This is a genomic window from Catenulispora pinistramenti (assembly GCF_018274385.1).
Taxonomy (GTDB): Bacteria; Actinomycetota; Actinomycetes; order Streptomycetales; family Catenulisporaceae; genus Catenulispora; species Catenulispora pinistramenti.
The window spans coordinates 1-114,376 of sequence record NZ_JAAFYZ010000006.1 but is presented as its reverse complement, the minus strand read 5'-3'; the positions used below and the strand labels follow the sequence as shown (position 1 = coordinate 114,376).

The window sequence follows — 114,376 nt, the reverse complement described above, 5'->3', positions numbered from 1 at the left end:
CGACCTGGTCCGCACCCTGGACCACCTCGGGGTGGAGCGGGCCACGCTGCTGGGCCACTCGATGGGCGGCTGGGTGGTCGCGGCAGCCGCGGTGCGGCATCCGGAGCGGTTCGGCGGTGCGGTGCTGGTCGACGGCGGCCTGGGCTTCCAGCTGCCCGAGGGCACCGACCTGGACCAGCTGCTGGACGCCGTGCTCGGCCCGGCGATGGCCAAGCTGCGGACGGTCTTCGCCAGCCGGGAGGAGTTCCTGGCGCCCTGGCGGAACCACCCCTCGCTGGTGGACGTGTACTCGCCGGCGGTCGAGGCGTATCAGGAGCGCGACATCATCGGCACCGAGCCGGAGCTGCGGTCCTCCTGCGTCCTGGACGCGATCCGGGACGATGCCGCGGACGAGTTGCAGAACCCTGACGTGGTCGGGGCGATCCACCGGCTGCCGATGCCCGCGGTCTTCCTGCACGCCGAGCGGGGGCTGCTGAACGAGCCCGTCGGGCTCTACTCCCCCGAGGCCGTGGCGGCGGCCAAGCTCGCCGACGCCGGGGTGGACGTGCGCTTCGTCCCCGGCACCAACCATTATTCGATCTTGCTCGGCGACCGCGGGATCGCCGCGGTCGCCGAGGCGGTCAGGGCGCTGCGGTAGGCAGACGCCCCGATCTCGATCGGAGGCCGGGCCGGGTCCGAACCCGTACCCGGTGCGGACGCCCTCAGCGCACCTGCCCCCGGTCGAAGTACTCGGCCAGCTCAGGATCCAGCGGCGGGATCTCCAGCGGGGTGCCGCCGTCGCGCAGCGAGAGCGTGGCCATGTAGCCGGCGGCCACACTCATCCGCGCCGCGACCGGCGAGGTGTCGGTGGCGCCGCCGTCGCGGACGAAGCGGGCGAACTCGGCCATGATCGCGCCGTCCGAGCCGCCGTGGCTGCCCGAGGCCTCCGGGACCTTGTAGGCGATGTCGGCGTCGCCGCGGTAGCCGGTCGGCCCGGTGTTCCAGACCTTCACCACGTCGCCGGGCGAGTCGCCGAAGTTCTCCAGCCGGCCCTCGGTGCCGATCACCGTGTAGTTCCGGAAGTAGTCCGGCGCGAAGTGGCACTGCTGGTAGGCGGCGATGACGCCGTTGTCCAGCGTCATGTTCATCACCGAGACGTCCTCGACCTCGATCTTGTGGTTGAGGTCGTGGCGGGCCGTCGGCGGCCAGTCGAACTCCTTGAGCCAGCCCTGCGGCCGGGGTGTCCCCTCCTCGCGCCGCGGCAGGTCGCCGTAGACCATCAGGTCGCCGAACGCGCTGACCCGCTTGGTGTACCCGCCGGCCAGCCAGTGCACGATGTCCAGGTCGTGCGCCGCCTTCTGCAGCAGCAGGCCGGTGGTGCGGTCGCGCTCGGCGTGCCAGTCCTTGAAGTAGTAGTCGCCGCCGTAGGACACGAAGTGCCGGACCCACACGGTCTTCGGCTCGCCGATGTCGCCGCGGGCTATGACGTCGCGCATCGTGCGCACCACGCCCATGTGCCGCATGTTGTGGCCGACGTAGAGCCGGGTCCCGGTCTCGTAGGCGGCCCGCAGGATCCGGTCCGAACTCTCGATGGTGATGGCCATCGGCTTCTCGAGGTAGACCGCCTTGCCGGCGTGCAGGCACTCGACGGCTATCGCCTCGTGGGTGTCGTCCGGGGTCATGATGACCACGGCGTCGACGTCGGAGCGGCTCAGCAGCTTGCGGTAGTCGCTTTCGGTGTCGGTCACGCCGACCCGCTCCACCGCCTTGGCCAGGGCCGCCGGATCGGTGTCGCACAGCACGGCGACCTCGAAACCGCGGTCCGGCTGGTGCGCGGCGACGGCCAGGGAGGTGCGCAGGCCCAGGCCGATCACACCGAGGCGCAGGTTGCTCACAGCAGAACTTGCCTTTCTGAGGGGAAGAACTCGCCCGAAGACTTTCCCGGGCTTGCTTCGAGGGCTTACTTGGTACCGGTGAGGGCGATGCCCTCGGTGATGCGGCGCTGCGCGGCCAGGAAGACCAGGATCATCGGCAGGCTGGCCAGCAGCGAGCCGGCCATCAGCAGCGGGTACTCGGTGAGGTGTTCGCCCTGGAGCGTGGAGAGCCCCACGGTGAGCGGCATCTTGGAGTCGTCGTTCACCACGACCAGCGGCCACAGCAGGTCGTTCCACGACCACAGCACCGTGAGCACGCCCATCGAGATCAGCCCGGGCTTGGCCAACGGCAGCATCACGGACCAGAAGATCCGGAAGGTGCCGGCGCCGTCCAGCCGCGCCGCCTCCTCGACCTCGTCCGGCAGCGACATGAAGAACTGCCGCAGCATGAACGTGCCGAAGGCGCTGAACAGTCCGGGCAGGACCACGCCGGCCAGGGTATTGAGCAGGCCCATGTTCTGCACCAGCTGGTACTGCGGCAGCAGGTAGACCTGGCTGGGCACCATCAGGACCGCGAGCATGAGCAGGAACAGGGCGTTGCGGCCCGGGAAACGCAGCCGCGCGAAGGCGTAGGCGGCCATCGAGCAGAACAGCACCTGGGCCAGGACCCTGATGACGGTCTGCGACACCGAGTTCATGAACTGCTGGGCGAACTTGGTGTCGTGGAAGACCTGGCTGTAGTTCGACCACTGCCATGAGGGCAGGAAGTGCGGCGGGACGCTGGTGGTCTCCCCGGTGGTCTGCAACGAGGTGATGAGCTGCCACAGGAAGGGCGCCACCATCGCCGCCGCGCCGACGGCCAGGATCACGTGGATCGGCCACAGCCGCTGCCTGCTAGGCATAGTGGACCCACCTCTTCTGCAGCCGGAACTGGATCGCGGTCAGGGCCAGCAGCACCAGGGTGAGCACCACCGCGATGGCCGCGGCCAGGCCCTGGTTACCGGTGACGAAGGCGTCCTCATAGAAGAGGTACGCGATCGTCTTGCTGCCGGCCAGCGCCGGGTTGGTCTTGCCGAGCATCATCAGGACCATGTCGAACATCTGCAGACCGCCGATCACCGACAGCACCGAGACGAAGAAGATGCTGGGGCTCAGCAGCGGCAGTGTGATCGAGAAGAACTGCCGGACCCGGCCGGCGCCGTCCAGCGAGGAGGCCTCGTAGTACTGGCGCGGGATGTTCTTCAGCCCGGCGGCGAAGATGATCATGTTGTAGCCCAGCGAGCTCCAGATGCCCACCAGGCCCATCGCCCAGATCGTGTACCGGTCGTCGGACACCCAGTGCGGACCGTGGATCCCGATCAGCGACAGCAGGTAGTTGATCAGGCCGTAGTCGCCGTTGTAGAGCCAGCGCCAGACCATCGCGACCGCGGCCGGCATGCTGACCACCGGCAGGAAGTACAGCACCCGGTACAGGCTCGCGTACTTGCCGCTGACCTGGTTCATCAGCGCGGCGAAGACGATCGAGACCGGGATGCCGGCCAGGATGATCAGCGCGTACTTGACCGTGTTCCAGGCGGCGCGCGGCAGCTGTGGGTCGGACAGGAACGAGCTGTAGTTCTGGAAACCGACCCACTGCTGGCCGCCGAAGGCGCCCCACGAGGTGAAGCTGAAGTAGGCGGACTGCACGATCGGCCACAGGTAGAACAGGAAGAGGCCGACGAACAGGGGCGCGATCATCGCGTAGCCCCAGGCCCATTCCTTCATGTGCGCCTTGGAGAAGCGCGGGCGGCGGCCGGCGACCGGCCGGGTCCCCGGGCTCCCCGGCCCGCGCTCCGGGCCGGGGCGGGGCCCCGGCGCCGCCCGGCCGGCGGCGACGGGACTGGATTCGGTGGCTGACACCCGCTACTCCTTGGCCAGTTCGGCGTTCATCTGAGCGGCGATCTGCTTGGCGCCGGTGGTCAGATCGAGCTGGCCGCCCCAGATCTGGTCCAGGGTGGTCTGCATCGGCGTGGTCCAGGCCGCGGTGTTCTTCGACACCGGGTAGGGCACCGCGACGTCCAACTGATCGATGAAGGACTGCAGGTGGTACTGCGGGGTCGAGGCCACCCAGGTCGCGGACAGGCCGTTGTAGGCCGGGATCACGGTGCCGGTCTTGGCCTGGATCTCGTTGGCCTCCTTGGACCCGAGGTACTGCACGAACTCCCAGGCCGCCTGCGGATGCTTGGTCTTGGCGTAGATGACGTTCGCCAGACCGTTGATGACCGTCGCCTTCTTGCCGTCCGGGCCGGCCGGCAGCGGCGCGACGTCGGCGTCCAGGCCGGCCGCCGCCTTGTACTCGGGCATGTCGTAGTCGCCGTCGGCGAACATCGCCACCTTGCCGGAGGCGAACAGCTGGTCCGGCTGGGTGTCGGTCATCTGCTGCGCGGTCGGCGAGACGTGGTACTTGGTGATGAAGTCCAGCGCGTACTGCAGCCCGGCCAGGCTCTTCGGGTCGTCGAACCCGGACTTCTTGTGGTCCGGGGTGATGGCCTGGCCGCCGGCCTGGAGCATGGTGTTGAACAGGTTCTCCTGCGTCCAGTCCGGCGAGGCGATACCCCACACACCCTTGCTCGGGTCGTTCAGCTTCTGCGCCGCGCTGATCACGTCCTGCCAGGTCCAGCTGGCGGTCGGGTACTTCACCCCGGCGGCGTCGAAGAGCTTCTTGTTGAACCAGAGCCCGACGGTGTCGAAGTCCTTCGGCATGCCGTACTGCTTGCCGTCCAGGGTGTAGCTGTCGTTCAGGGCCTTCGGGAACGGGGAGTTGTCGAAACCGGGCTTGTCCGACAGCGACAGCAGCTGGTGCTGGCCGGCGTACAGGCCGACGCGCGGGGTATTCATCCAGAACACGTCCGGGGCGGTGCCGGAGGCGGCCGCGGTCTGCAGCTTGGTCCAGTAGTCGGCGTTCGGCGTCAGCTGGATGTTGATGGTGATGTTCGGGTGCGCGGTGTGGAAGGCGTCGGCGATCGCCTGCATCGCCGGCTTCTGCTTCGCGTCCCAGATGCCGTAGGTGAGGGTGACCGGACCGGAGTCGGCCTGTCCGGAAGAGGCGGATTTCGAGGAGGAACAGCCGGTCGCGGCCAGGGCCAGAGCCCCGACGCCGGCCAGCACCAACGCCTTTCGGAACATCCGCGTCTCCCAACGTTTTCGTAAGCCGTGAACGGCATCGCTGCCTGTCAGAGGGCTGATAAGGGTGAGGGTCGGGAGGCGGGGCCTCCCGTGACCCGGGACACTAGCCGCCGTTTTTGCTTGAGACCAGTATTAATCGAGCACGCTCGCGCACGAGACGCGAAAAAGTACCCGTTCCGAGACCGGGCCGTGATCTGGAACCAGGATGAATCGGTCATCTTTATGCCAGCGGTCGTTTTAATTAGGCGCGCGATCCGGGTCCGCGTGCCTAAGATGGCCGCCATGCGACGGACCAGCGGCGACGGCAGCTTTCTGCGGAGCCTGAACGAGGTGGCGGTGCTGCGCGCGCTGCGCGAGACCGGGACCCCGACCCTGGCGGAGGTCGCCCGGACCGCGCAGCTGTCCCGGGCCACCACCGAGGTCATCATGGACTCGCTGCTGCGCCACGGCTGGGTGGTGGAGGCCGAGGCGGTGGCCGACGGCCAGCGCGGCCGGCCGGCCCGGCGCTACACCTTCCGCGCGGCGGCGGCGCACGTCGCGGGGGTCGCGATCGGCGGGTCCGGGGTCACCGCGATGGTCGCCGACCTGGACGGCGACGTGGTGGGCCGGGCCGTGGAGCATCTGAGCCCGGAGTTGCCGGCCGGCCAGCGCCTGACGGCCGTACAGCGGGTGCTGGAGCGGGCCGCCGGGGCGGCCGACGTGCCGCTGAGCCGGCTGGCCACGGTCGGTGTCGGCACCACCGGCGTGATCGACAACGAAGGCCGGGTGCTGAAGAGCGTGGCGCTGACCGACTGGTCGGGGGTGGAGTTGCAGCACGAGCTGGCCGCGCGGCTGCCGGTCCCGGTCGTCGTCGAGAACGACATGCGGCTGGCGGTCCTGGCCGAGCACTGGCGCGGCGCCGCGTCCGACCACGACAACGTGCTCTACCTGCACACCGGCCGGCGTATCGGCCTGGGTCTGCTGTTGAACGGGGTGCCCTACCGCGGCTCGCACGCCGCGGCCGGCGAGCTCGGCGGCCATCCGAACGGCCGGTGGGCGGCGTTCGGGTACGTCATGGACTACGCGATGGCGGTCGATCCAAGCGAGCTGCGGGCCCCGTTGCAGGCCGCGCTGTTCGCGATGGAGCGCGCCGACGCCGGCGACCACAAGGCCACCCTGGCCTTCGACGCGTTCGCCCGGGCCCTGGCCGAGGGCCTGATCAGCCTGGTGACCCCGCTGGACCCGGATCTGGTGGTGATCGGCGGCAGCCTGGCCCAGACCGGCGAACGCCTCACCGAGCCGATCCGGGCCCTGCTCGGCGAGGTCTGCCTGTACCCGCCGGACGTGCGGGTGTCAGAGCTCGGAGGCGACGCGGTCGGGATGGGCGCCGTGCGCTTCGCCCTCGACCACGCCGAGCCGGTGCTGTTCGCCTCGCTGTCCTCGGGGACCTCGGCCGCGTAGCCCGGGCCGGGTCGGGGGACGCCGGCCTCGGAGTCGGCTCGGGAGCGCCGCCAGGCCGCCGGGCACCGCGTAGACCACGAGCACGAACAGCACGCCGAGCAGCACCAGCGGCTGCGAGAGCGGCACCCGCAGCACGGCCGGCAGCCCGGCGACCGAATCCGAGGTGGCCACGGCGCCGAGCCGGTGGTCCAGCAGTGTGTAGAGCACGCCGCCGAGGACCGGCCCCCACCGCGTCCCGGACCCGCCGAGCACCACCATGACCAGCAGCGCGAGGGTGAAGTCGGTAGTCGTGGTCTCGGGCGTGGCCCCGGCGGTGACCAGCAGGTGCACCACGCCGCCGACCGCGCCCAGCGTCCCGGCCAGCACGAAGGCGCCGAGCTGGTAGCGGAACGGATTCAGGCCCAGCACCTCGGCCCGCCGCTCATTGTCCCGGATCGCCTGCCAGGCCCGGCCGACCCGGCTGTCGGTCAGCCACCACACGACGGCGCAGACCAGGACCAGGTACGCCAGCGCCAGCCAGTAGAGATTCACGGTGTTGACCACGCCGACGAACGCCGCGGGCACCTTCTCAGTGCTCAGCGGCAGCCCCTCCTCGCCGCCGGTGGTCTTCGGATCGCGGCCGACCAGGATGGACCCGGCTTGCGCGAACGCCAGGGTGACCATGGCGAACCCGACGGTCCCAAGATTTTCGGTGCCCAGCTTTCCGACGCCTTTCAGCGACACCGCGCCGAGCAGGGTGCTGACCGCCGCGCCGATCGCCGTCGCCAGCAGCGCGGCGAGCACCAGCGGCAGGTGCAGGTTCTTCATCGCCAACTCCGCGCTGTACGCGCCGAGCGCGACGTAGAGCGCGTGCCCGAACGACATCAGGCCGAGCCGGCCGAACAGCAGGTCGTAGCCGATGGCCAGGCCCGCGAACAGCAGGCACAGCGCGAGGAGTTGCAGCGAGCCGGGGGTGTTGACGGCGCCGTCGAAGACGCCGGGGATACGCAGCGTCGAGTAGGGCAGGCTGAGCAGGACCGCGAGAACCGCGACCGGGATCAGGTTCTTGACGTGGCGCTTCACGCGGCCCTCCGGATGAGCCGCCGGACCCCGTCCCGGTTGCCGCGGGCGAGCAGCACGACGGCGAGGATCGCGACCGCGGCGAAGTCGCCGAGGCCGGAGGCGGCGTAGTAGTTGGTGAACTGCTGGATCAGCCCGACGGCCGCCGCGGCCAGCGCGACCCCGTCGGTGCGCCCCATCCCGCCGATCACCACGACCACGAACCCGAACACCAGCAACGAGGTGCCCTGATCCGGCGAGACGCTGCCGAAGTAGACCCCGCCCAGCGCCCCGGCCAGCCCGGCCAGCGCGCCGCCGATCGCGAAGACGAGGGTGAAGGCCTTGCGCACGTCGATGCCGAGCGCGGTGACCATGGCGCGGTCCTCGACCCCGGCCCGGACGACCAGGCCGTAGCGGGTCCGGGACAGGAACAGCTTGAGCGCGGCGAGCACGACGATCGCGGCGGCGATGAGGACGAAGCGGTCGGTGGGGACCCTCGCGCCGAGCAGGCTGACGGTCCCGGCGAGCTGCTTGGGCGCCTGGAGTTGGCGGGCGTCGGCGCCCCAGATCCCCTGGACCAGGGCCGGGAGCGCGAGGCCGAGACCGACCGTGACCAGGATCTGGTCTTTGGGGCGGGAGTACAGGGGCCTGATGAGGACGGTTTCGATGAGGGCGGCGAGCGCCGCGCCGGTGGCGATGGCGGCCGCTATCGCGACGGCGAACGGGAGGTGCCCGGTGAGGCGCCAAGCCGCGTAGGCGCCGGCGGTGACGAGGGCGCCGTGGGCGAAGTTGAGGACGTCCATCAGGCCGAAGATGAGCGACAGGCCGCTGGCGATGAGGAAGTAGAGCGCGCCCAAGCCGAGGCCGGTGAGGGTGAGGAGGACGAGGGTGCTCATGGCGCGTCCGATCGGGTGGACTCCGGCGGCGACACTTCGTCTGGCGGTTGACGATCCTTGACAATGGCAAGAGGGTGGATTGATCCCCCGGATGGGGCGGGGCGTGTAGGCGGAGTCACGCTTTCGCCGCGCGCCTGGCCGACGCCGAGCAGTTCCCTGGTCAGCGCCGCGTCCGCCAGCAACTCCCGCACCGGCCCGCGATGCACCACCTGCCCCGCCGCCAGCACCACGCCGTCGCCGGCGAGCCTGCGCACCAGCGCCAGGTTCTGCTCGACCAGCAGCATCGGCACGCGCTCGGCGGCCCGTTCCAGCACCTCCGCCACTTCGGTCACCACCTTCGGGGCCAGGCCCTTCGTCGGTTCGTCGACCACGATCAGCCGGTTGTCGTTGAGGAGCGTGCGGGCGATCGCGACCATCTGCTGCTGGCCGCCGGACAACGTGCCGACGGCTTGGGCGCTGCGGGCCTTCAGCTCCGGGAAGAGCTCGTAGACCAGGTCGTATGCGTGCGCTGAGCCGCGCCGCTCGGCCAGCGCCAGGTTCTCGGTGACCGTCAGCTTCGCGAAGACGCAGCGGTCTTCGGGGGCGTAGCCGATGCCGCGGCGCACGATCTCGTGGGTGCGCAGCCGGTGCACCGGATCGCCGCCGAAGTCGATGCGGCCGGTACGCCGGACCAGGCCGAGGATCGCCTTGACGGTCGTCGTCTTGCCGACGCCGTTGCGGCCCAGCAGCGCGGTCACGCCGATCGGCGCCACCGAGAACGAGACGCCTTGCAGGATGTGCGAGCCGCCGAGGGTGACGTGGACGTCGTCGAGTTCGAGGATCACAGCGAGTCCCCCACGTATGCCTCCTGGACCCGCTCGTCGGCCATCACGCGCTCCGGCGTGTCGATCGCGAGCAGCGCGCCGTGGTGCAGCACCGCGACCCGGTCGGCGAGGCCGAGCAGGACCTCCATGTGGTGCTCGACCATCAGGATTGTGCGATGTTCGTCTTGGTGCAGAGCGCGGATGACGTCGACCAGTTCGGGGACGTCGCCGGACGCGACGCCGGCCATCGGCTCGTCCAGGAGCAACAGGCGTTCGGCGCCGGAGGCCAGGAGCATCGCGAGTTCGAGCTTGCGCTTGTCGCCATGGGAGAGATCGCAAGCGTGGACTTCTGACTTCTCAGCCAGTCGGACGTGTTCCAGGGCATCCGTGGCGAGCGTGCGGCCGCGCCGCTTAGCCGCGACCTGCTGTGCCAAAGCCACATGCTCTGCGACGGTCATAGTCGGGAACACGCTGGAGGACTGGAAAGTCCGGCCGACGCCACGGCGAGCGCGCTTGTGCGGCGCCTCGGTGGTGATGTCGGCGCCGTCGAGCACGATACGGCCGGCGGTGGCCCGGGTCAGGCCGCTGATCAGGTTGAACAGCGAGGTCTTGCCGGCGCCGTTGGGACCGATCACGGCGACGAACTCGCCCTCGCCGACCGCGAGGTCCACGCCGGACAGGATCGCCGAGCCGCCGACCGACCAGGACAGGCCGGTCAGGGCAAGCACTTCAGGCGCAAGCACTTCGGGGGCAAGCACTTCGGGGGCGTGGCCGCCGGGCGCATGGCCGCCGGGCGCATGGCCGCCGAGCGCATGGCCGCCGGGCACCGCGGTACCGGAGGTGAGTCCGTCGGCCATCATCAGCTCGCCGGGAAGCTCTTGGCCGGCGGCGCGACGTCGTTCGGGTCCAGCGTCTTCACCACGGTCGGGGTGGTGCCGCTCAGCTTGGCCTGGAACATCGGTTGCAGGAGCGCGTGGTCGGAGGCGCGGATCGTGTAGGCGCCCTTGACGCCGTCGAAGCTCCAGCCCTCCAGGTTCTTCACCATGGCGTCGACGTCACTGTCGCCACTCGCGGCGGCGTGCACCACCATCTGCGCGGCGGTGAAGCCGTCCGGGCTGAACAGGTCGGACTGCTCGCCGTGCGCGGTCAGGTACGCGTCCATCGCCTTGGCCGCGTCGTTGCTGGTGCCGCCGGGGACGTAGTGCGCCAGGAAGGACACCTTGCCGCCGGTCGCGGCGAAGATCGGGTAGGAGGCGCGGACGTCCAGGCCGGTGACGGTGGTCGTGGCGTCCAGCACGCCCTGCTGGGACAGCGCGGTCCACAGCGCCGAGGCCGTGGTGCCGGCCCAGGCCACGAACAGCAGGTCCGGCTTGGCGTTCTTGGCCTGGGTGGCGAAGGGGGTCAGGTCGTTGGCGCTCTCCGGCGCGAGCACCGAGTCCACCTTGGCCCCCTTCGCGCCGAGGACGGCCTTCACCGCCTCGACGTTCGCCTGGCCGAAGGCGTCGTCCTGGGCCAACACGGTGACGTGCTTGTCCGTCAGGTCGCCGAGGAAGCTCGCCGCCGTGGCGATGTCCTGATACGTCTCGCGGCCCGACCGGAACGTGTACTTGTTCAGGCCGGTGATGTCGTCGGTCGCGGCCGGGCCGGAGATGAACAGCACCTTGTTCTGCGCGGCCAGCGGCGCCACCTGGAGCGCGACGCCGGAGGCCGTGGAGCCGGCCAGGATGCGGTAGCCCTGGCCGATCAGGTCCTTGGCGGCGCTGACCGCCTTGGTCGGATCGCCGGCGTCGTCGCGCTGCGTCACCTCGATCTTGTGGCCGTTCACGGCGTCGGTGCCGTGCGTGGCGTAGTCGAGGCCGGCCAGGAAGCCCTGGTAGTAGTCCTTGCCGTAGTCGGCGAGCGGCCCGGTCTCGGAGTAGACGAGCCCGACCTTGATCGGCGCGCCGGAGCCGGCTGACCCGCCCGGGGTGCCGCCGCCGGAGGAACCGCCGGCCGCCTTGCTCGGACTGCCGCACGCGGCGAGCGCCGCGATCGACGCGGCGGCAACGGCGACCGCGCTGTATCTGCGCAGGATGCTGGTGGAATGCATGGCCGGAACGTTAAGTCCGCGTTACGGGCCCCGAAATGTGGGCCGCCGCCACATCGAGGGGTGCTCCGGTGTTGGCCATCACCTCCTCGACGCCCACCCCCGGCGCCAGCTCGACCAGCCGGAACCCGTTCGGGGTCACGTCGAGCACCGCGAGGTCGGTGATGACGCGGTCGACGACGCCCTTGCCGGTCAGGGGAAGCGTGCATTCCCGGAGCAGCTTCGGGGAGCCGTCCTTCGCAACGTGCTCCATGACGACCAGCACCCGCCGCGCGCCGTGCACCAGGTCCATCGCGCCGCCCATGCCCTTCACCAGCTTGCCGGGCACAGTCCAGTTCGCCAGGTCCCCGGACGCCGCGACCTGCATCGCGCCGAGCACCGCGGTGTCGATGTGGCCGCCGCGGATCATGCCGAAGGACGTCGCCGAGTCGAAGAAGCTCGACCCGGGGCGGACGGTGACGGTCTCCTTGCCCGCGTTGACGAGATCGGGGTCGACGGCGTCCGGCGCCGGGTAGGGGCCGAGGCCGAGGATGCCGTTCTCCGATTGCAGCACCACTTCGACACCGGGCGGGAGGTGGCCGGGGATCAGGGTCGGCAGGCCGATGCCGAGGTTGACGTAGGAGCCGTCGCGGAGTTCGCGGGCCGCACGGGCCGCCAGCTGGTCTCGGGTCAAGGGCATGTCAGGCTGCTCCGTTCTCAGTGATGGTCCGCTTCTCGATGCGCTTCTCGCGCTGGTCCGGCGGCGCCTCGACCACGCGCTGCACGAACACGCCGGGCAGGTGGATCTCGTCGGGGTCCAGAGCGCCGGGCTCGACGAGCTCTTCGACCTCGGCGACGGTCACCCGGCCGGCCATCGCCACGACCGGGTTGAAGTTGCGGGCCGAGGCGTGGAAGACCAGGTTGCCGTGACGGTCCCCCTTCGCGGCGCGGACCAGCGCGAAGTCGACGGTGATGGCGTGCTCCAGCAGGTATTCGCGGCCGTCGATGACCCGGGTCTCCTTGCCCTCGGCGACGGATGTGCCGACGCCGGCCGGGGTGTAGTACGCGGGGATGCCCAGGCCCCCGGCACGCAGGCTCTCGGCGAGCGTGCCCTGCGGGAGGAGCTCGACCTCAAGCTCACCGGCCAGGTACTGACGCGCGAACTCCTTGTTCTCGCCGACATAGGAGCTGGTCATCTTGGCGATGCGGCCCGCACCCAGGAGCAGGCCCAGACCCCAGTCGTCCACGCCGCAGTTGTTGGAGACGACGGAGAGCCCGGTGGTGCCCTGGTCAAGAAGGGCGGATATCAGGGCACTGGGGATGCCGCAGAGGCCGAAGCCGCCCACGGCGAGCGTGGCGCCCGTGGGGATGTCGGCCACCGCTCGGGACGGGGTCGGAGCTGTCTTGTCCATGGGCATGGACGCTATGAGCGGGCCGCCCCCTTCGAAATGGCTTCAGACGCCACAAGATCGTGCTCGGATATGCCTCACAACCCCATGACACGCCGGATCTGGAGCGCCAGCTGGATCTCCAGGCTGCGGCCGGGCTCCTGCCAGTCGCCGCCGAGCAGCCGCGCGGTGCGGTCCAGACGCTGGGTCACGGTGTTGACATGGATGTGCAGCGCCTCGCCGGTCCGGCCGAGGCTCCGGCCGCACGCGAAGTACTGCTCGACGGTGCCGAGCAGGTCGGTGCCCCGCTTGGCGTCGTAGTCGATGAGCGGGCCGAGCGCGTCGCGCACCACGTCGCCGGGATCGCCACCGCCGAGGACCAGCGCCAGGAAGCCGAGGTCGGAGGGTGCGGCGGCGCAGCCGTCCCGGCCGAGGGCATGCAGGGCGCTGAGGCAGCGGACTGCTTCGGCATGCGCGTCGGCATAGGCCGCGACACCCGCTTTCGGGCCGCCGGCGCCGACGGTCAGCGGGTTCCCGAGGCCGGCGCGAAGCGCGCTCAGGACGCGTTGCGCGGCGCTGGAGGGATCGTCGCCGGGAAGCAGGAGGACGATGCGGCCCTCGTGGGCACCGGCGAGGCCGCCTTCAGACTTGGCGAATCGGCCGGCGGCGAAGTGCGCGCGCGGACGGTCGGCGGGTGCGGCGTCGGCGGCCACGACGATGTGCGGGCGGTCCAGGTCGACGCCGACGCGCCTGGCACGCTCGGCGAGCGTGGAGGTGTGGCGCACCGGGACGGCGAGGAGGTCGTCGAGCAGGTCGCCGCCGAGACGCTCGGCCGCCTCGGCCTCGGAGCGGCGCATGAGGAGGTGGAGGGCGACGACGAGGGCTGCGCGTTCGAGGATGCGCTGGTCGACGTCGCTGAACGAGTCAGGGGCGCGGAGGACCAGTGCCCCGAGGGGTTCCGCGGCTGCGGCGACAGCCGCGACGACCAGGTCCCCGGAGCGCACGGCATGGCCGGTCGCCGCGGAGAGAGTGATCAGGTCGGGCGCGCCGTTCAGCAGGGTGGCCGAGCCTTGATGCGATCTCCCGACCCCGGCGATGACATCGATCGCGACCTCGGCTTCGCTACCAGCTCCAGCGCTGGTGCCGGTTCCGGCCCCAGACCTGGCACCGGCTCCGACACCGGCACCGGCACCCGCACCCGCACCCGCACCCGCAGCACCCTGGCCGCCGGGCGCGGCACCGATTCCGACAGCGTCTCCCGCGACCGCCGTCACCATCCCATCCGCGTCCACCACCGCCAACCCGCCACCCAGCGCCTCGGCGACCACCCCCGCGATCCCCTCCACATCCCCGCCGCGCAGCACCAGGTCCGCCAGCTTGTCGTGCACCGCCGCCGCCCGCTCGACCGCCTCGCTGTGCGCCCGCACCAGCTCGTTCGCCGAGCGCAGCTCGCTCAGCGCGTCACGGGTCTTCTGCAGCAGGCGCGCGTTGTCGATCGCGACCGCGGCGTGCGCGGCCAGCGAGCCGAGCAGCGTGATCTCGTGGCGGGCGAAGGGGCGCGCCGTACGGTTGGCCGCGAACAGCACGCCGATCACCCGGCTGCCCAACACCAGCGGGACGCCGAGGATGGCGATCAGCCCCTCCTCGCCGACGCCCTGGTCGATCTCGTTCGTGTGGCGGAAGCGGGAGTCGTGCGGATAGTCCGAGGTGACGTACGGCTTCGCCGTCTGCGCGACCAGGCCGCCGAGTCCGGTGCCCATCTCCAGCCGCAGCGACTGGAAGCGGGCGGAGACCGAGCCGTGCGTCACCCGCATGTAGGTGTCGCCGCGGTCCGGATCGTCCAGGGTCAGGTAGGTGACGTCCGCGCCGATCAGGGTGTGGGCCCGGGTGACGATCGCCTTCAGGACCGCGTCGAGGTCGCGCAGGGCGGCCAAGTCGCCGGCGGTCTCGAAGAGCGCCACCAGCTCGGCTTCGCGGCGGCGGGAGCGGGCCAGGGTCGCGCGGACTTCGAGCGCCACTCGTTTGGCCGTCTCCAGTCCCGCCAGCTCCTCGGCGCCCGCGCCGGCGACCCGGGCGGCCACCACCGGGCCGTCGTACTCGATGGCGGCGGCGTCGCGGGCCAGCAGGTCGAGGAACACCGAGGGGGTGGCGAGCGCGGACATGGCGCCCAGCATCACGCGCGCCTCACCGCGCTGTCCATCCGCCGTCCATCGCCATCGAGGCGCCGGAGATCGAGGCGGCGGCCGGGGAACACAGGTACGCCACCAGCTCGGCCACCTCGGCGGGCTCGATCAGGCGCTTGACCGCCGAGCGCTCCAGCATCACCTTCGCCACCACCTCGTCCTCCGGGATGCCGTGTGCGGCGGCCTGGTCGGCGATCTGGTGCTCGACCAACGGGGTGCGCACGTAGGCGGGGTTCACGCAGTTCGAGGTGACGCCGTACGGGGCGCCCTCCAGCGCCGCGACCTTCGACAGCCCCTCCAGGCCGTGCTTGGCGGTCACATAGGCGGCCTTGAACTCCGAGGCCCGCAGGCCGTGCGCCGAGGAGATGTTCACGATCCGGCCCCAGCCGCGCTCGTACATGTGCGGCAGCGATTCGCGGATCAGCCGGAACGGCGCCTCCAGCATCAGCCGCAGGATCAGCGAGAAGCGCTCGACCGGGAACTCGTGAAGCGGGGCCACGTATTGCAGTCCGGCGTTGTTCACCAGCACGTCCACCCCGCCGACCCGGTGCGGCAGCGCCGAGGCCTGGTCCAGGTCGCTCAGGTCGGCGACCAGCGCCTCGCCGCCGATCCGCTCGGCGGCGGCGTGCGCGCCGTCGGCGCTGATGTCGGCGACCACCACCTTGGCGCCGGCCGCGGCCAGCCGCTCGGCGCAGGCCAGGCCGATGCCGCCGGCGGCGCCGGTGACCAGAGCGGTGCGTCCGGACAGGTCCAACGGGGCGACAGAAGCGACGGCAGCGTCCATAGAAGGCGTCATACCCGATCACGCTAGAGAGCGCGCATGGCGCTTCCCATGTCGGTCGCCGCCACATACCCGGGGCGGATCATGGCGGGGGCAGCCATGCCCACCGGCTAGGACGCCGCTGGGGCCTGGCCGGTGTCGAAGTGCGCGACCCGGTGGTCCCGCACCTCGAAGTGCCAGCGGGTGGCCATGGTGCCCCACTGGTCGTTCGTGTAGTCGACCAGCAGGTCATGGCCGTCCGGCGACTGCTGTGTGACGTCCATCCGGCCGTGCGTGTCGAAGGCCTCGCGTTGCAGCCAGTCCCCGAGCTGCCGCGGCGTGCCGTCGTCGGTCATCGTCGCGTTCTCGATCATGGCGGCGCGCACGGCCGCCGGGTCGTTGGCGTTCAGCGCGTCGATGAAGGCGCGCACCGCCGGGTCCACCAGTTCCGAGGTCGGCATCATGAGGCGATGATCGGATGCCTTGATGCCGTCCGCAACCGGATGGGCCCGGCGATGAGAACGGTCAGGCGCTCACGCGCCCGGCGCTACCCCAGGCTCCACCGCTGGTTCGCGCCGCCGTTGCAGCCCCAGATCTCCATCGGGGTCCCGTTGACGTTCCCGGACGCCACGTTCCCGCCGGTCACGTCCAGGCACAGCCCGGACTGCGCCCCGGTGATCGTTCCGTCCGCGTTCAGGGTCCACTGTTGGTTGCTCTGGCCGTTACAGGTCCAGGTGATGGCCTTGGTCCCGGCTGTCGTCCCCTGGTTGTCCGCGTCCAGGCAGAGGCTGCCGTTGTAGACCCGCAGTTCCCCGGCCGCGGTCAGGGTGTACTCCTGGTTCGCACCGGCGTTGCAGTCCCAGATGTCCAGCTGCGTGCCGGTGGTCGTGGAGTTGTTCGGGACGTCCAGGCAGCGACCGGACGACGTGCCGACCAGCTCGTGTGTGCTCCCGATGCTGCTCCCGTTCCCCGGCGACACCCGGTACATCACCGAGCCGTGGGCCGGAACCGAGGCGCTGATCGCTCCCGTGGTCGAGCTGAGCTCCTTCGACCACAGGTTGTCCAGCGTGTACGAGGACGCCGACGCGATCCCGATCGCCGAGGCGGACGTCGAGATGGTCTGCGCCGAGTCGTTCTCGTTGAACAGCACGACCGCTACATCGCCGTTGGCCAGCGGCTTGGCCATCACGTCGTCCCCGCCGGACGACGCGATCTCGGTCCCGGCCTTGCCGAGCGAGTCCTGGTCGACCGCGATCACGTCCTTGTTCGTGTACAGCGACAAGGTCGCCGGGGTCGCGCTGCGCAGGTCGGTCCCGGAGATCAGCGGCGCGGCCATCGCCGCCCACAGCGACATCTCCGAGCGGTCCTCGTCGAAGGACATCCCGTTGCCCACCTCGAGCATGTCCGGGTCGTTCCAGCCGCCGGGTCCGGCGTAGGACGCGAGCCCGACCGTGTTGTGGAAGTTGGACAGCATGCTGCTGAAGTTGGAGCTGATGTCACCGGTGGTGCGCCACAGGTTGCCGACCCCGCCGCCCCAGGTCCACACCGACTCCTGACCCCAGTTGCACAGGCTGAACACGATCGGCCGGCCGGTGTTCGCCAGTGCGTCGCGCATCGCCGTGTAGCGGGTCTGGGCCGGGATCCCCTGGTTGTTGCAGTTGTCGTACTTGAGGTAGTCCACACCCCAGGCCGCGAACGAGTTCGCGTCGGCCTGCTCGTGGTTCAGGCTCCCGGGGTACCCGGCGCAGGTCGCGGTGCCGGCGCTCTCGTAGATCCCGAGCTTGAGGCCCTTGCTGTGCACATAGGCGGCGGTCCCCGAGATCCCGTCGGGGAACTTCGCCGGGTCCGGGACCAGGTTGCCGTTGGCGTCCCGGCTGGCGGACATCCAACAGTCGTCGATGTTCACATACTGATATCCGGCGTCCTTCATACCGGACGAGACGATGAGGTCCGCCGTCTGTTCGACCAGGCTCTCCGAGACGTTGCACCCGAAGGAGTTCCAGTCGTTCCAGCCCATCGGTGGAGTCAGGGCCAGACCGTTGCCGAGCGCGTGCGCCGGTGCCGATACCGCGACGCCGAACATCGTCCCGGCCACGAGGGCGAGCGCTGCGAAGGCAGCGCGCAACTGTCGACTGCGCGGGGCCTGATGACGCATGGTGCCTCCCTACTCTTCTTCCTCATTCGCCCCCGTTCCTTCAACGGGGACGACGATCAACTCCCCCACCGTCTCGCGCAGCACCTGCCGCGCCCCGGAGCCCAGTCCGTCATCGCTCACCAGGACCGACGCCTCGTGCAGGGCGGCGATCTCCGAGAGCCCCACGACCCCCCACTTCGTGTGGTCGGCCATCACCACCAGCCGCCGGGCCGTGGAGACCAGCGTGCGGTTGGTCTCGGCCTCCATCAGGTTCGGGCTGGTGAACCCGGCCTCGGCGTCGATGCCGTGCACCCCGATGAACACGCAGTCCAGGTGCAGCCGGCGGATCGCCTGGATCGCCACCGGGCCGACCAGCGCGTCGGAGATGGTGCGCACGCCGCCGGTGAGGATCACCGTCTGGGCCGGGCCGGGCAGCGCGTGCAGCAGATCGGCGACCGGCGGCGAGTTGGTCACCACGGTCAGATCCGGCACCCGGGCCAGCTGCTGCGCGAAGGCGTACGTCGTGGAACCGGCCGACACCCCGATCGCCGTCCCCGGCCGCACCAGATCGGCGGCGGCCCGGGCGATCGCCTCCTTGGCCCGCCGTTGCCGCGCGGCCTTCACGCTGAACGCCGGCTCGTCGGTGGAACCGCCGCCGCGGGCCGTGGCGCCGCCGTGCACCTTGGTGACCAGGCCCTGATCGGCCAGCGAGTCCAGATCCCGGCGGACCGTCATGTCGGACACCCGCAACGCCGCGACCAGGTCCGTGACCCGCACGGCACCGTGGTGCCGGACCTCCTGCAGGATCCACGCTTGGCGTTGCGCTGCCAGCATCCGCCCCTCCCGTCCCCTCGCCTCGCGTGCCCTTTGCGGGGGTACGAAGCCATCGAAAGCCATCAGGACCGCTCAGAACCGACCAACGTGGAGTACACGACAAAACCCTGCTTCCCGCAAGAGGCGTCGCGATGTGCGGGCAGCCGACCCGGCCTTCGAACTCAGCCCTTGCTGCTCCCCAGCGACAGTCCGGCGATGAACTGCTTCTGCAACAGCACGTACACGACCAGTGTCGGAACCGCCACGATCATCGCGGCCGCGGCGATCAGGTTCTGGTTGCTCACGAACTGACCCTGCAGGTTGGCCAGCGCGGAGGTGATGGGTCGCTTGTCGCCCGAGGACATCAAGGTGATGGCCCAGAAGAAGTCGTTGTAGATCCAGGTCGTCAACAGCGTCGCCAGGGCCGCCAGCGCGGGGCGGCACAGCGGGAGGGTCAGCTTCTGGAACCGGGTCCACAGACCCGCTCCGTCCACCAACGCGGCCTCGTACATCTCGTCGGGGATCGACTTCATGTAGTTGCTCAGCACGAAGGTGCAGAAGCCGAGCTGGAACGAGACGTTGATGACGACCAGGCCGAGGATCGAGTTGTACAGCAGCCCGCTGCCGGCCAGGAACGTCGGCACGTGGATCTGCAGGAAGAGCCGGTACAGCGGGGTGATGATGACCTGCTGGGGCAGCAGGTTCCCGGCCGTGAACACGATCAGCAGGGCCACGTTGATCTTGACGTTCACCCGGGTGAGGACGAACGCGAGGCCGGAGGCGAGCGCCAGGACGATGATCACCGAGGGCACGGTGATCAGGACCGAGTTCCAGAAGTAGTGCACCATGTCCGACTGGCTCCACGCGTCGCTGAAGTTCTTCAGCGTCAGGTGGTGCGGCAACGACACGTAGCCGTACTTCTGGGTGTCCGAGTACGGGCGGAGCGCCACGTACAGCGCGAAGACGATCGGCAGCAGCCACAGCACGCACGCGCAGATCAGGAACACCTGCGAGGCGATCTGTCCCCAGCGCAGCGGCTTCTTGCTCCCCCCGGCCGAGGCGCGGGGGGCCGTCCCCTGAATGGTCTGTGCAGTCATCGGGCGCCCTTGGGTTGGCTCTCGCGGCGGAACGTGAGGTACAGGAACGTGCAGATCGGCACGAGGGAGATGACCAGCAGAACCACGCCGAGCGCCGACCCGAAGCCGACCCGCTGTGTCTCCCCGACGATGTTGGAGGTGACCAGGACCGACAGCAGCTCCAGGCCGTTGATGCCCTTGTTGGTGATGTAGACCAGATCGAAGGCCCGCAACGATTCGATGACCGTCACCACCATGACGACGATGTTGATGGGCCGCATCACCGGGAAGACCACTTTCCAGAAGGTCTGCCAGGCGTTGGTGCCGTCCATCAGCGCCGCCTCGCGCAGCTGTGGGTCCACCGCCTTGAGGCCGGCCAGATAGAGCACCATCACATAACCGGCCTGCCGCCAGGTGGCCTCGACGAGCACCGCCCACAGGTTCAGTTTCGGGTTGCCCAGCCAGTCGATGGCGTTGCCGTTGTGGTTGTGGCCGATGACGGTGTTGATCAGGCCGTAGTTCTGGGAGTACATGAACTCCCAGATGATGCCGACCAGCGCCAGCGACAGCATCACCGGCAGGAACAGGATGCTCTGATACATCCGGCTGCCCTTGATGCCGCGGTCGATGAGGACGGCGAAGAACATGCCCAGCGGAGTCGCGAAGAAGACGAACACCGCCAGCCAGATCAGGTTGTGCCGGACCGCAGGCCAGAACTCGGGGTAGATGGTGAGGGCCTGGTGGTAGTTCTGGACGCCGTACAGACATCCGTTGCTCAGGATCGAGGGGACGTTCGGCAGGCAGGCCTTCGTGGACAGGCTGCCCACGCCGTTCCATTTCGTGAACGACAAGCCGATGGTGCCCAACGCCGGGCCCCAGATGAACGCGAGGTCGAGGAGGATGGGCAGGCCCAGCAGGACGGCCACCACGGCCTTGTCCCGGCCGCTGAGCCTGCCCACCCGGCGACGGCGTCGGGGCGCGCGGGGCGCCCCGGCCGTCGCCGGGTCGAGTTCGTGGTCGGTCATGACGTGTAGATCGCCTTCGCCTGCTGCTCGGCGCTGTTCTGCAGGCCGGCGATGTTGCCGGTGCTCGGGTCGTCGATGAACTTCTGGATGATCGAGATCATCGCGGTGGCCATCGCCGGGTCGGCGTCCCGGTCCATGAACTGCGACACGGCCTTGCAGCCGGCGATCGTCGTGACCGACTTCGTCTGGATGGCGTCGTAGGACGGCGCCTGCAGTCCGGTGGCGACGCCCACGTCCCACTGGTCGGTCTTCAGGAACGTCGTCTCGGCGGCCGCGGTGCCTATGTACTCCAGGATCGCCTTGGCGCCGGCCGCGTTCTTCGCCTTCTTACTGATCATGAAGCCGTCGGTCGGGGCGTCCATGTAGTCCTGGCCGTACGTCGGGTTGATCGCCGGGTACTGGAAGAAGTCCAGGTCGTCCAGTTTCGCGTTGTCCGAGACGTACTGCGCGGCGACCTGGTTGGTGCCCTGGAACATCATGCCGGCCTGCTTCTGCTCCAGCGTCTTCGCAGCGTCCTGCCAGATGCGGCCGTTGGCGCCGGTCTGCATGTACGGCATCAGCTCGGCCCACTGGTCGAAGACCGCCTTGACGCCGGCGTCGGTCCACGGCACCTGGTGCTTCATCAGCTTCTGGTGGTAGTCGTACCCGTTGATCCGCATGTTGAGGATGTCGAACGTGCCCAGCGCGGGCCAGCCGTCCTTGTCGGCGAAGGCCAGCGGGACGATGCCGTCGGACTTCATCTTCTTGCACAGCGTGATGAAGTCGTCCCAGGTGGTCGGGACGGTGTAGCCCTTCTCGGCGAAGTGGCTCTTGTTGTAGAAGACCACCCACGGGTAGTTGTAGATCGGCACGAAGTACTGGTGGCCGTCCAGGCCGGTGGACAGGGTCTTCACCGGGGCGCTGAAGTTGCCGCCGATCTTCGCCCAGACGTCGTCCAGGGGCAGCGCCAGGCCCTGCGCCGCGAAGTACTGCATGCGGTAGCCGGCGAACCAGGTGAACAGGTCGTCCGGGGTGCCTTGCAGATAGCTGGTGATGTTGGTCTGGAACGTGTTGTGGTCGACCGTGTTGATGGTCACCTTCGGGCCGCCGGCCGCCGTGGCCGCCGCACACAGTGCCGCGAACGCCGCCTTCGGGCTGGCGTCGGAATAGTTGGATCCGAACGTCACCGGGGCGGTGGCCGAGCCGGAGTTGCCAGTGGATTTCGAACTCGAACTCGAGGAACAAGCAGCCAAAGCGCCCGGCACCGTCGCGAACGCCGCGGCCGCGCCCATCCCCTTGAAAAGGCCTCGACGCGTGAAGGGCCGCTCGAAGTTTTGGGGAATCCGAGGGGAAGTCATATGAGGGTCTCCCTGCCGAGTGAGAATGCCACCAGGATCGAACATGAACGAACAGGTGTCGCACATCCCACTCGGCCGAACCCGCAGTGTCAAGATCCCGTAACAGTCCGGAAGCCATCCGTTACCCAGTTGCAACCGGCAGGTGCGACACCGCTGATGCCAACCTCAACGACCTGCTCTGATCTTGAGGAAGATCCATCGGGCCCGCGGGGTGCGCGTCAGTGGCCTGACCAAAGGAATCGGGGTCTCCACCTTGACGATCAGCCGCGATCTGTGAAGGTCCATCGCGCGGAGCCGCCAAGGACTTGACCGCGCGCGGCGGCGGGACGGGTCCGGCCCGCAACGGCGCTCGGCCACCGCCGAGCGCCACCTCGCGGCGTTCATCGCCGACGGCGGGTCTGGAGAACGTGGCTTGCGATCACTTCTCGAAGATCGGCGCAGATCGATCTGGATTGATTTCGGCACGGTTCAGGGCACGGACCCGTCAATGTGTCGGCTCCGTTGCGGACCGCAGGCCTTGATAGTCCTGGCAGAAGGCACAATCGCTACTTGTTTGAAGCTGTTCACAATCTTGATTTCTGTTTACCTTGGATGACGACGCCCGCCTCGTCGGGAGAAGCGCTTCCTACGAACCGAGCTTGCCCACTGCCTTCGCCGCCACCTGCTGGACGAGCGCCGGCTGGACGCCCCCGACGCCGAACACGACCACCTCGGCGAACGTCTGGCCCTTGCGGATGACCACGACATCGCCGCCGTAGGCCACGCCCGCCCTGGTGGCGGTCAGTGCCAGCGCGTAGCTCGCGTCGCCGTAGGACTGGAACGGCGTCGTGGCCAATCGCGTCGGCTCGACGCACAAGCTCGGCGCCTTCTGCACCGCCGCCCACGCGGCCTGTGTCTGCTGAGCCGATCCGCCGGCCAGGATCTCCTGGAGGAACGGCCCGTCCTCGGACTGTTGGAAGTCCACCTCGGCCTGGTTCGGCAGGTGAGCGGTGGCGTCCGCGGTGATCGCGGAGCAGGGCGCAGTGACCGAGCTGTCCGTGGACGGCGGGGACGACGCCCAACCGTAGGGCAGGTCGGAGATCGCGAGCGCCAGCCCGGCCAGCGGCGACGTCGCAGACGCAGACGGCTGACTTGTCGCCGCGGAAGTCGGCGTCGCGGTCGCGGCTGTCGTGGTGACGGTGGTGGATGTCTCCGACGCCTGCGACTTGCCCTTGTCACTCGCCGACGAGCAGCCGACGAGCAGCGCTGAGACGGTCAAGGCCACCAACGGCATGATGCGGCTCATACGCTTCGCCTCGCTACGTCCGTGGCGGTAGCACTTCTGTTGGAAGGCTACCGCCGGCGGCAAGCGACTAGCGCGGGCTCACAGCGAGCTCAGCTGTCAGCTGATGCCCTGCGCGGTCTTCAGGCGCCCGACCTGCAGGTCGGACAGATGGCTGAGGGTGGAGCCCATCTGCTGCAGGATCGTGTTGTCGCTCGTCATCGGGCCGATCAGGGCGACCAGGGAGAGCCCGGTGCCGACATGGACGACGTCGGCGGCCATCAGCACGGGCTTGCCGCTGATGGTGAGGGTGTCGACGTAGCCGACCTGACCGTCCTTGATCAGTTGCGGGATCGGGGAGAGCTGCATGGTGGCCGTGGAACCCGACTGGTTCGTGGTCAGGCTCTTGCAATTCGCCAGGCTCGCGGTCAGGTCCGTGATCACCGCGGCGGCCTTGTCCGGCGAGGGGAACGCCATCGTCGAGTCCTCGATGACGTGGCCCTCGGCGGTCTTCTTCAGTTCGCGGTCGACCTCGGCGGTCGTGCCGTACTTCGTGGTCAGGCCGTTCTGGGCGTCGACGAACGTCTGGCAGGCGGCACCTCCGGCCGTCACGACGGCGGATGTGTCGGTGGTCGTCGCGCTGTCCGCCGAGGCGTCGTAGGTGTAACCCGGGGCGTCCTTGTCGGTCAGCAGGATCTGCTTGATCTGGTCTGTCGTCAGAGTGCCGCCCGAGCCACCGGTGGCAGCGCTGCTCGGAGCGCCGCCGGACGCACCGGTGGAGACACTGCTCGGCGCCCCGGACTGCGCCCCGGTCGGAGCGGACGACGTCTTGCCGAAGACACTGCCCGGTCCGCTGGAACCCCCGGAGGACGCACTGATCGAGCCCGAACTGCTGCAGGCGGCCGTCGTCAGAACCGCCGCGGTAAGTACAGCTGTGGATATGCCCTTTATGCCGATGTGCATGGTGTTTGACTCCCCCATGTTGAAAAACCCGTGCTTGAAGATAACAGCGGAGCGGCCGGAGCGAACTAGATGTCCGCCCCGGCCGCCCTGCGTTCGCCTGCTATTCGAAGCGCGCGTATTCCGAGCGCGTCATCCGGCTCAGCAGCGTCATCGAGCCGAGGATCACGCCGAGGGCGGCGACGACCACGACGAACACGGCGACGGAATAGGTGCCGAACGGGAAGGACATCGAGATGCCCTTGGCCAGCGAGCGCACCGCGATCACGGCCATCGCGTAAGCGGACAGTCCGGCCAGGACCGACACCGCGAACAGCGGCAGCGCCGATTCCAGGAACACCACGCGGCGCAAAGTCCGCATCGGGGTGCCGGAGAGCCGGAGCAGGGTGAACGGCCGCTTGCGCTCGACGAGGCTGCCGGCGGTGGCCACGGCGATGCCGCAGCCGGCCACGAACAGGGTCAGACCGACCACGAACATGATCATCTGCTGCGCGGCCCGGTACTGCTCGTCACGGACCGAGGCCACCTCGCCGAAGGTCATCGGACCGGCGGCGTTGGTGGACCACTGGTCCGGGCTGCCCATGCCGATCAGGACCGGGGCGTGGATGTCCAGATAGGTGCGAGCGCGTTCCAGAGTCGCGGGATTCGAGGCGGCCACCATCAAGGTCGTGACCTGGAGCTTGCCGAGGTCGGTATCGGACGGGACGGTCGCGGCGGTACCGCTTCCGCTGGTCCGGTCGATGTCGCTGTAGCCCAGCACCGGCAGGTGCAGCATCAGCGGGTTGTCGATGAACAACTCGTCGGCGGCGATCACCGAGACGGTCTGGCCGGGGGCGCAACTGCCCAGCGCCGGGATGGCCGCGGCCTCGGAGCAGCTCACGTAATCCAGCGGCGGCTGCCAGCCGGGCGGCGGCGCAGTGCCGCTGTCCGGGGTCCAGCCCGGGGCGGCGGCGCTGACGTAGATCGGAATCGCGGACACCCCGGGCATGGCCCGCAGGTTGTGCAATGTGGCCGCGGCCTGGTCGGGGCTGAGGCCGTCCTTCTCCCCCTCTCCGCTCATGTCGTAGCGCAGGCGCAGCACATCGGTCAGCGGCGCGCGCGGCCCGGAGGTCTCGGCCGCGACCGTGGTGGGCAGGACCCCGGCCACCGCCGTCCCGACGAACACCGCGACGGTCACGCCGGCGACCGTGCGGAACGTCGCCCGCGGATCGTCGGCCAGGCGGCGGGCGGCCAGCATCGTCGCGGCCCCGCCGCCGATGCGGGCCAGCAGCCGGGAGGACCACATGGTGACCCAGGGCCCGGCGAACACGACACCCCACATGGTGAGGATCAGCGACGGATAGGTCACGCCGTCCGCGTTGGAGCTGGCCGGCATGTTGACGGCGACCACGAAGAGCGCCACACCGAGCAGCAGCGGGATCAGGCGCTTCACGGTCGGCGGCTTCGGGGTGGCCTTGCGGCTGACGGCCAGCGGGTCGTACTGCACCCGGCGCAGCGAGCGCACCGCGGCGAACGCGGCCAGGACCGGCACCAGGACCAGGACCCCGAGATAGCCCAGCAGGCCCGGAGACACTTCGGAGGGGAAGAACCGGGTGCCGGTGACGTTCACCTTCGCGACCTGTGAGCTCAGCGCCAGGTAGCCGAGCATGCCCAGGACCGCGCCGCAGGCCGCGCCGACCGACGACTCGACCGAGGCGACCGTCGCGACCTGCCGCGGCGTCGCGCCGACCAGGCGCATCGCGGCGTACCGCTCCTCGCGGCGGGCCGCCGACAGCCGGGTGGCGGTGCCGACCATGATGATGATCGGGAGCAGCAGGGCGACGGTGCCGAAAGCGAAGGCGAACCGGTAGATGGTGGTGGTGCCCTTCACCTCCTTGGCCGTCGACATGGCGGTGATCGGCTCGGTCGCCGGGCGGGATGCCGACTCCTGCGGGGTGTGGCCGATGACGATGGCCAGTTCATCCGGGCTGTAGAGGGCGGCGCGGGGGATGATGCCGACCTGGTGGCCGGGGAAGCGGTCGCCGAGTTCGCCGGCCGGGACGGTGGCGAGCAGGTGCGAGAGCGCCGGAGAGACGTAGTACTCCCCGGGGGCCGGCACCGTGTGCATGCCGGGCAGGGTAGGGGCGTCGGCGGTGAGGGCCGCCAGGTCGAGGCGGCGCAGCTCGGTGCCCTGGTAGAAGTCCTGGGAGAAGTTCCAGAGTTCCTTGGCGCCGGCTTGCTGCGCCGCGGCCAGGTCGACGGAGCCGTCGGCGTTCAGGCCGACGGGGCGGCCCGGTCCTTGCGACGACGCGCTCCCGCCGGCGGAAGCGGACGCGGAGCGGATGGTCGTCGGCGAGCACTCCCAGCACTGCCGGGTGGTCGTGTTCTGATAGGCGTTGAACAGACTGAAGACCCCGAGCATCACCGCGACCCCGACCGCCACCGCGAGCGTGGTGACGATCAAGCGGATCACGGCTTCCCGGCCGCCGCGCAGCGTCAGGCGCATCCCCATGCGGATCATGGTCAGGCCACCGCCGAGCTCGGCGTGGTGACGGCCCGGCCGTCGCGGACGACGACCTCGCGGTCGGCATAGGCGGCCACCCGGACGTCGTGGGTGACCAGCACGACCGTGGTCCCCTCCTCGCGGGCGGCGGTGACCAGCAGGTTCATCACGGTCTCGCCGGTGAGGGTGTCCAGCGCGCCGGTGGGCTCGTCGGCGAACAGCACCCGCGGCTTGTGCACCAGCGCCCGGGCCAGCGCCACGCGCTGGGCCTGGCCGCCGGACAGCTCGCCGCTGCGGTGGTCGCCGTGCTCCTCCAGGCCGAGGCGTTCCAGCCACGGCGCGGCCTGCGCGTACGCCTGCCGGCGCGGCTGCTTGGCCAGCAGCAGCGGCAGCGCGACGTTGTCCAGCGCGGTCAGCTCCGGCACCAGCTGGCCGAACTGGAACACGAACCCGAAGGCGTCGCGCCGCAACTCGGTGCGCTTGGTCTCGCCCAGCGTGTCGACCCGCGTGCCGTCGAACCACACCTCGCCCTGGTTCGGCGTGTAGATACCGGCCAGGCAGTGCAACAAGGTCGACTTCCCGGAACCGGACGGCCCCATGATCGACAGGATCTCGCCGCGCCGCACGGCGACGCTCGCCCCGCGCAGCGCCTGCGTCTGGCCGAAGGCGCGGTGCACGTCCCTGGCCTCGAGGATGAACTCGCTCATTGCCTTTCCCCCAGTTGCTTCTGATCGTCGGACACGACTTGGGCCAGGGCGGTCAGCCTGGCGGAGGTCAGCTCGATCCAGCGCAGATCGGCTTCGAGGTGGAACAGTCCGTAGTCGGCCAACAGAGCGTCGACCGTCTGCCCGGTCCGCTTGATCTCGGTGAGTTCGCGCATCCGCCGCAGATGCGCGGCCCGCTGGGCGTCCAGATAGCCGGCCGCGTCCTCACCCAGCATCAGCGCCAGCACGACCTTCGAGAAGAGCACGGTCTGCAAGTGCGGCTCCGGCTCCACGGTCTGCGACAGCCACCCCATCACCTCGCTACGCCCGAGATCGGTGATCGCGTAGCGCTTGCGATCCGGCCCGTCCCCGGGCTCGGCCTCCCCGCCGACCACCTTCCCGTCCCGGGCCAGCCGCCCGAGGGTCGAGTAGACCTGGCCGTAGGGCAGCGGCTTGCCGTTGGCGAAGTGGCTGTCGTAGTCGCGCTTGAGGTCGTAGCCATGGGTCGGCTGGCCTCGGGCCAGCAGGCCCAGCAGGGTCAGTGGGACGGTCACGAGAAAGGACTATACACCAGAGGTATAACCTGAGTGAATAGTCCGTCGCGAAGATGGGATTGAGCAGGTCAGGAGGATATCTACGGCCGGAACGCGGAAAAGGGCCCGGCCACGTGGGCCGGACCTTCACGCCGTGTCACCGAACGGGACAGGTCAGAACGGTCGTGCCGACGATGAGAACGGAGACATCAGCTGGGGCGACCCAAGTCGGCTGTCCTGTACGCGGATCCCAGGTTACGACCAGCGCCGCGTGTGGGGAACTGAACACGTAGATCGGGTGATCCGTCGCAAGCATGGCCCCGCGGATGGAGATCGGCGTCTTGAGAGGCGTGACACACGCGAAATCCGGCCGATAGTCCTCCAGCCCGGGAATCGCACGACCCGCCCGAACTGCGGCCACTGCAGCGGCACCTTCATGATCTCCGAGACGAATCGCCGCATCGATTGACGCCGACAGATAGGCGACGATGGAAATGCCCACCATCAGGCCAGCCATAATGGACCGATCGTCGCCGACCAGGTACGCGATCCAGCCGAAAAGCCCGATGACCATCAAGCTCAGGGCCACGGCGACCGCGACCGGCAGAGCCGCTGCCGAATAGCTCAGTCCGCTTCCGACCCCCAGATCGTCGCGGGACAGCCCGAAGTGATCGAGGTAGCTCGAGACCCGGGCGTTCCCCATCGCGATCGTGGCCGGAAGTATCAGCGGAAAGGCAAGTGGGGTAGCCACTAGCAGTACCTTCGCCCGCTGACCGCCCCGTAGGAACCGACGGATGCCCGGAAGACTCCCGGCCACGATCACGGTCAGAACAAGTGCCTTCTCAAACCCTGACGACCTCGGTGCACGAGCCAACAGAACGATCATCGCGATCACACCGACGACGAAGAGCACCGCACCGACGACGGTCGTGATCCACCGGTCTCTACGGCGCTGCATCGCCAAGGCCTCTGCGCCCTGGCTCTGTTCTGCGCCATTCATCGGCGTTTCCGCAGCGAACACGAGGTCCCCGGCTCCAAGCATCTGGCGAATCTTCTCCAGCCGCGGAACGTCGTTGGCCTGCTGAACCCTGTAAGCCGGTATCCCGGGCTTAAGTGGCTGTCGCGACCGCAGCACCTCGGATCTAGATATCTCGTATCCCATGGGACGGCCCTCAAGCCGGTTATTGACTTCACGCGCGCCGCGCCCTGCGACTCCGAAAACAGACCCGCCGACCGGCAGTTCCACATCGATCCGCCGACGGACCATTGATCCCGGAGCCGAGCCTCGATCTCTGCACCCCCAGCCGAGCGCACCGGCCAGCGTGAAGAGCTCGTCGACGCCGGCCTCGTCAACATTCACCCACACACGGCAGACACGTCGCGCGGCTGGTACACCGACCTCCGTCATGAATAAGTCGCTACGACGCTTACTAATCATGGGCATGGTAGACGTCATCTCGTCCCCCCCGAATCGCGCTACCGACAGGTCATGCGGGGCCAACGGCTTCCTCCGTCGAATCCGCCCACGGATACTGTCACAGCGCGATTGCGGCAGGTAGCGACTTTTCAGTCTAGATACAGACTTAGGTCGGCTACGGACACCATGCGGTCCGACCGATAAACGCCGAAGGGCCCGGTTCCGAAGAACCGGGCCCTTCCCTAGTAGCGGGGACAGGATTTGAACCTGCGACCTCTGGGTTATGAGCCCAGCGAGCTACCGAGCTGCTCCACCCCGCGTCGGTGAACTAAAGGTAACCCGCGGAGGGTCGCAAGAGCAAATCGAATAGGCGCGCGCCAGCGGACCCGTGGGTCACACGGGTGTCACTTGGCCGGCTGACGGGCGTTCTCGAGGGCTTGGGCGCGGGCCAGGGCCTGCTGGACGGCCTGCTCGGCAGCGCCGAAGGCCTGCCAGTCCGGCGGGGTCTTCGACAGGGCCGCTCGGGCGGTGTTCTGGGCGGCGACGGCGTCGGCGAGGGCCTGTTTCAGCTGGTCGTCCACGGTCACCGGGTTCTCGCCCGTGGTCGCGCCGGAGGTGCCGGAGAAGATCTCGTCGAGGCCCTGTTGCAGGGTGGGGGCGAAGGCCGTGTTGCCGCCGAAGGCCACCATGACGCCCTTCAGCAGCGGGTACGTGGCCGGTCCGGTGGCCGGCTGCGCGTACACCGGCTCGACCGACAGCAGGCCGCCGCCGAGCGGCAGGGTCAGCAGGTTGCCTTCGACCACCCGCGCGTTGTCGGCGCCGAGGGCGTTCAGCTGGTCGGCGAAGGCGCTCTGGAAGGCGCTCTGGATCTGGCCCGGGCCCGGCACGCTGGTGCCGGAGGGGATCTCCAGGACCCTGATCTTGCCGTAGCCGGGCCCGGGATCGCAGTCCACGGCCATGTACGCGGCCACATCGCCGCGGTTCACCGGGGTCAGCGTCGACGCCAGGGAGAAGGACGGCGCAGGCTGGCCGGGCATCTGGAGGGTCAGGTAGTTCGGGGCCTGCGGCTGCGCGGAGGTCTTCGTCGGGTCGGCCGGGGCGTTCCAGGCCGAGGTGCCGCTGAAGAACGCCGAGGCCGAGGTCACGTGGTAGCGGCCGAAGAGGTCGCGCTGCGCGGTGAACAGGTCCTGCGGGTATCGCAGGTGCGCCAGCAGGTCGGGGCTGATCGCCGCGCGCGGCTTCACGGTCCCGGGGAAGGCCTTCATCCAGGTCTTCAGGATCGGGTCGCCGGCGTCCCAGGCGTAGAGCGTCACCGCGCCGGTGTCGGCGTCGACCGTGGCCTTCACCGAATCGCGGACGTAGTTGACCTTGCTGGTGCCGTCCGACAGGTGCGTCGTGGTCGAGTACGGATACGCGGAGGTGGTCGTGTAACCGTCGACCACCCACAGGATGCGGCCGTCCACCACCGCCGGGTACGTGGCGCCGTCCAGAGTCAGCCACGGCGCGACCGCCTGCACGAGTCGCAGAGGGTCGCGGTCGTACACGATCCGCGAATCCTTACTCACACTGTCGGACAACAGGATCTTCGGTTGGCGGAACTTCGCCGCGTACATCAGCTTGTTCAGGAACGAGCCGACCGACACCCCCGGGGTCGAGGCCGCGGGGCCGCTGACGATCGAGTAGTCCGGCAGGCCGGAGCCGAAGTAGACGCGCGGCTCGTAGCTGCCGAGGCTGCCGCTGGGCGGGAGGTTCTGCTCGATGTAGTCCGGCGAACCATCGGCCTGCACGGCGGCGCCCTTGGCAGCCGCGAAGCCATAGCCGTGGGTGTGCTGCAGGTGCTCGCTGTACCAGCCGCGCTGGGCGGCGGGCAGCCCGGCGAGGTTGACGCCGGTGACCCCGACGATCGCGTCCTGGACTTTGCCGTTCACCGGGTAGCGGTCCACGGCCAGGGTGTCGGGGAATTCGTACGACGCGCGGGACGGGTCCTGCTGTTGCTGGTTGAAGGCCGCCGAGAGCAGCGCGGGGTCCGCGACGCGGATCTGGGCGACGGCCTGGGCATCCGGGGTCAGCTGGTTCTGTATGGTGCCGGTCTTGGCCGCGTAGGAGTCCTCCTCGATGCCGTTGAGCCCGTAGGCGGCCCGCGTGGCGTCGATGTTCCGCTGGATGTACGGCGCCTCCTTCGCCGCCTGGTTCGGGTTCACCTGGAACTGCTGCACCGCCAGCGGATAGACCCCGCCTATCACCACCGAGGCCAGCACCATCAGCGAGACGCCGAGCGCCGGCAGGGCCCAGGCATGGCCGCCGCGGTCGATGACCGGGACGGCGCCCCGGACGATCAGCCGGACCGCGTTGCCGAAGAACAGCAGCGCGCACAGCACCGCGATCACCAGCAGGATCGTCTTGGCCGGCAGGACCGCGTGCACGTCCTTGTAGGTCGGGCCGGCCCAGCCGCTGGTGATCTTGGAGGAGACGACGCTGAGCGAGTACCGGTCGAGCCAGTAGGCGTAGGCCTTCACCAGGACCAGGCAGCCGAGCAGGATCGAGATGTGGACCTGCGCGGCGCGGGTGGCGCGGGAGCCGAGGCTGTGTCCCATCAACGATCTGGAGCCGGCCGTGCGGCTGCCCGCGGGCGGGGTCAGGGCGACGCCGGCGTAGAGGTAGTGCGTGAGCAGCGCGGCGAGCAGGCAGAGCAGCACCGCGGCGACCAGGAAGCCCTGGATGTGGCGCAGCCAGGGCAGGGTGAAGACGTAGAAGCCGATGTCCTTGTGGAACTCGGCGTCCTCGGTGCCGAACGGGACCGAGTTGGCCCACATCAGGTAGGTGCGCCAGGAGCCCGCGGAGGAGGCCCCGGCGGCGATGCCGAACAGGACCGAGGCCCCGGTCAGGATCCAGGCCAGGAACGGCGCCAGGCCCATCCGGTAGCGGTCCAGCGCCTGCTGTTCCAGGGAGACGCCGGTCAGTGGCGGGCGGAAGCGGTAGGCGAGCCAGATGTTGGTGCCGACCAGGACCGCCATCAGGGTGCCGAAGACGAGGAACAGCACGGCCTGGGTGATCGTCCGGGTCCGGTAGACGGGCCCGCCGCCGATGGAGTGGTACCACAGGTAGGAGGTGTAGACGCCGTCGAAGAGCAGGAAGACGACGACCAGCACCAGCATGATCATCAGGGTGATCGCCAGGACCTTGGTGCGCCGCGGCGGGACCCCGAACGCGACCCGGTATCCGTTCCGGGCGCCGAACCCGCCGGACGATCCCGCCGGGTGGCCGTTCTTGTCGCCCCCGGCGTCACTGTCTTCACCACCGAAGTTCGGCATCTCGAACGCCACGGGCTCAGCGTACGCGGGGGTGCGGGCGGACCGCGCATACCCCACGGCGCGTTCGTCATATGAAACGGCTGGAGCGTGTGGCGATAGCCGCCCCGGCCCCGGCGGCACCCGGTCGGCGGCTCCCCGATCGCGGGGGAGAATGGCGGCATGAGCTCTGTCGCCAGCGTCGCCCTGATGCAGTCCGTCGTCGAGATCGAGCAGCACGTCGCCGCCGACGGCTGGAACCAGCGCCCCCGCATGTTCGCCCTGGTCCCCACCGCCGACCTGCTGGTCACCCAGCCCAGCATGGCCGCCGCCCTGGGCCTGACCGACGAGTCGGCGGAGTCCGGCGGCATCCCCGGCCTCACCTCGATCGAGCAGGACGGCCTGGCCCTGGACCAGCCGCTGGACGAGATGCTGGCCAAGATGGTCTGGCCGGCCGCCGTCGAGGGCTGCGCGCTGGTGATCGAGTCGCAGATGCTCCCCCCGAGCGCCGAGGAGCAGATCCCGCAGGACCCGAAGGGCGCCGAGCTCGAGCGCTGGGTGACGAAGCACCCGGAGCGCCAGGACGTGCGCATGGCGGTCGCCGTGCTGCGGGACGGCACCCGGCAGGCGGCGATCCGGCTGCGGTCGAAGGACTCGGACATGGAGGTGCTGTCCGGGCCGGACCTCGTGCCGAACCTGACGGCGGCACTCCTGGAGACTTTTGAGGAATAGCGGAATAAGCGAAGGCGGCGAGCCGAATCGGCCCGCCGCCGGAGCTTGTCGAACGCCGGAGCTTGTCGAACGCCGGAGCTTGTCGAACGCCGGAGCGGCCGCCGCCGACGCGGCGGACTCAGCTCAGCTGCATCCCTGAGGTGTCCCCCCGGCCCGCAGCGTGTTCAGCGCGGTGAGCGCGTCCTGCAGCGTGTTCACCTTCACCAGGCGCAGGCCGCTCGGGACGTTCTTGACCGCGTCGGCGCAGTTGGCGGCCGGGGTGAGGAAGACGGTGGCGCCGTCGCGCTTGGCGGCCAGGGTCTTCATCTGGATGCCGCCGATCGGGCCGACCGCTCCGGTGGAGTCGATGGTGCCGGTGCCGGCGATCTTCAGACCGCCGGTGAGGTCCTGCTGGGACAGCTCGTCGATGATGCCGAGGGCGAACATCATCCCGGCGCTGGGGCCGCCGACGTTGTCGAGCTGGATCTTCACGTCGAACGGGAAGACGTTCTGGGTGCCCGGCAGGAAGCCGACCAGGGCCCGGGACGGGCCGCTGTCGTTGGACTGCGTCGTCACCACCGAGACCTGCTGCTGCTTGCCGTCGCGGGTCACGGTGAACACCACCGTGTCGCCCGGCTTGTGCTTCTGGATCAGGGTGTGGACGTCGTTGGGGTTGGCCAGCTGGGTGCCGTCCACCGCGTCGATGACGTCCTGCGGCTGCAACTTGCCGTCGGCCGGGCTGCCCGGGGTGACCGAGTCCACGATCACCTCGGTGCGCAGCGGCTTGATGTTCTTCGCGGCCAGCGCGGCGGTGATCGCCTGGTCCTCGGAGTCGTCGAACATCGCGGTGTTCTGCTGCGTCGCCTCCTGCGCGGTCTGCCCCTCGGGGTAGATGACCGTGCGCGGGACCACGATCTTGTCGCTGGACAGCCAGCCGGAGAGCACCTCGACGCTGTTCGGCTTGTAGTCCGCGCGGGAGACCTCGACGGTGACCATGCGCAGCTGCCCGCCGCCGGTGTGCGGGTAGGTCTGGGTGCCGCTGATCGCGATGACCGGCTTGGCCGGCTGCCCGGAATCCGTGGAGTAGCTGCCCAGGGTGTCGTACGTCGGGCCCGGCGACATCTCCGCGTACGGCGTCGGGATCAGGAACGCCGAGGCCGTGAGCAGGGCGACCGTCGTTCCGGACAAGGTCAAGGTGAGGGCTCGGCGCTGCATTCCACAGATGCTATCTGTTGCAGTCTGAAGCGGCGCTGAGACCGGGGTCACCAATCGGGACGCGGGACCGCGCGGGAAGATCCACCGCTTCCTCGCCTACACCGGCGGCACGGCCTCGGGCCCAACCGGGTCCTCGTTGGAGATGGCTTCCCGGAAGCGGCGATACGCGTGGATCGTGTCGTCGTCACTGGGCCGCCGCACGTGCCGGGCAAGGGCGGACACAGCCGCCGCCAGGACCACGGCGCCGACCGGGATCGCCCACCAAGCCAGGATCGACAGCACACGGTGACTGTAACGCACCGGAGGGTCACTCGCGGCGGATCTAGCAGCCGACCCACTCGTGGTCGCCGTCGGCGAACTCCTCGCGCTTCCAGATCGGCACCTGTTCCTTGAGCGTGTCGATGAATGCGCGACAAGCTGCGAACGCCTCGGCCCGGTGCGGCGCCGCCGCCCCGACCACGACCGCGAGGTCGCCGACGTCCAGTGCTCCGACCCGGTGGATCGCCGAGAGCGCGACCACGTCCGGGTGCTCGGCGGCCACGGCCTCCGCGACCTTCGCCAGAAGTTCGGCGGCAGAAGGGTGCGCGCTGTAGTCCAAAGCGGTGACGGACCGGCCGTGGTCGTGGTCGCGGACGACCCCGAGGAACAGGGCGATGCCGCCCGCGGTGCGGTGCGAGACGGCGGCGACGACCTCGTCGACGGAAAGTGGTTCCTCGCGCACGTCCGTATGGATGACGGGACGGATGACCGCGCGGCTGTCCGCGGCGAGTTCCTCCGCCTCGCCGCGCGCGGTGAGTTCCTTCTCCTCGATCACGTTACCGATCCTCCCCCACGGCGCTTCCGCCGTGCGCGTCGCACCAGGGCCGCGGTGCCTACCAGCGCGACCGTGGCGCCGGCCGCGCCGAGACCGGCCGCGGCGTCCTTCTTGCCCAGGCGCCGGGCCAGCGCCGCGTGGTGGCCGTCGATGTCCTCCAGGAGCTGGGCGAACGCTTCCTCGTTCGTAAAGGCGGGTTCCCACCCGGCTTCCCGGAGCTTCTTGTTGGAGACCGCCCATGGATGCATCACGTACTGCAGGTCGCTCGCGGGAGCCGGGGTCAGGTGCAGCCTGTGCAGTCGCTCCGCGGCGCCCACGGCGAGGCCTTCGGGGAGCTCCATCCTGCGCATCCCGGAAATCTCCTCCACCTCTTCCTGAGTGAGCCATCCATCAGATGCAACGGGCACGACCCCGTTCACCTTCCCCAGGGCCGCGTACTCCAGTGCCGACAGCAGGTCGTCGATGTGGCAGAACTGCCAGACCGGCTTCGACCCGCGCACCACCAGCAGCCGCGGCGCCTCGAAGTGCCGGGTCAGATAGGTGTCCACGCCCGGACCGACTATGGCCGCCGGGCGCAGGACGGTGACGGTCAGGCCGGGGTGCGCGCGGGGGGCGATCGCCGCCAGCCGCTCGATCTCCAACAGGTCGCCGACCAGGGTGCCGTCCGGGGTCGCGCGCAGCGGGGCGTCGTCTTCCAGCGGGAGAGCGTTGTCCGGAAGGGCGCCGTAGACCATCGCGGTGGACAACAGGACCACATGGTGGACGCCGGCGGCGGCCGCGGCGGTGAGGGCGGTCTGGGCCGCGCGGACGTTGCGCGCGGTGCGTTCCCGAGGCTCGGAGTTCAGATCGGAGTCCAGCGCCAAGTGCACCAGCGTGTCCACCCCGGAGAGCCGTTCGGCCAGGTGGGGGTCGGTGACATCGCCCAATCGCCAGGTCGCCGGGGCCGCTCCGCGCTCGGCGTCCAGCCCCACCACCCGGCGCACCTCGCCGCCGAAGGCCAGCTTGCCGGTCAGTGCCTCACCCAATCTGGCGGCCGCTCCCGTGACGGCGACTGTGGGCTTGCTGGTGCGGCCGGTGCGCTTGCGGTCCGGCGAGGAACTCACTGAGGCTCTCCTGTGGTTACGTTAGATGTATAGAGGAAGTCAGGCTCCGCGCTGTCAACCGATCCTTCTCCCCCGTCGTCCGTGAGGTCACCCGCCGTGAACAAGAACCCCGAAGACCACAACCCGTCGGACGGCGACGAGTCGCAGAACCAGGGTAAGCGCCCGGACGGCCCCGTTGATCCGTTGGGGGCCATGTTCCAGCAGATGTTCGGCGGAACCGGGGCGCAGTCCCCGGGCTCGAACATCCCGGGCATGCCGGACCCCCAGATGCTGCAGATGGTGTTCAGCCAGATCCAGGCCCTGATGAGCGGCGGCGGGGACGGCGCCGTGAACTGGGACCTGGCCAAGACCATGGCGCGCAACACCGTGGCCGCCGCCGGCCCGGACCCCTCGCCCACCGACGGCGAGCAGCGCACCTACGACGGTGCCGTGCAGCTGGCCGAGCACTGGTTGGACCAGGTCACCTCACTGCCGGCCGGCACCGCCGGCACCCGCGTGTGGTCCCGCGCGCAGTGGATCGAGGAAACCCTGCCGGTCTGGAAGCAGCTGGTCGAGCCGGTCGCCGACCGGATCACCTCGGCGATGGGCGAGGCGGTCGGCGGCGCGGTCGGCGAGCTGAACATGCCGGAGAGCCCGGAGGCCGCGGGTCTGCCGCCGGGCATGGGCGACATGCTGGGCAACCTGTTCGGCGGCGGCGCCGCCGGCGGCGGTGGCGGGAACCCGCTGGGCGGCATGCTCAAGCAGATGGGCACCGCGATGTTCGGCTCCCAGGTCGGCCAGGCCCTGGCCTCGCTGGCCGGCGAGGTGGTGTCCGGCAGCGACATCGGGCTGCCGCTGGGCCCGGAGGGCAAGGCGGTGCTGCTGCCGGCGAACGTGGACGCCTTCGCCGAGGGCCTGGAGATCGACATCGAGCAGGTCCGGCTGTACCTGGCGCTGCGCGAGGCGGCCTACCAGCGGCTGTTCTCGCACGTGCCGTGGCTCAAGCCGCGCCTGCTGGGCGCGGTCGAGGAGTACGCGCGCGGCATCACGGTCGACGCCTCCAAGTTCAGCGAGCTGGCCCAGCAGGCCGAGCAGATGGACCTGAGCAACTTGGACCCCTCGCAGCTGGAGAACATGCTGGGCGGCGGCGGCCTGTTCGCCCCGGTGGACACCCCGGCCCAGAAGACGGCCCTGGCCCGCCTGGAGACCCTGCTCGCGCTGGCCGAAGGCTGGGTGGACGCGGTGGTCCACGCCGCCGCGGCCCCGCAGATGTCGGCAGCGGACGCGCTGCGCGAGACGCTGCGCCGTCGCCGCGCGGCCGGCGGCCCGGCCGAGCAGACCTTCTCCGCGCTGGTCGGCCTGGAGCTGCGCCCGCGCCGGCTGCGCGACGCGTCCCGGCTGTGGGCATCCCTGACCGACGCCCGCGGGCTGGAGGGCCGCGACGCGGTGTGGTCGCACCCGGACCTGCTGCCGACTTCGGCGGACCTGGACGACCCGGACGGGTTCGTGCACGGCCGGGGCTCGGACTCCGAGGACGGGCTGGAGTTCGACTTCTCGGGGCTGGACGAGCTGTTGGGCGGCGGGGCTGTGGATAAGTCCGAGGACAAGGGCGGCGAGGACAAGCCTGCCGAGGGCAAGAGCGGCGAGAGCGGCGAGACCGGGCAGGGCGGCCAGAGCGGCGGCAAGACCGGCGACAAGACCGAAGGCCCGGACGAAGGCGGCGAGGACCAGCCGAAGAAGTAGCAGCCGGCATCGAGGGCGGGCGCGTCGTCGCCCGCCCTCGCTACTTTCAGTCCGCGTCGTCCCCGGCCTCGCCGCCCCCGGCGGAGGCGAAGCCCTCCAGGAACCCGCGGGCCCGCTCCGTCTTCGGGTACACGCTCATCAGCTCCCAGAACCGCGGGCCGTGGCTGGGGACCAGCAGGTGCGCGAGTTCGTGCAGCAGGACGTAGTCCAGCACGTACTCCGGCATGCCGCGGACCCGGTCGGAGATGCGGATGGTGCCGTCCACAGGCGTGCAGGAGCCCCAGCGGGCCTGCTGGTTCGTGACCCAGCGGACGCTTGAGGGTTGGGCCCGGCTGTCGTAGTAGCGGGCTGACAGGTCGCGGGCGCGGCGAGAGAGTTCGCCATCGTCCGGCCTTCGTTTCTTCTCCTGGCCGGCCAGCCGGGCCAGCATCTTGTCGACCCACTGCTTCTCTTCCGCGCGTGTCATCTGCGCGGGGATCAGGACGACGGTCTTGTCGCCGTCCCGGTACGCCGAGACGGTGCGCCGCCGCCGGTTGCTGCGTCGCACCTCGATCTGACCGCCCTGGTGGGGGGCATCGTCGAGTCCCACGGCATGGGACCCTAGCGTGTGGCACCCCCTCATGGCGTTACCGAAATGACACGCCGGGGCGTCGGGAACGGCGGAAATCGGATTGTCCACACGCCGTGCACAGGTTTTCCACAGAGTTATCCACAGGCAGGCCGATCCTGTGGGTTACGTAACACAAAGAGTGATCAGCGGCCGGTGAAGCGGGGTGCGCGCCGCTCCCGCTGGGCCGCCAGACCCTCCTGAAGGTCCTCGGTGGCCATCGTGATCGGCTGCGCCAGCGCCTCCCAGCGCAGCGCCGCCTCGAACGACTCGTGGCCCGCGCCGACCAGCGCCTGCTTGGTGAGCTTCACCGCGATCGGCGCGCCGGCGGCGACGTCGGAGGCGATCCGCTCGATCTCCCCAGGGAAGTCCCCGGCGGGGAACACCCTGTTGAAGACGCCGAGGGCGACCGCCTCGGCGCCGCTCACCGCGCGGTTGGTGTAGAGGAGTTCGCGGGCGTTGGCCATCCCGACCACCTCGGGCAGCAGCCAGGTCGCGGCCATCCCGGGGTGCATGCCGAGTTTGGTGAACGGCACGGCGAACTTCGCGGTGTCCACCGCGTAGCGCAGGTCACAGGCCAGGGCCAGGCAGGCGCCCGCGCCGACCGCCGGACCGTTGACCGCGGCGATGGTCGGGACCGGCAGATCCCGCAGGCTCAGCCAGATCCGGTAGAACGGCAGCATCTTGTCGCGGAGTTTTTCCACAGGCGCGCCGGGTTCGGCACCGATCCAGCCGAGATCACCGCCGGCGCAGAACGCGGAGCCGGCTCCGGTCACCACCACACAGCGCACTTCCTCGTCCCGCGCGATCTCCCGCATGAGCCGCTCCCACGACTCGGTCATCGGCGCGGTCATCGCGTTGCGCCGGTCCGGGTCGTCCAACCTGACGGTCAACACACCATCCGACGTGCGGTTAACGGCGAGGAGGGGATATTCGCGCGACTCAGGCATGGCGTCAGCGTAGCGGTGCGGTTTGGGCCCCGCGCTGCCGTATGGTGTTCCGCGTTCGGGGTGAAAGGTACATCTGCTCTCAGATATGGAACGGAGCGACAAATCATGGCGGAGTCGTCGTACACCGGGGACGCCTACTGCGTGAAGTGCAAGGAGAAGAAGAACTTCACCGGTCAGGTGAAGGTCAGCGACTCGGGCCGGCGGATGGCGCAGGGCATCTGCCCGACCTGCGGGACCAAGCTCAACCGGATCCTGGGCAAGGCCTGAGGATCGACGGTTCGCTACGGCGGCCGGTCCTCCGGCCGCCGTATGGGTGAATTAGGACGTTGTCAGCTGCGCCGGACCGCGCGGGTGACGCAAGGTGGGAATACGCGGGCAAGCGCGGCGGAATGCGGGGGCTGACACGGCGGGAGGTCAGGGCGTGCGTCCGGTGCTGAAGGCGGGGCTGCGACGACTGTGGCGGCCCGGCGGCGCGTTGCAGGTGGGGGTGACTCCGGGACGCTCACTGCTGCTGAACGGGCTGAGCCCGGCCGCGACCGCGTTCGTAGCGGCCCTGGACGGCCACAGAGACATCAACGGACTGCTGGCCCACGCCGAGGAGTTGGGACTGTCCGGCGCGCAGGCCACGACCCTGCTCGACGTGCTGGCCCGGGCCGGATTCCTCGACGACGCCGGCTACGACCCAGGCCCGATACTGCGCGCCCTGGACATCTCCGAGCTCGACCGGCTGGCCCCGGACCTGTCCGCGCTGGCCCTGGGATACCTGGTGCCCGGCGGCGCGATGCGGGCGATGACCCGCCGCCGGATGGCGGTGGTCGCGGTGTACGGGTGCGGGCGGGTCGGAGCGTCGGTGGCGCACATGCTGGCCGCGGCGGGGATCGGGTGTGTGGTGCCGATCGACGCCGGACGGGCTCGGCCCGCGGACGCGGCGCCGGCCGGGTTCCGGAATCCTCGGGGGCTGAGTCACCGGGATGAGCGAGAGGTACCGGGGCCTCGGCGAGGTCGTGGGGCTCGGGCCGCGAGCAAGGCGAGCGCGAGCGCGAGTAGCGCGACAAGTGCCGACGATCGACTGGACAGCGATCAACAAGACACCGATCAGCCGACTGCCGGCGCCGGCATCGAAACCGACCTCGCGGCTCCCCCACCACGCCGACAGGACCTGGTCCGGGCCCTGATCCGTTCCTCGGCCCCCTCGACCCGCACCACGCTCCCGGCCAACCGCCAGCACCCCGACCTCGCGGTCCTGGCCCCGATCGCCGACGGCTACCCGGCCCTGGCCGCCACCATGCAGGACTCGGGCGTACCGCATCTGTCGGTCGAGGTACACGAGACCACCGGCGTGCTCGGCCCGTTCGTCCAACCGGGCCGCACCTCCTGCCTGCGCTGCCGCGACCTATACCGCACCGAACGCGACCCGGGCTGGCCCCGCGCGATGGTGCCGTTCGGCGGCGTGGACGCGGTGCCGGCCGCCGAGGACCGCCCCTGCGACATCCTCCTGGCCACACACCTCGCGACGCTGGCGGTGCTGCACATCCTGGCCTGGGTGGAAGGCGACCCGCCGCCGACCGTGAACGGCACGCTGGAAGTGGTACCGCCGTTCGGCGCGCAGACCCGCCGCGAGCGTCCACCGCATCCGGACTGTGGATGCTTGGTCCACACGGAACCGGCTGCCCCCACGCCACTTGTGCGCAGGTAGCGCTAGAGAACGCCGGTCACCACCAACACACCGATGACCAGCAGGGTGACGGCGGTCAGCGCGTTGGCACGCCGCTCGATCCACGGTGCGGTCAGGAGGCTGGCACCCTTGGCGGCGGCCAGGGTCAGGCCGACCATGACGGCGACGGTGGCCAGAGCGAAGGCGATCAGGACGCCGAGCGCCGGGCCGGCACCGACAGCGCCCGCGGCGAGGAAGAGCGGGAGGATGGTCAGGTCAGGGCTGGCCGCGGCGCCGAAGGGGGCCAGCGCGGTCAGCAGGTTGCGGCGGCGGTGCACCTCGGGCTCGGACCTGGCAGCTGCGCCAGGCAACATCGGCCAGGCTCGGCGGCGCTGCGGCCCGGGCACGCGTCTAGCAGCTACCCCCGGCAGCATCAGCCGGATGCGGTGGCGCTGCGGTTCGCGCGCGCAATCACTCGCCGCGCCGGGCAAGGTCAGCGATTCGGATTCTGCCGAGGCGGTTCGGTGTTCCAGAACCGCGATGCTGCTACTCAAGCCGCGGGCAGCTTGCGCGGGCAGATGTGCTTTCGCGGTCGCGGTCGGCTTAGCGCCATCGCAGGCAGGTCCGTGGTCGTGGTCGTGTTCGCGGTCAAGGTCGCGTTCGCATTCGTGATCGTGATCGTGATCGTGATCGTGATCAGCATGCGAATGCCGAAGCCCGACCCCCAAAACCTCCATCACCACCAACACCACCCCGGTAGCCACCAAAACCCCGCCGACCACCACCCCCGTATGCCGAGCCACCGCCTCCCGGAACCGCAGCCCCACCGCGGCCAGCGCCACCCCGAACAGCACCGACACCACCACGTGCGTCACCGCGGCGGCCAGCGCCAGCCGGGCCACGCGGCGCAGCGGATAGCGCCGCGTGCGCGCCAGCACCGCCAGCGGCATCCAGTGGTCCGGGAGGATCGCGTGGCCGATGCCGATGCCGGTGGCGGCCAGGAGCATGGGAAGGATCGTCACGTCTGCCCCTCGGGTGGTCGTCCCCGCCGGGGCGCGGACGCGAAGACTTGCGGGCGCGCGGGCCCCCAGAAGGTGTTCGTGGTCGGGGCGCCGGGCGGCCGGCGCCGCCGCCGTCAGCGCGGCAGCGCCTCGTAGCCGTCCCAGGCGTCCAGCGTGACCTGCTCGAAGCCCAGGCCGTAGGCCGTCACGCCGCGGCCGTAGGCGCCGAGCCAGCACTCGCGCAGTTCCGCGGCCAGGACCCAGCCGTACTCGGACTCGCGGTAGCGGAAGCGGGTGGGCTTGCCGTCGACCGGGAGCTGGACCGCGCGCCAGGGGGCGTCGTCCAGGTTCTCCGCGACCTCGTAGGCCAGCTCGGTCTGCTGGTGCAGCCAGTCGCCGCGCAGCGCCTTGTCCACAGCCCAGGGCCAGGCGTCGGACAGCAGCCCGAGGCCGGCCACGGCGGCCAGGGTGGACAGCGTGGTCGGTTCCAGGACGGTCGCGCCGCCGCCGGAGCGACGCCCCAGGCGGGCCATCGTCACCACGCCGCAGAAGCGCCGGGGGGACAGGTCGTCGGGGCGGCGGGCCGGGTGGTCGCCGTGGCCCAGCGTGCCGTATTCGGCGACGCCGTCCGGGCCGTGCATGATCGAGCCCAGCCAGCGGTCGCCGCCCCAGGCCTCGTCCAAGCCGTACCAAGGGATCGCGGTGCGCTGGCCGTCCCAGGCGTCGGGCTCGGAGGCGGCCAGGGCGGCGGCGGAGACGGAGGCCACCGGCGGGCCCGGAACGAAGTCGTCGTCTTGGCCGGAACCGCGCTGGACGAAACCGCGCTGGACGGCATCGCCCGCGACGGCGCCCCCCGCCGGGCCGATGTCGGCGGTCGGATCAGGGAAGTCTTCGGTGGAGATGGTGCTGCTCATGGAACCTCACGTCGCATCCGCGTCAAACGGCGGGCGCTCGCCCGCGGCCAGGCGCGGGGCGGGGGCCCGGTAGAGGGCATCGTCCGGGGTCGCGTCGTCGGCGGCCAGGGGCCTTCTGGCTCCCTCGGCCGCGCTGCGTATCTCGCCGTTGAGCGAGTCGGTGATGTCCCTGATCTCGCGGAAGTCGCCGTCTTCGGGTCCGAGCACGTGCTTGCGCACGAAGTTCTTCGGGTGCAGGTCGGTCAGCTCCAGGTCCTGGAACTCCGGACCCAGTTCCTTCTTCAGGTCGTTCTGGGCGTTCCGGGTGAACTCGCGGAACTGCCGCAGGGTGCGCGCCAAGCCCTGCACCGCGCTGGGCAGCTTGTCCGGGCCGAACAGCATGACGGCCAGGGCCAGCAGCGCGATCAGCTCCAGCGGGCTGATGTCGAGAAACGGCACGGTGGAAGGCTCCTGCTCTGGCGGGCGCGGCCGGCGGCTTTCCGGCGCTACGCGCTAGCGTAACTCCCGTCCGCCGGATGCCGGCCCCACGGCGGGCGGATATTCGTCGAACCTTACGCAGTCAAGGCTCGGCAATGCCGAGCCTTGACGTCAAGAGCGAGTCTGCGCACTCCCGCCGAAATCCTCCGGAACCCTCAGTGCCCCGGCGCGTAAGTGACGATCTGCGCCGGCGCCGGCTGGGCCGGCGAGTGCGAGGGACTGGCACTGGCGCTGAAGTCGCCGACCAGCCAGGCCCCGGTCCCCAGGGCGGCCAGCGATACCGCGCCGATCGCCGCCACCCGCAGCCGCTGCGGCCGTACCGGGGAGCGGCTGGCCGTGGGGCGGCCGGCCGCCGGAGCCGCCGGCGGGCGGATCGGCACGGTCTGGAACGAGAACGGCCCCGGGGCGCTGCCCGGGCCGCCGCCGGCCGGACCACCGCCGGCCCCGGGCTGGCCGGCGGAAGCGCCGGCCCCGGTGCCGCGGTTGGTGTCCAGGCTCAGCAATCCAAGCATCAGCTCCACCGGCACCTGGGGCGCCGCCATCGCACTGAGCCGCGACTTGAGCTGCCGCTCGGTCTCGGCCTCTTGACGGCACTCCGCACACTGCGCCAGGTGCCCGAGCATGCGCTCGCGGGTGCCGTGGTCGAGTTCGCCGTCGATCAGCGCGGTCAGGCGGTCTCCGAGGTGCCTGGTCACCGGCGGCCCTCCTTCGCGCCGGCCGCCGAAGCGGAGCCGCCGGGGGCCCGGTGCTCCAGGGCGGCGCGCAGCTGGGAGCGGCCGCGGTGGATCCGCGAGCGCACGGTGCCCAGCTTCACGTCCAGAGTGGTCGCGATCTCCTCATAGGACAGGCCCTCGATGTCGCACAGCACGACCGCGGCCCGGAACTCCGGGGCCAGCGAGGCGAGCGCCGCCTCGATGTCGGCGTCCATGTGCGAGTCGACGAAGATCCGCTCCGGCGACGGCTCGCGTCCGGGCAGCCGGTCGTCGGCGTCCTCGCCCAGGGAGTCGAAGCGGATGCGGGCCCGGCGCCGGACCATGTCCAGGAACAGGTTCGTGGTGATGCGGTGCAGCCAGCCCTCGAAGGTGCCCGGCTGGTAGCTGGACAGCGAGCGGAAGACCCGGATGAAGACTTCCTGGGTCAGGTCCTCGGCGTCGTGCTGGTTGCCGGTCAGGCGGTAAGCCAGCCGGTACACCCGCTGCGAGTGGGTCCGGACGATGTCGTCCCAACTCGGCGGTTCCCACCCGACGGCCGCGGCGTCCAGCGGCTGGGTCTGCCCAGCGGCGGGCACGGCCTCGGCCGGCATCGCGGTATCGGGGATGGTCTCGCCCCCGCGGCGGTTCTTTTCCAGGGCGGCCTTTCGGGCCGCACGCCGACGACGAAGTTCCCCGAGATCTATCCGCGGTCCAATGGTGTTGACCGGGACGGCTCCAGGATTGCGGGCGCTGTTGGCGTCAGCCACGACTGCCCCACCTCCTATTTCCAGTACCGCACTCATCACCATAGACGCCTGCCTCGCTGCTAAAGGCTGAAAGGAACCTGAGATCGGTCTAAGATCTCCCGGCCCTCCAAACCGTGAGCCACTGTCGAGGACAGAACGGCCGGTCACCAGCGTGAAGTTCCCGGGGGGCCGGTTCCCTTGAAGTGTCCGCTTACAGCGATCAGACGAACCGATCCCGACCCCGTCGCACCCGGGCGGGGCCCGCCGCGGGCGTCCGCCCGCTGTCTGCCAGTTAGTCCGACGTGGTATGCGCGCGGACAGGTGGCTACGCTCTTGATGCCCACTAGCAACCAACCGACCAGATCCCGGCCGAGCGCGGCGCCGGGACCCGCGACCCTCGGAGGCCGTCATCCCCAGTCACCGGCACGCCAGCCTGGCGTATGCGGAGGGGTACGTCGCCGAGGACGACGTGCTGGTCTCCGCACGCCGCGAGGCCCGGCGGCTGGGCATCGCCCCGGTCGAGCCCGGAACCGGCGCGGCCCTGCGACTGCTGGCGGCCACGCTCGGCGCCCGGGCGGTGGTGGACGTCGGCACCGGCGCGGGCGTGTCGGGGATATACCTGCTGCGCGGAATGCACCCGGCCGGGGTGCTGACGACCGTGGACGAGGACACCCAGGGCTCGCAGGCGGCCCGCCGGGCGTTCGCCGACGCCGGCTTCGCGGCCAGCCGCACCCGGGTGATCGGCGGGGCCGCCGGCTCGGTGCTGCCGCGGCTCGCCGACGGCGGCTACGACATGGTCTTCTGCGGCGGCCCGGGCGCGGACCACCTGGCCGGCTACGAGGAGACGCTGCGGTTGCTGCGGCCCGGCGGGCTGGTGGCCTTCGACGGGGCGCTCGGACAGGACCGGGTGGTCGACCCGTCGATCCGGGACGCGCGCACATCGGCGCTGCGGTATCTGCACCGCCAGGTCGCCGAGGACACCCGGCTGCTCCCGGCGCTGCTGCCCACCGGGGACGGGCTGCTCTGCGCGGTCAAGCGCCCCTAGGAAGCGCCGGGAACCGCCGGCAGCACCGCCCCAACGGCGGGGGCGGAAGTGAGAAGGAACACGTGCTTGGGGACGCCAAACCCCGGGCCATTCGGGGGCCTGACGTCACTGGTGGGACGGATGGGGTGACGATGCGGACGGCGCCGGACTAACCGACGACGCCCTTGATCGCCTCACCGAGCGCGGCGGCCTCCTCCGCCGACAGCTCGACCACGAGCCGACCGCCGCCTTCCAGCGGAACCCGCATCACGATGCCCCGTCCCTCTTTGGTCACCTCAAGCGGGCCGTCACCCGTCCGCGGCTTCATCGCCGCCATGCTCGTTCCCCTTCCTAGGAGCCAGCTACTCAACCAATCCATTATCCCGCATGCAGCCGGAATGGGTTCCGGTGTCGCCGCGGGAGGCCCGACTGAGTAGCTTCGTCAGAGTCTGCAAACAGTTCTACCGGACGCGACCAACACTGGTACATGCCTGGAAGCCGATAAGGCGGAGAGTGGGACCCCCTATGTCCGACAACGTTGTCTACGACGTCACCGAGGGTGTCGGCACCATCACCCTGAATCGCCCGGACGCCATGAACTCGCTCGACAGTGCGACCAAGGCGGCTCTGCGGGACGCGGCGATCTCGGCGGCCGAGGACGACTCCGTTCGCGTGATCGTGGTGCGCGGCACCGGGCGCGCCTTCTGCGTCGGGCAGGATCTGAAGGAGCACGCGGCGGCCCTGGAGGCCGGCCGCGGCCTGGCGAACACCGTGCAGGAGCACTACAACCCCTTGCTGCGGGCCCTGACCTCGGCGCCCAAGCCGGTGATCGCCGCGGTGAACGGCGTGGCGGCCGGGGCCGGGGCGGCCCTGGCGTTCGCCGCGGACCTGCGGATCGCCTCCGACAAGGCGGCCTTCAACCTGGCCTTCGCCAACATCGGGCTGACCGCCGACTCCGGTGCCTCCTGGACCCTGCCGCGGCTGGTCGGGCCGGCCAAGGCGATCGAGCTGCTGATGCTGCCGGAGACCATCGGGATCGAGCAGGCCGCGGCGCTGGGCCTGGTGCACCGTGTGGTGCCGGCCGACGAGTTGGACGCGGCGGTGGGCGAGTTGGCGGCGCGGATGGCCACCGGGCCGACCGCGGCCTACGCGGCGATCAAGAAGGCGGTCGGCTTCGGCCTGGCGCACTCCCTGGACCAGACCCTGGATCTGGAGGCCGAGTTGCAGGACGCGGCCGCGGCCACCGAGGACCACCGCAACGCGGTGCGGTCCTTCCTGGCGAAGGAGAAGCCGACCTTCACCGGGCACTGACCCCGCGCTGGACACTCCCGCACCGGACACCGACCCCGGCGGAAAGCATCGGCGTCCCGAATGACCGCGATCCGAAATGACGGTCATCCGAAATGACAAACAGACAGCCGGCCTCACAATGAGGCCGGCCGTTTTGCTGAGCTCACGGAGCCGAGAACAGACAAAGAAGCAGAAGGGACTACTGGTCGTTCTCGGGGCGCCGGTACCAGGAAGACAGCGGATTGTCGTCCTCCGCAGCATTCTGATCGGCCGGGAACGCCGGCTCGGCCGCCCCGGGCGTCAGGCCCACACCGGGACCGAAGCCGGGCTGCACCACGGCGGTCGCGGTGGCCGTGCCACCGGCCGCCTCGGAGCCCGGAAGGCCGGGCACCGCGTCCCGCGCCACCGGCTCGTACGCCACAGCACCCTCGCCGAACCGGTCGCCCACCGGGCGGGTCAGTTCGGCGATCGTCCGGTCCCGGTGGTCGATCTCGGCGGCCAGCCGGTCCAGCATCCGGTCCACCTGGTCCATGCGGTAGCCGCGGAACCCGACCGCGAAGCGGGCGCCGTCGATGTCGTCCTTGCCCAGTTGCCGGTCGTCGGCCAGCGCGGGCTCCGGCCGGTCCTGGCGCGGGTCGTCCAGACCCCCGCCGCGACCGGCGGCCACCCACGCGATCGCACCGAACACCGCCGCGACGACGAGAAACTGAAAGTACAGCACGCGCACATCGTGCCATGACCGGCGCCGCGCCGTCGCCGTTAGGCTGATCTCCATGTCATCGAACGCGGACGGCGCCCCGGGCGGCCGCACCGACAGCGGCCCGGACCGGCCGGGCCTCACGCAGGGCACGCTGCGCCTGGGACCGTACGAGTACGCCCCCGACCAGCGGCTCGTGATGGCGATCGTGAACCGCACCCCGGACTCCTTCTACGACAAGGGAGCCACCTTCGGGGACGCCGCCGCGCTGGACCGCGTGGAGAAGGCCTTGAGCGAAGGCGCGGACCTGGTGGACATCGGCGGGGTGAAGGCCGGCCCCGGCGACGTCGTGGACGCCGCCGAGGAGATGCGCCGGGTGGTGCCGTTCGTGGCCGAGGTCCGCAAGCTGTTCCCCGAAGCGGTGATCTCCGTGGACACCTGGCGTGCCGAGGTCGGGGACGCGGTGTGCGCCGAAGGCGCGGACGTGCTGAACGACGCCTGGGGCGGCTGGGACCCGGGCCTGGCCCAGGTCGCGGCCCGGCACGCGGTGGCGCTGGTCTGCACGCACGCCGGCGGCGTCGAACCGCGCACCCGCCCGCACCGCATCACCTACCCGGACGTGATGGCGGACATCCTGGAGCGCACGGTCCACGGCGAGGCCGAGCGCGCGGCGGCGCTCGGGGTCCCCCGCGACCGCATCCTGATCGACCCCGGCCACGACTTCGGCAAAAACACCCGCCACTCGCTGGAGGCCACCCGCCGGCTGGCGGAGATGGCCGCGACCGGCTGGCCGGTCCTGGTGTCGCTGTCGAATAAGGACTTTGTGGGCGAGACCCTGGACCGCCCGGTGAAGGAGCGCCTGGTCGGCACGCTGGCCACCACCGCGGTGTCGGCGTGGCTCGGCGCCCGGGTCTACCGGGTGCACGAGGTCGCCGAGACCCGGCAGGTGCTGGACATGGTGGCGGCGATCCAGGGGCTGCGGGAGCCGGCCGTGGCCAAGCGCGGGCTGGCCTAGGCGCTACAGCCCTTGCGAGGGCTCAGGCGGTCTAGCCGCCTGAGCGGCACAGCTAGCCGCGCTCCCCCGGCTTGCCCATGATCGCCACGGCCTCATCCGGATCGTCCACCACGTGGATCAGGTCCAGATCCTTCGACGCGATCTTCCCGGCCGGAATCATCGAATCCCGGATCCAGTCCACCAGCCCGCCCCAGAAAGCCTTCCCGACCAGCACCACCGGGAAGGACGTCACCTTGTGCGTCTGCACCAGCGTGAGGGCTTCGAAAAGCTCGTCCATGGTCCCGAACCCGCCGGGAAGCACCACGAAGCCCTGCGAGTACTTCAGGAACATCGTCTTGCGGACGAAGAAGTACCGGAAGTTGATGCCCTGATCGATGTAGCTGTTCAGGGACTGCTCGAACGGCAGCTCGATTCCCAACCCGATCGAGCGCCCGCCGGCGTCGAACGCGCCCTTGTTCGCCGCCTCCATCGCGCCGGGGCCGCCGCCGGTGATGACGGTCCAGCCGGCCGTGGCCAGGCCGCGGCCGATCTGCTCGCCGATCAGGTACTCGGGGCTGCCGGTCGTGGTGCGGGCCGAGCCGAAGACGGTGATGGCCGGGCCGGTGCGGGCCAGCGAGTCGAAGCCCTCGACGAACTCGCCCTGGATGCGCAGGACCCGCCAGGGGTCCTCGTCCTTCCAGTCCTTGCCGTACGCGTGGTCCAGCAGCTTCTGGTCGGCTGTGGCCGCCGGCAGTTGCTCCTGGCCGCGGCGCCGGGTCACCGCGCCGACGAAGCGCTCGGTGAAACTCCCGCCGTTACCGTGTCCGTTGCCGTGTCCGTTTCCGCTGCCTTGGCTCATAGTCGGCACATTACCGGCCGCGGTTGTCCGGACGGCGGCCGACAAGCGACCGGCAGTCGCTCAGGACTGCGGACGCACCTGCTCCAGATGCTGGCTCAGCCATCCGTAGGCCTGCGGCAGCCACTGCTTCCAGACCGCCGTGTTGTGCGAGCCGTGATCCTTCTTCAGCACGTCGACCATGTCGGGCGCCACCTGCTGCAACGACTCCGCGGCGGCCAGCACGCTCCCGTGATCGTCCTCGGCGGAGGCGGCAGCCAGCAGCGACACCGGCGGGTTGGGCTTGTGGTTCTGCAGAACCCACAGCGTGGAGTTCTGGTCGGCGAAGGCCGAGCCGTACTTGGAGACGTAGCCGCCGGGCCGCACATCGCCGCTCATCTGTACCGCGGCGCTGAACAACTGCGGGTACTGCACCAGCAGCTTGCCCGCGCACAGGCCGCCCTCGGAGTAGCCCATCATGCCCCAGCCGGTGCGGTCGGTCGTGACCCGGAAGGTGCGCTCGAGCATGTTCCGGATGTCGTCGGTGATGAAGGTCGCGACCTGCGGTCCGCCGGGGATGTCGGTGCAGTCTGTGTTCACGCCCTTGATCGGCGAGATGTTCACCGCGACGAGCACGAACGGGGTGGCGGAGTGCTGTTGGATCAGCGTGCCGAGTTCCTTCTGGCCGGCCATGTTGCCGAACCAGGTCTGCGGGGTGCCGGGGTAGCCGGGGAACAGCAGGACGACCGGGAACGCGGTGTTGGCGTAGGCGGGGTCGTTGTACTGCGGCGGCAGCCAGGCGATCACGTCGTTCGAACCGCCCAGGCCGGTCTTCGGTCCGGTGAAGCTGGTCACCAGCGCGTCGTCGCCGTACTTCTTGAAGTCCTGTACCGGACCGGGCGGCCGGGATCGCGGGACCACCGGTACCGCCTGGCCGCGACCGCCCTGCGCGGTGCCGTCGGTCAGGTTGCTCCCGGTGATCGGGCCGCCGGCCGCCACGGTGTTCTCGTGGATGATCACCCCCGGGCTGCCGGTGTCACCGAGCAGATCGTCCCAGGAGGCGTAGAGCCCGTAATAGTTGTTGACGATCACACCGCACAGCAGGATCGCCATCACCTGGCTCACGCCGATCATCGACAGCCGCGTGGCGGCCCGGACGGGGCGCGGCCCGCGGATGCGGTTCCACAACAGATACGTGCCGATCGGCGCGGCGACCGCCAGTACGATCGCCGTCACCATCATCGGCCAGCCGGTCGGGCTCATCGAAACTTCGGACCTCTCGGAACTTGCCTGGACAGCGGGCTGTTCACCGGGCTCCCGTAGCAATACGAGAGCTGCTCCGCCGCTGGTAAGACGCCAAGGGGTCCCGGCCGGTTGCTTCTGCGAGCGCACCTTTGACAAACGGTGCGCGCCGCCGCGGGTCGTCAGGTCACGAAGCGGAGCCGAGCCAGCTTCTCATCCGCTCGGCGCATCGAACAACTTGCTCCAGGTCCACTGTTTCGTCCGGTTTGTGGGCCAAGGATCCGTCTCCCGGGCCGTAGTTGACGCCCGGAACACCGAGTTCAGCAAACCGGGCGACATCGGTCCAGCCGAATTTGGCCGTGGGTTCCTCGGGCATCCCGGCCATCACGGCGCTGACGAACTCGGCCGCCAACGGCAGGTGCAGACCCGGACGCGCGGCCGGGGCGGAATCGGTGACCGCGATCTCAGCGTCCAGATCCGCGAAGACCTCGCGGACATGGCGTTCCGCGTCGGCCTGACTACGGTCCGGCGCGAAGCGGAAGTTCACCACGAGCGAGCACTCGTCCGGGATGACGTTGCCGGCCACCCCGCCGGTGATCCCGACCGCGTTCAGGCCCTCGCGGAACTCCAGGCCCTCGACCTCGACCCGGCGCGGCCGGTATTCGGCGAGCCGCCGCAGCGCCGCCCCGGCCTTGTGGATCGCGTTGTCGCCGAGCCAGGAGCGGGCCGAGTGCGAGCGGGCGCCGCGGAAGGTCAGCCGGGCGCGCATCGTGCCCTGGCAGCCGCCTTCGACGATGTTGTTGCTCGGCTCCAGCAGTACCGCGAAGTCGGCGGCGAACCACTCCGGCCTGGTGCGGATCAGCCGGCCCAGGCTGTTGCGCTCGGCCTCGACTTCTTCGCACTCGTAGAAGACGTAGGTCACATCCCGTCCGGGGTCGGCCAGTGTGGCGGCCAGCACCAACTGCACCGCCACGCCGGCCTTCATGTCCGAGGTGCCGCAGCCGCGCAGCGTGCCGGTCTCCCAGTCCCCCTCCAGGAGCGAGGGGACGTTGCGGCGCCCGGTGCTGTCGACCGCGATCGGGACGGTGTCCAGGTGCCCGGCCAGGATCACGCGCTCGGCCCGCCCGAGGTCGGTGCGGGCCAGGACGGAGTCGCCGTCGCGCAGCACCTCCAAATGCGGGTACTGACGCAGCGCCTCCTCGACCGCGTCGGCGAGGGCCTTCTCGTTCCCGCTCTCGGATTCGATGTCGACGATCGCCGCGGTGACGCGGGCCGCGCTCTGAGTGAGGTCCAGGCCGGACATCATGTGGTCGCCCCCGTCCTCAGCCGGTGAACCCGTTGTCCCGGAGCATGTCGTTGATCTGCAGCTTGTCGTGCGTCTCGCCGGGCGCCAGGCGGCTGAGCACCAGCAGGCAGGGGGTGGTGAACTCCCCGCCCGGGAACTTCTTCACCCGGGTCGAGGAGACGCAGACCGACCAGGCCGGGGCCTCGCCGCGGGGCAGTTCCTCGCCGGTCTCGGCGTCGAAGACCCGCATCGACTTGGTGAGGTTGGTGCCCGAGCCGAGCTTGGCGCCCTGGCGGACCCGCGCGCCCTCGACGACCATCGAGCGCGAGCCGATGAAGGCGTCGTCCTCGATCACGACCGGGACCGCGTTCGGCGGCTCCAGCACGCCGCCGATTCCGACGCCGCCGGACAGGTGGACGTTCTTGCCGATCTGGGCGCAGGAGCCGACCGTGGCCCAGGTGTCGACCATGGTCCCGGAGTCGACGTAGCCGCCGATGTTCACGAAGGACGGCATCAGGATCGCGCCGGGGGCGATGAAGGAGCCCCACCGGACGATCGCGCCGGGAACCACGCGGGCGCCGCCGAAGTCGCTCTTCAGCGGCATCTTGTCGTGGTAGCGGAAGTCGCCGGCGTTCGACTCGACCATGTCCAGGACCTTGAACGAGAGCAGGATCGCCCGCTTGGCGCGCTCGTCCACCACGACCTCGTCGGCGGCCCGGTCCACGAACGCCGCCCGCGCGGTGCCGGCGTCGATCAGATCCACCGCTTCCGTCACGGCCTTACGCGCCTCGGAGTCCGCCGGGCCCAGCTCGGCGCGGCGCTCCCACAGCTCGTCGATGGCCGCCGAGATCGGGGAGGCGAAATCCTGGGGGGTCGGTGCGTTCGTCATGACCACCACGATATGTGTTTCAGCTACGGTGGCCTGGCGGTGGTCACACCGCAGGACGGATCTCGGACATAAACGGACGGAACTGGACGGTATGGGTCAGCGAGGCCGCCCCCGAGGCAGGCAGGAACAGAGTTCGGGCGGGTCCCGGCACATCGGCGCCTGGGTGGTGACCGTGCTGCTGCTCGCCGTGCTCGGCGGCGGCGGGTACTTCGTCTATCACACCTTCACCAATGGCGCCCTGGCCTCGGAGAACTGCACCGCGACCGGCGCCGACGGGCAGTCCTCGACGATCGCCAACCAGCGGATGGCGAACGCGGCGACCATCGCCGCCGTGGCGCGGGCCAAGAGCCTGCCGGAGCGGGCGACGATAATCGCCCTGGCCACGGCCGAGCAGGAGTCGAAGATCACGAATCTGTCCGGCGGCGACCGGGACTCGGTCGGCCTGTTCCAGCAGCGGCCGTCCCAGGGCTGGGGCAGCCCGACGGAGATCAGCGACCCGGTGTTCGCCACCGGGTCGTTCTTCCACGCGCTGCTGAACGTGAACAACTGGGAGAACATCGGCGTCGGCCAGGCCGCCCAGGACGTGCAGCACAGCGCCGACCCGTCCGGGGAGTCCTACGAGCAGTGGGAGGAGATGGCCACGGTCCTGGCCACTTCGCTGGATGCCAAGTCCGGCACCTCGCTGACCTGCAAGTACGACGACCCGAAGCTGGCCGCCGAGACCCCGGGCTCCAGCGGTCTGACGCCCCGCGCCTCGACGCTGGGCCAGGCGCTGGTGAAGCAGTTCAGTGCGAACGGCGTCGGAGCCGCGCCGAAGTACTCGCACACCGACGACGGCCTGACCCTGCAGATAGGGTCCAGCAACGGCCTGTTCGACCCGCACGTGCTCGCCAACTGGGCGGTGGCCTCGGCGAAGACCCTGAGCGTGGACCGGGTGCAGTACGCGGACCAGGTGTGGACGCGCTCGTCCGGGAAGTGGAAGACGGCCACGCCGACGAACTCCGGGACCGTCGACGTCTCGGTGGTGAAGGGCGGCTGAGCCCTGGCAGGCTGGGGCGATGACATGGATCGTGTTCGATTACGGTGAGGTCATCGCCCAGCGGCCGTCCGCGCGGGCCTTCGCCCGGCTGGCCGAGGTCGCAGGGGCGCCGGCCGCGGAATTCGAGGACGGCTACTGGCGGTTTCGCGACAAGTTCGACCGGGGCATGGCCGCGCTCGACTACTGGCAGGCGGTCGGGGGGCAGGCCGGCTTCGAGGTGGGGCCGGCCCAGGCCGATGCGCTGACCGCGGCGGACGTCGAGCTGTGGAACACCCTGGACCCGCGGTCCGTGGCGTTGGTCACGGAGCTCGCGGCGAGCGGGCGGCAGCTGGCGTTGTTGTCGAACGCGCCGATCGCGCACGGTACGGCATTCCGGGCCCGGGAGTGGGCCGGGTCGTTCCGGCACTTCGTGATCTCCGGCGAGCTGGGCCTGGCCAAGCCGGATCCGGCGATCTGGGAGGCGCTGGTGGACCGGCTCGGATCCCCGGCCGGCGAAGTGCTCTTCCTGGACGATCGCGAGGTGAATGTCACCGCGGCCCAGGAGTTCGGGATCCGGGCTTTCCTGTGGACCGGCCCCGACGATGCCCGACGGCACATCGCGGAATTCGACCGGGAATTCTTTCCGGCCACCGGATACTGATATCAGACGACCCAATCATTGTTCGAAGTTATTACTTCCCCTTTACTTCTTTCAGCGTTTCCCCGAGCGGGGTTCATCCGTTGGACAGGGGGCTGTCGCGTAGACGCGGCAGCCCCCATTCCAAGGAGAACCAGGCAATGAGCACCTTGAGCACCACGGTCCGGCGCGGCCTGGTCGTCACGGCGGCCGCGATGGCCGCCGGTCCCGTCGTCGGCGGCGTCGCCTCCGCGGCGACCGGACCGACGACCAGCGCACCGCTGGATGCCGCGCCGATCACGACCACCGCCGCCGACACCGCGCAGCTGGCCACCGCGCCGCTGCCGGTGACCCGCTCGGCCCTGCCGCTGGCCGGCGGCCTCGGCTCGATCATGCCGATCAACGGCGACCTGGCCGGCCCGGTCAGCGGGCTGGCCGGCGGCCTGCCGCTGAACCAGCTGACCGGCGGACTGCCGGTGAGCGGGCTGACCGGGCAGCTGCCGGTGGTCGGGCCGATGGCCCAGAACCTGCCGGTGGTCGGCCAGCTGACCGGCGCCACCCCCGCCACCCCGCCGGCCAACGCGCAGGCCGCCCAGGACGCGGCCGCCGATCTGAAGGCCGCCTTCCCGACCCCGCACATGCCGACCCCACCGGCGCTGATGACCCCGGCGCACGCCGGGACCCGCAGCCGGACCGTCGCCCCGGTCGCGCCCGCGGTCGCCGCCCCGGCCGGCCCGACCCCGGCCCAGATCGCGCAGGCCCAGCAGGCCGCGGCCGCCGCGAACCAGTCGGGGTCCTCGCTGCCGATCGTCGGCCAGCTGCCGACCGGTCAGCTGCCGGTGGTCGGCGGACTCACGCAGGGTCTGCCGGTCGGCAGCCTCACCGGTCTGCTCGGCCACTTCTGAGCCGCCGCGCCGTTAGGCGATCAGCGACCGGCGACCGGCATCGCGAAAACGGCGCCGAGTTCTGAAAGCCTTCCCTAAGACCCCTGGCATGCTTCCCCGCGTGCCAGGGGTCTTTCGCGTTCCCGTCGTGCCGCCATACGGGGGATTTCCGTCTGTCCGCTTGATCCGCACTGCTTGATGTCACATAACCTGATCAAGAGAGGAATCCCTCCTAGGAGCGATTATCCGCAACTCTTCGCATGCGGGCGCCGTGAAGGCGCAATCAATCGCCATGCCTGAAAACGTGTGAACCGCCCCACCGGGAGCCACGGATGAAGCACCGCCACGGCAAGACGACAGGTGTCAGCTCGGGTCTGGTGGACCTGAGCGAGCAGTCCCTGGCCGACGTCTCGCGCTCGGTCTCGGCCGGCGAGGTGCGGTCCGAGGACGTCGACCGGCGCATCAGCCCGCCCCGGGACGGAGGGACCTCGACGGTGCCGGTGGCCGCGTCGTTCAACTCGGCCGTCTGACGGGGGGCGGGGCCATGGTGTCCGCGCCGCCGTTCCGGCAGTTCGTCCTGAAAGTGGCGACCCGCTGCGATCTCGCCTGCGACCACTGTTACGTCTACGAAGCCGCCGACACCTCCTGGCGACACAAACCGCGGTTCATGGCGGAGGAGACCGTGCAGCGCACGGCGGAGCGGATCGCCGAGCACGCGGCCACGCACCGGCTCCCCGCTGTCACGCTGGTCCTGCACGGCGGTGAGCCGCTGCTGCTCGGGCCGACGCGGATGCGGGAGACGCTGAAGACGCTGCGCTATGTCATCGAGGACGCGGGCTGCGCTGTAGCTCTGCGGATCCACACAAACGGGGTCCGCCTCAGCACCGAATACTGCGACCTGTTCCGCGAACATCATGTTCAGGTCGGGGTGTCCCTGGACGGCGACCGCGCCGCGACCGACCGGCACCGGCGCTTCGCCAACGGGGCGTCCAGCCATACGCAGGCGCTGCGCGCGGTATCGCTATTACGCGACGACTACCCGGACATCTATGCGGGAGTCCTGTGCACCATCGACATCCGCAACGATCCGGTAGCCGTCTACGAGGCGGTCCGCGATGCCGCGCCGCCGCGCGCCGACTTCCTCCTCCCCCACGCCACGCATAGCGATCCGCCTTTAAGGACGGATCCAGGACATACCGAATACGCGGACTGGATGCTCGCGGTATTCGACCGCTGGAATGCCGAGAACCGGCCATTCCCGATCCGCTCGTTCACCTCGGTCTTGGACGCCTTCCGCGGCCTGCCGAGCGGGACGGAATCCCTCGGCCTCAGTCCGGTCGATCTGGTGGTCGTGGAGGCCGACGGGACGCTGGAGCAGACGGACTCGTTGAAGGCGACGTATGACGGCGCACCGGCCACCGGCTTCTCTGTCGCCGAGCACTCGTTCGACGAGGCGTCCGGGCATCCCGGATTCGAGGCCCGGCGCCACGGTGTGGCGGATCTGTGTGAGACCTGTCGACGCTGCCCCATTGTGTCCGTCTGTGGCGGCGGACTCCGTACGCATCGCTATAGCGCTCCCTCCCAGCCGACTTCTCCAGCCGATCCGTTCGACCACCCGAGCGTCTACTGCGGCGACCTCAAAGAGCTGATCATGGGGATCAGGGCCCGGACCGAGGCGTCGGCCGTAGCCCGGGTCCCGGCGCAGCGCGCGCTCGGGTTGCCGGCAGATGTGCTGCATCAGTTGGCACACGGATACGGGGACGCTAAAGCGATCGAACACCTGAACCGCTTCCAGCGCTCGCTCCGGATACTGCTACTCGCCAAGGTGTTCGCCGCAGCGGACCCCGGCACCGGACCCCGGCAAGAACTCGTGGACGCCGCGATCGCTCAGCTGAAGACGCTCGACGCCGGTCATAAGGACGCTCTGCACGAAGTCCTCGGGCACCCCTATACGTCGGTCTGGGCATTGCGTTGCCTGGACGACGCACAGTCCGGCCGGGCCGTCCCCGAGGACCTCGCCCACCTGGGCTCGCTGGCAGCCGCCACCGCGATCCGCGCGGGGGTCGATGCGGAGGTCGAGGTGCCGGTACGCCAGGGCGCGGTGTATCTGCCCACCCTCGGGCGCCTAGTGGTCGGGGCCGACGCGGGTCGGTCCGTGCTGCTGCGGATCTCCGGCGGGGATTGCGACGTGTTGGGTGCGCCCGGGTGGCAGGGAGTCCGGCGTGCTGGCCTCCCCATGTTCTCTGGAGGTGGTATCGCTGTAGAGGACACCGATCCGTTCCGCCGATGCCATCACTGGGACGTCGCCCAACGGTTGCCCGACAGCGACGCAGCGGCCTGGCTGAGTGCCATCCCCGCCGCGTGGGACATCCTCGCGCGGGACCATCACTCCTATGCCCCGGGCATCGCCGCCGGACTGACGACGATCGTGCCGCTGGTGCCGTCCCTGGCGGGGCGGGCCGTGAGTTCCACGGCGCGCCGGGCCTATGGGGCGATCGGTGCGGGTCTGCCTGTAGTAGGCAACCGTGCGGCCGACTCCCCGGCCTCCGCCTTGGCGCTCCTGATGATCCATGAGTTCCAACATGCGAAGCTCGGCGCGGTCCTGGACATGGCAGATCTCCACGACCCCCACGACACCCGTTTGTTCGAGGCGCCGTGGCGGCAGGACCCGCGTCCGCTGGAGGGCTTGTTGCAGGGGACGTACGCACACGTCGGCGTCACCGACTTCTGGCGGGTCCGACGCTTCACCGCACCGGATCCCGAGGAGCGCGCGCACGCCGAAGCCGAGTTCGGGCTCTGGTTCGGGCATACCCTGCGCGCCACCCGGGTGTTGGCCGACTCCGGCTCCCTGACGCCCCTAGGCCTGCGCTTCGTAGAGGCGCTGCGCACCACGCTGGAAGGTTGGACGTCCAAGGTCTGACTGCCCCGCGCAACGTTGACGCCACCGATCACACCGCGCAATCCTGCAAGAGACGCAGTGTGAAGAAGCAGTGAGGGTCACGGGGTGACCTCCTGGTCGCAGGGGGGCGGATGGCTGTCTCGGGTCGGGTGCCGCAAGGCGCCGCACACGGGTCGGCCCCGGTTTTCTTCCTGAGCTACGCCCGGCACCACCGCGGGGTCGAGGACAAGACCGGCGGTGCCGAGGACCCGGACCGCTGGACCCTGCGGTTCTTCGACGACCTGACCTTCGAGGTCGCCGAACTCACCACCCTGCCCCGGCACGCCCGGCCCGGGTTCATGGACCGGGAGGTGCGGGTCGGCCAGGACTGGCCGAGGCGGATCTCCGAGGCGTTGGCGGCGTGCCGGGTGTTCCTGCCGCTCTATACGCCGCGCTACTTCACGTCCCTGAGCTGTGCCAGCGAGTGGTACCTGTTCCAGGCCCGGCAGAGCGCGCACGAACTGACCTCCGGCGCCCGGTCCGAGGCGATCATCCCGGTGCTGTGGCTGCCGATGCCGGACACCGACCTGCCGCCCGCAGCACAGGCGTTGCAGTTCGACCATCACACCCTCGGTGAGGCCTACGCGCGCCTGGGGTTCCTGCAACTCATACGCCTGACCCGCTTTAAGGACGAGTACCAACTGGCGATCCACGCCCTGGCGCGGGAGGTCGTACGGGTGGCGCTCAGCGGCGCGCCGCAGGCCGCCAAGCCGGTGGACTTCACGACGCTGCACCGCCACTTCGAGAACGCGGAAGGACTCTTCGACGCGGCCGGTGATCTGGTGCGCCGGGTCGGGGGCCGGACCCCGCTGTCGTTACCGGGCCGGCGACCGCTCGCGCTGCCGCCGGGCACTGCCATGCCGGGCACTGCCGTTCGGGGCACCGCCCTGCCGGACTCGCCTACCGAACCCGCCGCAGCGCCGCAGAGCTCTGCAGACGAAGCGGTGACCGCGTATGTCCGGGCCGCACAGACGAAGCTCACGGAGTGGTTCGCCCGTCGGCCGCACGAGATCGCGTCGGCGGACTTCGACGACTTCTACTTCCGCGAAGTGCATCCCGCCGCCAAAGCCGCACTGGTGCGCCATCTCACGCCTCACGCCCCGGACGGCCCCTCCGCCCGGCCGCCCCGTCTCCGCTCCCTGCCCACCGCGGAGCAACCGCCAGGAGGAGCGCCCCATGTCCTCTGATCCAGACGGCACCGTTATTACGTTCTACTCCTATAAGGGCGGTACCGGGCGCACCATGGCGCTCGCGAACGTCGCGTGGATCCTGGCCGCGAGCGGCCGCCGGGTGCTGGCCGTGGACTGGGACCTGGACTCGCCGGGGCTGCACCGCTTCTACCATCCGTTCCTGCCTCCGTCCGCGTTGCAGTCCACCGGCGGGGTCATCGACCTGATCGTCGACTATGCGTGGCAGGTACACCAGCACCGGGAGGACCGGCCGACGGACTGGCACCGGCAGGCCGCCGAGGTGGAGCGGCACACCGTGGCCGTGGACTGGCCGTTCCCCGGCGAGGGGGCTCTGGACTTCCTGCCCGCGGGCCGTCAGAACCGCGACTACGCCTCGGCCATGGCGCCGCGCGGCTGGGACGACTTCTACGAGGAGATGGGCGGCGGCCTGTTCTTCCAGGCCATGCGCGAGGGGATGAAGGCGGCCTACGACTACGTCCTCATAGACAGCCGCACCGGCTTGTCGGATATTGCTGATATCTGCACATTGCAGCTGCCTGACATCCTCGTGGACTGCTTCGTCCTCAGCGATCAGAACATCGACGGGGCGCTCAGCGTGGCGCAGCGGGTGCGGGAGCACAGTCTGGACCGGCCTATACGCATCCTGCCGGTACCGATGCGCGTGGACGACGGGGAGAAGACGAAGGCGGACGCCGGCCGCATCGTGGCGGCGTCCCGATTCGAAGGCTTCCCGGCCGGCATGGACGACGAGCGCCGCAGCCAGTACTGGGCCGCCGTGGAGACCCCATACAGGCCCTTCTACGCCTACGAAGAGACCCTCGCGGTCTTCGGCGACGCCCCCGGCTATCCGAACTCGCTGCTGGCCGCCTATGAGCGGCTGACCGCCGAGATCACGGTGGGCCGCGTCACCGGACTCCCCGCTATAGAGGATTCCCGGCGGCGGCAGGTCCTAGAGGGGTTCACCAGGCGGCACGCCACGAAGGTCCACCCCCTGATCCACTACATCGCCGAGGACCGGATGTGGGCCGACTGGGTCCGGGAGATCCTGGCTCAAGTGGATGTCTCCGCGGATCTCGTAAGCGTGGGAATCCCTCTAGCGAATTCCGCCCCTAAAGCGAATGCCGATAGCGCTCCCGGCGCAGGGGCGCCCGAGGCAGACCGACAGATTCTGGCCATCGCGTCCCACGCCTATCTGCGCTCGGCCGACGCCCATACCGGCCTCCGCCGACTCGAGGCCGCAGCGACGTCCTCCGACGGATCGCCTACGCACCGGATCACCGCGGTCCGCGTGGCTGATGTCCGGCTGCCGGCCCAGTACGAGGCGAACGCACCGATCGACTTGGCTCGGCTCAGCGAGCCCGAGGCCGTGGAGACCCTGCTGCGCGCCGTGGACCGGAACGCTTATGCGCAGTGGCGTGCGCGCTCCCCTGATGCGTTGCCCTCCGCGCGCGCCCACGGACCGCGCTTCCCGGGTATCGATCCGCAGGCTTGGAACGTGCGGGGCCGCAACGCCACCTTCACCGGACGCGACGAGGTGCTGGAGCGCGTCCGAGACCGGCTGCTGTGTGGTTCCGCGGCGGGATCCGCGCTGCCGCATGCCCTGCACGGCCTGGGCGGTGTCGGCAAGACTCAGGTCGCGTTGGAGTACGCGCACCGCTTCAAAGGCGACTACGACCTCGTATGGTGGCTCTCCGCGGACCAGCCGGAGCTGATCCCCGCGGAGTTGGCACGGCTGGCCCGGCCGCTGGGACTGCGCGGCCTGCGCGCGGACAGCGGCATCGCCGAGACCGCGGCGGCAGTCCTGGAAGCGCTGCGGCGGGGCGACCCGGTACGCCGCTGGCTGCTGATCTACGACAACGCTGACGAACCGGGCGCGGTGCGTCCGTTCCTACCGGAGAGCCGGCACGGCCATGTGCTGATCACGTCTCGGAACCCGGCGTGGGCCCAGGAGACGGCGCCGGTCGAGGTGGAGGTGTTCACCCGTGCTGAGAGCGTGGAACACCTGCGGCGCCGAGTACCGGGGCTGGCCGTGGAGGACGCCGACGCACTCGCCGTCGCCCTCGGCGACCTGCCGCTGGCCGTGGAACAAGCGGCGGCCTGGCTCACCGAGACCGGGACGCCGGTCGGCGAGTACCTGGCCGAACTGGACCGGCAGGCGTCTGCGGTACTGGCACTGAACCAACCCGGCGACTACCCGGTGCCGGTGGCGACAACCTGGACGATCTCCTTCGAAGCCCTCCGCGACCGCTCCCCGGCCGCAGTACGGCTGTTGCAGCTGTGCTCATTCCTGGCGCCGGAGCCGGTGTCGATGGCGTTATTACGTTCGGACCAGATGATCCAGGCCCTGATCCCCTACGACGAGGCGCTGCGCGACCGGATGATGATCGGCCGCGTGGTCCGCGAGGTCGGCCGGTTCGCCCTGGCCCGGGTGGACGCGGCCTCGAACACGCTCCAGGTGCACCGCCTGGTGCAGTCAGTCATCCGGGCCCGGATGAGCGAGGAGGAGCAGGAGCAGGCCTGCCACGAGGTACACCGGGTCCTGGTCGGGGCGCGGCCCCGGGCCGGCGACACCGACGACCCGGAGAACTGGCCGCGCTATGACCAGATCTGGGCTCACCTGGGACCGAGCCGGGCCCGGATGTGTGCCGAGGGCGAGACCTTGCAACTGCTGATCGACCGGGTCCGCTACTTGTGGAAGCGCGGGGAACTCGGGGCGGCGCTGGCGTTCGCCGAGGAACTCGCCGCCGTCTGGATTTCGCGAGGACGGCTGCCGGACAAGGACCCGGACTTGCTGTCACTGCGGTTCCACACCGCGAACGTGCTCTGGTCGATGGGCCGCTTCGAGGATGCGCGGCAGATCAATGCCGAGGTACTGCGCGCACAGAGTGCGGCACTGGGCGACGGCCATCGCCACACACTGATGACGGCTGGCGGACTGGCGGCGGCGCTACGCGGACTGGGACGGTTCGACGAGGCACTGGCCCAGGACGAACAGACCTACGCACGATTCGCGGAGAACTTCGGCGTGGACTTCCCACAGGCGCTGTCCTCAGCGAACAACCTGGCGATCTCCTACCGCCTCGTCGGGAACTTCCAGAGGGCCGCCGAGATAGACCGGGAGGTCTTCGCACGGCGACGTGAAGTGCTTGGAACGGAACACCCCTATACGTTGAGCTCCGCGGGGTCGCTAGCCCGGGACATGATCGACGCCGGGCGGTTCGTGGAGGCCCTGAAGCTGCTGTACGCGACGCTGGAGACGTATCGCGAGGTGTTGGGCGACGACTTCGTGGAGACCCTGCGGACAGCCAAGAGCCTGGCGGTGGCGCTTCGGAAGTGCGGACGCTTCGGCGAGGCCCAGGGGCTCACAGAGGAGACCTACGAGAGGTATCTCCAGAGGTTCGGCCCAAGGCACCCGGACACCCGTGCCTGCGCCCTCAACCGGGCTGCGGATCTGGCCGCACAGGACCGCGACGAGGAAGCCATCCCGATCATCGCCGACTGCCTGGCGATGTATGAGCAGGAGCTAGGAGAACAGCATCCATACACGCTTGTAGCGGTGAACAACCTTGCCGTCTACGAGCGGGCGACGGGCAACGTCGCGCGCGCCCGGACGCACGCCGAGCGGACCCTGGCCGGCTTCGACAGCGCACTGGGAGCTTCGCACCCGTTCACGTTGGCGGCTGCCGCGAACCTTGCGAACTGCTTAGCGGACTCCGGCGATCTCGCGACAGCGATCTCTCTAGAGGAACGCGTACTAGCCGGGTCGCGGGAGCGCCTTGGGGAGTGCCACGTCTATACGCTCACCGCCGAAGCGAACCACGCCGCGACACTTCGCTTGGCGGGACGCAGCGCGGAAGCCGAGCAGATGGCGGCGCGCAGCCTGGAACAACTCGGCGCGTTGTTGGGCGAGGAACATCCGGTGTGCGCGCGGGTGCGGGGCGGGGCCCGGATCGGGCGGGACCTGGAGGCCGCGGCGTATTAGCAGTTGTACGCACCTGTCGACGCTTGTTACCACTTCTCTGTGCCCGCCAACACCGGCCAGCGCCTACTAGCCCCTTCGATCATCTCGATGACAGTCGCGGGTACCGGGGTCTCAACCGTCTCGATCATGACCCCATCCTGGCCGCCAACGCTGAGCACCCGCCCAAGACCGCCCACCGAGCCCCACTGAGCACTAATCACTAATCAAATCCCTAAGGCACTACAGAGAGCACTATCCGCCCAGCGCCACCGCCGCATCCCACGACACCCGCGCCCCCGACCACGCGATCACCTGCGGCATCCGCAGCAACGCGCTGAAGTGCGAGGCACGCGGCTCCAGGTCGACCGTCGCGCGCGGGATCCGCTCCCCCAGCCACCGGGTGTGGCTGACCGGCGAGAACCGGTCGTCGGCCCCGTGCCACAGGTACACCGGCACCTCGATGTCCGCAGGATCAAAGCCCCAGGGCGCGGCCAACGCGAGCGAATCGTCGTACCAACCGTCTGCCGAATGCGCGACCGCCGCAGCGTAGGACGCGATCAGCTCCTGCCTGATGTTCGCCTGCCGAATAACCGCCCGATCCGTAGGCTCCAGCCCCGCATCGATGTTCGCCAGCAAACTCGCCGGATCAGCACGAATCGACGCCGCCCGCTCATCAAGGTCGCGCCGCAACGCCGCCGGGTCCGTAAGCGCCCGCGTATAAGACTCGACGTTGCCCGAAGTCATACCAGCGAACCACGCGGTCCCCATCGCATCACGCGGCGCCAACGCCACCATCGCCGCCGCCCTCGTCACCCGATCCGGCAGCAACGCCGCGCACGCCAACGCATGCGGCCCACCCCCGGAGCGGCCAAGCACCGCGAACCGCTCGATCCCCAACGCATCCGCCACCGCAGCGGCATCCGTCGCAACCGACGCCACACTCCGCCCCACCTGCCGATCCGACTCCCCGAACCCGGGCCGATCGAACGTCAGCAACCGAATCCCCGACGCATGCAACGTCATCGCCCGCGGCACCGGCCCCAACCGACTCCCAGGCGTGCCATGGAACAGCATCACCGGCGCCCCACCAGGATCACCACGCTGGCAAACCGCCAACCGACGCCCATCCCCCGTCCGCACAGTGCTGACCATGGCCCTCCTCCATTGCGCGGCAGCTACCCGGCCCCGCAGCAACAGAAACCGCCGCCTCCGGCGCGCACAGGAGCGAGGAGAGGCAGCGGAGGCAGAGCGACAGTGACAGGTAGGGCAGAGCACCAGCCACTGAGGACACAGAGCGCGGACGCGGCAGGCAGCACACCGCGCGGGAGCGGCGGCAGCCGGACACGGCAAGCCCGGCGAGTCTGGCGAGTCTGGCGAAGTTAGCATCGCCGGCGAACCGAGGCAGCAACGACCACACAGCGCCCGGAGGTCACGAACCCACCAACCAGCGCCGAGTACTGTCAGAACATGCCGCTGTTCGGGGCGCGCCCGCCAGTCGATGACCGCGAGCGCCAGTGGATCGAGAAGATGCTCAGCTGGTGCGTCGAGCAATTCGGGCGCGAAGCGCTCGAAGCCGAAGCACTCACCCCGACCCCCTCGTTCTTCCCCGGCACCTACCGCGGCACCCCAGATGACGTACTGGAGCTGGTCGACCTAGTCCGCGCCCATCTCCGCATCGACCCCGCAGAAATCGCGATCATCTCATACGACGGACGCCCACCAGCCCGCCCCGGCCCACCCGGCAGTCCCGGTGGCCCTGGCGGTCCTGGCGGTCCTGGCGGTCCTGGCCCCGGCCCCGGCCTGCCCGGCGCCGCCACCAGCCAGCAGAGCATCGCGGGACACTACAGCGTCCGCAACGGCGTCGGCCTCATCGCGATCGGCCTGGACAACGCCCCCGACCCCCGCCGCGTAGTCGCGGTCGCGGCCCACGAACTCTGCCACCACAAGCTCCTCTACCGCGGCCCGTCCAGCACCGCCGAGCGAGACCACGAGCCGCTGACCGACCTGGCAACAGTGTTCTTCGGCCTCGGAGTCTTCACCGCCAACGCCGCCTACACCTTCGCCCAGGGCCGCGGCGGCTGGCGCCGACAGCAACTCGGCTACATCAACCAGCCGATGTTCGGCTACGCACTGGCCCGCGTCGCATGGCTACGCGGGGAGCGCGACCCGGAGTGGGCGCGGTACCTGGACACGAACCCGCGCGGATACTTCAAGCAGGCGATGCGGTACCTGGAGAAGGAACCGCCGGCGCAGTAACCCCAGCGCACCAACCCCAGCGCGCAGTCCCCCATTCGGCCTCAACCAATACGCGCAGCAGAATCTACGCCAATCACCCGATGTCCGATATGCACCATTCATAGAAGATTGAGGCATCTCGGGAATCGCCCGCCGCAGCCAGGCACATGAGCGAAACCCGGGCCGACGGTCCCCACAACCGGGGTGCGGACAGAGCTCACCGCGCCTCGGCCAGGGAACCGCCGCCACGCCCTCGATGACCTCGCGTCGTCGACTGCTCGAAGCAAGGCGATAAGGGCCTTCGACTTCGGCCAAGTCGGAGGCAAAAGGGGGATCGCCCCAAATCGAGCAGGCCCCGCAAGGGGCGGGCACGGCAAAAACCCGCAGCCGGACCCCGGCGCCACCCCCAGGCGCCCGGGGTTCGGCCTAGGGACATGCCCAACATCACGACAAGAAACAACAGGAGGTCAGAATGCGGCCAGCCGCGCAGCCGCAGCAGCAACTCGCTCATCGCTAGCCGTCAAAGCCACCCGCACATGCCGCGCCCCAGCCTCACCGTAGAAGTCACCCGGCGCAACCAAGATCCCGCGCTCGGACAGCCACTCAACGGTGGTCCAGCAATCCTCGTCACGGCTGGACCACAAATACAGCCCCGCCTCAGAGTGGTCGATACGGAAGCCCGCACGCCCCAGCGCATCGCGCAGAACCTCGCGGCGCCGACGGTAACGCTCCTTCTGCTCCGCAGCATGGGTGTCGTCACTCAGGGCGACGGTCATCGCATCCTGGACCGGCTGCGGCATGATCAGGCCAGCGTGCTTGCGCACCTCCAGCAAGTCGGCCACGACCGCGGGGTCGCCAGTGATGAAGCCCGCACGGTAGCCGGCCAGGTTCGAGCGCTTGGACAGCGAGTGGACGGCCAGCAGTCCCTCGTGGCTGACACCGCTGACATCAGGGTGGAGCAGGGAAACCGGCTCGGCATCCCACGCCAGTTCGATGTAGCACTCGTCGGAGACGACGATGGTGCCGGACTCCCGGGCAGCCGTGACGACCGCACGAAGTTCGGCGGCCGAGGCCACGCGCCCGTTCGGGTTCGCCGGGGAGTTCAGCCAGATCAGCTTCGGGCGGCGGGCCCGGATCAGGTCGGCGGCGGCCTCGGGGGCGGCCACCAGGGTGTCGGCGCCGGCGATCCGCGCGCCGACGTCGTAGGTCGGGTAGGCCACCGAGGGGATGGCCACGTGGTCGCCCGGGCCGAGGCCGAGCAGGGTCGGGAGCCAGGCCACCAGTTCCTTGGTGCCGATCACCGGGAGTACCGCGGTCGGGGTGACGCCGGTGACGCCGAGCCGGCGTGTCATCCAGCCGACGGCCGCCTCGCGCAGGGCGGGGGTGCCGTGGGTGAGGGGGTAGCCGGGTGCGTTCGACCCGGCGCGCAGCGCGTCTTGGATGACGGCTGGCACCGGGTCGACTGGCGTGCCGACGGACAGGTCGACGATCCCGCCCGGGTGCTGGCCGGCTCGCGCCTTGGCGGGCGCGAGCCGGTCCCACGGGAAGTCAGGGAGCTTCCGCATCTGAAGGATTTCCTCTGGTGGAGCGGGATTTCGCCGTAGGGGAAAGCTCTTAGCTTTCGCCCTGAGCCTGCGGCGGCAGGGCGGAGATCAGCGGGTGGTCCTTCTCGATCAGCCCCATCTTGGAGGCACCGCCAGGGGAGCCGAGGTCGTCGAAGAACTCCACGTTGGCCTTGTAGTAGTCCTTCCACTGCTCCGGCGTGTCGTCCTCGTAGAAGATCGCCTCGACGGGGCACACCGGTTCGCAGGCGCCGCAGTCGACGCACTCGTCCGGGTGGATGTAGAGCATGCGCTCGCCCTCGTAGATGCAGTCGACAGGGCACTCCTCGATGCAGGCCTTGTCCTTCACGTCCACGCAGGGCAGGGCGATGACGTAAGTCACTTTCTCCGGTCCTCCTGTTGATGCGGTGGGCGACGCAGCGGTGCGGGCTGCAAAGCCCTATGCTCGTCCGCCCTTAGTATCACGCGTCAGCGGCCGGTTCTCCTAAGCGGGTCATGTGCGGACCACCGGTTGGACACTCGGTCCCGCCACGGGCGCAGTACCGAGGCGCACAAAAGGGTCCAGCCGGTGCCCAGGGCGGCGCCCGCGAGGACGTCGGTGGGGAAGTGGACGCCGAGGACTGGGCGCGACACGACGATGACGATCACGTACAGCACCAGGGCTGTTTGTGCGATGCGGCGCGCCGCCGGGCCGGCCAGCAGTGGGACCGCGGCCAGGATCAGGACGGCGGCCAGGGTGGAGGTGCCGGTGGCGTGGCCGGAGGGGAAGGACGCGCCGGATTCTGTGGAGATCGTGTGCGCGGCGTCCCAGTGGGGGCGCGGGCGGTTCACGCCCTTCTTGGCGACGTAGGCGATGGCGTAGGCGCCGATCACCGAGGCTGCGGCGAAGTAGGCCGAGGTGCGCATCCGGAGCAGGTAGAAGGCTACGGCGATCAGCAGGCCGAGTCCCAGGGTCACCGTCGGTGAACCGGCGTTGGTCACCGCCTTGAAGAAGTCGGTGATCCCGGTGTCGCGCAGTGCGAAGCGGTTCAGCGAATCGTCGATCGACTGATCCGTGCCCTTGGACGCCTTGGCCGCGACGACGATCGCCAGCAGTACGAATACGCCGAACGACGCTGCTCCCCACGCGCGCAGGGCGGAGACGCGGGCGCGGTCGTCGAAGAAGGCTGGTTCGGAGCGCCGGGTGCCGGCATGCCGGGGTTCGGTGAGCATGCCTCACAGTAACTTAGTCGCCTGGAGTTGGTCTGATGTTCACTACTCATTCAACTCGGGCGATTTGGAGGCGGCCTCGGGCGGCGCGGCAGTGCGGGCGGCTTGTGGAGTCGGGCGACACGCCGGCTCGAATGGGGCGGTGCGGGTGACTTGTCGGGTCGGGCGACTCGCCGATTGGAAAGGGGCATGGCGGCTCGCGTGACACGGCGGCGGCGCGGGCAGCATGCCAGCTCAAACCGCACGCAGGGCGCGGGCGGAATGCACGGCACAGGGGGAATGCGCGGCGCAGCAGGAAGGCATGGCGCGGGCGGAATGCACGGCGCGGACTGCACGCCGATTTAACCGACGCACAAGATCAAGTGGCACGCCAGGCCCTCGCCGCAACGATGACGACAACAGGCACGGCGACGGCAGCCACGGCAGCGGCATTGGCAGCGGACAGCGGCGCGGAGCAGCAGCGCGGAGCAGCAGCGCGGATCAGCAGCGGCAGCGACCTAACCGCCAGCACCGCCCCCAAGCACCCCCGACCGCAGCCCCTTCAGCACCACATCAAGCAGCAGGTACGGATCCACCGGCGGAATGTCCGAGTCGGCCAGTTTCTCCGCGCGGCGCTCCACGGCGGTGACGATGCCTGAGCACAGGGACATGACGTCGTAGAAGTTCACGTCTGTGCGGAAGACGCCTAGGCTTTGGCCTCGTTCTAGGAGGGCGGTGCCGGCGTCCATCATTTCTTTGCAGGTGCGGCCTAGGGCTGTGCTTTGGTCGTGGATGGCTTCTTTTACCGCTAGGGACAGGCCTCGGTAGATGGCCATGTGCTCTACCAGGAGGGTCAGCCACTCTGTGAGGGCTGCGTCGGCGTCTTTGCGGTGTTCGGCCAGGGTTAGGGCGCACTCGGTGAGTTTGAGGTAGCGCTCCGCCAGGACTGCGGCGATGAGGTCTTCTCGCCGGGGGAACCGGCGGTAGAGGGTCCCGATGCCTACGCCGGCTTGGCGTGCGATTTCTTCTAGGGATGTTTCGATCCCGTTGGTCGCGAACGCTGACTGGGCTACCTCGACGAGGCGCTCGCGGTTGCGGAGCGCGTCTGCCCTCACGGTGGATCGACTCCTTCGCCTGTTGGGGGCTTCCCCGGGCCCCGGTCGAATTAAGTTGCCGCAATGTGTGGCGGCACTCTACGCTAAACGGAGTCAGCCTCCGCTTTTTGCTCGCCGTCAGGTGAAGGACACCATGTCTACTGCGTCCATATCCACAACGCCTTCCACTGGGAAAGTTGTTCCGAAGCGGGAGCCCAAGCCGGGGCTCATCCTTGCCACGATCGTGACTTGCCAGCTGATGCTGGTCCTCGACGCGACCATCGTCAACATAGCGCTGCCGAAGATCCAGACGTCGCTGAAGTTCTCTGAGGCGAACCTGTCTTGGGTGCTGAACGCCTATACGCTCGCGTTTGGTGGGCTGTTGCTGCTCGGTGGGCGGGCCGGGGATATTTTGGGCCGGCGGCGGATGTTCGTCTCCGGGGTCATCTTGTTCACGGTGGCTTCGTTCATCGGTGGGCTCGCGGTCGACTCCACCATGTTGCTTGCTTCGCGTGCTCTGCAGGGGGTCGGTGCGGCTATGGCCGGGCCGAGCATGCTGGCGCTGATCATCACCACGTTCCCGGAGGGCGCTCCGCGGGTGAAGGCGATGAGCCTGTTCACCGCGGTCTCCAGTGCCGGCGGGTCGGTCGGGCTGCTGCTCGGCGGGATGCTGACCACCTGGGGTTCGTGGCGGCTGGTGATGTACATCAACGTGCCTATCGGTGTGGTGGCCGCTTTCGCCGCGGCCCGGTTGCTGAATGAGTCTCCGCGGGTGCAGGGCAGGTTCGACATCCCCGGCGCCATCACCTCGGTCACCGGGATGGGCAGCCTGGTCTACGGGTTCATCAACGCCTCCGAGCACGGCTGGGGCGACAGCACGACCATCTTCGTGTTCGTCGCGGCCGTGGTGCTGCTGAGCGCGTTCGTGTTCATCGAGTCCCGCTCCGACTTCCCGGTGTTCCCGCTGCGGCTGCTGAGGAACTCCACTCGGGCCCGCAGCTACGGCTCCTATGTGCTGCTGGTCGGCGCGATGTTCTCCATGTTCTTCTTCCTGCCGCAGTTCATGCAGAACGTGCTGAGCTACTCGCCGATCCGGGCCGGGTTCGCGTTCCTGCCGCTGACCGCGACGCTTTTCGCGGTCTCCCGGTTCGTTCCCAAGCTGCTGCCCCGTTTCGGGCCCCGGCCGCTGATCGTGACCGGCACGGCGCTGATCGCCGTGGCGCTGTACTGGCTGTCGCACATCTCGATCCACACCGGATTCGCCACCGGTCTGCTGGTGCCGTTCCTGCTGTTCGGCCTCGGCGGCGGTATCGCGTTCAGCCCGATCGCGCTGAACATCATGAACGGCCTGGCCCCGCGTGACTCCGGCGCCGGCTCCGGCCTGATGCAGGCCTGCCAGCAGATCGGCGGCGCGCTGGGTATCGCGGTCCTGTTGACCATCTCCACGGCGTCGACGAAGGGCAGCCACAACCCGAACCCCAAGGTGAACTACACCCACGGTCTGGAGACCGGACTGACGGTCGGCGCCTGCATCGCGCTGGCGGTCTGCCTACTGTCGCTAACCCTGAGGCCGAAGCCGGCGGCCCCGTCCGCGGGTCCGGCGCCGGTTCTGGAGTAGGCGGCGCGAGCGTTAGCGGCACCCAGGCGGCGGCTTCCAGGTATCGGGGCCGCCGTCGCGCTTTCCCAGCCCGCGGCAGAGGGCGGGGCGCGGGGCCTAGCCGCCGTAAGGGGAACAGGGGCAGGTAAGGCCTAGCCGCCGTAAGGGGAACAGGGGCAGGTAAGGCCTAGCCGCCGTAAGGGGAACAGGGGCAGGTAAGGCCTAGCCGCCGTAAGGGGAACAGGGGCAGGTAAGGTCTAGCCGCCGTAAGGGAACAGGCGGCGGACGCGCCACACGCCGTCGTCGCCGTGCAGGTACAAAGCGAACCCGGTCACCGGGAAGCGGGCCTCGTAGCCGGCCAGGACGTCCTGGGCCCGGGCGAGCATGGCGTCGGGCAGCTCGTGGGCGACCGTCACGTGCGGGTGGTAGGGGAAACGTGCCTCGCGGGCCAGCACCCCGGAGCGGACCAGGGCCTCGGTGGTGGCGCACTGCTCGCCGCCCTGGGCCACCCGGACGAAGGTCACCGGGGAGATCGGGCGGAAGGTGTCCGTGCCCTGCAACAGCATGGAGAACGGCTGGCCGACGGTGGCCGCCTTGGCCAGGTGGTCCTCGATGCCCGGCAGGTCCTCGCGCTCGACCTCGGTCGGCGGGAGCAGGGTGACGTGGGTCGGGATCGCCAGCGCCATCGGGTCGTGGAACGACTCGCGCCACTTCTGCAGCTCGCTGCCGAACGGTTCCGGGATCGGCACCGCGACGCCGATGGTCACGGTGTCCACCCCGTGCGCGGCCGCGAAGGGGTTGACGCCCGCGAAGGTCGCCTCAAGGGGATCCGGTACGCCGCCCACCGTCAGTTCCCCGCCGCGGGCAGGAATCCGACGCGGTCGTAGACCTCCGACAGGGTCCGCGTCGCGATGGCCCGGGCCTTGGCCGCGCCCTCGGCCAGGACCGCGTCCAGCTTGTCCGGCTCGGCCAGCAAGGCCTGGGTCCGCTCCCGGAACGGGGTCACGAAGTCGATGAAGACCTCGGACAGGTCCTTCTTCAGGTCGCCGTAGCCCTTGCCGTCGTAGGCGGCCTCGAGCTCGGAGATGGTCCGGCCGTCCAGCGCCGCGTAGATCGACAGCAGGTTGGAGATGCCGGCCTTGTTCTGCTCGTCGTAGCGGATCTCGCGCTCGGTGTCGGTGACCGCCGAGCGGATCTTCTTGGCCGAGACCTTCGGGTCGTCCAGCAGCTCGATGATGCCGGCCGGCGAGGAGGCCGACTTCGACATCTTCGCGCCCGGCTCCTGCAGGTCGGTGATCTTGCCGGTGGCCTTGATGATGAACGGGTCCGGCACCGTGAAGTAGTCGCCGTAGCGGCCGTTGAAGCGCTGCGCCAGGTCCCGGGTGAGTTCCAGGTGCTGCCGCTGGTCCTCGCCGACCGGGACCGCGTCGGCGTTGTAGAGCAGCACGTCGGCGGCCATCAGCATCGGGTAGGTGAACAGCCCCACGTTGGTGTTGGCCGCGCCTTGCTTGCCGGACTTGTCCTTGAACTGGGTCATCCGGCTGGCCTCGCCGAACCCGGTCATGCAGGTCAGCACCCAGGCCAGCTGCGCGTGCTCGGGCACGTGGCTCTGCACGAACAGGGTGCTGCGCCCGGGGTCGATACCGGCCGCGAGCAGCTGCGCGGCGGCGATCCGGGTGCGCTGGCGCAACAGCTTCGGGTCCTGCTCGACAGTGATCGCGTGCAGGTCCACCACGCAGTAGATGGTCTCGTGGGTCTCCTGCAGCGGCACCCACTGCCGGATCGCGCCGAGGTAGTTGCCGACGTGGAAGGAGTCGGCGGTCGGCTGGATCCCGGAGAAGACGCGCTTGCGACCGGAGGACTGGGGAGCGGCTGCCATGAGCCCCATTCTCTCAGATCCGCGGCTCGCTTTGATCGGGTTCTCCCTGGATCTCCTCCCCGCGGCCGGACCCGGCCAAGGGGTCGGCACCATCAGTGTCCGGATCATCACCAGAGGTGAGATCAGAGGCGGGATCACCGGCTGATTCGGCTGCGGTGAGATCAGAGGCGAGATCACCGGCTGATTCGGCGGCGGTGGCCGTGGCCTCGGCAGGCTCGGCATCGACATCGGTTTCGGTGTCGATCTCGGCGCCGGAGTCACCCGAGTCGGAATCGCCGGCCTCATCACCAGCCCCGACCACCGCGACCCCGCCCTCCGGCAGCCGCGTGATCCGGATCCGTGCGATCCGTCGGCCGTCCATCTCCGCCACCCGCAGCTGGTAGCGGTGCACCTCGCGTTCGACGTCCTCGTCGTCGTCCACGTCGCCGAGCCCGCGCACCGTGTCGAAGGCCACCACGACCTCGTCGCCGAGCTGCGGCAGCCGGCCGAGCTGGGCCACGATGAAGCCGGCCGCGGTCTCGTACGGGCCGTCCGGCAGCTCGATGCCGGACTCGTCCATGAAGTCGTCGAGGTTCAGCAGGCCGTCGACCTCCATCACCCCGCCGACCAGCCGGGTGGTGCCGGCCTGGCCGACGTCGTACTCGTCCTGGATGTCACCGATCAGCTCCTCGATCAGGTCCTCCAGGGTGACGATGCCGGCGGTGCCGCCGTACTCGTCCACGACGATCGCCAGGTGCGTGGACTCCGCCCGCATCTCCGACAGCGCCGCGAGCAGCTGCTTGGAGGTCGGCAGCATCTTCACCGGCCGGGCGATCTCCTCCAGCCGGATCGAGCGCCCGGCCAGCTCCGGGTTGAGGAAGTCGCGCACGTGCACGAACCCGATGACGTTGTCCGCCGAGCCGTCGATCACCGGGTAGCGGGAGTGCGGCTCGGAGGCGGCGATCCGCCCGGCCTGCCGGATCGGCATGCTGCCGTCCAGGAACGTGACCTCGGTCCGCGGGACCAGCACCTCGCGCAGCTGCCGGTCGCCGGCGTCGAAGATCTCGTCGATCAGCTCGCGCTCGTCGCTGTTCAGGGTCTGGTTCCCGGCCACCATCAGCCGCAGTTCCTCCGAGGACACCGCCTCCCGGCCCACGTCCGGGTCGCCGCCGAACAGCCGGACCACGCCGTTGGTGCACACCGACAGCAGGAAGATGAACGGCCGGACCACCGCGGCCATCCGGTTCAGGAAGGGCGCGACCGCGCGCGCCGTCGGCTCCGGCCGTTGCAGTGCCAGCCGCTTGGGCGCGAGCTCGCCGATCACCAGGGTGACGAAGGTGATGACCAGGGTGACCCCGACGACCCCGACGAATCCGGCCAGGCCCTCGCCGAGCCCGGCGCTGATCAGGCCGCGCTTGGCGCTCTCGGACAGGGTGATGGCGCCGTAGGCCGAGGACAGCAGCGCCGTCAGGGTGACGCCGATCTGCACCGTGGCCAGCCACCGGTTCTGGTCGCGCACCAGTTTGGCCACCACCTGGCCGCGGCGGCCTTGTTGGGCCATGGTCTCGATCTGGCTCTCGCGCAACGAAACGAGCGCGATCTCGGAGGCGACGAACAGCGCCTCGATGAGGATCAGCGCCAGCACGACCAGGATGGACACGAGAATGGGGCTCACGTCCTGATTGTAGGGAGCCCGGGCGCCGGCCCGCTGGGACGGCAGGGGCGCAATGAAACGCCTGTGACCGACCGATCTTCGCAACGATCGCCCGACGACACGCAACGATGGTGCCTTGAGCTGGGGAAACGCGGTACTTATGCTCAGGTTGCATGACCCCCGAGTCCTCCGGCGCCCCCTCGGCGACCCAGCGCGTGGCGATTCCGCGCCGCTATCTGATGTGCCCGCCCGACCACTTCGCGGTCGCCTACGCCATCAACCCCTGGATGCACCCGGACCAACCGGTCGACGCCTCGCTGGCCGCGCGCCAGTGGGAGACCCTGCGCGACGCCTACTTGAACCTCGGCCACCAGGTGGAGGCCATCAAACCGATCGAGGGCCTGCCGGACATGGTGTTCGCGGCCAACGGCGCCACCGTCGTGGGCGGCAAGGTGCTCGGCGCCTCGTTCCGGAACAAGGAGCGCGTGCCGGAGGGTCCGGCGTACATGGAGTGGTTCCGCAAGAACGGCTTCGCCGAGATCCACGACCCGCAGTTCATCAACGAGGGTGAGGGCGACTTCCTCTACGCCGGGGACTGGATCCTGGCCGGCCACGGCTTCCGGTCCGACCCGAACGCCCATCTGGAGGCGCAGGAGTTCTTCGGGATGCCGGTGATCGGGCTGCGCCTGGTCGACCCGCGCTACTACCACCTGGACACCGCGCTGACGGTGCTCGACCACGAGACCATCGCCTACTACCCCGAGGCGTTCTCGCCGGGGTCGCGGGCGGTGCTGAACACGCTGTATCCGAACGCTGTCATCGCCACCGCCGAGGACGCCGCGGCGTTCGGGCTCAACGCGGTGTCCGACGGCCTGCACGTCCTGCTCCCCCAGGCCGCCACCGGCATGGCGGCGCAGCTGGCCGAGCGCGGCTACGAGCCGATCGGCATGGACCTGTCCGAACTGCTCAAGGCCGGCGGCTCGGTCAAGTGCTGCACGCTGGAACTCCGAGGCTGAGAGGAGCCCCGCCGTGACCACGATCCCTGAGACCGACCGCACCGGCCAGCACGCTCCGCCCTCGGACCGGGCCAAAGCGCTGATCGCGCAGTCCGACGCGCACACCGCGCACAACTACCACCCGCTGCCGGTGGTGATCACCGAGGCCGACGGGGCCTGGGTGACCGACGTCGACGGCAACCGCTACCTGGACATGCTCGCCGGGTACTCGGCGCTGAACTTCGGGCACAGCAACCCGGTGCTGCTGGCCGCCGCGCGCGAGCAGCTGGGCCGGGTGACGCTGACCTCGCGGGCCTTCCACCACGACCAGTTCGGGCCGTTCGTCGCCGAGCTGGCCGAGCTGTCCGGCAAGGACGCGGCGCTGCCGATGAACTCCGGGGCCGAGGCCGTGGAGACCGCGCTGAAGACCGCGCGCAAGTGGGGCTACCAGGTCAAGGGCGTGCCCGAGGACCGCGCGCAGATCATCACCTGCGAGGGGAACTTCCACGGCCGGACGCTGTCCATCGTGTCGTTCTCCACGGATCCGGACGCCCGCAACGAGTTCGGGCCGTTCACCCCGGGGTTCGTCTCAGTGCCCTACGGCGACGCCGCGGCGATCGAGGCGGCCATCACCGACGACACCGTGGCCGTGCTGCTGGAGCCGATCCAGGGCGAGGCCGGGGTGCTGGTGCCGCCGGACGGGTATCTCGCGGCGGTGCGCGAGGTCTGCACCCGGCGCGGTGTTCTGATGATGGCCGACGAGATCCAGTCCGGACTGGGCCGGACCGGGTACACGTTCGCGTGTGACCACGAAGCCGTGGTGCCGGACGTCTACATCCTGGGCAAGGCGCTCGGCGGCGGGATCCTGCCGGTGTCGGCGGTGGTCGCGAACCGGGACGTGCTCGGCGTGTTCCACCCCGGCGAGCACGGCTCCACCTTCGGCGGCAACCCGCTGGCCTGCGCGGTCGGCCGCGCGGTGGTCGGCCTGCTGGCCACCGGCGAGTACCAGGCCCGGGCCCGGACGCTCGGCGCGCATCTGCACGCGGCGCTGGCCGAGCTGCCGCCGGAGATGGTGCGCGAGGTGCGCGGGCGCGGCCTGTGGGCCGGCGTGGACATCGATCCCTCCTACGGGACCGGCCGGGAGATCTCCGAGCGGCTGATGGCGCGCGGGGTGCTGGCCAAGGACACTCACGGTTCGACGATCCGGCTCGCGCCGCCGCTCGTGGTGACCGCCGAGGACCTGGACTGGGCCGTGCTGCAACTACGGAGCGCTCTGGGTTGATACTGTCTGTCGGTCGCGACGGACCCGGCCTCGGCGGCCGGGTCCGCGCGACGTGATCGGCCGCGCTCGCGGCGGGGGTACGGCCCGCTGCGGGCGCGGCTTCGTTTGTTGAGACGTGTGGCGAGGGGTTCTGGTCTCGTCGGTGGCGGGATTTCTTCACCGTGCCGTGATTCCGGCGTCCGGCCGGTGGCCCCGGCATGGACGACGGGTGTCGCCTTCGACGAAGAAGTGGCGTCACCCCTTCGCCGCAATCGTTCGTTCCTCGTGGTGTGGCGGATTGTGCGCGGATCAGTCGGCCGGATCGGGATCGGGCGTCCGGGGCCGCGGGACCGCGGACCGCTAATCTCAGGGCATGGACAGCCTCGACCGCGCCATCATCGACGCGCTGCGCCGCGACGCGCGGGCGTCCTTCGCCGACGTCGGGGCGGGGGTGGGGTTGTCGGCTTCGGCGGTGAAGCGGCGGGTGGACCGGCTGCGGGCCGACGGGGCGATCCGCGGGTTCTCGGTGATCGTCGACCAGACCGCGCTCGGCTGGACCACCGAGGCCTTCGTCGAGGTCTACTGCGGGGACCGGACGTCGCCGGACGTGATCCGGGAGTGCGTTTCGCGGCACCCGGAGGTGGTCGCCGCGTACACGATCACCGGGGACGCCGACGCGCTGCTGCACCTGGTCGCCGAGAACACGCAGCACTTGGAGGAGGCGCTGGAACGGATCCGGCGGGAGCCGGAGATCCAGCGGACGCGGTCGGCTTTGGTGCTGACGCGATTATTGGCCCGGGATCCGTTGCTGTGACCCGCGACGGTCGGCGATAAAAGGCAAGAAACGGCCCGGCTCCCGCGGTGTGCGGGGCGCCGGGCCGTCCGTCTGCTCTGACCGTGCGGCTGAGCCGCTCAGATCAGGCCGAGCTGCTTCACCGCGTCGCGCTCCTCGGACAGTTCCTTGACCGAGGCGTCGATGCGGCCGCGCGAGAACTCGTCGATCTCCAGGCCCTCGACGATGCTCCACTCGCCGCCCTTGGTGGTGACCGGGAAGGAGGAGACCAGGCCCTCGGCGACGCCGTAGGCGCCGTTGGAGACGACGCCCATGGAGGTCCAGTCGCCCTCGGCGGTGCCGTTGACCCAGGTGTACATGTGGTCCAGGGCGGCGTTGGCGGCCGAGGCGGCGGAGCTGAAGCCGCGGGCCTCGATGATGGCCGCGCCGCGCTTGGCGACGGTCGGGATGAAGGTCTTCTCGATCCACTCCTGGTCGTTGACGACCTCGGCGGCGTTCTTGCCGGCGATCTTGGCGTGGAACACGTCCGGGTACTGGGTCGCGGAGTGGTTGCCCCAGATGGTCAGGTTGGTGATGTCGGCGACCGGGGCGCCGGTCTTCAGCGCCAGCTGGCCCAGGGCCCGGTTGTGGTCCAGGCGGGTCATCGCGGTGAACCGGGACTTCGGGACGTCCGGGGCGTGGGCGGCGGCGATCAGCGCGTTGGTGTTCGCCGGGTTGCCGACCACCAGGACCTTGATGTCGTCGGCGGCGTGCGCGTTGATGGCCTCGCCCTGCGGCTTGAAGATGCCGCCGTTGGCCTCCAGCAGGTCGCCGCGCTCCATGCCCGCGGTGCGGGGGCGGGCGCCGACCAGCAGCGCCACGTTCGCGCCGTTGAAGCCGTCCTTGGGGTTGTCGTGGATGTCGATCCCGGCCAGCAGCGGGAACGCGGAGTCGACCAGCTCCATCGCCGTGCCCTCGGCGGCCTTGACCGCCTGCGGGATCTCCAGCAGGTTCAGCTTCACCGGCACGTCCGGGCCCAGCAGGTGGCCGGAGGCGATGCGGAACAGCAGGGCGTAGCCGATCTGGCCGGCCGCGCCGGTCACGGTGACGTTGACGGGGGTGCGGGACATCGCTTGTGGCTCCTGCGTTTATGTGAAGGTTCCGTATGGATGTGTTGCCAGCCCACAGGCTACTCCTGGAGTACCTGCGAGGTTTCCGTCAGGGAGCGCCGACTCCTGTGAGAAAGCAGACATACGCGGGAAGCGGGCGATCCCGGTTCCGCGCTCGGGTCGTGACTGTCGGTGCCGGGTGGAAGACTCGATCCTGTGTGACGCACCTCACAGGAAGGCCCTCTCATGATCACCTCGGAGAACACCCCCGGCCTGCCCGGTTGGATCGATCTCGGCTCCCCCGACCCCGGCGCCTCGGCCGCCTTCTACGGCCGGGTCTTCGGCTGGACCGCGGAGCAGATGGTGCCGGATTCCCCGGAGGATCCCGGCTACTGGTTCCTGCGCAAGGACGGGAAGTCGGTCGCCGGGCTCGGCGGGCTGACCGATCCGGCCGACAAACCCGACTGGATGACCTACGTCCGGGTCGCCGACGCCGCCGCTTCGGTGGCCGCCGCCGAGAGGGGCGGCGCCAAGGTGCGCGTCCCGGTCACGGGGATCCCCGGCGAGGGCTCCTTCGCCCAGCTCACCGATCCCAGCGGCGCCGAGTTCGCGCTCTGGCAGTCCGGCGAGGTCACCGGCTTCCAGGCCTGCTGCGTCGAGGACACGATGCTCTGGACCGAGTTGTGGACCCGCGATCCGGCGGCGGCGAAGTCCTTCTATCCCGCGCTTTTCGGCTGGCAGGTGGAGCCGTATATGGAGGGCGCGCCTGAGGGCGGCGGCTACGACATGTGGACGACCCGGTCCGGCGACCCGATGGCCGCGTTCGGCGGGATCATGACGATCACCGACCAGGTGCCGATCCAGGACGAGAAGTGGGTCCCCTACTTCATGGTGGCCGACGCCGACACGACCGTGGCCCGGGTGACCGGCTCCGGCGGCACCGTCCTGATCCCGGCCGCCGACGCCCCGCCCGGACGGCTGGCCGCGCTGACCGACCAGTTCGGCGCGCGGTTCAACATCCTGCAGCCGGCGCCGATGGCCGGGCCGCCGGACGGGCGGTAGGCGGGCGCCGAAGCGTCCGGGCATCACCGGCGGTCAGGCGATCATCACGATCGCGGATCTGGACAGCCGGTGCACGATGGCAGCATGACCTACACCGATGACGCCAAGGAGCTGCAGGACGATCTGGTCCGGCTGCGCCGCGACCTGCATCGCATACCCGAGATCGGCCTTGAACTGCCCCGCACCCAGGAGCGGGTCCTGGCCGCGCTCGAGGGGCTGCCGCTGGAGATCAGCCTGGGCAAGGAGCTGAAGTCGGTGACCGCGGTGCTGCGCGGGACCGGCGCGGCGGGCGGCACCGGAGACTCGCAGAGTGCCCAGGCGCAGGCGGTGCTGCTGCGCGGCGACATGGACGCGCTGCCGGTGGTGGAGAGGACCGGCCGGGACTACGCCGCCGACGGCCCGAACATGCACGCCTGCGGCCACGACCTGCACACCGCGATCCTGGTCGGCGCGGCCCGGCTACTCAGCGCGCGCCGCGACCGGCTGGCCGGCGACGTGGTGTTCATGTTCCAGCCCGGCGAGGAGGGTGACGACGGGGCCGGGCGCATGATCCGCGAGGGCGTGCTGGACGCCGCCGGTCCGCGGGTGGTCGGCGCCTACGGCCTGCACGTGCTCTCCGACAAGATCCCCCGCGGGTCGGTCGGCTCCCGGGCCGGGACCCTGATGGCCGGGGCCGACGAGCTCCTGGTGACGGTGCGCGGCGCCGGTGCGCACGGCTCGCGGCCGCACACCGGCCGGGACCCGATCCCGGTGGCCTGCGAGATGGTGGTGGCACTGCAGTCCCTGGTCACCCGCAAGTTCGACATCTTCGACCCGGTGGTGATCACCGTCGGTGCCTTCCACGCCGGGACCGCGTCGAACATCATCCCGGACGACGCCGCGTTCCACCTGACGATGCGCTCGTTCTCGCACGCGTCCCGGGCCCGGCTGCTGGAGACGGTGCCGGACCTGCTCAACGGCATGGCGGCGGCGTATGGCTGCGGGGTGGACATCACCTACAAGGAGCAGTACCCGCCGACCGTGAACCACGACGCCGAGGTCGACTTCCTCCAGGAGGTCACGAGCGAGATCCTCGGCGAGGAGCGGTTCCTGCGGCTGGCCGACCCGAACCCCGGGGCCGAGGACTTCTCGCGGGTGCTGGAGGAGGTGCCGGGGACTTACTGCTTCCTCGGCGCCTGTCCGGTGGACGACTTCGAGAACGCGCCCTCGAACCACAGCCCGCTGGCCGACTTCGATGATTCGGTGCTCGGGGATGGGGCCGCGCTGCTGGCCTCGCTGGCCGACCGGCGGCTGGCACGCGGCTGAGCGGCTGAGCGGCTGAGCGGCGGCTGATGCGCGGCTGACCGGTTGAGCGGCCGGCGCGCGGCTGAGCGGCCGGAAAAGCCAAGCGGCCCCGGACGACAGGTCCGGGGCCGCTCAACTGTCGCCTATCTCAGCTCCCTGCCAACTCCCACTGCCCGTACGGGCTCCCCGCCCCCGGTGCCGACTGCCGCGCCACGTGCAGCGCGCCGTCCCGTTCGAAGGCCAGCACCACCTGACGCCCGCGCCGGTCGAGCGCCACGACCGGGGCGCCGAGGATCACATTGCCCAAGTCCGGGAAGTTGCTGAAGCCGATGTTCGGCGCGTCCTGGACCAGCAGGCTCACCCCGCCCCCGGGGTTGCGGGTGGCCAGCGTCATGCGGCCGTCGCTGCCGGCGTTGGCCGAGACGCCTTCGAGCCCGAACGGGCCGATGGCGCCGGAGGTGGTGGTCCAGAAGCCGGTCGGCCGCTGCCATTGCGTAGCGACTTTCCCGGTGTCGGCCTGCACGTAGAAGATCTGCATGCGGCCGTCGGAGTTGCGGCTGATGCTGACCGGTCCGGCGGTCGGCGGGCCGACCGGCACCGGGTCGATCGGGTAGGCGCCGGTGTCCGGGTTCTCGCTCCAGTGCAGCAGGCCGCCGATCGACGGCGCGAACAGCTCGACGTGGCCGTCCGGGGCCAGGCCGGCGGTGATGTCGTCGCGCACCAGGTAGCCCTTGATGTCGGCCCAGTCCGACGGCCAGCTCCCGTCCGGGTTCTGCCGCAGCATGCTGACCCCGCTGCCCCAGTTCCGGACGAACACGGTCAGTCGGCCGTCGCGCTCGGCCACCACGGCCGGATTCCCGGTCAGGACCTGCTGATCCGGGTTGGAGTTGGGATTGCCGAGCACGGTCCATGGTCCCCAGGTCCCGGTGGCGTTCTCGGCGGTGGTGACGATCTGGTTGTCCGCCAGGCGGATCCCGACGATGTGCAGGGTGCCGAAGCCGTCCTTGATCAGGGTCAGGGTCGAAGCCAGCGGGACGCTGCCGGGGACCGGGATCGGCCCGGTCCAGGTGCCGCCGGAGGCGTTCTCGCGCCAGATCTGGACCTTGTTGTCCAGCATCGCCACCGCGTTCAGGCGCCCGGTGGAGTCCAGCGCTGTCCACGCCACTCCGTTGGTCCAGCGTGGGTATTCGCGGTGGAGGAACTTGGAGTAGAAGTCGTTGTACGGATTCGGCTCGGGATCGTTCTGCCCGCTGTAGTCCTTTTCGGTGGCATGGCGATTGGGGCCGACATAGGTGAGGAACTCGTCCTGTTTGTCGGCGAACGTGGCGGGATCCAGGTTCCCGGGATCGGCGTCGATCGTGTAGGTCCGATAGTCCCGCAGCAGGAGATGTCCCTTGTTCTCAGGCCCGTGCCACCCCTGGGACGCGACGCCGACGAACCGGGAGACCCCGATGTGGTCGATGTTGAGATCCTTGTAGGGGTAGCCGACGTTGGGGTCCAGGGACAGGACCGTGCTGGCCTGGTAGCGCTCCATCAGATCGGTGAAGGTCAAGAGCAGGTCTTCGCGGTTGTACGTCTGATGCGCCCACTGCGGGTCGCAGTCGTTGCCGCCGGGCCGATCGCCGTCGCCGGGGTCGCTGCCCTCCGACCTCTCCTTGAACCGGGAGTTGGGATGTGCGAAGAGGTCGTAGATGTTGGCGAAGTCGCCGTCCTTCGGATCCGGCGGCTCCGATTTGAAGTGCCCGTTACCGGCCTCGTGCAGGCGCAGGAAGACAAGCTTGGTCGTGCGGCGCTGGTTGAGGGTGTCCTCCTCGATGACGTGGCCGTCAATCGTGATGGCGGTCTTGGTCCAGGTCGGGTTCTGGATACCGCGGGAGTGCGCCGCGCGCAGGCCGTCGAACCTGCTGGCCGAATACGCGCACGGGTCGGGGAACTCCTTGCCCGGGTCGCCGTGGTTGGTGGCGTCCCCGCCGGTGACGTAGACGGTCGTGGTGGGGACGTCGTAGTCCTGCTTGAGATCCGGTTCCATGAACAGCAGGTCGTCGTCCGGATGGGCGAGGATCGCCAGGACCGACGGCTGCACCGCGTTGGTGTCGGCGGACGCGGGCGGCCCCCACACCGCCGCCATGGCCGTCGTGACGAGGAAGGTGGTCAGGCCTGCCGCGGCCTTGGTTCGAATGCGCATATAAGACACCTGTCTGCCCGGCTCGCGGAGCCATCCGGCGCCAATCGGTGATTTCATGGCGAAATGTACATCAATGACCTCACACCGGGTCATACGGTTGCCTTGTGAAATCTGCAAAGGTCGCATCGATCGCCGTGGCAGCCCTGGCTGGAATCGTCGTGCTCCCCGCGGCCGCGGCCCGCGCGGACACGCCCGCGCCGGTGCCCGAGATGTTCACCACGGACTCCGTGTTCACCGTGCCCGCGGGCGTCACCCAGGTCACGGTGACCGTGGCCGCGGCCGGAGGCGGCGGGGGCGGCGACAGCACCGCGCCGGGCTATCAGGCCTGGGGCGGCGGAGGCGGCGGCGAGGGCGGTCTGGTGACCTGCCAGCTGACGGTGACGCCGGGCGCCACGTACAACGTCGTGGTCGGCGGAGCCGGCGGCAGCGGCGGGAGCCAGGGCGCTCCTGACACCGATCCGACCGCGGGCTACGGCGACGACGGCGGCCAGGCGGGCGCCGACCGGTCCGCGAACGCGGCCACCGGCGGAGCCGGCGGAGCCCAGGGCGGCGGAGGCGGAGGCGGCGGGACCGGAGCTGCTTCGCCCACCCAGATTCCGAGCGGCTACGGCGGCGCCGGCGGTGGCGTCGTCCCCGGATCCGGCGGACGCGGCGGCCAGGGCACGGTCGACGAGATCCCGGGTGGCGGAGGCGGCGGAGGCGGCGGCGCGAGCAGCTTCGGAAACGGCGACACCATCGCCTATGCCTTCGGCGGTGGCGGAGGCGGCGCCGGGCAACTCGACCAGCACGAAGGCGGCTACGGCGGGGGCGGCGGAGCCGGCGGCGCGGGCGGCGTCTGCAAGCAGAATGGCCAGGTGATCCCGGCGACGCAGAACATCTCCGGGCAGAACGGGAGCCGCGGCGCGTCCAACGCCAGCGAATACACCGTGTTCGGCGGCGACGGCGGCGGCAGCCTCGCCCCCGGCGGCGGCAACGGCGAGGGCGGACCCGCGCAGGACGGCGGCAACGGCGGCAGCGGGGGCGGTTCGCAGCCGCCGAGCTCCTCGGGAGACCCCACACCGCCGGTCAACGCGGCGCCCGGATTCGGCAACAACGGGGTTGTGTTCGTGACCTACACGCCGGCGTCGTAGCGCGCGCCTCGATTCTCGCGGCACGCCGCAGAACCCGGCGTTGTCGCGAGAGTACGAGCCCGGAAACGCGTGAGGTGCGCGGCCACGGGGGCCGCGCACCTCACGAGGTACTTCGGAGCACAGAGCTCAAAACCCAAGGGCCATAGAGCCCAGCGTTCAAAGCCCAGGGCCAAGCGTTCAAAGCCCAGAGCCGAGCGTTCCGAGCCCAGGGCTCAGGGCCGAAGACTCAGCCTCAGGCCGAGGTCATCGCCTTCTGCAGGTTCTCGTCGATCGCGGCGAGGAATTCCTGGGTGGTCAGGTACGGCTGGTCCGGGGAGACCAGCAGCGCCAGGTCCTTGGTCATCTTGCCCTCCTCGACGGTCTGGACGCAGACGCGCTCCAGGGTCTCGGCGAACTTCACGACCTCGGGGGTGTTGTCGAACTTGCCCCGGTAGGCCAGGCCCTGGGTCCACGCGTAGATCGAGGCGATCGGGTTGGTGGAGGTGGGCTTGCCCTGCTGGTGCTGGCGGTAGTGCCGGGTCACGGTGCCGTGCGCGGCCTCGGCCTCGACGGTCTTGCCGTCGGGGGCCATCAGGACCGAGGTCATCAGGCCGAGGGAGCCGAAGCCCTGGGCGACGGTGTCGGACTGGACGTCGCCGTCGTAGTTCTTGCACGCCCAGACGTAGCCGCCCTCCCACTTCAGCGCGGAGGCCACCATGTCGTCGATCAGGCGGTGCTCGTAGGTCAGGCCGGCCTTGTCGAACTCGGTCTTGAACTCGGTGTCGAAGATCTCCTGGAAGATGTCCTTGAAGCGGCCGTCGTAGCCCTTCAGGATCGTGTTCTTCGTGGAGAGGTAGACCGGGTAGCCGCGGTTGAGGCCGTAGCGCATCGAGGCGCGGGCGAAGCCGCGGATCGACTCGTCCAGGTTGTACATCGCCAGCGCGACGCCGGAGCCGGGGAAGTCGAAGACGTTGAGCTCGATCGGCTCGCCGCCGTCCTTCGGGGTGAAGGTCAGGGTCAGCGTGCCCTCGCCGGGGACCTTCAGGTCGGTGGCGCGGTACTGGTCGCCGAAGGCGTGGCGGCCGACGACGATCGGCTTGGTCCAGCCCGGGACCAGGCGCGGGATGTTGCTGATGACGATCGGCTCGCGGAAGATCACGCCGTCCAGGATGTTGCGGATGGTGCCGTTGGGCGAGCGCCACATCTTCTTCAGGCCGAACTCCTCGACCCGCGCCTCGTCCGGGGTGATGGTGGCGCACTTCACGCCGACGCCGTACTGCTTGATCGCGTTCGCCGCGTCCACGGTGACCTGGTCGTCCGTGGCATCGCGGTGCTCGATGCCCAGGTCGAAGTACTTCAGGTCGACATCGAGGTAGGGCAGGATCAGCGAGTCCTTGATGAACTGCCAGATGATCCGGGTCATCTCGTCGCCGTCGAGTTCGACGACGGGGTTCGCGACCTTGATCTTGGGACCGGAGTAGGCCATGGCGGACGTCCTTACGGATCGGGAATTATCTCGACCTCAAGATACATGCCTCGCGGCACCGATCGCCAAGCGGCCGCCGAACCCGGTCCGGACCGGCCGGCCCGGGCCCGTCAGTTCGAGAATATCCCCTGCACCAGCAGCCCCAACACCACCAGCGTCAGGCCGACGACCGTGTACATGCCGACGTCGACCGCCCGGCGCCGGACGGCCAGCGTGCCGGCCACCCGGGTGGGCAGGAACAGCCGGAGCCCGGCGCCCATCAGCAGCGACAGGCCCATCACCGCGGCGCCCTGGAAGACCTCGTTGTGCAGTATCACCGTCATGCCGAAGCCGAAGCCGGCCAGCACCGCCAGGATCGGCCACTCCGCGGCGACCTGGCGGCCGAAGGAGGTCCCGGGGGGACGGTTGTTCACTGCCATGCGGGCAACTCTACTTGCGCCGCATGATCGCCAAGACCGCGATCTGTAACGAGCGCGCTACGGCGCCACCGCCAGCCAGTCGCCGAACCCGCTGGGCTTGTGCGCGCCGATGAACAGCGTCTCGAACAGGCCGAACCCGGTGCGGAGGCCCTCTGGCCCGTCGTAGTCGAAGCGCGAGAGCCGCTCGGTGATGCCGAACATCCCGGACTTCGCGGCCGCCTCCGCCGCCGGCAGCACCACCTGCTGGACCACCAGATCAGGCCCTTGATACATGCCGTGCCGCCAGTCGGCGTCCAGGCCGTAGCCGCTGCCGACGGCCATGTGCAGCGGGAGCAACTGCGTCACCCGGACCCGCTCGGCCCGGCCGGCGAAGGTCACCACGGCCGACTTCACGTCCCGGCTGCCGGGACTGTAGTGCAGTTCCAGATCCGGACGGCCCAGGGACTCGGCGTGGCGGCCGTCGCGGAAGACCTTCACCGCCTCCTCCACGACCCGGACACCGTCCTCGTCCTCCTGCGCGATCACCAGGATCGAGAAGTCGTCGAACTGCATCGGCGCGTAGACCCAGTGGAACGTCGGCGGGACCCCGCCGTTGCCGCCGATCCCGGCGGGCTCGGCCTCGCCGACCGGCCGGATGCCCCACGACCGGTCTCGCGACCCCCACCAGGTGTCGGGGGCGACGGCGAGTTCGTCCTCGCCGATCCGCAGCGTCCCGGCCCAGAAGCCGGTCTGCGCCAGCCGCACCGAGTCCATCCAGACCCGGCCGTGGCGCCGCACGAACTGCCGCGGCTCCCGGGTCGCCGGGATCGACGCGGTCCAGGTCAGGTCGAAGGAGAGCTCGTACTCCCCCGGCTCCAGCACGACCCGCAGCCGGTTCAGCGGCTCCAGGACCTCGACGCGGAACGGGCCCACGGATGTATCGCCGCGGTCGTTCCCCAACTCGCGCGAGGCCCGGACCACGCGGTGGACTCCCCGGTGGACGACCGCCGCGAAAGCGTCGGTCACCCCGAGGTTCGGGTACTGCCCCACTCCCAGCGCCATGAAGAGATCGCCGGTGCAGTGATGCACGTTGAAGTAGTAGCGGTCGTAGAAGTTCCGGTCGGAGGTGGCCACGTGCGCCAGCGACTCCGAGGTCTGATGGAACGGGAAATCATCAAGGGGGGACAGGTCCCGATGGTCACCGGACATGTCCCCCCTTGTAAGGGTGATCTGATGAACCGTCAATAGGGACGGCTCATCAGCACCGCCGGAGGCCGCCTAGAGCCGGCGCTCCGCGATCTCCACCACGTTGTTGAGCAGCATCGCCCGGGTCATCGGCCCGACCCCGCCGGGGTTCGGCGACACCCAGCCCGCCACGTCGCGCACGTCGTCCGCGACGTCGCCGGCCAAGCCGCCCTCCCCGCGGGACACGCCGACGTCCAGCACCGCCGCGCCCGGCTTCACCAGTTCGGCGGTGATCAGGTTCGGCACACCGGCGGCGGCCACGACGATGTCCGCCTTCAGGGTGTGGAACGCCAGGTCGCGGGTGCCGGTATGGCACAGCGTCACGGTCGCGTTCTCGCTGCGCCGGGTCAGCAGCAGGCCCAGCGGCCGGCCCACGGTGATGCCGCGGCCGACGATCACCACCTCGGCCCCGGCGATCGCCACGTCGTGACGGCGCAGCAGCTCGACGATGCCCAGCGGGGTGCACGGCAGCGGCGCCGGAGCGCCCAGCACGAGCCGGCCCAGGTTGGTCGGGTGCAGGCCGTCGGCGTCCTTGTCCGGGTCCACCAGCTCCAGGATCGCGTTCTCATCGATGCCCTTGGGCAGCGGCAGCTGGACGATGTAGCCGGTGCAGGCCGGGTCCTCGTTCAGCTCGGCCACGGCCTCGGCGACCTGCGCCTGGGACGCCGAGGCGGGCAGCCGGCGCTGGATCGAGGCGATGCCGACCTGCGCGCAGTCGCGGTGCTTGCTGCGCACGTAGGAGGCGGACGCCGGGTCGTCGCCGACCAGCAGGGTCGCCAAGCCGGGCACGATGCCGCGGGCTTTGAGCGTCTCGACCCGCGTGGACAGCTCACTCTTGATGGTGGCGGCGGTGGCCTTGCCGTCCAGGATCTGTGCGGTCATGTCTGTCGCCTCCTTAGTGGGTGAAGTGCCGGGTGCCGGTCATGTACATCGTGACGCCGGCCTTGCGCGCCGCCTCGATCACCAGCTCGTCGCGCACCGAACCGCCGGGCTGCACCACGGCCTTGACCCCGGCCTCGGCCAGGACCTCGAAGCCGTCCGGGAACGGGAAGTAGGCGTCGGAGGCCGCGACCGAGCCGTGTGCCTTGTCGCCGGCCCGCTGGACCGCCAGCTTGGCCGAGTCGACCCGGTTCACCTGGCCCATGCCGACGCCGACCGAGGCGCCGCCGGAGGCCAGCAGGATCGCGTTGGACTTCACCGAGCGGATCGCGCGCCAGGCGAAGACCAGGTCGGCGAAGGTCTGCTCGTCGGCCGGCTCGCCGCTGGCCAGGGTCCAGGTCGCCGGGTCGTCGCCCTCGGCCTGGTACAGGTCGCCGTCCTGGAGCAGCAGGCCGCCGCAGATCTGACGGAACTCCAGCTTGCGGCGGTTGCGGCTGCCGGTCTTCAGGATCCTGATGTTCTTCTTGGTCTTCAGCGTCTCCAGCGCCTCCGGCTCGTAGTCCGGCGCGCAGATGACCTCGGTGAAGACCTCGTTGACCTGCAACGCCATCGCGTTGGTGACGGTGCGGTTGGCGGCGATGATGCCGCCGAAGGCCGAGACCGGGTCGCACTCGTTGGCCAGCCGGTGCGCCTCGGCGATATCGCCGGCGGAACTGACCGCGATGCCGCAGGGGTTGGCGTGCTTGATGATCGCGACGCAGGCTTCTTCGAAGTCGTGGGCCGAGCGGATGGCGGCGTCGGTGTCCACGTAGTTGTTGTAGGACATCTCCTTGCCGTGCAGCTGCTCGGCGGTGGCGAGGGTGTCCTGCTCATCTTCGTTGATGTAGAGCGCGGCGCCCTGGTGCGGGTTCTCGCCGTAGCGCAGGACGGCCTTGCGCTCGTAGGTGTTGGCGACGAAGTCGGGGAAGCGGGATTCGCCGTCGGGCGCGTAGGCCGAGGAGAACCAGCCGGCGACGGCGGCGTCGTACTCGGCGGTGTGCGCGAAGGCCTCGGCGGCCAGGCGCTTGCGCTGCGCGAAGCTGAAGCCGCCGGCCTGCACCGCGGCCAGCACCGCGCCGTAGTTCGCCGGGTTCACGACGACGGCCACGCTCGGGTGGTTCTTCGCCGCGGCCCGGACCATCGACGGGCCGCCGATGTCGATCTGCTCGACGCACTCGTCGGGGCCGGCGCCGGAGGCGACGGTCTGGGTGAACGGGTAGAGGTTCACCACGACCAGGTCGAAGGGCTCCACGCCGAGCTCGGCGAGCTGCTTGCGGTGGTCCTCCAGCCGCAGGTCGGCCAGGATGCCGGCGTGCACCTTGGGATGCAGGGTCTTGACCCGGCCGTCCAGGCACTCCGGGAAGCCGGTGAGGTCGGCCACCTCGGTGACCGGGATGTCCAGGTCGCGGATCAGCTTCGCCGAGCCGCCGGTGGAGACCAGGGCGACCCCGGCCGCGTGCAGGCCGCGGGCCAGCTCCTCCAGCCCGGTCTTGTCGTACACGCTGACCAGCGCGCGCTTGATCGGGCGGATGTCCTCAGTGGTGCTCACTGGAAGGTGACCTTTCGGTTGTCGATGGTCCAGCCATGGCGGGCCAGCCGGCCCACGACGTCCACGAGCAGTGCCCGCTCCGCCGTCTTGATGCGCTCGTGCAGGGTCGCCACGTCGTCGCCGTCCTCTACCGGGACGGCGACCTGGGCGATCACCGGGCCGTCGTCCACGCCGCCGGCGACGAAGAACACCGTGCAGCCGGTGACCTTCACGCCGTAGGCCAGGGCGTCGGCCGGGCCGTGCATGCCGGGGAAGCTCGGCGAGAGCGCGGGGTGGGTGTTGATGACGCGGCCGCGGAAGGCGGTCAGGAAGTCCGGGCCGAGCAGCTTCATGAAGCCGGCCGAGACCACCAGGTCCGGCTCGTACTCGGCGACCTTGTCGCGCAGCGCGCGGTCCCAGTCCTCGCGGGTGGCGAAGTCCTTGACGCGCAGCGCGAAAGTGGGGATGCCGGCCTGCTCGGCACGGTCCAGACCCTGGATCCCGGTGCGGTCCGCGCCCACGGCCACGATGGTGGCGCCGAACGCGGGGGCGGCCGTGGCACCGAACGCGGGGGCGGCCGGCTCGGCCTTCGCGGCCTGCTGGGCTCTCTCGGCGTGCTCGGCCTTCTCCGCGCGCTGGGCTTTCTCCGCGTGCTCCGCGTCGATCAACGCCTGCAGATTGGTGCCCGAGCCCGAGACGAGGACCACGATCCTCGCCGGGGCGCCCGGGCGGTGTTCCACGAGCCCTGGCGGGCTCTTCGTTCCTTCGGGATGGACCACGACCGCGGCCTCCTTATAGGGGTGTTTGCTGTTGTCTGCCGGTCGGACCCAACCCACTTGGACGGGCGGGGTCGCCATAGGCAACGATAGTGGGCAGGCGGGGCGTTGCCCGCCAGCCGACCAGCGATGAACCGATCATGTCCACGATAACCCGGAGGACTTCCGTGACCGACGCCGAGCAACGGCCCACGCCGACGGACAGCGGGCTCGGCGCCGGTGGCGTCGGGGCCGCTGAGCCGGATGAGCAGGGTGGGGCGTCCGCTTCGGGGGTGGGGACGGAAGAGCTTTCGGCTCCGGCTCCGGTTGCGGCCCCGACTTCGGCCGCGCCTGCGCCCGCAGCTCCGGCTCCGGCTCCGGCTCCGGCTCCGAACGAGGACAACCCGTTCGCGCCGCCTCCGGAAGACGCCGCCGACCGGCAGCAGCCGCCGCGCTCGCCGTGGGGCCCGCCGCCGCAGCAGCCTTACGGCCAGGTGCGTCCGGGACCGGTGCAGCCGTGGGGTGCGGAGCGTCCGCGCGAGCCGGAGCGCCAGCACTCCCCGTGGGGCGACCCGAACCGCTACGGCCCGGTGGACCGGCGCCCGGACCCGCAGAACGACCCGGACCGGCGCTACCGGGACCAGCGCGAGGCGCCGCCGACGCCCACGCGTCCGCCGCGCGATCTGAAGACGCGCTGGGCACTGGGTCTGTCGCTGGGCTCGACGGCGTGCACCATGCTGGCGATCTACCAGGGGCTGGAGACGTTCCCGGCGTGGATCGTCGGGGCGGCGGCCGGGCTGGCGTTCGCGGTGGCGGCGTTCGTGCTGTCGATCTCGGCGCAGCGGACGGCCGCGCTGAAGCATCAGCGGGCGTCCGAGGCCACCGCGAGCATGGTGTCGGCCTCGGTCTCCGGGGTGCTGGCCGGGCTGCTGCTGGTCGCCTCGATCGTGTGGTGGACTCCGTTCAAGGACTACGCCAAGTGCATGCAGGGTGCGAACACACAGGTCGCGCAGAAGGCCTGCCTGACGCAGTTGGAGAACCGGACGGGGATGTCGACGTCGCGCTGAGCGGGTTCAGTCCTGCTCTTCGCTCGGCTGGTGCTCGTGCTCGGGCTCGGGCTCGTGCTCGGCTGGCTCCGGGTCGGCTTCGGCTTCTTCCACCGTGGTTTCTTCGGCAGCGGTTTCTTCGGCAGCCGTGTCCTCGGCGGCCACAGCGAGGCTGTCTTCGAACTCTGTTTCCGGCTCCGGTTCAGGCTCCGGTTCAGGCTCCGAGGCAGGCTCCGAGGCAGGCTGCGCTTCGGCGTCTGCTGTGAAGAACACTGCTTCGGGCTCCGCCGTCACCCGGCGCCGGGGCCGCAGGGCAGCCGCGGCATCGACCATCCGCCCGACCGACGGCCTGGGCAGTCCCTTGACCGCCGGCCCCAGCGACGGCGTCAGCACCACGATGGCGGCGGTCGTTCCCAGCAGGACGAAGGCCGCCACAGCGGTGCGCCAGCCGGAAGGACCGAGCGTGGTCATCCGTCCGTCGGCCAGCGGACCGCCCGACAACGTCGCGACCAGCCCGGCCAGCAGCGCCACGGCCGCCGCCCCGGCGCTCAGAGCCCGTACTCGCTCGCCCAGTGGCCGCTCCCCGGCACGCAGCACGACCAGCGCCAACACCGTCCCGGCCGCCACCGGAAGCACGAGGAACGCCAGGCTGTAGGGGTAGAGGCGGCTGCCGTCGCGCGGCAGGGCGCCGAGCATCGGGAACACCGGCAGCGCTCCGACCTTCGCGCTCAGCACACTGACGCCGGTCCCGGTGCCGACCGCGAATCCGGGTCCGAGCACGTATGACGCCGACCAGGCGAGCGCGTTCGGCAGCACCGCGAGGCTGAGCAGGAACATGCCGACCGCGTCGGCGATGCCGCGCGGCCAACCCGGCTCCGGCAGGTGCACGACCATCGTCCCGGCCAGCGTCAACGCGCCGCCGCCGACCAGCACCGCGCCGGCGGCCGCACCCGCCCGGGCCGCCGTGGACACCCACTCCGGCAGATCGCAGAACCCGGCGATGCGCCGCCAGCGCGCGGCCGTCGGCACCAGCGCGCCGAACAGGACCGCGGACAACACCGCCTGCGCCGTGTCCGGCCGCACGTCGCTGGTCGCGGCTCCAGCCGCCACCAGCGCGGCCACCAGGCAGTAGCCGATCGCGGCGCCGAAGGCGGTGTAGGCGAGCTGTACGGGCCGCGCGATCGGGACGACGGCCGTCTGCCACAACGCCAAGACCAGCAACGCGGTGAAGCCGAGCGGGGCCAGCGCGATCCGGCCGGCCGGCACGTCCAGGGCGGCGTGGTGGCCGAGCAGCCAGAGTTGGCCGCCGACGCGCAACGGCCCGCTGAGGCCCGAGGTGTTGGGTGCCGAGACCAGCCAGACGGTCACGCACAGGGTGACGGCGGCCAGCCAGGTGGCGATCGCCGCCAGCGCCGCGTGCGCCCCGGCCCGGGCGGCCAACCGCACGTCCCGCCCATGCGGCCCGTTCCACGCGACCGCCAGCACCTCGCCCCACTCGGCGGCCAGATCGCGCAGCGCCTCCCCGAGCACGACGGCCGGCTCCGGCTCGGTCTCGGGCTCCTGCCGGGCCCGCGCGGCGGCCAGCTGCTCGGCCACCCAGCTCCGATCCGGCCCAGCGTCCACGGCATTCCGGCGATCGCCGCTCTCATCGCGCATGCCCCCCACTCTGGCCAGCGGATCCGCGCCGCCTCCGGTGCGACAGCACGCCTCACCGAGGGCACCGCCGCGATTCACCCCGGCGGCGTAATCAGCGGCCCGGTTGGGCCCCGCCCAACCAAAGGGGGCAAACCACCCAGAAAGAGGAGACGCCCGTGCCCCGCGGACAACCCCAGAATCCCACCGGACACACCCGATCCGCGCCGAAACGGGGGCGAGGTTGCGGCGACCGGGTGATCGGTCCGGGCGTGTCGGGCAGCCGTCCGGCGGCACCGAGAACGCCACAGGCCCCGACCGCGCCCGAAGCGCGGCCGAGGCCCGTGAAGCAGAACCCTTACAGGCCCTGCATGATCTCGCGCATCAGCTGCGCGGTGGCCGAAGGCGTCTTGCCGACCTTCACGCCGACCGCTTCCAGCGCTTCCTGCTTCGCCTGGGCGGTGCCGGCCGAGCCGGAGACGATGGCGCCGGCGTGGCCCATGGTCTTGCCCTCGGGCGCGGTGAAGCCCGCGACGTAGCCCACCACCGGCTTGGTGATGTGCTCCTTGATGTACGCCGCGGCGCGCTCCTCGGCGTCGCCGCCGATCTCGCCGATCATCACGATCGCCGCGGTGTCCGGGTCGTCCTGGAACGCCTGCAGGCAGTCGATGTGGGTGGTGCCGATGACCGGGTCGCCGCCGATGCCGACCGCGGTGGAGAAGCCGAAGTCCCGCAGCTCGTACATCATCTGGTAGGTCAGCGTGCCCGACTTGGACACCAGGCCGATCTTGCCGGCCTTGGTGATGGTGGCCGGGATGATGCCCGCGTTCGAGGCGCCGGGGGTGATCAGGCCCGGGCAGTTCGGGCCGATGATCCGGGTCTTGGCGCCCTTGGCCTGGTTGTAGGCCCACACCTCGGCGGTGTCGTGGACCGGCACGCCCTCGGTGATGATCACGCACAGCGCGATCCCGGCGTCGACCGCCTCCAGCGCCGCCGCCTTGGTGAACGCCGGCGGGACGAAGACCACGGACACGTCCGCGCCGGTCTTGTCCATCGCCTCGGCCACGGTGCCGAACACCGGGACCTCGACGCCGTCGACGTCGACGGTGGTGCCGGCCTTGCGCGGGTTCACGCCGCCGACGATCTTGGTGCCCGAGGCCAGCATGCGCTTGGTGTGCTTCATGCCCTCGGAGCCGGTCATCCCCTGGACGATGACCTTGCTGTTCTCAGTGAGGAAGATAGCCATTTCTCTGCAATCCCCTTAGCGCGCGTTCGCCAGCTCGGCCGCGCGGTCCGCGGCGCCGTCCATGGTGTCGACCTGCTCAACGCCCGGCAGCTTGGCGTCCACCAGGATCTGGCGGCCCAGCTCGGCGTTGTTGCCGTCCAGCCGGACGACCAGCGGCTTCTTGCCGGCCTCGGCACCCAGCAGGTGGAAGGCCTCGACGATGCCGTTGGCCACCGCGTCACAGGCGGTGATGCCGCCGAAGACGTTGACGAACACCGACTTCACAGCCGGGTCGTTGAGGATGATGTCCAGACCGTTGGCCATCACCTCGGCCGAGGCGCCGCCGCCGATGTCCAGGAAGTTGGCCGGCTTGACGCCGCCGTGCTTCTCCCCGGCGTAGGCGACCACGTCCAGGGTGGACATGACCAGGCCCGCGCCGTTGCCGATGATGCCGACCTCGCCGTCGAGCTTGACGTAGTTCAGGTGCTTGGCCTTGGCCTTGGCCTCCAGCGGGTCCGCCGAGGCCTTGTCCTCCAGCGCCTCGTGGTCCTCGTGCCGGAAGGAGGCGTTCTCATCCAGCGACACCTTGCCGTCCAGCGCGACGATCTTCCCGGCGCTGGTCTTCACCAGCGGGTTGACCTCGACCAGGGTGGCGTCCTCCTGGACGAAGACCTGCCACAGCTGCACCAGCGCGGCGGCGACCTGGTCGGCCACGTGGTGCGGGAAGTTCGCGGCCTTGACGATCTCGTCGGCCTTCTCCTGCGACAGGCCCTCGTGGTAGGCCGCGGCGTCCACCGGGACCTTGGCCAGCGCCTCGGGCTTGGTGACCGCGATCTCCTCGATCTCCATACCGCCCTCGACGCTGGCCATCGCCAGGAAGGTGCGGTTGGAGCGGTCCAGCAGGAACGAGACGTAGTACTCGGCCTCGATCTCGGCGGTCTGGGCCAGCATCACCTTGTGGACCGTGTGGCCCTTGATGTCCATGCCCAGGATCGCGGCGGCCTTCTCCTTGGCGTCGGCCGGCCCCTCGGCCAGCTTCACACCGCCGGCCTTACCGCGTCCGCCGACCTTCACCTGGGCCTTGACGACCACCCGGCCGCCCAGCTTCTCGGCGGCTGCCTCCGCCTGCTCCGGGGTCTCGGCCACCTCGCCGCCCAGCACCGGCACACCGTGCTTGGCGAAGATGTCCCTCGCCTGGTACTCGAAAAGATCCACGCGCGTCCATCCCTCATCAAAGGAAGATTCCGGTACGGCTACCGCTTCGGAAGCGCGGATGCCGTCCACCTCATCGCAGGGTAGTCCGGTGCGCTCCCAGATCACGAACCGAGAGCCGAACACCGGGGGTGTGAATTCGCGCACATGAGGGACGCCTCACTGGTCCCGCCATGCGAGACGGGACCAGTGGGGTTGGACGCGATACGCGGGATTCGCTAAGCGTTCCGGTCGCATTCCTGTGCTCGCAACGCGCGCGCCGCGCCGTCGCGGGCCTCCAGCACCAGCCGGCGCAGGGCCGGCGCCTTGGCCGCGTCGGAGGCGAGCCAGGCGTCGGTGCGGGCCAGCAGGTCCGGCGAGGTCAGCGGCCAGGGGTAGCCGCCGCTGACGATCCGCTCGGCGTTCTGGATGCTGCGCTCGGCCCAGACCGCCGCCAGCGCCTCGAAGTAGGGCTCGACGTACGGCTCGGCCAGCTTCTCGCCGCCCACCTGGTAGAACTCGGACAGCACCGCGCCGATCAGGTCGTTGGGCTGATCGGGTGTGGCGACGACCAGGCGCCAGGCCTCGGCCTTGGCCTGGGCCAGGGGGCGCGCGGCGCGGGCGGCGACCAGGTGCCGGCGGCCGTCGGCGGTGTCGTCGGTCGCGGCCTCGCGCTCGGCCAGCACGCCGTCGTCGTCCCGGCCGGCGGCGGCCAGCGTCTCGATGATCGCCCAGCGCAGGTCCTGGTCCACGGTCAGGCCGGGGAAGGTGAGCTCGCCGGACAGCAGGGCCCTGAGCTTGGCGAAGCCCGAATCCTGACTCGCCCCGCGCACCACGCCGTAGCCGAAGGCGACCTGGTGGTCGCTGCCGGCCGGCGCCGCCGACAGCACTTCCCACAGCCGCGTGGAGATCGCGAGGTCGGCGGCCGGGCGGTTGGCCGGGTCCAGGTACTCCCCGCGCACCTGGTGCACCTGCCGCAGCAGGTTCTGCACGACGCTGATGTCGGTCTCGGCCTCGATGTTGCGCAGCACGATCGCGATGAAGCGGCGGCCGGACATCACCGCGTCCCGGGTCATGTGCCAGATCCCGGACCAGGCCAGCGCGCGGGCCATGGAGTCCGGCAGGGCCGCGATGCCGCCGCGCTCGAAGGCGTCCAGTTCGGCGGCGGTGAAGCGGATCTTGGCGTAGGTCAGGTCCTGGTCGTTGAGCAGCACCAGGCCCGGGCGTGACTTGCCGGCCAGCTGCGGCAGATCGGTGAGTTCGCCGTCGACGTCCAGCTCGATCCGCTCGGTCAGCTCCACGGCGCCGGTGGCCGGGTTCGAGGAGTAGCAGCCCACGGCGATGCGGTGCGGGCGCAGAGTCGGGAACTCGGGGACGGCGCTCTGCCGGATCCGCGCGCCGGTGACCACGCCGTTCGCGTCGGTGTCCACCTCGGCGGTCAGGGTGTTGACGCCGGCGGTCTGCAGCCAGGCCTTCGACCACGCCTTCATGTCCCGGCCTGAGGTCTCCTCCAGGACGGCCAGCAGGTCGCCCAGGGTGGTGTTGCCGAACGCGTGGGCCTTGAAGTAGCGGCGGGCGCCCTCCAGGAACGCGTCCTCGCCGACGTAGGCGGCCAGCTGCTTCAGGACCGAGGCGCCCTTGGCGTAGGTGATGCCGTCGAAGTTGAGGCGGGCGTCCTCCAGGTCGCGGATGTCGGCCACGATCGGGTGCGTGGTCGGCAGCTGGTCCTGCCGGTAGGCCCAGGCCTTGCGGCCGTTGGCGAAGGAGACCCAGGCGTGCTGCCAGCGGGTGGCGCGGGTCAGGGCGAAGGCGCCCATGAAGTCCGCGAAGGACTCCTTGAGCCACAGGTCGTCCCACCACTTCATGGTGACCAGGTCGCCGAACCACATGTGCGCCATCTCGTGCATGATCGTGTTGGCGCGGCCCTGGTAGGAGGCGTCGGTGGTCTTGGAGCGGTAGACCATGCGCTCGTTGAAGGTGACCAGGCCCGGGTTCTCCATGGCGCCGAGGTTGTACTCGGGCACGAAGGCCGAGTCGTACTTCCCGAACGGGTACGGGTAGTCGAAGATCTCGTGGTAGAAGTCCAGGCCGGCCTTGGTGACGTCGAGGATCGCCGCGGCGTCGAAGTACGGGGCCAGCGACTTGCGGACCATCGCGCTGACCGGAATCAGCAGGTCCGAGCCGTCCTTGAGGCGCACGGTGTGCTGGTCCTCGACGACGTGGTAGTCCCCGGCCACGATCGCGGTGATGTAGGTGGAGATCGGCTCGGTGGGGTTGAAGCGCCAGGTGTTGGCGTCGTCAGTGCCCTGCGTCAGCTCCTCCAGCGTCTCGTTGGACCAGACCCGCCAGCGCGCCGGGGCGGTGACGGTGAACTGGAAGCGGGCCTTGAGATCGGGCTGCTCGAAGTTGGCGAACAGCCGCCGCGAGTCGGCGGGCTCGAACTGGGTGTAGAGATACACCTCGCCGTCCACCGGGTCCACGAAGCGGTGCAGGCCCTCGCCGGTGCGGCTGTAGGCGGCGGCGGCGTCGATGACGACGACGTTCTCGGCCCGCAACCCGCTCAAGTGCACCCGCGCGCCGTCGAACACCTCGGCGGGGTCCAGCGCCTCGCCGTTCAGCGTGACACTGCGCACACTCGGCGCCAGCAGATCGACGAAGCTGGACGCCCCCGGCTCGGAGCACGCGAAGGCGATGGTGCTCTTCGACCCGAACGTGGTGTCGCCGCGGGTCAGATCGAGCTCGACGGCGTAGTGCTCGGCCGTCAGCAGCCGGGCACGCTCCGCGGCCTCGTCGCGGGTCAGATTGCCGCCTGTCATCACTTCACTCCTGTCACCGGTCACGACGGCCGTCCACGCCGACGGCCGCCCTGAACGATCCTAGGGCGAGCCGCGGGCCGGGGCTGGATGAGGAATCGCTGCTAGCCCTCCAGAAACTTGCTCAAGTCCTGCCGTTGGATGGCCGCCGCCATCAGGTCCCCGAACTTGTCCGGGGTGCAGGCGAAGGCGGGCACGCCCAGCGCCGCCAGCGCCGAGGCGTTCTCGCGATCGTAGGAGGGCGCGCCTTCGTCCGAGAGCGCGAGCAGGACGATCACCTGGGTGCCGGCCGCTGTCATCTCCGCGACGCGGCGCAGCATCTCGCGGCGGACGCCGCCTTCGTAGAGGTCGGAGATCAGGATGAAGATGGACTCGGTCGGGCGGGTGATCAGTGACTGGCTGTAGGCGATCGCGCGGTTGATGTCCGTGCCGCCGCCGAGTTGGGTGCCGAACAGGACGTCGACCGGGTCGCTGAGTTGCGGGGTCAGGTCCACCACCGCCGTGTCGAAGACGACCAGCGAGGTCTTCAACGACTTCAGCGAGGCCAGCACCGCGCCGAACACCGAGGCGTAGACCACCGAGGCGTACATCGAGCCCGACTGGTCGATGGCCAGGACCACGTCGCGTTTCACCGCGCGCTCCTTGCGCGCGTAGCCGACCAGCCGCTCGGGGACCACCGTCCGGTACTCCGGCAGGTAGTTCTTGAGGTTCACCCGGATGGTGCGGCCCCAGTCGATGTCGCTGTGCCGGGGGCGGCTGGTGCGGGTGCTCTTGTCCAGGGCGCCGCTGACCGTGGCGCGCAGTTTGGCGCCGAGCCTGCGCTCCAGGTCCTCGACCAGTTTGCGGACCACCTGGCGGGCGGTCTCCTTGGTCTCGGCGGGCATCAGGTGGTTCAGCGACAGCAGGGTGCCGACCAGGTGCACGTCCGGCTCGACCGACTCCATCATCTCCGGCTCCAGCAGCAGCTGGCGCAGGTTCAGCCGATCGATGGCGTCGCGCTGCATGACCTGGACGACGGTCTGCGGGAAGTAAGTGCGGATGTCCCCCAGCCAGCGTGCGACCTGCGGTGAGGACGTTCCCAGGCCGGCGCTGCGCGGAGCCTGCTTGCCGCCGCGGCCCTTGGTGCGGACGCTGGCACCGCCGCCTTCGGTCTCGTAGCCGCCCTTGTTGTAGAGCGCGGCCAGTGCCTTGTCCATCTCCAGATCGACGCCGCTCAGCTTGCAGCCGGTGCCGTCGTCGTCTCCGCCCAGGACCAGGCGCCAGCGGCGCATGCGCTCGGCGTCGGCGGCTTCGAGCGTGTCAGGCATCTGTCTCCCCCTTGGTCCCCAGGCCCAGCAGCATCCGCACCACCGGCAGCGCGCGGTCGGCGCGGGCCCGGTCGAAGCCGGGCGGCTCGGCCCCGGCCGCGACACCGGCCACCGGGGCCGCGCCGACGGTCCGGGCCAGCTCGCCGATCTTGCGGCGCTCGGGGCCCTCGAAGTTCGAGAACGTGCGGCGCAGCAGCGGCAGCACGTCGGTGAAGGTGTCCGCCGGGATCCCGGCGATCCACCGGTCCAGCAGGCCCAGCAGCACCGGGTCGTGGATCAGCAGCATCGCGCCGCCGGACAGCACGCCGTCCAGCCAGGCCGCGGCCTCGGCCGGCGGCACACCCGGGGTCAGGGCCAGGCCCATGCGCCGGTTCAGCTCGTCACCGTCGATCTTGGCGGCGTCGTAGAGCAGGCGCAGCGCGCGCCCGGCGAGCAGGCCGGTCATGCCCTCGCGGTCGGCGACCAGGCGCAGCGCCCGGTGCCACTCCTGGATCGCGGCGGCGTCGTCGAGCAGCCCGACCGCCTGGTGCGTCTTGTCCATCCGCACCCGCATCTTCTGCGCGCCGTCCTCGTCCAGGCCGGAACAGGCCGGCGGGAAGCCGAGCGCGATGCGGACCACCAGGGTGTCGGCGACCTTGCGCAGCGAGGAGGTGTCGGTACCGCGCACGTCGCCGTAGCGCAGGGTCCGGGCCAGTGCGGGCAGCGCGTCGGCCAGGTGCGCGACGTCGGTGTCCAGCGCCGCGCGGTCGGCCAGCAGCGTCATGATCGGGTCCAGCGCGTCCGGCAGGTCGGCCAGCAGGCAGGCCTCGACCACGTCGGTGATCCCGGCCAGCTGCTCGGCGTCCGCCGCGCGGTCCGCGGACTTCGCCGAGGCCGCGGTGGCCACCGTGGTGCCCCAGATCGCGGCCTCGACCAGCTTCACCGCGAACTCCGGCTGCCAGTCCAGCGACCAGGTCTCCCAGAAGGTGCCGCTGCCCTGGGAGCGGCCCAGCGTGCCCCAGTGGATGCCGAGGATGTTCAGCCGGTGCAGCAGCCGCGACTTGTCGCCCGGGTTGGGCTCGCGCAGGTCCAGCTTCGCCTCGGTCTGGCCGGGCTTGGGCTGGAAGCGCAGCCGCTTCTGCTCCTTGGCCAGGTCCGCGGCCAGCGGCACCACCGGCACGTCCGGCGGCACCTCTCCCAGGTCCTCGCCGATCACCAGCTTGTCCCGGACCAGCGCCATCTGCGTGTCGTAGCCGCCGCAGAGCACTGACTGCACGGCCTCGGTGACCTCGGTCAGCCCGGCCAGGGTGCGGCCGCGCAGCGTGGCCAGGGTCTGGGCCAGCCGCGTCGCCTCGATCAGGTGCGCGGAGGAGACCGGCAGGTCCTCGGCGCGGAACAACTCGGCGACGCGGGCCAGCCAGCGTTCGACGACCAGGTCGGGGGCCGTGAACAAGTGGTGGTACCAGCCCGGCGACTCGATGCCGGCGCCGTAGCCGGAGCGGAAGGACAGCCGGCCGTGGGTCCACGGGACCCAGGTCGCGGTGGTCTTCGCCTTCTTCGGCAGCTCCTTGAGGATCTTGACGTCCGGGGCGGCCGGGCCGAGCTCGGCCAGGGCCGGGACGTGGAAGGCCCCGCAGATCACCGCGATCCGCCGGCGGCCGGCCTTGATCTCCTCGCGGACGCACTGGCGCATGTACGCCTCGCGCTGCTCGTCCTCGGGCCGGGTCTGGTCGCGGACGGCGGCCATCGCGTCGGCGATCGCGGCGAAGGAGTCCAGGGCTGAGAACGTCCCGTTCGCACGTTGCTCGACGACGTCTTCCCACCAACGCTCGGGGTCGTCGTAGCCGGCGGCGGTGGCGAGTGCGGCGATGGGGTCGGTCCGGCGCATAGAGTCGAGGACATGCCGTTCCTCGCCGTGACGTTCCTCTTCCTGATCGTCTTCGGAGGCGGTTCCCTGCTCGCGATCCTCGGCATCTTCATCCTGCGGGAGCGCGGCAAACCGGTGGCCCGAGGGCAGGTCGATGAACCGCACCGGGATGTCGGCATCGATCCCGAACCGCAGGGCGATCCACTCGGGCGAGAACTCGGCGAAGGGCCAGAATCCGGCGCGTGAGGGGTCGGCGTCGGCGTAGACCAGCAGCGCGACCGGTGGGCGCATCGAGGGATGCGCGGCCATCGGGATCAGCGCGTCGGCCTCCGGCGGGCCCTCGATGAGGATCGCGTCCGGCTTCAGTTCGGCCAGCGCCGCCGCGACCGCGCGCGCCGATCCCGGGCCGTGGTGCCGGATGCCCAGCAGCGTGACCGGCCCGGCGGCCTCCCCGCCCGCGACCGGCCCGGCCGGCGTGGCAGTCTCGGGCATCAGGCGCTGACCTCGCGGCAGCTGCGGTAGAAGTCGGTCCAGCCGTCGCGGCCGCGGGCGACCGTCTCCAGGTACTCCTGCCAGACCAGCTTGTCGGTCGAGGTGTCCTTCACCACCGCGCCGAGGATGCCGGCCGCGATGTCGGCCGGGCGCAGCGTGCCGTCGCCGAAGTGCGCGGCCAGCGCGATGCCGCCGGCCACCACCGAGATGGCCTCGGCCGGGGACAGGGTGCCCGAGGGGGTCTTCAGCTTGGTCTTGCCGTCCTCGGTCAGGCCGCTGCGAAGCTCGCGGAAGACCGTGACCACCCGGCGGATCTCCTCGTGCGCGGCCGGGACCTCGGGCAGTTCCAACGCCTTGCCCAGGGACCGCACGCGCTGGGAGACGATCGCGATCTCCTCCTCGGCGGTACCGGGCAGCGGCAGGACCACGGTGTTGAACCGGCGGCGCAGCGCCGAGGACAGGTCGTTGACGCCCTTGTCCCGGTCGTTCGCGGTGGCGATGACGCTGAAGCCCTTCTCGGCCTGGGTCTCCTGCCCGAGTTCCGGGATCGGCAGCGTCTTCTCCGACAGGATCGTGATCAGGGTGTCCTGCACGTCGGCCGGTATCCGGGTGAGCTCTTCGATACGGGCGATCGCGCCGGTGGACATGGCGACCATCAGGGGGCTGGGGACCAGCGCGTCGCGCGAGGGGCCGTGGGCCAGCAGCTGCGCGTAGTTCCAGCCGTAGCGCATGGCCTCCTCCGGCGTGCCGGCGGTGCCCTGCACCAGCAGTGTGGAGTCGCCGGAGATGGCCGCCGCCAGGTGTTCGGAGACCCAGGTCTTCGCCGTGCCCGGGACGCCGACCAGCAGCAGCGCGCGGTCGGTGGCCAAGGTGGCGATGGCGATCTCGACGATCCGGCGCGGGCCGATGTACTTCGCCGTTATCTCGGTGCCATCCTCGAGCCTGCCGCCGAGCAGATAGGTCGCGACCGCCCACGGCGACAGCTTCCAGCGCGGCGGCCTCGCGCGGCCGGAGTCGGCGTCGGCCTTGCGCAGGGCCTCCAGTTCCCCGGCGAAGGCGTGCTCGGCGTGCTGGCGCAGAACGGTCGGCTGGGTTGCTTCATCAGAGGCAGCGGCTTTGGCAGACATGGCAGACAACTTTCGATTTCGGCAAGGAGGTACCCACTCAAGAGTCCACCTTGGGGGAAGGTTTCGGACAGAGTCCAGATCGTTAGACAGTGTCGAGTTCGGCGAGCATCAGGGCCCGGTCCCGCAGCAGTCCCGCGAGGTCGTCCAGGTCCGCCGCCCACAGCGGCAGCGCGGCCCGGATCTCCTCGGCCTTGGCCGCCACGGCGTCCACGAACGAGGGCGGCATCCAGCGGCCCGCCAGGTTGTCCATGCCGAAGAAGCGCGCGACGTCGTTGCGGGTGGCGTTCGGCAGGTAGACCGGGATCGAGTCGAGCAGGGCCTGGCAGACCGCGTCCGGCCAGGGCCGGCCCAGCCGGCTGAGGATGATCGGGGCGCTGTGGATCGAGTACTGCGACCGGTGGCTGGCCACGACGCCCAGACACCAGCGTTCGGCGGCCTCGTCGGACAGCAGCTCCAGCATGTCGTTGGCGGCGTTGACGGCGCAGAACGCCTCGGCCCAGACCGGGTCCTTCTGCCGCAGGGTTGCCGAGCGCCAGCCGCGGTGGCAGGAGTTCGCCTCCCAGCGGTTCGCCGCTGTGGCCCGCAGCAGCTCGGCCGCGGACAGGCCGTAGTGCTCCCAGGCCGCCAGCGGCGTCGAGGCTATGAGGTCCTCCAGCCAGTACGAGGGTTGGAGTTTGGCCAGCCGCCGCTCGTCCTCGGTCTGCACCCAGCCCTCGCCGATGCCGTCCCGGATCTGGTCCTCGGTGGCGGCCAGCGGCTCGTCCTTGAGGGTGACCAGGACGGCGGTGCCCTCGGTGCTCACCCGGACCCACTCGTGCAGCCGCGCGACCATGCGCTCGGCGAACCGCGAGGACGGCAGGGTGGCCAGCAGCCGCACCGCCTCGGCGCGGACCTGGCGGGACTTGTCGTCCAGGGCTGATTCCAGGAACGGCTCGTCCTCCGGGCCCAGGCCGACGGCCAGCGCCTCGACGAAGGCGGCGCGGGTCTCCGCGGCCAGCACGCCGGTGCCGGGGCCGGTCTGCGTCCACGCCTCCTCGACCAGGGCCCGGGCCGAGGCCGGGTCCTTGCCGCGGAACCAGGTGAGGTAGCCGATGCGCTCGTGCGGCTTGTCGGACCGCCAGGCCTCGGGGTCCGGCGCCGCGGCGTAGCGGGTGAAGGTCGACCACTGCTGGTTCTGCTTGGCCAGCCAGGTGCCGCGCGGACCGGCCAGCTTCATCAGGTCGGCGCGGACCGCGGTGCTGCCGCGGGCGTAGTCGAAGAGCGGGGGCAGCAGCTCGGCGGGCGCGCGGCAGCCGGTCTTGGCGGCGGCGCCCAGGTACTCCGGCAGCGTCTCCGAGCGCGAGGCCACCAGCGCCGTGAGCCGGGCCGAGGTCGCGGTCGACAGCAGCGGGCGCGGGTCGAGCGCGGACGACTTCGCGGCCGGCGCGGCGCGGTTCTGGCCCTCGGCCTCGGCCTCCTGCTCGCCGACGAGCTCGGCGGAGTACGCCGAACCGGCGTTGCCGCCCCGCCGCCACGCGCTCATGAGCGCGGCCGAGCTGAGCAGGGCCGCGGCCGGGGTGTCACCGGGCGCGTCGAATTCTCCGGCGGCCGGCGGGGTGCGACGGTCGGTGCCGACCAGGGCCGTCGAGACAAGGTCCTGCCAGACCTCGGAGCCGGTCTGATGGGAGGTTTCGTTCATGGTGCTCACCGCGCTTCCGCCGAGTAGGAGATCCCCACAGCCTTCGCACTGATGTCCACAGATTGTGCACCACGCCACTGACAACTTACGGGGTCGATGGCAATACCCTGAAATTCCCTAATCACCGGCCCTGTCGGAGCGGGCTTCGCAGAGCCCTGCCCGCCGCGCGCCCAGGCGTTCACAGCGCGACGACCGAACCGTCGGCCCACACCGTGAGCGGTTCCAACCCGGCGTCGGTGTACTCGCCGAAGAGGGTCACCGGGTGGCCGCCGGAGACCGCGAGCAGCCGCCACAGTGCGGTCTCCTCGCTGATCAGCGGCATGCGGCGGCCCTGGGCGTCGGCCAGCTCGCCCGTCCGGTCCGGGACCGCGTCCGCGATCACCACCGGCCAGCCCTCCTGCCACGGATCCGCGGCGAGCGCCGCGGCGAACTCCTCGGCCGCGGCTTGGAGCGTCCCGCCCGCGGGGGCGAGGGCTGCGTCGGTGGAGTCGACCTCGCCGGTCTCCATCTGTGCCCGCAGCGGCAGCGCCTCGGAGTGGAACGCCATCTCTGCCCGGTAGACCGCGCCGACCGGCAGCGCCAGCGTCGGCGCCTGCTGCATGGCGCCGAACGCCAGCAGCATCGCCAGCCGGCCGCTTTCGGCGTCCCGCAGCCAGATCCGGCGCTCGGTGAGCTTCTCGGCGGCGCGGTCCCGCGATCCCAGGACGTGCCAGCGGCCCGCGACCCGCTCGCCGTCGCGGCGCACGGCGTCGGTGTCGACCGAGATCCCGATCCGCCGCCGCACGGTGTCCTGCATCGCCGGCGGCAGTTCGGCCAGCCGGGTCCAGGCCTGACACAGCAGGTGCAGCCGGGAGAACTCGGCCAGGACCGCGTCCGGCCAGGCGTCGCCGGCGGCGGAGCGGGTGCCGGGCAGGGTCCGGACCCGGCCGGCCACCCCCGAGGCCTGCGCGTCCACCAGCCGCTTGGCGACCGGGTCCACGGCGCCGTAGGAGAGCGCGGTCGGGTCGCTCAGCCCGGCCGCGACCTGGTCGGTGAGCCAGCGGTCGAGGTCGGCCAGGCCGTCGCCGATCCGCTCGGCCCGCTGCGCGGCCCGTTTGGCCACGCCTTCGGGGTCGGCGGCGGCTTTCTCGGCCTTGGCGACGCTGCGGGCCGCGGACTTCTCGGCGCGGTCCTTCCGGGAGTCGGACCAGGCCTGGACCCGCTCCGGGAGCTCTTCGGTATCCCGGACCGTGCCGGCCGCCCACAACAACAGCAGGCCCAGCGCGTGCTTACACGGGAACTTCCTACTGGGGCACGTGCACTGATACGCGGTGTCCGAATCGGCCACGGAGACCGTGACCTGGTACGGCTTGCTCCCGCTCCCCTTGCAGTCCCCCCACAACAACCGCTCGTCTTCCAGATACCCGATGCCCGACCACGGGGCGGGGACCCCGAGCTTCGCGCCGGCCTTCTGCGAGGCGGCGTCCGGGGCCAGAGAGTTGACCTGGGCGGCGGTCCAACGTTCTGCCATGCCCCGAACACTATTTCAGGGCACCCACAAGCCGGGTGGGGCTTTCTGACGCCGGCTCAGGCGGCGTGCGCCAGGTTCTCGTTGACCCAGTCGACGATCTCCTGGGTGGCGGTGCCGGGGGTGAAGATCGCCACCACGCCCATCTCCTTCAGCGGGGCGAAGTCGTCCTCCGGGATGATGCCGCCGACGAAGACCTTGATGTCCGAGGCGTCCTTCTCCTTCAGCGCCTCGATCACCTTCGCGCACTGCGTCATGTGCGCGCCGGACAGGATCGACAGGCCGATGGCGTCGGCGTCCTCCTGGATGGCGGTGGCCACGATCTGGTCGGGCATCTGGTGCAGGCCGGTGTAGACGACCTCGACGCCGGCGTCACGCAGGGCGCGCGCCACGACTTTCGCGCCGCGGTCGTGGCCGTCCAGGCCGGGCTTCGCGATGACGACGCGGACCGGGGCTGACTGGCTCATTGCGACTGCCTCCACTTGGGTTCCACCGGAAGATCTTCTTTGATCCGCCATAACCGCCTCACACAGTAGCCGACCTGGGACGGCGCCCTGCCCAGTCCCACCCTGTGACGGTCCGCACAATCTCCGTGAGGATCATCGGACTTCCTGCGACAACACCAGTGAACCGCTTGTAAAGCGCGCGCAAAGTCAGCCGAACCGTTGTCCGTCCAGCCTCCGAGGCGCTAAAGTCGCGACTCGATAACGGCGCTGTCCCCGCCCCGTTATGAAGATCGGCTGTCCCACGTTCCCAGGAGGTAGTTGGCCGTCATGGGAAAACATGGTTCGTCCCAATGGGATACCGACTGGGAGGCGGCCATAACGCCTAACGGCGAGGACAGCCTGTACGGTTCCAGCGACGGCTACCAAGCGGTCAACGAGTGGTCCGGCGTATACGAGGCCCAACCGCAGAGCGGTTTCTATGAACAGGGCGCTGTCTACGACTACGAGGCTCCCGCCGCGCCGCAGCAGCCGGTGATGGACCAGAGCTATTACGAGTCGGTGTACGCGGCGTATTCAGCCCCGCAGCAGCAGGCCCCCGCCGCGCCGGTCATCCCGGCGCAGCCGCAGGCGCCCGAGTCCAGCCCGATGTGGGACGGCCCGGGGTGGCAGGACCCGTACGCGCAGTACAGGCAGCCGCAGCAGCAGTACGATCAGCAGCACCAACAGCACCAGCACCCGGTGCAGCCGCCTGCGCAGCACCAGCCGCAGACACAGCCGCACGCACAGCCGCAGCCGCACTACGGCCAGCAGGCGTACGAGGCCCAGCAGTACGGCGCGCAGCCGCAGTACGAGGACCACAACTTCCACCACCCGGACTTCGACACCGGGACCTTCGAGGCCATCTACGAGGCGCCGGGGTCCACCGAAGCCGCCTACGACCTCCTGCCGGACGGCGAGGGCGGGTACGACGCCTATGACGCCCACAACGGCGGGGGTGCGTACGACGCCGAGGGCGCCTACGAAGGCGAGTACGAGGACGGCGAGTACGCCGCGACCGGCTACACGGACGACGCCGAGGACTACGCGGGCTACGGCTACGACGGGTACGACGGCGGCAGCGAGGACGACGGGTACGCCGAGGGCGGCGACGACGACGGGTACGCCGAGGGCGGCGACGACGCCCCGCTGCGGACCCGCAGCCGCTCCGGCGGCACTCCCCCGCCGATCCCGCCGACCCGCCCGTTCGGCAGCAAGCCGGCCCGGCCAGCGGTCTCGCTTTCCGGGCGCCGCACCCTGCACGCGTTCACCTCGACGCCGGCAGCGGTCGTCGGCGTGGCCGCGGTGGCGGTCGCCGCGGTCGGCGGCCTGCGCCTGCCCTCGAGCCACACCGAGACCGCCGCGGACGCCGCGGCCCCGGCCACCCCGGCCAACGGCCTGGAGCAGAACCTGCTCCAGATGCGCGCGGCCAGCGCCAACCTGGCCGACCGCGCGACCCGCAGCGAGCAGCGCAGCGAACTGGTGCAGCAGCAGGCGCTGGAGAAGCAGCGGCTCGCCGAGATGTCACAGAAGTACTTCCTGCCGGTCCAGGACTACGTGCTGACCGCCGGCTTCGGCCAGGCCGGCGACCGCTGGGTCAACCTGCACACCGGCCAGGACTTCGCGGTGCCGGTCGGCACCAAGGTGGTCGCGGTCACCGACGGGACGGTCATAGAGTCCGGTTGGGCCGGGCCCTACGGGTACCGGATCGTGGTGCAGCACCCGGACGGCAGCCAGACCTGGTACTGCCACCTGAGCGTGATGAAGGTGCGCAGCGGCAAGGTCGCGGCCGGGCAGATCATCGCCCTGTCCGGGGACACCGGCAACACCACCGGGCCGCACCTGCACCTCGAATACCACCCCCCGGGGCCCGCCGATCCCGGCAACGGGGTGCCGGGGGCGTCCACGGCGGTGGACCCGATGCCGTTCCTGCGGAGCCACGGTCTGGTGCCGTAGACGTTCGACCGTCCAAGATCAGAAGACTGCGAAAGAGCCCGGGTCTCCCGGGCTCTTTTGTTCTGCCCGGGCCAGGCGTACAACTGCTCGTACTACCAACATCACCCGGGGGGGAAAAAGATGATCGGGAGATCCAGGCTTCTCGCCTGCCTCATCGCGGTCGCGGCCTTGAGCGCCGCCTGCGGCAAGCCGTCCGGCAGCAGTTCCGTAGACCAGAGCAAGGCTCCGGCGCTGGCCAACATCTCGGCGTCGGTCGGCGGATCGTCGGGCGGCGGATCGTCGGGCGGGACGGCGTCATCGGGCGGCGCGTCGTCGGGCACCACCGGGTCGGGGTCCTCCGATCTGGTCGCGGAGACAGCGGTGGGCCTGGTCCAGGCGGCCTGCCAACAGAACTCGTGGCAGGCCCAGCTGAAGCTCAACGTCGCTGTACCGGGCCAGACGGCCGCCCTGAGCGCGGCTCTGCAGGCCGATCCGAGCCCCGGCCACCGCACCGCCCATATAACGGACTCCGCGGGCCTGGAGGAAGAACTCGTCGACGGCACCGACTACCTGCGCCAGGGCACCTCGAAATGGTTCAAGGTGAGCGCCGCCTCGGTCCCCGCCGCCCTGCTGCGCCCGCCCTGCAGCGAGTTCGGGGTGCTCCGCTTCCCCAATCTCACCGCGGTACAGGAACTCCCCGACCAGGCCGCCGGGTCGACCCACCACTACCGTTTCCAGGCCGACGCCTACACCCTGATCTCCGCATCGCTGCTGATAAGCCCGACCGCGTTGACCGCGTTCAAGGCCCACCCGGCGCAGGTCACGGCCGACCTGTACACGGACGACACCGGCCGTCCCCTGCGCTACGAGACCGGCACCGCCAGCGTCGCCGACGGCGCCGGCCCCGCGACCATGAAACTGACCGAGACCTTCTCCGCCTTCGGCACCCCGCTCACCCTGGTCGCCCCCGACCCGTCACAGGTCAGCGACCAGCCGCCGGCGGGGCTGAAGCTGGAGGTGCCGCCGAACCCGACGGCGTCGGCCGCTGTTTAGCTACAGCTTCTGCACCGGCGCCATCGTCAGCAGCAGCGTCCGCACGCCCGAGGAACCGAAGTCGATCGTCGCCTCGTCGCGTTCCCGGCCGCTGACCGCGACGACTGTGCCCATGCCGAAGGAGTCGTGGATCACGCGGTCGCCGGGGTCCAGGGAGATCACCTTCACCGCGCCCTTGCGTTGCTGGAAGCCGCGGGTGACGCCGCGGCGGTCGCCGAACGGGGAGCGCTCGGCGGTCTTGGGCTCCGGGGCGATGCGCTCCCATTCGAGCAGGGTGTCCGGGATCTCGCCGAGGAACTTCGACGGCGGGTTGTACTGCGGGGCGCCCCAGGCGGAGCGGTAGACGGAGCGGGAGACGTACAGCTGCTCGCGGGCGCGGGTGATGCCCACGTAGGCCAGGCGGCGTTCCTCCTCCATCTCCTTCTTGTCGCCCATGGAGCGCATGTGCGGGAAGACGCCGTCCTCCATGCCGGTGAGGAACACCACCGGGAACTCCAGGCCCTTGGCGCTGTGCAGGGTCATCAGGGTGACCATGCCCTCGTGGTCCTCGCCGTCGGGGATCTGGTCGGAGTCGGCGACCAGTGCCACGCGCTCCAGGAACTCCGGGAGGCGGCCCTCGGGCTGCGCCTGCTCGAATTCCAGGGCCACGGCCAGGAGTTCGCGGAGGTTCTCGATGCGGGTCTCGTCCTGCGGGTCGTCGGAGTCCTGGAGCTCCTGCAACAGGCCCGTGCGCTCCAGTATGGCCTCCAGGACGTGCGCGGGCCCGTACTCGGCGGCCAGCTCGCGCAGCTCGTCCATCATCTGCGTGAAGCCCTGGACGGCCTTCACCGAGCGCGCGGCCAGGGCGGGCGCCTCGTCGGCGCGGCGGAGCGCGTCGCCGAAGGAGATGCGGTCGCGGGCCGCCAGCCGCTCCAGCGACTCCTCGGCCTTCTCGCCGATGCCGCGCTTCGGGGTGTTCAGGATGCGCCGGACCGAGACGATGTCGTCCTCGTTGGCCAGCGCGCGCAGGTATGCCAGCGCGTCGCGGACCTCCTTGCGCTCGTAGAAGCGGACGCCGCCGACCACGCGGTAGGGCAGGCCGACGCGGACGAAGATTTCTTCGAAGACCCGGGACTGCGCGTTGGTGCGGTAGAACACCGCGACGCCGCCGTAGGTGGTCTCCTTGGCGTCGGACAGGCGGTCGATCTCCTCGGCCACGTACTGGGCCTCGGAGTGCTCGTCGTCGGCGACGTATCCGGTGATCAGCTTGCCGTCGCCGGAGTCGGTCCACAGGTTCTTCGCGCGCCGGCCCTTGTTGTTCTCGATGACCGCGTTCGCCGCGGTCAGGATGGTCTGCGTGGAGCGGTAGTTCTGCTCCAGCTTGATGACCTTGGCGTCCGGGTAGTCGCGTTCGAACTCGATGATGTTGCGGATGGTCGCGCCGCGGAAGGCGTAGATGGACTGGTCCGCGTCGCCGACCACACACAGTTCGGCTGGCGGCAGGTCCTCGGTGTTCAGGCCGGGCCGGACCAGGTCGCCGTCGACGGTGCGCTTCTCGTGCTGCCCGACCAGTTCCTTCACCAGCTGATACTGCGCGGTGTTGGTGTCCTGGTACTCGTCCACGAGGATGTGCCGGAACCGGCGGCGGTAGTGCTCGGCGACCATCGGGAAGGCCTGGAGCAGGTGCACCGTGGTCATGATGATGTCGTCGAAGTCCATCGCCTTCGCCGCGGTCAGCCGGTCCGAGTACATCCGGTAGACCTGCGCGAGCTGGCGCTCGGCCTCGGTCTCGGCCCGGCTGGAGAAGGTGTCGTGGTCGACCAGCTCGTTCTTGAGCTTGGAGATCTGGCCGAGCATCGAGCGCGGCGTGGTCTTCTTCGGGTCGATCTCCAGCTCCCGCAGCACCATGGTCATCAGGCGCTGGGAGTCGGCGGTGTCGTAGATCGAGAAGTTGCTCGGCAGACCGGCGGTCTTGGCCTGGGCCCGCAGGATCCGGACGCAGGCCGAGTGGAAGGTCGAGACCCACATCAGCCGGGCCCGCGGGCCGACCAGTTCCTCCACGCGCTGCCGCATCTCGGCGGCGGCCTTGTTGGTGAAGGTGATGGCCAGTATCGAGCCGGGGTGCGCGTGCCGCTCGCCGACCAGGTAGGCGATGCGGTGGGCCAGCACCCGGGTCTTGCCCGAGCCGGCACCGGCGATGATCAGCAGCGGGCCGCCGGTGTGCACGACAGCCTCGCGCTGCGGGTCGTTCAGGCCCTCGAGCAGCTTGCGGGCCGAGGCCGACTCCTCCGGCGGGACCCAGGCGTCCTCGGGCTCCTCCCAGCCTTCCCAGCCCTCCCGCTCGGCGTCGGCCTCGTCGGCCCACGCCGGTGGTTCGGGCAGCGTGCGGTCGGTGTGCCGCTCGTCCCCCGACCCCCGCTGCTCCCGGATCTCGTCGAGCATGGGGAACAATGGCAGGGCACCTGGGGCGAAGAGGGAAGAGCTCACTCCAGAATTTTCGCAGACCGCACCGACAACGCGGGAGCGGTCGCCGAGATGGGGCGGTCACCTGGGCCGACGCGCGCGCCACCGGCCCGAGCCGGAGGATGGCCCGGGCCGCGCCGAGGGTCCGCCGCGCCGACCTGAACGGACGGATGACCCGCCCCGACCCGACGCCGCCCCGGGCCGACGGCTGACCCGGCCCAGCCCGCGGGATCCGCCGGCCCGGCCAGACCTGCCAGCCCGGCCAGACCGGCGAGCCCAACAGCCCCTCCGACAGCCGACCGGCCAAAAGATACTTCGGCACCCGGAACACCAGCCGCCCCCTCGGCGTTGCGCGTCATGGAGCCGAACGGCTCCGGTCAGTCACGCCGGGAACCCAGGAGTCCACCCATGCCCGAGGCCAGCGCCCCGTCCCGCATCCTCGTCGTCGCCGCCCACCCCGACGACATCGACTTCGGCGCCGCCGGCACCATCGCCACCTGGACGGACGCCGGAATCGAGGTCACCTACGCGATCGCGACCAGCGGCGACGCCGGCGAGGCGTTCCCGGACACGCCACGGTCAGAGGTCGGGGCACTGCGCGAGGCCGAGCAGACCGCGGCGGCCAAGTGCGTCGGAGTGAGCGACATCCGCTTCCTGCACTGGCCCGACGGCCGCCTGACCCCCTCGCTGGAACTGCGCCGCGACCTCTCGCGCGTGATCCGGCAGGTGCGTCCCGAACGGATCCTGATCCCGTCCGCCGAGCTGAACCTGGACCGCATCTACGCCTCGCACCCGGACCACCGCGCCGTCGGCGAGGCGGCCATCGCGGCGGTCTACCCCGACGCCCGCAACCCCTGGGCCCACACCGAACTGCTGGAGCAGGAGGGACTGGAGCCCTGGACGGTCGGCGAGACCTGGGTGATGTCGATGACGAACGCCACGCACCCCGTGGACATCACCGACGTCTTCGACCGCAAGGTCGCCGCACTCCAGGCGCACGCCTCGCAGATCGGCGGCCACTCGGATCTGGAGGGCATGCTGCGCACCTGGGGCGAGGGCAATGCGCAGCGGCTGGGGCTGGCCGAGGGGCGGATCGCCGAGGTGTTCCAGGTGGTCGACACTCGCTGAGCGAGGGCGGGGCCGCTTCTAGGGGCTTTGGGGGCGCTAGGGCCTCTAAGGCTTCTAGGGCTGTCTC

The 114,376-nt window shown here is 70.2% G+C and carries 98 protein-coding genes and 1 tRNA gene (1 of these 99 cut by a window edge); 28 read left to right on the top strand and 71 right to left on the bottom strand.

The window, feature by feature from the left end:
- Positions 1-637, top strand: partial view of an alpha/beta fold hydrolase gene (locus KGQ19_RS03005; protein ID WP_212007479.1) — the 3' portion only. 248 nt of this gene lie to the left of the window's left edge; the window shows 637 of its 885 coding nt (coding positions 249-885); its start codon lies beyond the left edge, outside the window; it ends in the stop codon at positions 635-637.
- Between the two features lie 64 nt (positions 638-701).
- On the opposite strand, the gene KGQ19_RS03000 is transcribed toward KGQ19_RS03005, so the two are convergent.
- From KGQ19_RS03000 to KGQ19_RS02985, 4 genes are all read right to left on the bottom strand, one after another.
- Positions 702-1,874, bottom strand: a complete 1,173-nt coding sequence (locus KGQ19_RS03000; RefSeq protein WP_212007478.1) for a Gfo/Idh/MocA family protein — start codon at positions 1,872-1,874, stop codon at positions 702-704.
- Between the two features lie 65 nt (positions 1,875-1,939).
- On the bottom strand, positions 1,940-2,755 hold the full coding sequence (locus KGQ19_RS02995) for a carbohydrate ABC transporter permease (protein WP_212007477.1): 816 nt from the start codon (positions 2,753-2,755) through the stop codon (positions 1,940-1,942).
- The gene (locus tag KGQ19_RS02990; RefSeq protein ID WP_212007476.1) at positions 2,748-3,752 is read right to left on the bottom strand and encodes a carbohydrate ABC transporter permease; all 1,005 of its coding nucleotides are present in this window, start codon (positions 3,750-3,752) and stop codon (positions 2,748-2,750) included. The genes KGQ19_RS02995 and KGQ19_RS02990 overlap by 8 nt, the downstream gene beginning before the upstream one ends.
- 3 nt (positions 3,753-3,755) lie before the next feature.
- The gene (locus KGQ19_RS02985; RefSeq protein ID WP_212007475.1) at positions 3,756-5,018 is read right to left on the bottom strand and encodes an ABC transporter substrate-binding protein; all 1,263 of its coding nucleotides are present in this window, start codon (positions 5,016-5,018) and stop codon (positions 3,756-3,758) included.
- Between the two features lie 282 nt (positions 5,019-5,300).
- Here KGQ19_RS02985 and KGQ19_RS02980 point away from each other — a divergent pair, with 282 nt between their 5' ends.
- Positions 5,301-6,458 carry an ROK family transcriptional regulator gene (locus KGQ19_RS02980; RefSeq protein ID WP_212007474.1) on the top strand — a complete coding sequence of 386 codons (1,158 nt, stop codon included), beginning with the start codon at positions 5,301-5,303 and terminating at the stop codon, positions 6,456-6,458.
- Here the strand turns inward: KGQ19_RS02980 and KGQ19_RS02975 are convergent.
- From KGQ19_RS02975 to KGQ19_RS02865, 23 genes are all read right to left on the bottom strand, one after another.
- A complete protein-coding gene (locus KGQ19_RS02975; protein ID WP_212007473.1) occupies positions 6,351-7,520 on the bottom strand; it encodes a branched-chain amino acid ABC transporter permease in 1,170 nt (389 codons plus the stop codon). The genes KGQ19_RS02980 and KGQ19_RS02975 overlap by 108 nt on opposite strands.
- On the bottom strand, positions 7,517-8,392 hold the full coding sequence (locus KGQ19_RS02970) for a branched-chain amino acid ABC transporter permease (RefSeq protein WP_212007472.1): 876 nt from the start codon (positions 8,390-8,392) through the stop codon (positions 7,517-7,519). The genes KGQ19_RS02975 and KGQ19_RS02970 overlap by 4 nt, the downstream gene beginning before the upstream one ends.
- Positions 8,389-9,216, bottom strand: coding sequence for an ABC transporter ATP-binding protein (locus KGQ19_RS02965; RefSeq protein ID WP_212007471.1), 828 nt, complete (start codon positions 9,214-9,216; stop codon positions 8,389-8,391). The genes KGQ19_RS02970 and KGQ19_RS02965 overlap by 4 nt, the downstream gene beginning before the upstream one ends.
- Positions 9,213-10,055, bottom strand: coding sequence for an ABC transporter ATP-binding protein (locus tag KGQ19_RS02960; protein WP_230418111.1), 843 nt, complete (start codon positions 10,053-10,055; stop codon positions 9,213-9,215). Before KGQ19_RS02960 ends, KGQ19_RS02965 begins: the two co-directional genes overlap by 4 nt.
- Positions 10,055-11,284, bottom strand: a complete 1,230-nt coding sequence (locus KGQ19_RS02955; RefSeq protein ID WP_212007470.1) for a substrate-binding domain-containing protein — start codon at positions 11,282-11,284, stop codon at positions 10,055-10,057. Before KGQ19_RS02955 ends, KGQ19_RS02960 begins: the two co-directional genes overlap by 1 nt.
- A gap of 10 nt (positions 11,285-11,294) precedes the next feature.
- Positions 11,295-11,960, bottom strand: a complete 666-nt coding sequence (locus KGQ19_RS02950) for a CoA transferase subunit B (RefSeq protein WP_212007469.1) — start codon at positions 11,958-11,960, stop codon at positions 11,295-11,297.
- Position 11,961: 1 nt separating this feature from the next.
- A complete protein-coding gene (locus tag KGQ19_RS02945; RefSeq protein WP_212007468.1) occupies positions 11,962-12,672 on the bottom strand; it encodes a CoA transferase subunit A in 711 nt (236 codons plus the stop codon).
- 74 nt (positions 12,673-12,746) lie between these two features.
- Positions 12,747-14,810: a helix-turn-helix domain-containing protein gene (locus tag KGQ19_RS02940; RefSeq protein ID WP_230418110.1), complete on the bottom strand. Its 2,064-nt coding sequence runs from the start codon at positions 14,808-14,810 to the stop codon at positions 12,747-12,749.
- Between the two features lie 22 nt (positions 14,811-14,832).
- A complete protein-coding gene (locus tag KGQ19_RS02935) occupies positions 14,833-15,615 on the bottom strand; it encodes a 3-hydroxybutyrate dehydrogenase (RefSeq protein ID WP_212007466.1) in 783 nt (260 codons plus the stop codon).
- Between the two features lie 107 nt (positions 15,616-15,722).
- On the bottom strand, positions 15,723-16,055 hold the full coding sequence (locus tag KGQ19_RS02930) for a nuclear transport factor 2 family protein (protein WP_212007465.1): 333 nt from the start codon (positions 16,053-16,055) through the stop codon (positions 15,723-15,725).
- Positions 16,056-16,138: 83 nt separating this feature from the next.
- On the bottom strand, positions 16,139-17,746 hold the full coding sequence (locus KGQ19_RS02925) for a glycoside hydrolase family 27 protein (RefSeq protein ID WP_212007464.1): 1,608 nt from the start codon (positions 17,744-17,746) through the stop codon (positions 16,139-16,141).
- Positions 17,747-17,755: 9 nt separating this feature from the next.
- On the bottom strand, positions 17,756-18,559 hold the full coding sequence (locus KGQ19_RS02920; protein ID WP_212007463.1) for a DeoR/GlpR family DNA-binding transcription regulator: 804 nt from the start codon (positions 18,557-18,559) through the stop codon (positions 17,756-17,758).
- A gap of 161 nt (positions 18,560-18,720) precedes the next feature.
- On the bottom strand, positions 18,721-19,635 hold the full coding sequence (locus KGQ19_RS02915; RefSeq protein ID WP_212007462.1) for a carbohydrate ABC transporter permease: 915 nt from the start codon (positions 19,633-19,635) through the stop codon (positions 18,721-18,723).
- On the bottom strand, positions 19,632-20,639 hold the full coding sequence (locus KGQ19_RS02910) for a carbohydrate ABC transporter permease (protein ID WP_212007461.1): 1,008 nt from the start codon (positions 20,637-20,639) through the stop codon (positions 19,632-19,634). The genes KGQ19_RS02915 and KGQ19_RS02910 overlap by 4 nt, the downstream gene beginning before the upstream one ends.
- Positions 20,636-21,976 (bottom strand): ABC transporter substrate-binding protein, encoded by a 1,341-nt coding sequence (locus KGQ19_RS02905; protein ID WP_212007460.1) that lies wholly within the window; start codon positions 21,974-21,976, stop codon positions 20,636-20,638. The genes KGQ19_RS02910 and KGQ19_RS02905 overlap by 4 nt, the downstream gene beginning before the upstream one ends.
- Positions 21,977-22,601: 625 nt before the next feature.
- Positions 22,602-23,261 carry a hypothetical protein gene (locus KGQ19_RS02900; RefSeq protein ID WP_212007459.1) on the bottom strand — a complete coding sequence of 220 codons (660 nt, stop codon included), beginning with the start codon at positions 23,259-23,261 and terminating at the stop codon, positions 22,602-22,604.
- A gap of 96 nt (positions 23,262-23,357) precedes the next feature.
- A complete protein-coding gene (locus KGQ19_RS02895) occupies positions 23,358-24,200 on the bottom strand; it encodes a sensor domain-containing protein (RefSeq protein ID WP_212007458.1) in 843 nt (280 codons plus the stop codon).
- 100 nt (positions 24,201-24,300) lie between these two features.
- Positions 24,301-26,688 (bottom strand): FtsX-like permease family protein, encoded by a 2,388-nt coding sequence (locus KGQ19_RS02890; protein WP_212007457.1) that lies wholly within the window; start codon positions 26,686-26,688, stop codon positions 24,301-24,303.
- 11 nt (positions 26,689-26,699) lie between these two features.
- Complete coding sequence (locus tag KGQ19_RS02885; RefSeq protein ID WP_212007456.1) at positions 26,700-27,386, bottom strand: ABC transporter ATP-binding protein; 687 nt, start codon at positions 27,384-27,386, stop codon at positions 26,700-26,702.
- Positions 27,383-27,937 carry a PadR family transcriptional regulator gene (locus tag KGQ19_RS02880; protein WP_212007455.1) on the bottom strand — a complete coding sequence of 185 codons (555 nt, stop codon included), beginning with the start codon at positions 27,935-27,937 and terminating at the stop codon, positions 27,383-27,385. Before KGQ19_RS02880 ends, KGQ19_RS02885 begins: the two co-directional genes overlap by 4 nt.
- A 136-nt stretch (positions 27,938-28,073) precedes the next feature.
- Complete coding sequence (locus KGQ19_RS02875) at positions 28,074-29,276, bottom strand: hypothetical protein (protein ID WP_212007454.1); 1,203 nt, start codon at positions 29,274-29,276, stop codon at positions 28,074-28,076.
- 303 nt (positions 29,277-29,579) lie between these two features.
- Positions 29,580-29,653 (bottom strand) — tRNA-Met (locus tag KGQ19_RS02870).
- An 84-nt stretch (positions 29,654-29,737) separates the two neighbouring features.
- Entirely contained in the window at positions 29,738-32,656 is a 2,919-nt protein-coding gene (locus KGQ19_RS02865; protein WP_212007453.1) for a UPF0182 family membrane protein, read from the bottom strand.
- A 147-nt stretch (positions 32,657-32,803) separates the two neighbouring features.
- Here KGQ19_RS02865 and KGQ19_RS02860 point away from each other — a divergent pair, with 147 nt between their 5' ends.
- A complete protein-coding gene (locus KGQ19_RS02860; protein WP_212007452.1) occupies positions 32,804-33,352 on the top strand; it encodes a PPA1309 family protein in 549 nt (182 codons plus the stop codon).
- 123 nt (positions 33,353-33,475) lie between these two features.
- On the opposite strand, the gene KGQ19_RS02855 is transcribed toward KGQ19_RS02860, so the two are convergent.
- The 4 genes from KGQ19_RS02855 to KGQ19_RS51660 form a co-directional block, all read right to left on the bottom strand.
- Positions 33,476-34,546 carry a YlbL family protein gene (locus KGQ19_RS02855; protein WP_212007451.1) on the bottom strand — a complete coding sequence of 357 codons (1,071 nt, stop codon included), beginning with the start codon at positions 34,544-34,546 and terminating at the stop codon, positions 33,476-33,478.
- A 96-nt stretch (positions 34,547-34,642) separates the two neighbouring features.
- Positions 34,643-34,828 (bottom strand): hypothetical protein, encoded by a 186-nt coding sequence (locus KGQ19_RS02850; protein WP_212007450.1) that lies wholly within the window; start codon positions 34,826-34,828, stop codon positions 34,643-34,645.
- A gap of 40 nt (positions 34,829-34,868) precedes the next feature.
- Entirely contained in the window at positions 34,869-35,360 is a 492-nt protein-coding gene (locus KGQ19_RS49230) for a molybdenum cofactor biosynthesis protein MoaE (protein ID WP_307856334.1), read from the bottom strand.
- Positions 35,357-36,463: an NAD-dependent epimerase/dehydratase family protein gene (locus tag KGQ19_RS51660; RefSeq protein ID WP_194893343.1), complete on the bottom strand. Its 1,107-nt coding sequence runs from the start codon at positions 36,461-36,463 to the stop codon at positions 35,357-35,359. Before KGQ19_RS51660 ends, KGQ19_RS49230 begins: the two co-directional genes overlap by 4 nt.
- A gap of 96 nt (positions 36,464-36,559) precedes the next feature.
- Here KGQ19_RS51660 and KGQ19_RS02835 point away from each other — a divergent pair, with 96 nt between their 5' ends.
- Entirely contained in the window at positions 36,560-38,185 is a 1,626-nt protein-coding gene (locus KGQ19_RS02835; protein ID WP_212007449.1) for a zinc-dependent metalloprotease, read from the top strand.
- Between the two features lie 46 nt (positions 38,186-38,231).
- Here KGQ19_RS02835 and KGQ19_RS02830 read toward each other — a convergent pair whose 3' ends face one another.
- Entirely contained in the window at positions 38,232-38,774 is a 543-nt protein-coding gene (locus tag KGQ19_RS02830) for a M48 metallopeptidase family protein (RefSeq protein WP_212007448.1), read from the bottom strand.
- Between the two features lie 164 nt (positions 38,775-38,938).
- Positions 38,939-39,742 carry an enoyl-CoA hydratase/isomerase family protein gene (locus KGQ19_RS02825; protein WP_212007447.1) on the bottom strand — a complete coding sequence of 268 codons (804 nt, stop codon included), beginning with the start codon at positions 39,740-39,742 and terminating at the stop codon, positions 38,939-38,941.
- A gap of 105 nt (positions 39,743-39,847) precedes the next feature.
- On the opposite strand from KGQ19_RS02825, the gene KGQ19_RS02820 reads away from it, so the two are divergent.
- A complete protein-coding gene (locus KGQ19_RS02820) occupies positions 39,848-40,009 on the top strand; it encodes a DUF5679 domain-containing protein (RefSeq protein WP_194893347.1) in 162 nt (53 codons plus the stop codon).
- Positions 40,010-40,163: 154 nt separating this feature from the next.
- Complete coding sequence (locus tag KGQ19_RS02815; RefSeq protein ID WP_212007446.1) at positions 40,164-41,438, top strand: hypothetical protein; 1,275 nt, start codon at positions 40,164-40,166, stop codon at positions 41,436-41,438.
- A gap of 2 nt (positions 41,439-41,440) precedes the next feature.
- On the opposite strand, the gene KGQ19_RS02810 is transcribed toward KGQ19_RS02815, so the two are convergent.
- From KGQ19_RS02810 to sigE, 5 genes are all read right to left on the bottom strand, one after another.
- On the bottom strand, positions 41,441-42,418 hold the full coding sequence (locus KGQ19_RS02810) for a hypothetical protein (RefSeq protein ID WP_212007445.1): 978 nt from the start codon (positions 42,416-42,418) through the stop codon (positions 41,441-41,443).
- A gap of 113 nt (positions 42,419-42,531) precedes the next feature.
- A complete protein-coding gene (locus KGQ19_RS02805) occupies positions 42,532-43,311 on the bottom strand; it encodes a hypothetical protein (protein ID WP_212007444.1) in 780 nt (259 codons plus the stop codon).
- Between the two features lie 6 nt (positions 43,312-43,317).
- Positions 43,318-43,749: a sec-independent translocase gene (locus KGQ19_RS02800; protein WP_194896048.1), complete on the bottom strand. Its 432-nt coding sequence runs from the start codon at positions 43,747-43,749 to the stop codon at positions 43,318-43,320.
- A gap of 194 nt (positions 43,750-43,943) precedes the next feature.
- A complete protein-coding gene (locus KGQ19_RS02795) occupies positions 43,944-44,483 on the bottom strand; it encodes an anti-sigma factor family protein (protein WP_212007443.1) in 540 nt (179 codons plus the stop codon).
- Positions 44,480-45,091: an RNA polymerase sigma factor SigE gene (sigE, locus tag KGQ19_RS02790; RefSeq protein ID WP_413562693.1), complete on the bottom strand. Its 612-nt coding sequence runs from the start codon at positions 45,089-45,091 to the stop codon at positions 44,480-44,482. The genes KGQ19_RS02795 and sigE overlap by 4 nt, the downstream gene beginning before the upstream one ends.
- A gap of 544 nt (positions 45,092-45,635) precedes the next feature.
- On the opposite strand from sigE, the gene KGQ19_RS02785 reads away from it, so the two are divergent.
- Positions 45,636-46,271: an O-methyltransferase gene (locus KGQ19_RS02785; RefSeq protein ID WP_212007488.1), complete on the top strand. Its 636-nt coding sequence runs from the start codon at positions 45,636-45,638 to the stop codon at positions 46,269-46,271.
- A 148-nt stretch (positions 46,272-46,419) separates the two neighbouring features.
- On the opposite strand, the gene KGQ19_RS02780 is transcribed toward KGQ19_RS02785, so the two are convergent.
- Entirely contained in the window at positions 46,420-46,587 is a 168-nt protein-coding gene (locus tag KGQ19_RS02780; protein ID WP_015796491.1) for a DUF3117 domain-containing protein, read from the bottom strand.
- A 188-nt stretch (positions 46,588-46,775) separates the two neighbouring features.
- On the opposite strand from KGQ19_RS02780, the gene KGQ19_RS02775 reads away from it, so the two are divergent.
- Positions 46,776-47,561 (top strand): enoyl-CoA hydratase-related protein, encoded by a 786-nt coding sequence (locus KGQ19_RS02775; protein WP_212007441.1) that lies wholly within the window; start codon positions 46,776-46,778, stop codon positions 47,559-47,561.
- Between the two features lie 178 nt (positions 47,562-47,739).
- On the opposite strand, the gene KGQ19_RS02770 is transcribed toward KGQ19_RS02775, so the two are convergent.
- Positions 47,740-48,261 carry a DivIVA domain-containing protein gene (locus KGQ19_RS02770; protein ID WP_212007440.1) on the bottom strand — a complete coding sequence of 174 codons (522 nt, stop codon included), beginning with the start codon at positions 48,259-48,261 and terminating at the stop codon, positions 47,740-47,742.
- A 175-nt stretch (positions 48,262-48,436) separates the two neighbouring features.
- On the opposite strand from KGQ19_RS02770, the gene folP reads away from it, so the two are divergent.
- Positions 48,437-49,252: a dihydropteroate synthase gene (folP, locus tag KGQ19_RS02765; protein WP_368862044.1), complete on the top strand. Its 816-nt coding sequence runs from the start codon at positions 48,437-48,439 to the stop codon at positions 49,250-49,252.
- A gap of 52 nt (positions 49,253-49,304) precedes the next feature.
- Here the strand turns inward: folP and KGQ19_RS02760 are convergent, their stop codons facing one another.
- The 4 genes from KGQ19_RS02760 to KGQ19_RS02745 form a co-directional block, all read right to left on the bottom strand.
- Positions 49,305-50,090: an LOG family protein gene (locus tag KGQ19_RS02760; protein WP_212007438.1), complete on the bottom strand. Its 786-nt coding sequence runs from the start codon at positions 50,088-50,090 to the stop codon at positions 49,305-49,307.
- Between the two features lie 60 nt (positions 50,091-50,150).
- Complete coding sequence (locus KGQ19_RS02755) at positions 50,151-51,329, bottom strand: alpha/beta hydrolase (protein ID WP_212007437.1); 1,179 nt, start codon at positions 51,327-51,329, stop codon at positions 50,151-50,153.
- A 166-nt stretch (positions 51,330-51,495) separates the two neighbouring features.
- Positions 51,496-52,611 (bottom strand): succinyl-diaminopimelate desuccinylase, encoded by a 1,116-nt coding sequence (gene dapE, locus KGQ19_RS02750; protein WP_212007487.1) that lies wholly within the window; start codon positions 52,609-52,611, stop codon positions 51,496-51,498.
- Between the two features lie 19 nt (positions 52,612-52,630).
- Positions 52,631-53,482 carry a 2,3,4,5-tetrahydropyridine-2,6-dicarboxylate N-succinyltransferase gene (locus KGQ19_RS02745; protein WP_212007436.1) on the bottom strand — a complete coding sequence of 284 codons (852 nt, stop codon included), beginning with the start codon at positions 53,480-53,482 and terminating at the stop codon, positions 52,631-52,633.
- Positions 53,483-53,573: 91 nt separating this feature from the next.
- On the opposite strand from KGQ19_RS02745, the gene KGQ19_RS02740 reads away from it, so the two are divergent.
- The 7 genes from KGQ19_RS02740 (at position 53,574) to fxsT (ending at position 64,131) form a co-directional block, all read left to right on the top strand.
- Positions 53,574-54,521 (top strand): hypothetical protein, encoded by a 948-nt coding sequence (locus tag KGQ19_RS02740; RefSeq protein WP_212007435.1) that lies wholly within the window; start codon positions 53,574-53,576, stop codon positions 54,519-54,521.
- A gap of 19 nt (positions 54,522-54,540) precedes the next feature.
- A complete protein-coding gene (locus KGQ19_RS02735; RefSeq protein ID WP_212007434.1) occupies positions 54,541-55,161 on the top strand; it encodes an HAD family hydrolase in 621 nt (206 codons plus the stop codon).
- 137 nt (positions 55,162-55,298) lie between these two features.
- Positions 55,299-56,042, top strand: a complete 744-nt coding sequence (locus KGQ19_RS02730; RefSeq protein ID WP_212007433.1) for a hypothetical protein — start codon at positions 55,299-55,301, stop codon at positions 56,040-56,042.
- A 311-nt stretch (positions 56,043-56,353) separates the two neighbouring features.
- On the top strand, positions 56,354-56,551 hold the full coding sequence (locus tag KGQ19_RS02725) for a hypothetical protein (protein ID WP_212007432.1): 198 nt from the start codon (positions 56,354-56,356) through the stop codon (positions 56,549-56,551).
- A 14-nt stretch (positions 56,552-56,565) separates the two neighbouring features.
- Entirely contained in the window at positions 56,566-58,941 is a 2,376-nt protein-coding gene (locus KGQ19_RS02720; RefSeq protein ID WP_212007431.1) for an FxsB family cyclophane-forming radical SAM/SPASM peptide maturase, read from the top strand.
- 110 nt (positions 58,942-59,051) lie between these two features.
- The gene (locus tag KGQ19_RS02715; protein WP_212007430.1) at positions 59,052-60,146 is read left to right on the top strand and encodes a TIR-like protein FxsC; all 1,095 of its coding nucleotides are present in this window, start codon (positions 59,052-59,054) and stop codon (positions 60,144-60,146) included.
- On the top strand, positions 60,136-64,131 hold the full coding sequence (gene fxsT, locus KGQ19_RS02710) for an FxSxx-COOH system tetratricopeptide repeat protein (protein WP_212007429.1): 3,996 nt from the start codon (positions 60,136-60,138) through the stop codon (positions 64,129-64,131). Before KGQ19_RS02715 ends, fxsT begins: the two co-directional genes overlap by 11 nt.
- 231 nt (positions 64,132-64,362) lie before the next feature.
- Here fxsT and KGQ19_RS02705 read toward each other — a convergent pair whose 3' ends face one another.
- Positions 64,363-65,262, bottom strand: coding sequence for an alpha/beta fold hydrolase (locus KGQ19_RS02705; protein WP_212007428.1), 900 nt, complete (start codon positions 65,260-65,262; stop codon positions 64,363-64,365).
- A gap of 315 nt (positions 65,263-65,577) precedes the next feature.
- Between KGQ19_RS02705 and KGQ19_RS02700 the strand changes: the two genes are divergently transcribed.
- Positions 65,578-66,366, top strand: a complete 789-nt coding sequence (locus KGQ19_RS02700) for a hypothetical protein (RefSeq protein ID WP_212007427.1) — start codon at positions 65,578-65,580, stop codon at positions 66,364-66,366.
- A 446-nt stretch (positions 66,367-66,812) separates the two neighbouring features.
- Here KGQ19_RS02700 and dapC read toward each other — a convergent pair whose 3' ends face one another.
- The 4 genes from dapC to KGQ19_RS02680 all read right to left on the bottom strand — a co-directional run bounded on the left by dapC (position 66,813) and on the right by KGQ19_RS02680 (position 70,210).
- Positions 66,813-67,910, bottom strand: coding sequence for a succinyldiaminopimelate transaminase (gene dapC / locus KGQ19_RS02695; protein ID WP_212007426.1), 1,098 nt, complete (start codon positions 67,908-67,910; stop codon positions 66,813-66,815).
- Positions 67,911-67,959: 49 nt separating this feature from the next.
- The gene (gene fdxA / locus KGQ19_RS02690; RefSeq protein WP_194899904.1) at positions 67,960-68,289 is read right to left on the bottom strand and encodes a ferredoxin; all 330 of its coding nucleotides are present in this window, start codon (positions 68,287-68,289) and stop codon (positions 67,960-67,962) included.
- 86 nt (positions 68,290-68,375) lie between these two features.
- On the bottom strand, positions 68,376-69,119 hold the full coding sequence (locus KGQ19_RS02685) for a phosphatase PAP2 family protein (RefSeq protein WP_212007425.1): 744 nt from the start codon (positions 69,117-69,119) through the stop codon (positions 68,376-68,378).
- Positions 69,120-69,613: 494 nt separating this feature from the next.
- Positions 69,614-70,210, bottom strand: coding sequence for a TetR/AcrR family transcriptional regulator (locus tag KGQ19_RS02680; RefSeq protein ID WP_212007424.1), 597 nt, complete (start codon positions 70,208-70,210; stop codon positions 69,614-69,616).
- Positions 70,211-70,433: 223 nt separating this feature from the next.
- On the opposite strand from KGQ19_RS02680, the gene KGQ19_RS02675 reads away from it, so the two are divergent.
- The gene (locus KGQ19_RS02675) at positions 70,434-71,807 is read left to right on the top strand and encodes an MFS transporter (protein ID WP_307856331.1); all 1,374 of its coding nucleotides are present in this window, start codon (positions 70,434-70,436) and stop codon (positions 71,805-71,807) included.
- Positions 71,808-72,043: 236 nt separating this feature from the next.
- On the opposite strand, the gene KGQ19_RS02670 is transcribed toward KGQ19_RS02675, so the two are convergent.
- From KGQ19_RS02670 to KGQ19_RS02660, 3 genes are read right to left on the bottom strand one after another with little or no spacing between them, the layout of a single operon-like run.
- A complete protein-coding gene (locus tag KGQ19_RS02670) occupies positions 72,044-72,631 on the bottom strand; it encodes a 2'-5' RNA ligase family protein (protein WP_212007422.1) in 588 nt (195 codons plus the stop codon).
- A 2-nt stretch (positions 72,632-72,633) separates the two neighbouring features.
- The gene (gene trpS / locus KGQ19_RS02665) at positions 72,634-73,674 is read right to left on the bottom strand and encodes a tryptophan--tRNA ligase (RefSeq protein ID WP_212007421.1); all 1,041 of its coding nucleotides are present in this window, start codon (positions 73,672-73,674) and stop codon (positions 72,634-72,636) included.
- A 4-nt stretch (positions 73,675-73,678) separates the two neighbouring features.
- Positions 73,679-75,319, bottom strand: coding sequence for a hemolysin family protein (locus tag KGQ19_RS02660; protein ID WP_307856330.1), 1,641 nt, complete (start codon positions 75,317-75,319; stop codon positions 73,679-73,681).
- A gap of 152 nt (positions 75,320-75,471) precedes the next feature.
- On the opposite strand from KGQ19_RS02660, the gene ddaH reads away from it, so the two are divergent.
- The 3 genes from ddaH to KGQ19_RS02645 all read left to right on the top strand — a co-directional run bounded on the left by ddaH (position 75,472) and on the right by KGQ19_RS02645 (position 78,368).
- Entirely contained in the window at positions 75,472-76,314 is an 843-nt protein-coding gene (ddaH, locus tag KGQ19_RS02655) for a dimethylargininase (RefSeq protein WP_212007420.1), read from the top strand.
- Positions 76,315-76,336: 22 nt separating this feature from the next.
- Positions 76,337-77,575, top strand: coding sequence for an ornithine--oxo-acid transaminase (gene rocD, locus KGQ19_RS02650; protein ID WP_212007485.1), 1,239 nt, complete (start codon positions 76,337-76,339; stop codon positions 77,573-77,575).
- A 352-nt stretch (positions 77,576-77,927) separates the two neighbouring features.
- Positions 77,928-78,368: an Lrp/AsnC family transcriptional regulator gene (locus KGQ19_RS02645; protein ID WP_194893377.1), complete on the top strand. Its 441-nt coding sequence runs from the start codon at positions 77,928-77,930 to the stop codon at positions 78,366-78,368.
- 98 nt (positions 78,369-78,466) lie between these two features.
- On the opposite strand, the gene KGQ19_RS02640 is transcribed toward KGQ19_RS02645, so the two are convergent.
- Complete coding sequence (locus tag KGQ19_RS02640) at positions 78,467-79,456, bottom strand: malate dehydrogenase (protein ID WP_212007419.1); 990 nt, start codon at positions 79,454-79,456, stop codon at positions 78,467-78,469.
- 225 nt (positions 79,457-79,681) lie between these two features.
- Here KGQ19_RS02640 and KGQ19_RS02635 point away from each other — a divergent pair, with 225 nt between their 5' ends.
- The gene (locus KGQ19_RS02635) at positions 79,682-80,497 is read left to right on the top strand and encodes a VOC family protein (protein WP_212007418.1); all 816 of its coding nucleotides are present in this window, start codon (positions 79,682-79,684) and stop codon (positions 80,495-80,497) included.
- An 84-nt stretch (positions 80,498-80,581) separates the two neighbouring features.
- Complete coding sequence (locus KGQ19_RS02630; protein WP_212007417.1) at positions 80,582-81,802, top strand: M20 metallopeptidase family protein; 1,221 nt, start codon at positions 80,582-80,584, stop codon at positions 81,800-81,802.
- Between the two features lie 127 nt (positions 81,803-81,929).
- Here the strand turns inward: KGQ19_RS02630 and KGQ19_RS02625 are convergent, their stop codons facing one another.
- Positions 81,930-83,966, bottom strand: a complete 2,037-nt coding sequence (locus tag KGQ19_RS02625) for a DUF8189 domain-containing protein (protein WP_212007416.1) — start codon at positions 83,964-83,966, stop codon at positions 81,930-81,932.
- Positions 83,967-84,070: 104 nt separating this feature from the next.
- On the opposite strand from KGQ19_RS02625, the gene KGQ19_RS50835 reads away from it, so the two are divergent.
- On the top strand, positions 84,071-85,096 hold the full coding sequence (locus tag KGQ19_RS50835; protein WP_268907678.1) for a hypothetical protein: 1,026 nt from the start codon (positions 84,071-84,073) through the stop codon (positions 85,094-85,096).
- Between the two features lie 232 nt (positions 85,097-85,328).
- On the opposite strand, the gene KGQ19_RS02610 is transcribed toward KGQ19_RS50835, so the two are convergent.
- The 6 genes from KGQ19_RS02610 to purN form a co-directional block, all read right to left on the bottom strand.
- Positions 85,329-86,561, bottom strand: a complete 1,233-nt coding sequence (locus KGQ19_RS02610; RefSeq protein ID WP_212007414.1) for an NADP-dependent isocitrate dehydrogenase — start codon at positions 86,559-86,561, stop codon at positions 85,329-85,331.
- A 110-nt stretch (positions 86,562-86,671) separates the two neighbouring features.
- Positions 86,672-86,980 carry a DUF3017 domain-containing protein gene (locus KGQ19_RS02605; protein ID WP_212007413.1) on the bottom strand — a complete coding sequence of 103 codons (309 nt, stop codon included), beginning with the start codon at positions 86,978-86,980 and terminating at the stop codon, positions 86,672-86,674.
- A gap of 57 nt (positions 86,981-87,037) precedes the next feature.
- A complete protein-coding gene (locus KGQ19_RS02600) occupies positions 87,038-88,168 on the bottom strand; it encodes an Rv3169 family protein (protein ID WP_212007412.1) in 1,131 nt (376 codons plus the stop codon).
- A gap of 69 nt (positions 88,169-88,237) precedes the next feature.
- Positions 88,238-89,086 carry a bifunctional methylenetetrahydrofolate dehydrogenase/methenyltetrahydrofolate cyclohydrolase gene (locus KGQ19_RS02595; RefSeq protein WP_212007411.1) on the bottom strand — a complete coding sequence of 283 codons (849 nt, stop codon included), beginning with the start codon at positions 89,084-89,086 and terminating at the stop codon, positions 88,238-88,240.
- A gap of 13 nt (positions 89,087-89,099) precedes the next feature.
- Complete coding sequence (gene purH, locus KGQ19_RS02590) at positions 89,100-90,671, bottom strand: bifunctional phosphoribosylaminoimidazolecarboxamide formyltransferase/IMP cyclohydrolase (RefSeq protein ID WP_307856328.1); 1,572 nt, start codon at positions 90,669-90,671, stop codon at positions 89,100-89,102.
- Positions 90,668-91,429 carry a phosphoribosylglycinamide formyltransferase gene (gene purN / locus KGQ19_RS02585; RefSeq protein ID WP_307856327.1) on the bottom strand — a complete coding sequence of 254 codons (762 nt, stop codon included), beginning with the start codon at positions 91,427-91,429 and terminating at the stop codon, positions 90,668-90,670. The genes purH and purN overlap by 4 nt, the downstream gene beginning before the upstream one ends.
- Before the next feature lie 137 nt (positions 91,430-91,566).
- On the opposite strand from purN, the gene KGQ19_RS02580 reads away from it, so the two are divergent.
- Positions 91,567-92,472 carry a hypothetical protein gene (locus KGQ19_RS02580; RefSeq protein ID WP_212007409.1) on the top strand — a complete coding sequence of 302 codons (906 nt, stop codon included), beginning with the start codon at positions 91,567-91,569 and terminating at the stop codon, positions 92,470-92,472.
- Between the two features lie 6 nt (positions 92,473-92,478).
- On the opposite strand, the gene KGQ19_RS02575 is transcribed toward KGQ19_RS02580, so the two are convergent.
- From KGQ19_RS02575 to icmB, 10 genes are all read right to left on the bottom strand, one after another.
- On the bottom strand, positions 92,479-94,107 hold the full coding sequence (locus tag KGQ19_RS02575) for a cell division protein PerM (RefSeq protein WP_212007408.1): 1,629 nt from the start codon (positions 94,105-94,107) through the stop codon (positions 92,479-92,481).
- Between the two features lie 334 nt (positions 94,108-94,441).
- Complete coding sequence (gene sucD / locus KGQ19_RS02570; RefSeq protein WP_194893364.1) at positions 94,442-95,329, bottom strand: succinate--CoA ligase subunit alpha; 888 nt, start codon at positions 95,327-95,329, stop codon at positions 94,442-94,444.
- Positions 95,330-95,344: 15 nt separating this feature from the next.
- Complete coding sequence (gene sucC / locus KGQ19_RS02565) at positions 95,345-96,523, bottom strand: ADP-forming succinate--CoA ligase subunit beta (RefSeq protein WP_212007407.1); 1,179 nt, start codon at positions 96,521-96,523, stop codon at positions 95,345-95,347.
- A 215-nt stretch (positions 96,524-96,738) separates the two neighbouring features.
- Entirely contained in the window at positions 96,739-99,315 is a 2,577-nt protein-coding gene (gene pepN, locus KGQ19_RS02560) for an aminopeptidase N (protein WP_212007406.1), read from the bottom strand.
- Between the two features lie 101 nt (positions 99,316-99,416).
- The gene (locus KGQ19_RS02555) at positions 99,417-100,619 is read right to left on the bottom strand and encodes a VWA domain-containing protein (protein WP_212007405.1); all 1,203 of its coding nucleotides are present in this window, start codon (positions 100,617-100,619) and stop codon (positions 99,417-99,419) included.
- Complete coding sequence (locus KGQ19_RS02550; RefSeq protein ID WP_212007404.1) at positions 100,612-102,957, bottom strand: DUF5682 family protein; 2,346 nt, start codon at positions 102,955-102,957, stop codon at positions 100,612-100,614. The genes KGQ19_RS02555 and KGQ19_RS02550 overlap by 8 nt, the downstream gene beginning before the upstream one ends.
- Positions 102,957-104,084, bottom strand: coding sequence for an ATP-binding protein (locus KGQ19_RS02545; protein ID WP_212007403.1), 1,128 nt, complete (start codon positions 104,082-104,084; stop codon positions 102,957-102,959). Before KGQ19_RS02545 ends, KGQ19_RS02550 begins: the two co-directional genes overlap by 1 nt.
- 82 nt (positions 104,085-104,166) lie before the next feature.
- The gene (locus KGQ19_RS02540; RefSeq protein WP_212007402.1) at positions 104,167-105,762 is read right to left on the bottom strand and encodes a DUF5691 domain-containing protein; all 1,596 of its coding nucleotides are present in this window, start codon (positions 105,760-105,762) and stop codon (positions 104,167-104,169) included.
- Between the two features lie 178 nt (positions 105,763-105,940).
- Positions 105,941-107,272, bottom strand: a complete 1,332-nt coding sequence (locus tag KGQ19_RS02535; protein ID WP_212007401.1) for an SWIM zinc finger family protein — start codon at positions 107,270-107,272, stop codon at positions 105,941-105,943.
- Positions 107,273-107,328: 56 nt separating this feature from the next.
- Positions 107,329-107,736 (bottom strand): coenzyme B12-dependent isobutyryl CoA mutase small subunit, encoded by a 408-nt coding sequence (icmB, locus tag KGQ19_RS02530; RefSeq protein ID WP_212007400.1) that lies wholly within the window; start codon positions 107,734-107,736, stop codon positions 107,329-107,331.
- Positions 107,737-108,042: 306 nt separating this feature from the next.
- Between icmB and KGQ19_RS02525 the strand changes: the two genes are divergently transcribed.
- Together KGQ19_RS02525 and KGQ19_RS02520 are read left to right on the top strand one after the other, a co-directional pair.
- Positions 108,043-109,707: a M23 family metallopeptidase gene (locus tag KGQ19_RS02525; RefSeq protein ID WP_212007399.1), complete on the top strand. Its 1,665-nt coding sequence runs from the start codon at positions 108,043-108,045 to the stop codon at positions 109,705-109,707.
- Between the two features lie 120 nt (positions 109,708-109,827).
- Positions 109,828-110,739 carry a hypothetical protein gene (locus KGQ19_RS02520; protein ID WP_212007398.1) on the top strand — a complete coding sequence of 304 codons (912 nt, stop codon included), beginning with the start codon at positions 109,828-109,830 and terminating at the stop codon, positions 110,737-110,739.
- Here the strand turns inward: KGQ19_RS02520 and pcrA are convergent, their stop codons facing one another.
- Complete coding sequence (gene pcrA, locus KGQ19_RS02515) at positions 110,740-113,160, bottom strand: DNA helicase PcrA (protein WP_212007483.1); 2,421 nt, start codon at positions 113,158-113,160, stop codon at positions 110,740-110,742. It abuts the gene before it with no gap.
- A gap of 429 nt (positions 113,161-113,589) precedes the next feature.
- Here pcrA and KGQ19_RS02510 point away from each other — a divergent pair, with 429 nt between their 5' ends.
- On the top strand, positions 113,590-114,309 hold the full coding sequence (locus KGQ19_RS02510; RefSeq protein ID WP_212007397.1) for a PIG-L deacetylase family protein: 720 nt from the start codon (positions 113,590-113,592) through the stop codon (positions 114,307-114,309).
- The last annotated feature ends 67 nt before the right edge of the window (positions 114,310-114,376 follow it).

Bases quoted from the DNA above. Each gene is read 5' to 3' on its own strand.
- KGQ19_RS02995 (WP_212007477.1), bottom strand. From the start codon at position 2,755: ATGCCTAGCAGGCAGCGGCTGTGGCCGATCCACGTGATCCTGGCCGTC.
- KGQ19_RS02985 (WP_212007475.1), bottom strand. From the start codon at position 5,018: ATGTTCCGAAAGGCGTTGGTGCTGGCCGGCGTCGGGGCTCTGGCCCTG.
- KGQ19_RS02980 (WP_212007474.1), top strand. From the start codon at position 5,301: ATGCGACGGACCAGCGGCGACGGCAGCTTTCTGCGGAGCCTGAACGAG.
- KGQ19_RS02970 (WP_212007472.1), bottom strand. From the start codon at position 8,392: ATGAGCACCCTCGTCCTCCTCACCCTCACCGGCCTCGGCTTGGGCGCG.
- KGQ19_RS02960 (WP_230418111.1), bottom strand. From the start codon at position 10,055: ATGATGGCCGACGGACTCACCTCCGGTACCGCGGTGCCCGGCGGCCAT.
- KGQ19_RS02955 (WP_212007470.1), bottom strand. From the start codon at position 11,284: ATGCATTCCACCAGCATCCTGCGCAGATACAGCGCGGTCGCCGTTGCC.
- KGQ19_RS02950 (WP_212007469.1), bottom strand. From the start codon at position 11,960: ATGCCCTTGACCCGAGACCAGCTGGCGGCCCGTGCGGCCCGCGAACTC.
- KGQ19_RS02945 (WP_212007468.1), bottom strand. From the start codon at position 12,672: ATGGACAAGACAGCTCCGACCCCGTCCCGAGCGGTGGCCGACATCCCC.
- KGQ19_RS02940 (WP_230418110.1), bottom strand. From the start codon at position 14,810: ATGTCCGCGCTCGCCACCCCCTCGGTGTTCCTCGACCTGCTGGCCCGC.
- KGQ19_RS02935 (WP_212007466.1), bottom strand. From the start codon at position 15,615: ATGGACGCTGCCGTCGCTTCTGTCGCCCCGTTGGACCTGTCCGGACGC.
- KGQ19_RS02930 (WP_212007465.1), bottom strand. From the start codon at position 16,055: ATGATGCCGACCTCGGAACTGGTGGACCCGGCGGTGCGCGCCTTCATC.
- KGQ19_RS02925 (WP_212007464.1), bottom strand. From the start codon at position 17,746: ATGCGTCATCAGGCCCCGCGCAGTCGACAGTTGCGCGCTGCCTTCGCA.
- KGQ19_RS02920 (WP_212007463.1), bottom strand. From the start codon at position 18,559: ATGCTGGCAGCGCAACGCCAAGCGTGGATCCTGCAGGAGGTCCGGCAC.
- KGQ19_RS02915 (WP_212007462.1), bottom strand. From the start codon at position 19,635: ATGACTGCACAGACCATTCAGGGGACGGCCCCCCGCGCCTCGGCCGGG.
- KGQ19_RS02910 (WP_212007461.1), bottom strand. From the start codon at position 20,639: ATGACCGACCACGAACTCGACCCGGCGACGGCCGGGGCGCCCCGCGCG.
- KGQ19_RS02905 (WP_212007460.1), bottom strand. From the start codon at position 21,976: ATGACTTCCCCTCGGATTCCCCAAAACTTCGAGCGGCCCTTCACGCGT.
- KGQ19_RS02900 (WP_212007459.1), bottom strand. From the start codon at position 23,261: ATGAGCCGCATCATGCCGTTGGTGGCCTTGACCGTCTCAGCGCTGCTC.
- KGQ19_RS02895 (WP_212007458.1), bottom strand. From the start codon at position 24,200: ATGCACATCGGCATAAAGGGCATATCCACAGCTGTACTTACCGCGGCG.
- KGQ19_RS02890 (WP_212007457.1), bottom strand. From the start codon at position 26,688: ATGGGGATGCGCCTGACGCTGCGCGGCGGCCGGGAAGCCGTGATCCGC.
- KGQ19_RS02885 (WP_212007456.1), bottom strand. From the start codon at position 27,386: ATGAGCGAGTTCATCCTCGAGGCCAGGGACGTGCACCGCGCCTTCGGC.
- KGQ19_RS02860 (WP_212007452.1), top strand. From the start codon at position 32,804: ATGAGCTCTGTCGCCAGCGTCGCCCTGATGCAGTCCGTCGTCGAGATC.
- KGQ19_RS02855 (WP_212007451.1), bottom strand. From the start codon at position 34,546: ATGCAGCGCCGAGCCCTCACCTTGACCTTGTCCGGAACGACGGTCGCC.
- KGQ19_RS02825 (WP_212007447.1), bottom strand. From the start codon at position 39,742: ATGCCTGAGTCGCGCGAATATCCCCTCCTCGCCGTTAACCGCACGTCG.
- KGQ19_RS02820 (WP_194893347.1), top strand. From the start codon at position 39,848: ATGGCGGAGTCGTCGTACACCGGGGACGCCTACTGCGTGAAGTGCAAG.
- KGQ19_RS02805 (WP_212007444.1), bottom strand. From the start codon at position 43,311: ATGAGCAGCACCATCTCCACCGAAGACTTCCCTGATCCGACCGCCGAC.
- sigE (WP_413562693.1), bottom strand. From the start codon at position 45,091: ATGCCGGCCGAGGCCGTGCCCGCCGCTGGGCAGACCCAGCCGCTGGAC.
- KGQ19_RS02780 (WP_015796491.1), bottom strand. From the start codon at position 46,587: ATGGCGGCGATGAAGCCGCGGACGGGTGACGGCCCGCTTGAGGTGACC.
- KGQ19_RS02775 (WP_212007441.1), top strand. From the start codon at position 46,776: ATGTCCGACAACGTTGTCTACGACGTCACCGAGGGTGTCGGCACCATC.
- folP (WP_368862044.1), top strand. From the start codon at position 48,437: ATGGCGATCGTGAACCGCACCCCGGACTCCTTCTACGACAAGGGAGCC.
- KGQ19_RS02760 (WP_212007438.1), bottom strand. From the start codon at position 50,090: ATGAGCCAAGGCAGCGGAAACGGACACGGCAACGGACACGGTAACGGC.
- KGQ19_RS02755 (WP_212007437.1), bottom strand. From the start codon at position 51,329: ATGAGCCCGACCGGCTGGCCGATGATGGTGACGGCGATCGTACTGGCG.
- dapE (WP_212007487.1), bottom strand. From the start codon at position 52,611: ATGTCCGGCCTGGACCTCACTCAGAGCGCGGCCCGCGTCACCGCGGCG.
- KGQ19_RS02745 (WP_212007436.1), bottom strand. From the start codon at position 53,482: ATGACGAACGCACCGACCCCCCAGGATTTCGCCTCCCCGATCTCGGCG.
- KGQ19_RS02740 (WP_212007435.1), top strand. From the start codon at position 53,574: ATGGGTCAGCGAGGCCGCCCCCGAGGCAGGCAGGAACAGAGTTCGGGC.
- KGQ19_RS02735 (WP_212007434.1), top strand. From the start codon at position 54,541: ATGACATGGATCGTGTTCGATTACGGTGAGGTCATCGCCCAGCGGCCG.
- KGQ19_RS02730 (WP_212007433.1), top strand. From the start codon at position 55,299: ATGAGCACCTTGAGCACCACGGTCCGGCGCGGCCTGGTCGTCACGGCG.
- KGQ19_RS02725 (WP_212007432.1), top strand. From the start codon at position 56,354: ATGAAGCACCGCCACGGCAAGACGACAGGTGTCAGCTCGGGTCTGGTG.
- KGQ19_RS02720 (WP_212007431.1), top strand. From the start codon at position 56,566: ATGGTGTCCGCGCCGCCGTTCCGGCAGTTCGTCCTGAAAGTGGCGACC.
- KGQ19_RS02715 (WP_212007430.1), top strand. From the start codon at position 59,052: ATGGCTGTCTCGGGTCGGGTGCCGCAAGGCGCCGCACACGGGTCGGCC.
- fxsT (WP_212007429.1), top strand. From the start codon at position 60,136: ATGTCCTCTGATCCAGACGGCACCGTTATTACGTTCTACTCCTATAAG.
- KGQ19_RS02705 (WP_212007428.1), bottom strand. From the start codon at position 65,262: ATGGTCAGCACTGTGCGGACGGGGGATGGGCGTCGGTTGGCGGTTTGC.
- KGQ19_RS02700 (WP_212007427.1), top strand. From the start codon at position 65,578: ATGCCGCTGTTCGGGGCGCGCCCGCCAGTCGATGACCGCGAGCGCCAG.
- dapC (WP_212007426.1), bottom strand. From the start codon at position 67,910: ATGCGGAAGCTCCCTGACTTCCCGTGGGACCGGCTCGCGCCCGCCAAG.
- KGQ19_RS02685 (WP_212007425.1), bottom strand. From the start codon at position 69,119: ATGCTCACCGAACCCCGGCATGCCGGCACCCGGCGCTCCGAACCAGCC.
- trpS (WP_212007421.1), bottom strand. From the start codon at position 73,674: ATGGGGCTCATGGCAGCCGCTCCCCAGTCCTCCGGTCGCAAGCGCGTC.
- ddaH (WP_212007420.1), top strand. From the start codon at position 75,472: ATGACCCCCGAGTCCTCCGGCGCCCCCTCGGCGACCCAGCGCGTGGCG.
- KGQ19_RS02645 (WP_194893377.1), top strand. From the start codon at position 77,928: ATGGACAGCCTCGACCGCGCCATCATCGACGCGCTGCGCCGCGACGCG.
- KGQ19_RS02640 (WP_212007419.1), bottom strand. From the start codon at position 79,456: ATGTCCCGCACCCCCGTCAACGTCACCGTGACCGGCGCGGCCGGCCAG.
- KGQ19_RS02635 (WP_212007418.1), top strand. From the start codon at position 79,682: ATGATCACCTCGGAGAACACCCCCGGCCTGCCCGGTTGGATCGATCTC.
- KGQ19_RS02630 (WP_212007417.1), top strand. From the start codon at position 80,582: ATGACCTACACCGATGACGCCAAGGAGCTGCAGGACGATCTGGTCCGG.
- KGQ19_RS02625 (WP_212007416.1), bottom strand. From the start codon at position 83,966: ATGCGCATTCGAACCAAGGCCGCGGCAGGCCTGACCACCTTCCTCGTC.
- KGQ19_RS02610 (WP_212007414.1), bottom strand. From the start codon at position 86,561: ATGGCCTACTCCGGTCCCAAGATCAAGGTCGCGAACCCCGTCGTCGAA.
- KGQ19_RS02605 (WP_212007413.1), bottom strand. From the start codon at position 86,980: ATGGCAGTGAACAACCGTCCCCCCGGGACCTCCTTCGGCCGCCAGGTC.
- KGQ19_RS02600 (WP_212007412.1), bottom strand. From the start codon at position 88,168: ATGTCCGGTGACCATCGGGACCTGTCCCCCCTTGATGATTTCCCGTTC.
- KGQ19_RS02595 (WP_212007411.1), bottom strand. From the start codon at position 89,086: ATGACCGCACAGATCCTGGACGGCAAGGCCACCGCCGCCACCATCAAG.
- KGQ19_RS02580 (WP_212007409.1), top strand. From the start codon at position 91,567: ATGTCCACGATAACCCGGAGGACTTCCGTGACCGACGCCGAGCAACGG.
- KGQ19_RS02575 (WP_212007408.1), bottom strand. From the start codon at position 94,107: ATGCGCGATGAGAGCGGCGATCGCCGGAATGCCGTGGACGCTGGGCCG.
- sucD (WP_194893364.1), bottom strand. From the start codon at position 95,329: ATGGCTATCTTCCTCACTGAGAACAGCAAGGTCATCGTCCAGGGGATG.
- pepN (WP_212007406.1), bottom strand. From the start codon at position 99,315: ATGACAGGCGGCAATCTGACCCGCGACGAGGCCGCGGAGCGTGCCCGG.
- KGQ19_RS02555 (WP_212007405.1), bottom strand. From the start codon at position 100,619: ATGCCTGACACGCTCGAAGCCGCCGACGCCGAGCGCATGCGCCGCTGG.
- KGQ19_RS02550 (WP_212007404.1), bottom strand. From the start codon at position 102,957: ATGCCCGAGACTGCCACGCCGGCCGGGCCGGTCGCGGGCGGGGAGGCC.
- KGQ19_RS02545 (WP_212007403.1), bottom strand. From the start codon at position 104,084: ATGTCTGCCAAAGCCGCTGCCTCTGATGAAGCAACCCAGCCGACCGTT.
- KGQ19_RS02540 (WP_212007402.1), bottom strand. From the start codon at position 105,762: ATGAACGAAACCTCCCATCAGACCGGCTCCGAGGTCTGGCAGGACCTT.
- KGQ19_RS02535 (WP_212007401.1), bottom strand. From the start codon at position 107,272: ATGGCAGAACGTTGGACCGCCGCCCAGGTCAACTCTCTGGCCCCGGAC.
- icmB (WP_212007400.1), bottom strand. From the start codon at position 107,736: ATGAGCCAGTCAGCCCCGGTCCGCGTCGTCATCGCGAAGCCCGGCCTG.
- KGQ19_RS02525 (WP_212007399.1), top strand. From the start codon at position 108,043: ATGGGAAAACATGGTTCGTCCCAATGGGATACCGACTGGGAGGCGGCC.
- KGQ19_RS02520 (WP_212007398.1), top strand. From the start codon at position 109,828: ATGATCGGGAGATCCAGGCTTCTCGCCTGCCTCATCGCGGTCGCGGCC.
- pcrA (WP_212007483.1), bottom strand. From the start codon at position 113,160: ATGCTCGACGAGATCCGGGAGCAGCGGGGGTCGGGGGACGAGCGGCAC.
- KGQ19_RS02510 (WP_212007397.1), top strand. From the start codon at position 113,590: ATGCCCGAGGCCAGCGCCCCGTCCCGCATCCTCGTCGTCGCCGCCCAC.